This is a genomic window from Kitasatospora sp. NPDC023118, from assembly GCF_055560875.1.
In genome coordinates this window covers 110,832-219,186 of sequence record NZ_JBVHHW010000013.1, presented here as the reverse complement: position 1 = coordinate 219,186, position 108,355 = coordinate 110,832, and the positions used below count along the sequence as shown (strand labels likewise).

The window sequence follows — 108,355 nt, the reverse complement described above, 5'->3', positions numbered from 1 at the left end:
CGGCCGGAGTCAGCACCTCGTGCCGGATGCCGTCCACCTCCCAGGCGTCGGCGTCGATCGTCGAGGAGAGGTCAATGAGGCGCATGCGCGGCTCCCTCCGGCAGCAGGGCGCAGGCCCGTAGGACGTCGAGGTAGCGGTCCGGCCCGTGGTCCCGCGCCGCGAGGTGGCCGTCCGGCCGGATCAGCAGGAACTCCCCCGGCGCCAGAGCGAGTTCGCGGCGCAGCGTGCCGTCGGGGTCGGGCAGCTCGCCCGGTCCGCCGGGGTCGGCCACCGTACGGACCGCTACGGCCGCACCGAACAGCCGCTCCAACCGGGCGAGTTGCTCCCGGTGTCCGGTGTGCCCGGCGGCCGCCGGGGTGGCGAGCAGGGTCCAGCGGGCGTCGGCGAGTTCGGCGCAGAGCGCGGACCAGCCGGGGTGCCGGGCGGCCGTCCGGGCGTCGCAGCCGACCCGGTCGCCGGGGGCGGGCCGCCCGGCCGGGGCGGCGGCCGGGCGGGTGAGCGGGCTGTCGGGGTAGGCCAGGGCGAGCCCGCAGAAGCCGCGGATCATCCGGCCCTCGACCTTGCGCCGCAGCGGCGTGATCCGGCGCAGCACCGCTGTGCCCACGGTGAGCAGGGCCGGGGCCAGCGCGGTGCGCAGCGAGACCAGGGCGGTGGCCGTACGGGTGGAGCGCAGCAGCACGGCTCCGGTGGGGACGCGCTCGGCGTCGTAGCTGTCGAGGAGAGCGGGGCCGGCGTGGCCGCGGATCACGTCGGCGAGCTTCCAGGCGAGGTTGTGGGCGTCCTGGATGCCGCTGTTCATGCCCTGGCCGGAGGCCGGGCTGTGGACGTGGGCGGCGTCCCCGGCGAGGAAGCAGCGCCCCTCGCGCATCCGGGTGATCTGGCGCTGCTGGACGGTGAAGACGGACAGCCAGGTGGGGGTGCCGACCTCGACGGGGCGGCCGAGCGCCCGGCCGATCTTCCCGGCCAGGCGGCGGCGGACGAGTTCCGGGTCCTCGGCCCCGTCGGTGTCCACCGTGTCCACCACCCGCCATTTGCCGGGCTCGGGGAACGGGACGAGCAGCAGGGTGCCGGGCTCGGTGTGCAGCAGGTGGTTGCTGTCCGCCGGGAGAACGGTGTCGAGGGTGGCATCGGCGTCGAGGGTGACGTCGGCGTTGAGCCAGACCTGGGTGGAGTCCCCGATCAGGCGCATGCCGAGCTGCTTGCGCACGGTGCTGCGGCCGCCGTCGGCCCCGATCAGCCAGGGGACCGCCGTCTCCTCGATCCGCCCGTCGGCGTGCCGGAGGGTGACGAGCGCGGAGTCGGACCCGGGGCGTACGGCGGTGAGTTCGACGCCCCACTCGACGGGAACGCCGAGTTCGGCGGTGCGCTCGCGCAGCACCCGCTCGGTGACCACCTGGTCGACCATCAGGCTGAACGGGTAACGGGTGGGCATGGAGCGGTAGTTGGTGTCGAAGCGGATGAGGGTGCGGCCGCGCCGGTGCATGGTGAAGTGGGTGACCCGCCGGCCCAGCGGCAGCAGCCGGTCCAGGGTGCCCATCTGGTCGAGCACCTCCATGGTCCGGGCGTGTACCGCCAGGGCCCGGCTGCTGGTGGCCGGGCCGGGGGCGGCGTCGACCAGCCGGACGGGGATGCCGCGCCGCGCGAGTTCGTGGGCCGCGGTGAGGCCGACCGGGCCGGCTCCCGCGATCAGGACGGCCGGGGCGAGGTCAGCCACGGCGCTCCTCGGCGAAGCGCTTGGCGAGGCCGAGGGTGGCGCGGCTGTTGCCGCCGGCGGCGTCGCGGATGAAGCGGCGGGCGGTGGCGGTGGTGGCGTCCGGGCCGAGGACGGTGGGGATGGCCTCGGGGTTGAGGACGACGGCGTGCCAGGAGGTGACCCGTACGCCGTGCGCGGTCGGCTCGACGGTCCAGCGGCCGGTGTGCGCGGCCATCATGGAGGGGGTGCGCAGCTGCTTGTAGGCGATGCCGGTGTCCGGGAAGCAGATCCGGACGGACTCGGTGGTGTGCTCGGAGCCGTCGGCGGTGCGGGTGTCCATGGCCATGTGCTGGACGCCGCCGGCCTCCTCGCGCAGGTCGAGCCGGGCGACGTGGGGCAGCCGGGCGGGCCAGGCGCGGGCGTCCTGGAGGAAGTCGTAGACGGTCTGCGGGGCCGCGTCGACCAGGACCGAGTCCTCGAACTCGAATTCCAGCTCGGTGAGGCGGTTCCAGCGTTCGGCGAGGTCCTTGATGTTGCCGAGTTCGCTGCGGCTGTTGCGATCGGTCGCCTCGGTGATCCAGCGCAGGCCCTGCGGGTCGTCGTCGAGGGCGCTGAACTCGTGGGTGAGGGTGAGGGTTGCGCCGCCCTCGCGGCCGCCCACCCGCCACTCCCCCGCCATCGAGGCGACCGGGGGCGAGGAGACCTCCTGGCGGAAGCGGATCCGGCGCAGCTCGGCGTCGAGCTCGCGGCGGGAGGTCCAGTGCTTGACCTCGCCGTTGGCCCGGGCCCAGATCCGCAGGCGTTCGGCGCCGGGCGCGAGTTCCTCGCGCTCGACGTGCAGGGTGGGGGCGAAGCGCCGCGGCCAGGCCGGGGCGTCGGCGATGACGGCGTAGACGACGTCGGCGGGGGCGTCGATGTCGATCGAGTGGGTGGTGTGCTGGGTGGAGGCCATGGGTCGGACCGGCCCTTTCCGTCGGCGGGGTGAGTTCGGCAGGGTGAGCTCCGCCGGTGAGTCGGGCGGAGTGCGTGGGGTGCGGCTGCGGCTCAGTAGATGCCGAGGCCGCCGCAGACGTTGATCGCCTGCGCGGTGATCGAGGCGGCGGCGGGCGTGGTCAGGTAGTCGACCATCCCGGCGACCTCGTCGGCGGTGGAGTAGCGGCCGAGCGGGATCTTCTGCTCGAAGCGCGCGCGCACGTCCTCCTCGGTGGTGTCCCAGGTCGCCGCGTACGCCTGGCGGACCCGGACGGCCATCGGGGTCTCGACGTAGCCGGGGCAGACCGCGTTGACCGTGGTGCCGGTGTGGGCGAGTTCCTTGGCGAGCGCCTTGGTGAAGCCGATGACGCCGGCCTTGGACGCCGAGTACGGGGCGCCGAGCGGGACGCCCTGCTTGCCGCCGGTGGAGGCGACGGTGATGATCCGTCCGTGGCCGGCCGCCTCCATGCCACCGGTGGTGAGGACCTCGCGGGTGACCCGGAAGACGCTGGTGAGGTTGGTGTCGAGCACGTCCTGCCACAGCTCGTCGGTGATGGTGGAGGTGACGCCGCCGCCGTTGCGTCCGGCGTTGTTGACCAGCACGCCGATCGGGCCGAAGCGCTCCACCGCCGTCCGGACCGCCCTCCGGACGTCCTCCGGGGAGCGGACGTCGGCCGCGACGCCGTCCACCTCCAGGCCCTCGCCGCGCAGTCGGGCGACCGTCTCGGCGACGCCCTGCGCGGTGCGGGCGCAGATGAAGACGCGCAGCCCGCGCCGGGCCAGCCGCTCGGCGCCGGCCAGTCCGATGCCGCTGGTCGCGCCGGTCACCAGGGCGACGTCGCCGGTTGTCACGGTGGTCATCGCATCGATCTCCTGTCTCGCTCACGAGTCGCGGGCCCGGGCGGGCCGCACGGGTACAGGGCCGACCCTGCCGGTCCGGCTTCGACTGCGGTTCGAGCGCGCCGGACGAGAAGAGCGCTCCAACGGGAGTCGAAGCGGGGGTGGGAGCGTCGGCGCTGCCCGACCCACCAACAACCCGAGGAGGCCCGGGACATGACCGGATCGCTCTACGAGGAGGTCCAGCACTTCTACGGCCGGCAGATGCGCCATCTGGACGAGGGCGAGGTCACCGAGTGGGCCGCGACCTTCACCGAGGACGGCGTGTTCGCCGCCAACGCCCGCCCGCACCCGCAGGAGGGCCGCGCCGCGATCGAGCAGGGCGCCCGCGAGGCCGCGCAGCGCCTGGCCGCCGCCGGCGTCCGGCACCGGCACTGGCTGGGGATGCTGGAGGTCGCCGAGCAGCCGGACGGCCGGGTGCTGGCCAAGACCTACGCGCTGATCGTCGCGACGCCCGAGGGCGGCTCGGCCGCCGTGCACCTGAGCTGCCGCTGCGAGGACCGACTCGTGCGGGTGGACGGCGAGTTGAAGGTCCAGCACCGTCAGGTCCACCGGGACGACCTGCCCGCCTGAGAGGAGGCCACCGTGGACCTCCCACGGGACAGTACGACCGTCGGTGCGCCGCTCGGCGTGGTGGCGGAGCTGATCGGCGGCCCCCGGATCGACGACCTGCTCCGCCGCGCGGCCCGGCGGACGCCGCGTCACCCGGCCCTGGTGGCCGACGGCCAGGTGCTCGACCACACCGCGCTGGACGCCCGGGTGAGCGACTGCGCCGAGGCCCTGCGCGCCGCCTTCGGCGGTCCTGGCACGGTGGTCGCGATCGCCGCCGAGCTGACCGTCGAGTTCGCGGTCACCTTCCTGGGCATCTCCCGCTCCGGGAACACCAGCGCGATGTTCAACCCGCTCGTCCCGGACGACACCCTGGTGCACGTCCTCAACTCCTGCGGTGCCCGGGCGGCCGTGCTGTCGCCCCGGATGCACCGACGGATCCTGGCGCTGCGTCCCCGGTTGCCGCTGCTGCGGCGGCTGGTGGTGACCTCCGACGCCGGTGACGGCACGCCCGTCCTGGACGCGCTGGGGCGCGTCGCCGTCCCGGCCGACGAGGTGGTGGAGACCGCCTGTCTGCAGTTCACCAGCGGCACCACCGGCTCGCCGAAGACCGTCCGGCTGAGCCACCGCAACCTGCTGGTGAACGCGGCGCAGTCGGCGCACGCCCACCGGCTGGCGGCGGACTCCGTCTCGCTCAACAACCTGCCCTCCTTCCACCTGATGCACCTGAACACCGCGCTGGCGGTCGGCGCGACCCACGTGCTCTGCCCGGAGGAGGACCGCGCGGCGCTGGTGGAGCTGGCCCGCTCCTGGCGGGCCTCGCACCTGTACAGCCTGCCGGTGCGGCTGTCCCGCCTCGCCGGGGACGAGCGGCTGCCCGGCTTCCGGATCCCGTCCCTGCGGGCGGTGCTCTCCGGGGGCTCGGCGCTGCCGCCCCGCACGACGACCGCGCTGCAGGAGCACTTCGGGGTCCCGGTGGTCCAGGGCTACGGCCTCGCCGAGACCTCGCCGTCGACCCACTTCGACCTGCCGGAGGGGCCCACCGTCGGCTCCAGCGGCCCGCCGGTGGCCGGGACGGCCTGCCGGATCGTGGACGTGCGCACCGGCGCGGTGCTGCCGGTGGGCGAGCGCGGCGAGATCCAGGTCCGGGGCCCGCAGCTGATGCTGGGCTACCTGGGCGACGGACCCGCCGACGCCGTCGACCCGGACGGCTGGTTCCGCACCGGGGACGTCGGCCGGATCGACGACTCGGGCCGGCTGTTCGTCGTCGACCGGATCAAGGACGTCTTCAAGTGCGACAACTGGCTGGTGTCGCCGACCGAGATCGAGCGGGTGCTGATGCGGCACCCGGCCGTCGCCGACTGCGTGGTCTTCGACCAGCCCGACGAGCTGAGCGGGGCCGTCGCCGTCGGACTGGTCGTGCCGCACGGCGAGGACGTCGACCCGACCGCGCTCGCCGAGTTCGCGAACGCCAGGCTCCCCTACTACGAGCACCTGAAACAGCTGCGGCTGGTGGAGAGCATCCCGCGCTCCGCCACCGGCAAGGTTCAGCGGCGCGAGCTGCGCGACCGGCTGTTCGGCTCCCGGTAGAACCGGCTCCCTGTCAACCCGCACCATCACTGGAGGAACACCGTGTTCACCTTCATCAACCGCTTCACCGTCACCGGGGACGTCGCCGAGTTCGAGGCGCTCGTCGGGGAGATCAGCGACTTCATGAGTGGCCAGGCCGGCTTCCGCTCGCACCGGCTGTACCGGTCGGCCGCGGACGCCTCGGTGTACGTGGAGACCGCCGAGTGGGACGACGCGGCCTCGCACAGGGCGGCGACCGCCTCGCCGGAGTTCCGTACCCGGGTCGGCACGGTGATGGGCCTCGCCAAGGCCGAGCCCGCCCCGTTCGACCTGATCGCCCAGCACGGCGCCTGAGAGGAGCGAACCGTGACGAAGAGTGGTGAGAAGATCCCGCAGTCGGTGGTCCAGCTGCGCGAGCTGGGCCTGAGCGCGGCCGGCGCGGCCGCCGTCCGGGCGGCGGCCCGGCTGGGCCTGGCCGACGCGCTGGGCGAGCAGCCCGCCGACGCCGCCGGGCTGGCCCGGGCCGTGAACGCCGACCCGGACACCCTGCGGCGGCTGCTGCGCGCGCTGACCTGCTACGGCGTGTTCGCCGAGCGGCCCGACGGCCGGTACGTGCACACCGACGCCTCCCGGCTGCTGCGCGAGGACACCCCGCGCAGCCTCAAGGACATGGTGCTCTGGGGCACCGAGCCGTGGACCTGGGAGCTGTGGGGCCACCTCGACGAGGCGGTGCGCACCGGCAAGGCCGTCTTCCCCGAACTGCACGGGATGGACTTCTTCGACCACCTGCACGCCCACGCGCCGGAGTCGGCGGCCGTCTTCGACCGGGCGATGACCCAGTCCAGCCGGCTCTCCGCGCTCGCGCTGGCCGACCGGCTGGAACTGAGCGGGGTCGGCACGGTGGTGGACGTCGCCGGTGGCCAGGGGCACGTCCTCGCCACGCTGCTGGAGCGCCACCCCGGGCTGCGCGGCACGCTGCTGGACCTTCCCGAGGTGGTGGCCGGGGCCGACCCGCGGCTGCGGCCGGGCGGCGCGCTGGCCGGGCGCGCGACGCTGCTGGGCGGCGACTGCCGGCACGAGATCCCGGTGACGGCGGACGTCTACCTGCTGAAGAACATCCTGGAGTGGGACGACGAGAGCACCGTCCTGACCCTGCGCAACGTGGTCCGGGCGGCCGCGCCGGGCAGCCGGGTGATCGTGGTGGAGAACCTGGTGGACGGCAGTCCGGAGCTGCGGTTCACCACGGCGATGGACCTGCTGCTGCTGCTCAACGTCGGTGGCCGCAAGCACACCGAGGCCGGCCTGGTCTCGCTGATCGAGCAGGCGGGCCTGACCGACGCCAAGGTGCGCCCGGTCAACTCCTACCTGCACCTGGTGGAGAGCGTGGTGCCCGAGCGGACGGGCTGAGCGGCCCGCCGCCCGCCCACGGCCGCTGCCCCCGGACCCGTCCGGGGGCAGCGGCCGTCCGGCTGCCGGTCCCGGACAGCGCGCTTCCCCGAGGATCCCGGAAAGCCCGACACCCCGTCCGTCCCGGACAGCGCGGTGCCCGTCCGGCCCCGGACAGCACGGCGCCCCGCCGGCGCACGCCGGCGGGGCATGGGGACGGGGGTCTCAGCAGCCCTCGGCGAGCCGCTTCACCGCCTGCTCGACCCGCTCGTCGGTCTCGGTGACGGCCACCCGGACGTGCCGGGCGGCCGCGGCGCCGTAGAACTCCCCGGGCGCCACCAGGATGCCGAGGTCGGCCAGCGCGCCGACGGTCGTCCAGCAGCGCTCGCCCCTGGTCGCCCAGAGGAACAGCGCACCGTTCGAGTGCTCGATCCGGAACCCCGCGTCCACCAGCGCCGCCCGCAGCAGCCCGCGCCGCCGGGCGTAGCGCTCCCGCTGCTGCGCCAGGTGGGAGTCGTCGCCGAGCGCGGCCACCATGGCGGCCTGGATCGGGGCGGGCACCATGTGGCCGGCGTGCTTGCGCACCTCCAGCAGCGTCGCGACGACGTCCGGGTCACCGGCGACGAAGCCCGCACGGTAGCCGGCCAGGTTGGCGCGCTTGGACAGCGAGTGCACCGCCAGCACGCCCCGGTGGCTGCCGCCGCTGACCTCGGGGTGCAGCACCGAACGGGTCTCGCCCGCCCAGACGTGGTCCAGGTAGCACTCGTCGTTGACCACCAGGGTGCCGCGCTCGCGCGCCCAGTCGACGATCGCGCGCAGCTCGGCGGTGCCGAGGACCCGGCCCTCGGGATTGGACGGGGAGTTCAGCCACAGCAGCCGCGGCGCGGGGCCACGGTAGCTCTGCGGCGAATCCGTCCGGACGAACCTGGCGCCCGCCAGCCGGGCGCTCACCTCGTAGGTGGGGAAGGAGAGTTCGGGCGCGAGGACGACGTCGCCGGGGCCCAGGCCCAGCATGGTGGGCAGCCAGGCGATCAGCTCCTTGGTGCCGACCGCCGGGATCACCGCCGCCGGCTCGACGGTCACGCCCTCGCGGCGCAGCAGCCAGGCCGCGGCAGCGGCCCGTAGCGCGGGCGTGCCCTCGGTCGAGGGGTAGCCGGGCGCGTCGGCGGCGGCGGCCAGGGCCGCGCGCACGGCCGCCGGGGTCGGGTCGACCGGGTCGCCGAGGGCCAGGTTGACCAGCCCGTCGGGGTGGGCGGCCGCGCGCCTGCGGTAGGGGAACAGGACGTCCCAGGGGAACTTCGGCAGCCGCCCGATCATGCCCGCACCCCGCTGCCCACGTTGCGTGCCAGCGGCGGCGCCTGGCAGTCCGAGTCGATGCCCCAGGAGACGATCCGCTCCGGGGTGATCCGGATCAGCTCGTCGTCGACGTGCGGCAGGACCGCCTTGCCGCCGCTCGGCAGCGCCACCGCGGTGCCCCGGATCTCGATCCCGCGGACGATCCAGCGCTCCGCGTCCAGGACGTCGTCCACCACCAGCGACACCTGCGGATGCGCCTGCACGTGGCGGTACTTGAGGCTGCGGGCCATGCCGCGCCCGGTCACGTCGACGGTGCCCAGTTCGGCGTTGTGGTGGAAACCCAGCGGAACGACGTGCGGCTGGCCCCGCCCGTCCACGGTGGCCAGACGGGCGAGCGGCTGCGAGGCCAGGTAGGCGGCCTCGTTCGCGGTGAATGGCATGGCTGTCCTCAGGGTCCGTGGGGTCGGTGGGGTCGGGGCCTCTCTCCGGGGCCACCGCCGACGCTAGGCGGCCCGCTTCGAGCCGCCTTGGGGCCGATCGGCCTGCTCGGGGGCCTCCGCTGGATCCCGGCTCGAAGTCCGGCTGCCACCGTGAGCCCGTCGTACCGGACCGAGATCGGAGGTCGCGTTGGACTGCGATGTGGTGGTGGCGGGAGCGGGGCCGACCGGCCTGATGCTCGCCTGCGAACTGGCGCTGGGCGGAGCCCGGGCGGTGGTGGTGGAGCGGCGCCGGGAGCCGGAGAAGCACTCCAAGGCCATGGGCATGCAGGGCCGCACCGTGGAACTGCTCGAACTGCGCGGGCTGCTCGACCGTTTCAAGGAGGGCGCGGGCGTGCTCCAGGGCGGCAACTTCGCCAGCCTGGGCGTGCCGATGCGGTTCGAGGAGTTCGACACCCGCCACCCGTACGTGCTGCTGGTGCCCCAGCTGCGCACCGAGGAACTGCTCGCCGAGCGGGCCCGCGAACTGGGCGTACGGATCGTGCGCGGCTCGGCCGTCACCGGCTTCGCCCAGGACGAGGACGGGGTCACCGTCGAGACCGGGACCGGCCCGCTGCGGGCCCGCTACCTGGTCGGCTGTGACGGCGGCGGCAGCACCGTCCGCAAGGCCGCCGGGATCGGCTTCACCGGCCAGGACCCGCACATGTACGCGCTCATCGGCGACATGCGCTTCAGCGGCGAGCTGCCGCGCGGCGAGGGCCTGGGGCCGATGCGCCCGGTGGGCCTGCTCAACCCCGGACGACGGTCCTGGTTCGGTGCCTTCCAGCACCAGCCGGGCGTCTACCGGGCGACGGTCGCCTGGTTCGACGAGCCCTTCCCGGACCGGAACGCCCCGGTCACCGAGGAGGAGATGCGTGCCGCGCTGATCGAGCACACCGGCGGCGACCACGGAATGCACGACGTCACCTGGCTCTCCCGGCTCACCGACGTCTCCCGGCTCGCCGACTCCTACCGGCGGGGCCGGGTGCTGCTGGCCGGCGACGCGGCGCACGTCCACCTGCCGGCCGGCGGCCAGGGGCTCAACCTCGGCTTCCAGGACGCCGTCAACCTCGGCTGGAAGCTCGCCGCCGTGGTGCGCGGCCACGGCACCGAGGACCTGCTGGACAGCTACGGGAGCGAGCGCCGCCCGATCGCCGACGGCGTGGTGCGCAACACCCGCACCCAGGCCGTACTGATCGACCCGGACCCCCGGTACGAGGCGCTGCGCCGGACCTTCCGCGAGCTGATGGCCCTGCCCGACACCAACCGGTACATCGCCGGCCTGCTCTCCGGCTTCGACGTCGCCTACGGCACCGGCGGCCACCCGCTGGTCGGGAGGCGGATGCCGGACGCCGAGCTGCTCACCGCCGACGGCCCGCGGCGGATCAGCGGCTGCTTCGCCGAGGCCCGCGGCCTGTTGCTGCTCCCCGAACCGGCCCCGGCGGCCTCGCCGCTGGCCGCCTGGGCGGACCGGGTGGACACCCTGACCGCCAAGTCGGGCGGGCCGGAGCCGGCCACCGCGTACCTGGTCCGCCCGGACGGCTACGTGGCCTGGGCCGGCGACCCGGCCCGCCACCAGGAGCTCCACGACGCCGCGACCACCTGGTTCGGCGCGGCGGCCTGACCACCCCGACCCACCGAGAAAGGACGCACCGTGACCTCGTCCACCGAAAGCCCCGCCGCCCGCGCGCGCCGGATCGTCGCCCTCAACACCGCCTACTTCCAGGCGAAGGCGCTGCAGAGCGCGGTCGAGCTCGGCCTCTTCGAGCTGCTGGCCGAGCGCTCCGCCGACGTCGAGCGGATCCGCGCCGAACTGGGCGTCCGGCACCGGCTGTTCAAGGACTACCTGGACGCCCTGGTCGGCCTCGACCTGCTGGAGGAGCGGGACGGCCGCTACCGGTCCTCCTCGCTCGCCCGGGAGTTCCTGCTGCCCGGCCCCGCCTACCTGGGCGGCACCTCCCGCCAGCACGCCCGGCTGCACTACCACGCCTGGGCGCAGCTGACCGAGGCGCTGCGCGACGGCAAGGCCAAGTCGGCCGTGGCCGCGCAGGGCCAGCTGGCCTACCCCAAGCAGTACGAGGACCTCGACCGCGCCCGGCAGATCCACCTGCACATGGACGCCCACAACGGCTTCACCGGCGACGAGTTGGCGCGCGGAATCGACTGGGTCCGGTACTCCTCCTTCGTGGACGTCGGCGGCGGGCGCGGCAACGTCGCGTCCCGGATCGCCACCGCCCACCCGCACCTGCGCGGCGCGGTCTTCGACCTGCCGGCGCTGCGCCCGCTCTTCGACGAGCTGGTGGCCTCGGCCGGCACCGCCGACCGGGTGGCCTTCCACGGCGGCGACTTCTTCGCCACCGACCTGCCGGAGGCGGACGTGGTGATCTTCGGCCACGTCCTGCCGGACTGGCCGGTCGAGGAGCGCGGGGAGCTGCTGCGCCGGGCCCACAAGGCGGTGCGCCCGGGCGGTCTGGTGGTGCTGTACGACGCGATGATCGACCCGGAGGAGCGGGACCCGCAGGTGCTGCTGCAGCGGATCAACCACACCATGATCCGGGACGAGGCCGGGGCCTACTCGCTCCAGGAGGCGCGCGCCTACCTGGAGGAGGCCGGCTTCACCGTCGACCGGATCACCCCGTCCGACACGATCACCCGCGACCACATCGCGATCGGCGTCAAGTCCGCCTGAACCGGAGGGAGTTCGACATGACGGAGCACCAGTCCCCGCAGCCGTACGACGTCGTCGTGATCGGCAGCGGCCTGTCCGGCACCATGCTCGGCGCGATCCTCGCCAAGCACGGCTTCCGGATCATGCTGCTCGACGGCGCCCACCACCCCCGCTTCGCCGTCGGCGAGTCGACCATCGGGCAGACCCTGGTCGTCCTGCGGCTGATCTCGGACCGGTACGGGGTGCCGGAGATCGCCAACCTGGCGAGCTTCCAGGACGTCCTGGCGAACGTCAGCAGCGCGCACGGGCAGAAGAGCAACTTCGGCTTCATGTTCCACCGGGACGGCGAGGAGCCGGACCCGCACGAGACCAGCCAGTTCCGCATCCCCGCGATCGTCGGCAACGCGGCCCACTTCTTCCGCCAGGACACCGACGCCTACATGTTCCACGCCGCGGTGCGCTACGGCTGCGACGCCCGGCAGTACTACCGAGTGGAGAACATCGAGTTCGACGACGCCGGGGTCACCGTGTCCGGCGCGGACGGCAGCACCGTCCGGGCCCGCTACCTGGTCGACGCGAGCGGCTTCCGCTCGCCGCTGGCACGGCAGTTGGGGCTGCGCGAGGAGCCCAGCCGGCTCAAGCACCACGCCCGCTCGATCTTCACCCACATGGTCGGGGTGGACGCGATCGACGACCACGTGGACACGCCGGCCGAGCTGCGCCCGCCGGTGCCGTGGAACGACGGGACGATGCACCACGTCTTCGAGCGCGGCTGGATGTGGGTCATCCCGTTCAACAACCACCCCGGGGCCACCAACCCGCTGTGCAGCGTGGGCATCCAGCTCGACGAGCGGACCTACCCGGCCCGGCCGGACCTGACGGCCGAGCAGGAGTTCTGGTCCCACGTGGAGCGCTTCCCTGCGGTGCAGCGGCAGTTGAAGGGCGCCCGCAGCGTGCGCGAGTGGGTCCGGACGGACCGGATGCAGTACTCCTCGACCAGGACGGTCGGCGAGCGCTGGTGCCTGATGTCGCACGCGGCCGGCTTCATCGACCCGCTGTTCTCCCGGGGCCTGTCCAACACCTGCGAGATCATCAACGCGCTGTCCTGGCGGCTGATGGCCGCGCTGCGCCAGGACGACTTCGCCGTGGAGCGCTTCGCCTACGTGGAGCGGCTGGAGCAGGGCCTGCTGGACTGGAACGACAAGCTGGTCAACAACTCCTTCGTGTCCTTCTCGCACTACCCGCTGTGGAACTCGGTGTTCCGGATCTGGGCCTCGGCCAGCGTGATCGGCGGCAAGCGCGTCCTCAACGCGCTGACGAAGACCAAGGAGACCGGCGACGACCGGTACTGCCAGGCGCTGGACGACAACCCGTACCCGGGCCTGTGGTGTCCGCTGGACTTCTACAAGGAGGCCTTCGACGAGCTCACCGAGCTGTGCGAGGCGGTGGACGCGGGGCGCACGACGGCCGAGGAGGCCGCGGCGGTGGCGGAGCGGCGGGTGCGCGAGTCGGACTGGATGCTGCCCGCGCTGGGTTTCAACGACCCCGACACCCACCACATCAACCCGACCGCGGAGAAGATGATCCGGATCGCGGAGTGGGCCACCGACCACCCCCGCCCGGAGATCCGGGACCTGCTGGCCGCCAGTGCCGAGGAGGTCAGGGCGGCGATGCGGGTCAGGCCGTAACGACGGCAGTGGCGAGGGCCGCGTCCGGGGAGCGCTTCCCCCGGACGCGGCCCTCGCCGTTTCGAGGCCCTATCCCTCGGCCGCCAGGGTCAGCGCCGCCGTCCGCGGGTCCTCCTCGACCGGCCAACGGGCGTAGGAGCGGCGCCAGTACATCAGCGGGCTGGACGCCTCGGGCCGGGGGCCGCCGGCCAGTACGGCTCCGAGCACGATGGTGTGGTCGCCCGCCTCGACGGCCGCGGCGACCCGGCACTCGGCGTGCGCGACCACGTCGGCCGGCATCACCGGCAGGCCGCCGGCACTGCCGGGCTCCCACCGGACGTCCCGGAAACGGTCGTCCACCGGTGCGGCGAACCGCGCGGAGGTGGACTCGCCGCCGCCGCGCAGCACGTTGACGGCGAACTCACCGCGCTCCAGCAGGGCGTCGAGCACCCGGCTGCCCCGGTTGATGCAGACCAGCAGCAGGGGCGGGGTCTTGGAGACGCTGCACGCGGCGGAGCAGGTCAGCCCGTACGGCTCCCCGTCCGGGCCCAGGGTGGTCACCACGGTCACCCCGGTGGGCAGCGCGCCCATGATGGACAGGAAGGTCGGGCCGTCCACCAGGTCGGGTCCCAGGTCCAGCGGCAGGGGCAGGGGTACGGGGGGCATCGGTCCTCCACTCTCGGCGGGTCGGTGCCCCCATGCTCGCGGGACGCTTTCGAGCCGGCGCCGGGCCGCCGTCGGGTGGCGCGGGAGCGGAAAGCGCGCACCCCCGGCACGGGGGTGACCGGGGGTACGCGGTTCAGGGGGTGCGGGTGCGCGCTTTCACTCCTCGTCGCGCAGCTCCCGCAGCGGGAAGGTGAGCACGAAGCCCACCGCCAGGATCAGTCCGCCGACCAGGAACATGGTGCCGAAGCCCGAGGCGAAGGCGTCGACCGCCGAGGCCGTCAGCCCGCCGGTGGAGTCCGGGTCGGACAGCGCCTGGCGCACCGCCTCGTCCGGGTTCGCGCCGCCCAGCCGGCCGGCGGCGACGCCGAACAGCACCGACATGAAGACCGCGGCGCCGGTGGTGCCGCCGAGCTGCCGGAACAGACCGGAGGCGGCGTTGGCCACGCCCAGCTCGGACTTGGGCGCCGAGCTCTGGATGGCCAGGGTGATGACGGTCTGCGAGAGCCCGATGCCGAAGCCCAGCCAGGCCGCGATCAGCACGATCACCCACAGCGGGGTGTCCGCCCCGGTGGCGGAGAGCGACAGCAGCGCGCCGGCCATCGAGCCGAGGCCCGCGATCGCCGGCTTCTTGTACCGGTTCCGCTTCTTGATGATCTTGGCGCAGATCGTCTGGGAGACGATCGCCCCGGTCATCACCGGGATGATCACCAGCCCGGCGACGGTGGCACTGCGGCCCTGCACCAGCTGCAGGAACAGCGGCAGCGTCGAGACCGTACCGAAGATGCCGACCCCGATGGTGAAGTTGACGGCGGTGGCCGCGGTGATCCCGCCGCGCCGGAACAGCCGCAGCGGCACCATCGCCTCCAGTCCGCGGGCCCGCTCGGCGAGCACGAAGAGCACCAGGCCGACCACCGAGACCGCCAGCAGCGCCAGCGAACGCGCCGATCCCCAGCCCCAGTTGAGGCCCTCCTCGGCGACGATCAGCAGCGGCACCAGGCACAGCGCCAGGGTGAGCGCGCCGCGGTAGTCGATCGGGTGGTCCACCCGCTGGTGCGGCAGGTCGAGCGCCTTGAGCACACTGAGCAGCGCGACCAGGCCGAGCGGCAGGTTGATCAGGAACGCCCAGCGCCAGCCCGTGATCCCGAGGATCTCGCCGGCGCCCGCGAACAGGCCGCCGACCAGCGGGCCGAGCACGCTGGCCGCCACCCAGGCCATCATCAGGTACGAGAAGTAGCGCCCGCGCTCGCGCACCGGGGCGAGGTCGGCGATGACGGCCGTGGGCAGCGACATCAGCCCGGCGCCGCCGAAGCCCTGGACCACGCGGGCGACGGCCAGCGTCTCCATCGAGTTCGCCATGGCGCAGGCCGCCGAGCCGATGATGAAGACCACGATCGCCGCGAGGTAGAGCGGCTTGCGCCCGTAGATGTCGGACAGCTTGCCGTAGAACGGCATCGCGATCGTGGAGCTGACCAGGTAACCGGTGATCACCCAGGCCTGGACGGTCTGCCCGTGCAGCTGGTCGCCGATCGCGCGCAGCGCGGTGGAGACGATGGTCTGGTCGAGCGCGGCGAGCAGCACGGCCAGCAGCAGTCCGGACAGCGCGGTGATGATCTGCCGGTGCGTGAAGCCGGCCGGGCCGCCGGACTGGTCCGCGGCGGCCTCGTCGGTCTGCGAGGCGGCGTTTGCCATTCCTGTTTCTCCCACGAATCGACAAGGTCTTGTCGAGTTGAGAGTAGTGGGGGACCCTGCGGAATGACAAGTTCTTGCCGAAATCCCTCCTGGGCGGCGACTAGGCTGCCCTCCATGACCGACCTCTCCCCCACGGCCGAGACCTTGAGTGACATCACCACCGAACTGTTCGCCGTCAACGGAGCCCTGCTGCGCGCGGGCGACGCGCTGTCCGCCCGCTTCGGGCTCACCTCCGCGCGCTGGCAGGTCCTCGGCCTGCTGGCCGAGGGGCCGCAGAGCGCCGCGCACCTGGCGCGCGAGCGCGGGCTGCGCCGACAGGCCGTCCAGCAGACCGTGGTCAAGCTGGTCGAGGAGGGCCTGGTCAGCACCTCCCCCAACCCGGCCGACCGGCGGGCCCCGCTGGTCTCGCTGACCGCGAAGGGGGCCGACGCGCTCGCCCGGATCGAGCCCGCCGAACGGCTGTGGATGGAACACCTCGCCGACGGCCTGGACCCGGACGACCTGAAGGCCACGCTGCGGCTGCTGCGTGGCCTTCGGGCGGTGCTGGCCGAGGGGCTCCCCCCGGCGGCGGGCGGCGGCGCGGACGCCGCCGCCGTCACAGCTCCAGCGTGACCTCGTACTCGGCGAGCCAGGAGTTGAGCCACAGCACCAGCTCCAGGCTGCCCCGGTCGTAGGGCCGGCTCACCGGGCCGGTCGCGCGACCGGCCGCGGCCCGCGCCCGGTCGAGGTCCAGCAGCGGCAGCACCGGGGCGTCCGGATCGCCCAGCACCCGGGCCAACTCGGCCCGCAGCGCGCCCTCGTAGCCCGGGTCCTGGGTGGCCGGGTACGGGGTCTTGACCCGTTCGACCACCGAGCGCGGCAGCAGGTCCGCCGCCGCCGCGCGCAGCAGGCTCTTCTCCCGGCCGTCGAAACTCTTCAGCTCCCACGGCACGTTGAAGACGTACTCGACCAGGCGGTGGTCGCAGAACGGCACCCGCACCTCCAGGCCCACCGCCATGCTCATCCGGTCCTTCCGGTCGAGCAGGGTCTGCACGAAGCGGGTCAGGTTCAGGTAGCCGATCTCGCGCATCCGCCGTTCGGGCGCCGACTCGCCCGGCAGCACCGGGACTTCGGCGAGCGCCTCGGCGTACCGGGCGGCGCGGTGGCCCTCCGGGTCGAGCTTGTCCAGCAGGCCCGGCTGGAACAGCGAGCTGCCGCCGAAGTAGCGCGCCGAACCGGAGGTGAGCCACGGGAAGGTGGCCGCGCGCAGGGCCAGCGGATTGCGGAACCACCGGTAGCCGCCGAAGAGTTCGTCCGCGGCCTCGCCGGACAGGGCCACCGTCACGTCCTCCCGCACCGCGCGGAAGAACAGGTACAGCGAGGGCCACATGTCACCCCAGTACGCGGGCGGCAGGTCGGTGGCCCGCAGCACCGCGGCGCGCACCGCCGGGTCGGACAGCCCGGGGCTGTCCAGCAGCACCTCCCGGTGGTCCGCGCCCACGTGGGCGGCCAGCTCGCGCACGTACGGCGCGTCCGCCTCCCGCCGGACGGCGTCCGAGGCGAAGGCGTCGGCCGCGCCCCGGAAGTCCACCGAGAACGAGCGCACCGGCCCGCTCCGGGCGGCCAGCGCGGTCACCGCGGAGGAGTCCAGGCCGCCGGAGAGCAGCGTGCCCAGCGGCACGTCCGAGACCAGCTGGCGGGTGACGGTGTCGGCGAGCAGGTCGCGGACGGTGCCGATGGTCGTCGGCAGGTCGTCGGTGTGCTCGCGGGCCTCCAGCCGCCAGTACGTCCGGCGGCGCAGCCCGCCGCGCCCCACCGTGACCAGCTGGCCGGGGCGGACCTCGTGGAGCCCGGAGAAGACGGCCGCCTCGGGCGTCTTCACCATGTCCAGCACCTCGCACAGCCCCTCCGCGCCGACCCGGCGGGGCAGGGTGCGGTCGGCCAGGACGGCCTTCGGCTCGGAGCCGAACCGCACGCCGGCGGCGGTCGGCCAGTAGTAGAGCGGCTTGACACCCATGCGGTCCCGGACCAGCAGCAGTTCCTCGCGCTGCTCGTCCCAGACCGCGAAGGAGAACATCCCGTTCAGCCGCTCCACCAGCGCGGCGCCCCACTGGAGGTAGCCGCGCAGTACGACCTCGGTGTCGCAGGCGGTCCGGAACCGGTGGCCGTGCGCGGTGAGTTCGGCGCGCAGCTCGCGGAAGTTGTAGATCTCCCCGGCGAAGGTGACCGCCGCGCCGCGGCCCTCGTGCCGGGCGGTCATCGGCTGCCGCCCGTGCTCCGGGTCGATCACCGCCAGCCGCCGGTGGCCGAGGCCGACCGATGGGCCGAACCACAGCCCCTCGGCGTCCGGCCCGCGGCAGGCCATGGTGTCGGTCATCGCCTGGAGCAGCTCCCGGCGGTGTTCGGGCGGGGTGTCGTAGTCGACCACCCCCACGATTCCGCACATGCTCAACCGGCCTTGGCGAGACCGAGGTTGACCGCTTCCAGGAGCAGCCGCGGGGTGGTGGCCTCGACCACGGTCTCGTCCGGGAGGGCGATGCCCCGGTCCCGCTCGATGGTGTTGACGGTGTTGAACAGGGCGAGCGAGTCGTAGCCGAGATCGGCGAAGGGCACGTCCAGGATGTCGTCGAGGGCGATGGCCTCGTCGGCCCCGGCGGCCTCCTTCAGCGCGGTGACCAGGTCGTCAAGGGTGAACTCTGCCATGGGGGTTCCTCACAACGGTCGATGGGGTCGGATCGGTGGGTCGGGTCAGGCGGTCAGCACGAGCGCGCTGTTGAAGCCGCCGTGGCCGCGGGCGAGGACCAGCGCGCTGGCCGGCCGGGCCGGCCGCGGCCGGTCCCGTACCAGGTCGAGGTCCGGATGGGCCGGCCGGCCGATGTGGACCGACGGCGGGATCACCCCGTCCCGCAGGGCGAGCAGCGCGGCCGCGACGTCCAGCGGGGCACCGCCGGCCAGCAGCCGGCCGGTCATCGTCTTGGGCGCCGTCACCGGCACCCCGCACGGGCCGAACACGGCGCTCAGCACCTCGGCCTCGGCCCGGTCCTGCTCTGCGACCCCGCTGGCGTCGGCGAAGACCACGTCGATGTCGGACGGTCCGAGCCCGGCGTCGGCGAGCGCCGCGTCGATCGCCCGCCGCAGACCGGGCGGGCGGCCGGAGCCCGGGCGGGGGTCGAAGGTGGCCGCGTAGCCGGCGATCCGCCCGTAGTGGCGGTGCTGCCCGCGCTCGGCGGCCCGCTCCGGGGTCTCCAGGACGAGCAGCGCGCCGCCCTCCCCGGGCACCCCGCCGGAGGCGTCGGCGTCGAACGGCAGGAAGGCCCGGCGCGGATCCCGCCGCGGGCTGACCGTGCCGCTGCGGGTCAGGCACAGCCACGACCACGGGCAGAGCGAGCCGTCCACCGCGCCGGCCAGCATCAACGCGGTGCCCTCACGGACGTGCCGCCGCGCCTTGGCCAGCGCGTCCAGCCCGCCCGCCTGCTCCGCCACCAAGGCCGAGCCGGGGCCGCGCATGCCGTGCCGGATCGAGATCTGCCCGGTGTTGACCGGGTAGAACCAGGCGAAGGACTGGTAGGCGCTGACGTAGGCCGGGCCCTTGCTCCACAGCGCCTGCAGTTCCTTCTGGCCGAACTCGAAGCCGCCGGCCGAGGCCGCGGTCACCACGCCGGCGGAGAACTCCGGCATGGCCGCCGGGTCCGCACCGGCGTCGGCGAGCGCCTCCTGCGCCGCGACCAGGGCCAGCCGGGTCATGTGGTCGGTCTGCGGCAGCAGCCGGCCCGGCAGGTGGTCCTCGGGCGTGAAGTTCACCTCCCCCGCCACATGCGCCCGGTATCCGCTGGAGTCGAAGCGGGTGAGCGGCCCGAGGCCGGAGCGGCCCGCCAGCGTGGCGTCCCAGTACTCCGCCACGCCCCAGCCGTTCGGAGCCACCACGCCGATCCCGGTCACCACCACGTCGGTCATGCCCTGCTCCACTCCGGCTCGGCCAGCACGATCGCGCTCTGGAAGCCGCCGAAGCCGCTCGCCACGCTGAGCACGGTGGACACCCGCTGCTCCCGCGCCACCAGCGGCACGTAGTCCAGGTCGCACTCGGGGTCGGGCACGTGCAGGTTGGCCGTGGGCGGCACCACCGAGTGCTCGATCGCCAGCGCGCTGGCGGCGAACTCCAGGGCGCAGACCGCGCCCAGCGAGTGCCCGATCATCGACTTGATCGAGCTGACCGGCACCCGGCGGGCGTGCTCCCCCAGGCTCCGCTTGAACGCGGCGGTCTCGTGCCGGTCGTTCTGCCTGGTCGCCGAGCCGTGCGCGTTGACGTAGGCGATGTCCTCGGGGTTCATCCGGCTGCGGTCGAGCGCGACCCGGATCGCCTCGGCCATCTCGTTCCCGTCCACCCGCAGCCCGGTCATGCTGTACGCGTTGCAGCGCCCGGCGTAGCCGGTGACCTCGGCGTAGACGTGCGCGCCGCGCCGGATCGCGTGCTCCCTCTCCTCCAGCACGAACATCGCCGCGCCCTCGCCGAGGGCGAAGCCGTTGCGGGTCAGGTCGAACGGGCGCGAGGCGCTCTCCGGCTCGTCGTTGCGCGGGGTGGTCGCCTTGATCGCGTCGAAGCAGGCCACCGTGATCGGGGAGATCGCCGCGTCCGAGGCGCCGGCCAGCATCACGTCGGCCGCGTCGTCGCGGATCAGGTCGCAGGCGTGCGCGATCACGTCGATCCCCGAGGTGCACCCGGTCGACACCACGCCCACCGGGCCCTCCGCCTCCACCAGCCAGGCCAGTTCGGTGGCCATCGAGGAGGGCACGAAGTAGTCGTAGAGGTACGGCACGCCGTGCGCGTCGTCGACCAGCCGCTTGCGACCCTCGTCGCTCACCACGGCGAACTCGCGGTCCAGGCTGATCGTCATCCCGCAGGCCGTACCGGCCATCACCCCGGTGCGGATCGGGTCGTTGACGCCCGACACCCCCGAGTCGGCCAGCGCCTCGCGTGCGGCGACCATCGCGAACTGCGCGGTCCGGTCCCACTGCCGGATCTGACGCTGAGTCAATCCGCACGCCTGCGGGTCGAAGTCGCACTCGGCGGCGACCCGGGACCGGAACGGCGACGGGTCGAAGGTCGAGATCGTGCGGGTCGCGGTCCGGCCCGAGGTCAGCAGCTCCCAGAACGCCTTGGTGCCCACCTCGCCCGGTGCCACCACGCCCATCCCGGTCACCACCACGCGCCGGCGCCCGTCGTCAACTCCCACCACTGCTCCCCCTGTCACTCTCCCAGTACGTCTGCGGCCTCATGCCCTGACCTCCTGTCCGGTCCATCCGCCCCGCCCGCGGGCTCGGGGCGGGAGGGGACTTGAGCCGGATCAGATCGTCCTGTCACGCCTTCGCGGCGCCTTCGAGCCACCGTCCACCAGGGCACCTGCGCCCGTCCGGGCCGCCGCGGGGAAGCCGAGACCGGAAGCCGAGACCGGATGCCGACAGCCGACGCCGGCAGCCGACGCCGACAGCCGACACCGGAAGCCGACGCCGGATGCCGACGCGAACCGGCGTCGAAGGGCGCCGCCTAGCGTCTGACCGCATGGACATCGACACCGACATCTGCGTGGTCGGCGGCGGCCCGGCCGGGCTGACCCTCGCCCTGCTGCTGGTCCGCTCCGGCGTCCGGGTCACCGTGCTGGAGCGCAGCCGCTCGCTGGAGCGGACGTACCGCGGGGAGATCCTCCAACCCGGTGGCCAGGCCCTGCTGGACGAGCTGGGCGTGCTCGCCCCGGCCCGGGAGCGCGGCGCCGTCGAGCACGACCGCTTCCTGCTGGAGGAACACGGGCGGATCCTCATCAACGGCGACTACCGGCGGCTGCCCGGACCGTACAACTGCCTGCTCAGCCTGCCGCAGCGGCACCTGTTGACCGAACTGCTGGCCGCCTGCGAACGCCACGACGGGTTCCGCCAGGTGGCGGGCGCCAAGGCGACCGCGCTGCTGGAGGAGGGCGGCGTCGTGCGCGGGGTGGTCGCGGGCGGTACGGCCGGCGCCCCCGACCAGGTGGTGCGGGCGCGCTGCGTGGTCGCCGCGGACGGCCGCTTCTCCAAGGTCCGCACCCTCGCCGGGATCGGCTACCGGCGCCAGGAACTGTTCAGCCAGGACGTCCTCTGGTTCCGGCTGAGCGCACCACCCCGCCCGGGCACCCGGCGCCCGTGCGACGTACGGGTCTTCCGGGCCGGCGGCAACCCGGTGCTCAGCTACCGCTCGGTGCCCGACGCCCTCCAGCTGGGCTGGACCCTCCCGCACGGCGGCTTCCGCAAGCTCGCCGACCACGGCATCGACCACATCCTCGGTCAACTGCGCCTCGCCGCACCGGAGTACGCCGACAGCATCCGGGCCGAGATCACCGGGTTCGCCGACCTGTCCCTGCTCGACGTGTTCTCCGGCAGCGCCGACCACTGGGTGCGCGACGGCCTGCTGCTGATCGGCGACAGCGCCCACACCCACAGCCCGATCGGCGCCCAGGGGATCAACCTGGCCATCCGGGACGCCGTCGCGGCCCACCCGGTGCTGGTCGAGGCGGTCCGCACCGGCGACGCGGGCGCGGAGCGGCTGCGCCGCTACGAACGGCTGCGCCGCCCCGAGGTGGAGCGGATCACCCGGATCCAACGGATCCAGAGCCGGATGATGCTCTCCACCGGCCGGTTCTCCTCGGCCCTGCGCCCCCGGGCGGCGGCGCTGATGTCCCGGACCCCGGTGTACGGGGCCGTGCTGCGCCGGATCGCCTTCGGCACCACGCCCGTCCGGCTGCGCACCGACCTGCTCGCCGCCGTCGGACGAACCGGTGCCGGGCGGACCGACGCCGGACGAGCCGGAGGCGGACGATGAGCGGCCACCCGGCGCTCGCCGCCTCCGGCGAGTCGGCGACGGCCGGCGGGGTGCTCCTCGCCCTCGCCGTCGTCCTCGCCGCCGCCTTCGTCTGCGGCCGGATCGCCGTACGGCTGCGCCAGCCCACCGTGATGGGCGAGATCGTCGGTGGGGTGGCCCTCGGGCCCAGCCTGCTCGGGCTGCTACCGGGCCACCTGGACGCCGCCCTGTTCCCCGCCGAGGTCCAGTCCGACCTGCGGGTGCTGTCCCAACTCGGTCTGGTCCTCTTCATGTTCACCATCGGCCTGCGGTTCGACGTCGGCCACCTGCGCGCGGCGGGGCGCCGGGTGACGGCGGTGTCGCTCAGCTCGGTGGCCCTGCCGTTCGCGCTCGGCGTCGGATTGGCCATGCTGTTCTACCCCTGGTTCGACCGGGCCCAGTTGAGCACCGGCGGGCGGCTCGGACCGGCGCTGTTCCTCGGCACGGCGATGTCCATCACCGCCTTCCCGGTCCTCGCCCGGATCATCGCCGAGCGGCGGATGCAGCAGGACCCGCTCGGCAGCCTCGCCCTGGCCAGCGCCGCCTTCCAGGACTTCCTCGCCTGGTGCGCCCTGGCCGTGGTGGTGGCGGTGGTGCAGGCCCAGGGCCTGTGGCCGCTCGGACGGCTGGCGCTCGACACGGCAGTGGTGGTGCTGGTCCTGGTCGGCGTCGTCCGCCCCTGCCTCGCCCGGCTGCTCGCCCCGGGTCGGCGCCGCCCGCTCGGCCGGCCGTGGATCCACGCCGTGCTCGTCACCGGCACCCTGGCCACCGCCTGGGTCACCGGGCGGATCGGGCTGGACGCCGTCTTCGGGGCGTTCATGTTCGGCGCGGCGGTGCCCCGGGAGCGGATCGAGGCGCTCGCGCCCGAGGTCCCGGAGCAGATCGAGCGGGCGGGCCTGTTGCTGCTGCCGGCCTTCTTCGCGGTGACCGGTCTCGCCGTTGACCTCACCGGGCTCGGACTGCGCGGTCCGGTCGTCGTGGCGGCGGTGCTGGTGGCGGCCTGCGCCGGGAAATTCGTCGGTGCCGTCGCCGCCGCCCGGGCCACCGGTTCGACCGGGCGCGAGGCGGCCGTGCTCGGCATCCTGCTCAACGCCCGGGGCCTCACCGAGTTGGTGATCCTCAACGTGGGCCACCGGCTGGGGGTGATCGACACCCGGATGTTCACCGCCATGGTGGTCATGGCCCTGGTCACGACGCTGATGACCGGGCCGCTGCTGGCGCGCACCGCCGCCCGCACCGAGGCGTCCGCCGCCCTCCCGACCCCGTCGGCCGAGCCCGCGCGGGCGTCCCGGACGCCCTCCTGACGGCTGGTTCCTCAGTGCTGTCCCGTCCACCAGGCGGCCCGGCTCAGCTGCCGGCTCAGCCGCCGCTCGACCGGACTGAGCGGCAGATCGGGGCGCAGCCGCTCCGGATGCCCCGGGGCCGGGCCGTCCCCGGGCGGCCGGTCCGGCCCGGTCTCCGCCGTCGGCATCGCGGTAGGTGCCGCAAAGCCCGCCAGCTGCCCCAGCGCCGCCAGCCCGCTCAGGAGCCGCGCCGACAGGCCGAGGAGCCATTCACTCGCCTCATCCATCCGCCGAGCATGGCGGTCGGTCCTGGAGCGCCGGTGGAGCCGTCCGGGAGTGCCCGGGAACACGGAAAGGGGCCGCCCGTCGGGTTCGACGGACGGCCCCGGTGCTGCTGTCACCCGTTGATGCAGATGTTGCCCGCCGTCGGGTTGAGGAACCCGGGCAGGTTGATCGAGTTGCCGCAGACGTTGATCTCGGTGTTGATCGGAATCTGGATCAGGTTGCCGGAGAGAAAGCCGGGCGAGTTGGTGGCGATGCCGTTGGCGCTCGCGTCGCCGGCCGCGGCGGTGCCGGCGCCCGCGAGGACCGCCACCGCGGCGAGCGCGGTGGCGGCGAGGGTGGTGCGAATACGCATTGCGTCACTCCTTGTGAGGGTGGCGAAACATCCGTGTGACGATCACACTCGCACCGATCGAACTCCACCGCAGGCCGTCAGCGTCCGAATTGGTCACTCAGAGGGCGTGTCGCCCTCCCGCGCCCCCGGTGCGGGCCCGGCGGCCCCGGCCACGCTCAGTGATTGCAGCAGCTCCCGAGCCGCTTCCAACCCGGGTTCGGCCGCCACGGCGTGGTGCAGCAGACCGAGCGCGAGCGCGCCGTCCCCGGCCGCCAGGGCGTCCAGTGCCCGGTTGTAATCGATCCGACCGGCGTAACGCAGTCGGAACAGCACGCTCAGGTCTTCCCGGCAGGACGGGCAGCCGAGCGTCCGCGGGTCCGCCGGCACCCGGCACAGCGGGCACTGCACCTCAGGGAGGCTCACGGTGGTCATCGCGGTCCGGCCTCCTCCGGGCGCACCGGGCCCAGCGACTCGGCGGCCGGCTCGCTGCCGAGCTCCCGCTGCGCCTGCGCGTACAGCGCCAGCAGGTTCGACATGTGGGTGTTGACCGCCTCCATGTTGGGCGCCTCCACCGCCTCGTCCAGCCCGCGCAGCTCCGCCATGATCCGCTGGGCCAGGGCCGGCGAGACCATGTTCTGGTTGACGTAGACGTTGCACATGGTGAGCATCCGGAAGGTGTGCCCGAGCGAGTCGCACAGCTCGTCCGCCTTCTGGGCCGCGCGCATCGCGCCCTCCCAGTCGGCGGCCTCGCGGCGCAGCCGCAGCTCGGCGGCCACCGAGCGCAGCCGGTCCAGGTCGCTCGGGTCCAGGTGCTTCTCGCAGTAGTGGATGAACAGGCTCAGGTACGCCTCCGAGCCGCGCACCCAGCGCTGCGCCTTCAGCTGGCGCTGGGCCCGCTCCAGGGCCTCGTCCACCGACTGGCCGCGGGTCTGCCCGGCCGCCAGGTCGTCCAGGGCGTCCATCAGCCGCTGCGCCTCGCGCATCTCGGCCTCGGTCAGCTCGCCGCCCCATCGGTCGGTGAAGGTCTCGATCTGCCGCTGCTGCTCCTCGACCTGCACCTTCAGCTCGGGGTCGAGGGTGACGCGCTCCAGCTTGACGGTCTTCTCGCCGCCGCCCTGGATCCGCACCGACAGGGTGATGGTGCGGTCCCGGTCCAGCCCGAAGGAGACCTCCACCGGGGTACGGCCGCCGAGGCCCTCGGGCAGCCGCAGGGTGAGGTGGCCGATCAGCTCGTTCTGCTGGGCGACCTCGTGCTCGCCCTCGTAGACGGCGATCTCCAGGCGCTGACGGCCGCTGCCGGAGACCACGAACTCCCGGCTGACCGGCGAACTGGTCGGGTAGCTCGTGTTCTTGGGGATGATGACGGCGAGGCGGCCGTCGTTGAGCTCGATGCCGAGGTTCTTCGGGGTGATGTCGAAGGGGTTGGTGACCTGCATCAACTCGCCGCATTCCGAGCACACTTCAGTGCCGGGCGGGTTGACCTTGGAGCAGGAGGCGCAGCGCAGGCCGACGTCCTCGGCGGCGGTGGAGGCCACCTTGGTCCGGCCGGGGGCGGCCGAGTTGAGCGGTTCGCCGCACAGTTCGCAGGCGGTCACGCCGGGGGCGGCCGGGGTGCCGCAGCGCGGGCAGTTCTCGCTGCGCAGCACGGTGGTGGCCTGCGACTGCCTCGGGACGGTCGCGCCGGAGGTGGCCGAACCGGCCATGTCCTGGCCGCACTTGGGGCAGTCGGCGGTGTCGGCGCCGACCGGGATGTGGCAGGTCGGGCAGGAGACGCGGTCGCCGCCGAGCAGGGAGGTCGCGCAGTTGGCGCAGTTGGAGGCCGACAGGTCCCCGGGGGCCCGGCACTCGGGGCACTCCACCTCGCCGACCAGCGCGGACTGCACGGCCGCGCCGAGCGCCACGCACTGCATCGGGTTGACGCCGCGCTTGATCCGGTGGTTGCCGAACACCTCGCCGAGCCGCCGGGCGACCAGTGGGATCGAGGTCGAGCCGCCGACCAGCACCACCTCGTCGATGTCCCCGACGGTCAGGTTGGCCTGCATGATGGCCTTGTGGGTCAGTTCGATGGTCCGCTCGATCTGGGCCTCGATCAGCTCCTCGAAGCGGGCGCGCTCGAACTCCGTCTCCAGCACCAGCTGTCCGGCGCCCAGGCCCGGCAGGATGACCTCGGAGGACTGCTGGTTGGACAGCTCGATCTTGACGGTCTCGGCGGTGGAGGCGATCTTCGGGCGGTCGCGCAGGTCGGGCTGGTAGTCGGAGCCGTACTCCTCGCGGATGTCCTCCAGCAGCGCGGTGGTGATCGCGCGGTCGAAGTCGTCGCCGCCGAGCAGGTTGTCGCCCTCGATGCCGAGCACCGAGACCGAGCCGGGCACCAGCAGCAGGATGGAGATGTCGAAGGTGCCACCGCCCAGGTCGTAGACCAGGACGGTCCGGCCCTCCTCGCCGGCCTCGCCGGCGAGCCCGTACGCGAGCGCGGCGGCGGTCGGCTCGTTGATGATCCGCAGCACGTGCAGGCCGGCCATCCGGCCCGCCTCCTGGGTGGCCGCGACCTGCCGCTCGCCGAAGTAGGCGGGGACGGTGATCACGGCCCGGTGGAAGGGCTCGCCGAGGCGCTGCTCGGCGTCCTCCTTGAGCCGGTGCAGGATGATCGCGGAGATCTCGATCGGGGTGTACGAGCGGCCGTTGAACCATACGTTGACGTCGCCGTCGGTGCCCGCGGTGACCTTGTAGTCGACCTCCTTGAGGGCCGCCTGCACCTGCGGGTCCTTGAACTTGCGCCCCATGAAGCGCTTGACCGAGCGGATCACGTTGGCGCCGTCGATGGCCGTCCGGCTGCGTGCGGTGGAGCCCACCAGCAGCTCGCCCTTGCGGCCGCTGCCGACCACGGAGGGCGTGGCCTCCTGGTTCTGCCGGTTGAAGATGATCTCCGGCTCGCCCCGGCGCAGGTGGGCCACCACGGAGTTGGTGGTGCCCAGGTCGATGCCGAGTGTGCGGTACATGTCGTTCCCCTCTTGCCCCTCGTGGTCCTGGCTACTTCTTGCGCTTGCCGCGCTTGCCCGGCTTGCCCGCGGCCCTGACCTGCCGACGGACCCGGGGCGGGACCGGCCTGGCCTGGGCTTCGACGGGCTCGACGGTCTCCGGTTCGACGAGCTCCGGCTCGACGGGCTCCGGCTCGACGGGCTCCGATCCGACGGGCTCCGATCCGAGGGCCGACGGCTCAACGGCGTCCGCCGCTACGGCCGACGGCTGGACGATCTCCGGCCCCTCGGGCTCGGGCCCCTCGGGCCCGAGCTCCGCGATCCGGGGATCCTCGGTCGACGGCAGCGCCGACTCCGGTGCGGCGACCACCACTTGGGCCCGCCGCAAAACCTCCTGGTCCCAGAAGAACCCGGTCACCACCGTCTGCACCACCGTCTCCGGCGCCACCCCCGGCCGTACCTCGATGCCGACGATCTCGGTCAGCGCCGGGTCCGCTGCCAGTCCCTCCAGCCGCATCGGCCGCACCCCGGCCTTGGCGAGCCGGCCGAGCAGCCGTCGGCGGGTGGCCTCGATGCCCGCGCCGCGCCCGAGCGCCACCAGCTCGCGGTCCAGGCCGAGGGCGGCGAGCGCGTCGTCCACCTCGACCAGGACGCCCAGCAGTTCGCGCTGCTCGGCCCGGGCGGCCTGCTTCTGCTCAGTCAGCTTGCTGCCCAACAGCGAGGTACGGAACAGCAGTTGGCTGAACTTGGCGTCCAGGTCGACGGACTCGACGCCCGGCGGGACCTCCAGTCGCCGGTGGCCGTCGAGCGGGGATGCGGTCGATGTGTCGGTCATTGGGGTACCTCGATCTGCGGCAGCACGGACAGGTCGGCCGCGTAGCGGGCCGGGACGGGTGGTTCGGGGTCGGCCCCGGCGGGTGCGGGCTCGGCGAAGTCGGCGGCCAACTCGGCGCGGTGCAGGGCGAGAAGGGCCTGGGCGGGCGGCAGCGGCGGGCGCTCGATCACCAGCAGCGGCTCGGCGAGCGCGGGCGCGAGGAGGTCGGCGGCCTGGTCGACCGGTTCCGGCGGGAGCGGCTGCTGGAGGTCCGCCTCCAGTCGTCGGTCCGGGTTGCGCAGCAGAGCGGCGGCGTCCTGGATCTGCTGGCGGGTGAACCGGCCCGCCTTCAGCGCCTTCCCGACCGAGAGGTTGATCTCGCGCACCCCGGCCGTGAGCGGGATGCCCAGGACCTCGTACGGCGAAGGTTCGTGCAGTGGCATGGCGGGCGGTCCCTCTCATCACGGCTCGGACGGGTCGAACGGGTCGCACGGGTCAAGTGGGTCGGAACTCACGACTCCCGGCTGGGAACTGACGGCTGCTCCGCAGGACGCGCACGGTCTACGACGACGGCGGCACCCGTACGGTTGCCGGTCACCGGAGCCGGTTGATCCGCGTCTGCAGGGCACGCAGCTCCCTGTCCCCCGGGTTGCACTCGATGGCCGTGGCGATCAGCTGGCGGGCCTCCCAGTAGCGGTGGGCGTTGGCCTCGGCGACGGCGAAGGAGCTGAGGACGATGCCGAGTTCGCTGTTCAGCTTCGCGGTGTCCTCCGGCGAGCCGGACAGGTCGAGTGCCTCCTTCAGCAGGTGGATCGCCTCCCCGTAGCGGCGGGCCTCGTAGTGGCCGATCGCCTCACCGCGCCAGACGCTGACCATCAGGCGCCGGATGTCGGCCGAGTCGTCGTATGACTTGGCCCTCTGCAGCATGGCGGCCTGGGTGGCGAACGGGCTGTCCTGCATGGTGTCGATGACGTGGTTGGCCAGCAGCACCGCGACCCGGCGCGGGGCCTCGCGCGCGACGTCGCCGTCCCACTCCGGGTCGGCTCGCAGTGCCTCGGCCATCAGTTCGACGGCGGCGGCGCGGTCGTCGGCGAAAGCGGCCGAGCGGGAGAGCTGGCGCATGACGAAGGCGAGGCCGAGCCGGTGCTCCGGGTCGGGGCTGAGGTCGATCAGCCGGTCCCACATCTCAGCGGCCTCCATCAGCTCCTCGTCGGAGGCGTCGGGGCGGCTGAGCTGGCCGGCCCGGTTGCCGAGGGCGGCCCGCAGGAAGTGCTTGGCGGTCGGGTCCCCGGGGACGAGGTCGAGGCTCTTCTGCAGCAGGGCGAGGGCGCGCGGGTAGTCCTTGTCCTCATTGTTGATCTTGCGGGCCCACTGGGCGTAGGTGGCGCCGAGGTCGCCGCGCACCTCGCGGTCGTCCGGGGCCAGCGCGAAGGCCTTCTCCAGCAGCGCGGCGGCTCCGGCCTGGTCGTCGTCGCTGCCCTTGAGCAGGGCGCGGGCGGCCCGGACGCCGGACTCGGCGGCGATCCTGGCCGCGTCGGCGGGCAGCACGGCATTGGGGACGGTCCGGGCGCGGGTGAGGCAGTCCAGGGCCTCGCGCCAGTCCTGGTTGCGGTGGTGCTCGCGGGCCTGGCTGACCAGGGACTCGCCAAGCAGCGCCTGCCAGCCCTCGCCGCGCTCGTCCTCGGCGACCGCGTCCAGGGCGGCGACGGCGGCGGCCTGGCGGCCCTGGAGGCTCAGGTAGCGCTGCGGGCCGAGCTCCCCGAACAGGCCGAGGGCCCGGGTGAGCGCGGGCGCGTCGGGGCCTGCCGGGCGCCGCCAGGCCCCTACGGCCTGCTCGAAGGCGGCGGCCCAGGCGGCGAGTTCGGGCTCGGCGCGCAGCAGCCGGTCGAGGGTGGGGCCGACGGCGAGGCGGCGGGCGGGGCGGCCGGGCAGCGTGATCCGGACGTCCTGCTGGGCGAAGGCGTCGGCGGCGTGGGCCTCCATGCCCAGGCGCAGGGTCCAGGCGGTGACCTCGTCGCCGCTGCGTCCGGCGGCCCGGTCGAGGGCGCGCAGGTCCTCGTGGAGGCGGTCGGTGAGCGCGGTACGGGCGGTGGCCATCCGCTGCGGTTCGGGGGTGCGGCCGGTGATCCGGGCGGCCTCGTGCCACAGGCCTGGCTGGTGCAGGGCGGCGACCAGGCAGCCGAGCGTCCAGGCCCAGACGTCCTGGTCGTCGGCGGTCACGGCCAGCCGGTAGCCGGACAGGCCGAGGGCGTGCAGCACCCGGGGGTGGGCCGGGTCCTTGAGCAGCAGCGCGCGGTAGGCCTGGTAGGCCTCGCGGTGGCGGCCCTCGACGGCGTGCTGGTGGGCCTCGTGCTCGGCGAGCAGGACCAGCGCGCCAGCCGCCTGCGGGTGGTCGGGGGCGAGGGTGAGGGCCTGGCGCAGGTCGCCTGCGGCCCGTCCGGGCTGTTCGGCGGCGAGGGCGGCACCGGCCCGGCGGACCAGCACGGCGGCCCGGGCGGCGGTGGCGTCCTCCGGGAGGTCGGCCAGGGCCTCGTCCAGGTGGCCGAGTTCGGCGCGCAGCAGGGCGAAGTCGAGCCGCAGCGGCGCGGCGGCGGCGCTGTCGCCGAGCGCCTCGGCCCAGGCGGCGAGGACGGGTTCGGCCTGTTCCGGGGTGCCGGCCCGGCGGGCGCAGTCCAGGACGGCGCGCAGGGCGGGGCCGGTGCAGCGGACGCAGCGTGGCGAGGCGGCCCCGGCGGGCGCGTGCAGGTGTGCGGCGCAGGTCTCGCGGCCGCAGCCGCCGCAGGTGCCGGTGGCGGGGCGGGCGCAGACGGCGCAGTCGCCGGTGGGAGCCGGCTGAGGCATGGCGGGGGCGGTCAGGAAGTGGCGGTACCAGTCCAGCGCGGTGGCCCAGTTGCCGGCCCGTTCGGCGAGCAGGGCGCGCAGCCGGGCGAGCGCCGGGTCCCCGGCCGGGTCGGGGTCGAGCGGGCCGAGCAGGGCGATGGTCTGGACCGGACGGCCCGCCAGCAGGGCCACGGCGGCCAGGTGGTAGCGGTCGCGCGGCCCGGCGGTGGCGTCGAGCAGGGCGGTGACCTGCTCGGGGGCGCCCTCGGCCAGGGCGAGGGCGGCGCGCAGCCGGGACTGCCGGTGGGTGAGGGCGCCGGGCAGGGCGTCGGCCAGGGCGAGCGCCGCGGCGGCGCGCTGGCGGGCTTCGGGGCGGTCACGGCCGGTGACCAGCAGGTGGGCGGCCTCGCGCAGGGCGGCCTCGCGCAGCGCGGCCCGGTAGCCGGGGGCGGCGGGGTGCTCGGCGGCGGCCTGCTGCCACAGTTCGCGGGCGGCGACCGGGTCGGCGGCCAGCCGGGTGCGGGCGAGCCGGTCGCGGGCCAGGGCCTGACGCTCGTTCAGCTCGGGGTCGTCCAGCCGCTCCCAGCGGGCGAGGGCGCCGGCCTGGTCGTCGGTGCGGGCGAGGGCGAGGCCGTGGTGGAAGACGGCGATCCGGCTCCAGCGGGAGTCCGGTTCGGCGTCGGCCTCGGCCCGCAGGATCGGCTCGGCCTCGGCGGCCCGGCCGGCGGCTATCAGGGCGGCGCCGAGCCGGACCCGGGCGGCGCGCCAGTCGGGGGCCTGGCCGAGGCCGGCCCGGTAGTCGGCGGCGGCCTCGGCCGGGCGCCCGGCCCGCTCGTGGACCAGGGCGAGGCCGAACCTGGCGGGGGCGAAGGAGGGTTGGACGGTCAGGGCGGCGGTGAACTGCTCCCGGGCCTGGTCGTCGGCGCCGAGCAGCAGGGCGAGCCGGCCGAGGGCGTAGCGCGGGCGCGGGTCGCTCGGGCTCTCCCCGGCGGCGGCCGCGAGGTCGGCCCAGGCGGCGTCCGTGGCGCCGAGCCGCTGGCGGGCCAGGCCGCGGAAGAGCAGGCTGTCGGTGCGCAGCGCCGGGCCGCGCCCCCACGGGGAGGGTTCGCCGGGGCCGCGGCGCAGCGCCTCGTCGAAGGCGGTGACGGCGGGTTCGTCGCGGTGCAGGGTGAACAGCTGGGCGCCCCAGCGGAACCAGAGTTCGCCGCTGCCGCCGGGGGCGGCCGCGGCGAGCAGGGGTTCGGTCTCGGCGGCCCGGCCGGTGGCGCGCAGCAGGGCTGCCCGGGCGAGCACCGGCCAGTCCCGGCCGGGCAGGGCGGCGAGGGCGCGGGCGGTGGCGTGGTCGCGCTGGTCGGTGGTGCCCTCGTGGCACAGCCGCTGCAGCCAGTGCTGGGTGCGGGCGGCGGCCTCGGCCTCCTCGCCGGGGTCGGTGTCGCCGGCGGTGGCCTGGAGGAAGGCGAGCAGCGGCCCGAGGTCGCCGTCGGGGGCCTGCATGCGTTCCTCGGCGAGGCGGCGCAGGCTCCACCGGGGCAGTTGCCGGGCCGGGTCGATGAGCAGCGGGAACGCCTCGCGGTGCAGAGCGAGGGTGGCCTGCTGGTCACCGGTGGGGATGGTGGCCTCGGCCTGGCCGAGCAGGGCGAGGCCGCGCTGCGGACGCAGTTCCTCGGGCCCGTTGGCGAGTTGGCGGGCCAGCCGGGCGTAGCGGCGGCGGGCCTGGGCGGCCTTGCCGGCGGCGAGTTGCTCGGCGGCGGCGGCGAGGGCCTTGGCAACGCCCGTGGCGTCCAAGGTCGTTCGCCGGCGCGCCAGTACGACGGCGGCCACACCGGCCAGTGCCACCACGACCAGCAGCACCGCGATCAGCAGCATGCACCGTCCCCCTGTTGTTCAGCAGTCGTCCATGTCATGATCAACAGTCCCGGCACGATCATGAGTTGACGTGATTTCGTGATGTTGCTCGGGCGCCATCAGAATAGGCCCTCCTCGGGGCGGCCGAACAGGAACCCGGACTATCCTGGGCAGCACATCAGCAGCGGTGAGAAGCGTCGGGGGTCGTGTGTCCGAGTCTCGTTGGGTGCCCGGGCTCCGCTTCGGGCCCGAGTTCGACCCCGAGCAGTACGAACTGCTGGAGTTCCACCACCGCGGCGGCGAGGCCGAGGTGTGGCGGGCCGTTCGTACCGGCCACAACGGGATCAAGGAACTGGTCGCCGCCAAGATCATGCTGGAACGCGACCCGTCCGAGGTGCGCCGCTGGCTGGGGCGCTGGGACGACGTCTCGCACAACGCCCACCGGCTCGGCGTCAACGACCTGGTGGTGCCCAGCTTCCTGCTCGGGCCCTCCCCGCACCGGCCGGGCACCGTGCCCTCGGGCGGGCTGCTGGGCTACCAGATCTCGCCCTGGGTCGAGGGCGTGCCGCTGCACACCTGGGCGCGCAGCCAGCGCGGCGGCCAGACGGCGGTGGCCGAGGTGCTGGCGCGGCTGTGCCGGATCGTCGACGAGCTGCACCGCAAGCGCTGGGTGCACCGCGACATCTCCCCCGCCAACGTGCTGGTGGACGGCCAGGGCCAGGTCAAGCTGATCGACCTGACCTTCCTCGCCCCGCTCGACCACACCCTGACCGTCGCGGTGTTCACCCCCGGGCACGTCCCGCCGGAGGCCGAACAGGTCGGCGGCTTCCCGACCACCGCCAAGGACCTCTTCGCGGTCGGCACCCTGGCCCGCACCCTGCTGCTGCCCGACCACGGCCGGCTCGACCACCGGCTCGCCGCCGAACAGGCCCGCGCCGAACTGCTCGCGGCCGGCTACGGTGAGGAGTTGGCCCGCTGGGCCTGCGAACCGCTGGCCCGGGACCCGGACCGCCGTCCCTCCCCGCTCGGCCCGTGGGCCGCCCGCGGCCGCGAACTCCTGCGCGCCCACCGCCCGGTGGCCCGCACCGCGGGCCTGGCCGTCCTGCCCGACCGCGCCGGCCGGCCGCTGGTGGTCACCGGCGGCGCCGACGGCACCGCGCTGGCCGGCCCCGGCCGCACCGGACAGCGGCTGCCGGCCGGCCAGGGCCCGGGAGCGGTACGGGAGTTGGCGGCCGGCTGGGCCGGTCGCCAGGGCGAGCTGGTGGTCTGCGCCGAGGACCGGGCCGGCACCCTCTGGGTCGGCACCGCGACCGGCTGGTGGGAGGCGGCGCGCGGGATCAGCGGACTGGCCGGGGCGGTCAACTCGGCCGGGGAGCTGACGGTGTGGACCGCGGCCGGCGGCGCCCTGCGCTCCTACCGCTGGGCGCCCGGCCTCACCCTGACCGGCCAGGAGCACCCCGGCTGCCCCGCCGACCGGGTGCTCGCCGCCGAGGAGGAACGCCCCGGCGCCTGGCTGGTGCTGGTCGAGCACCGCGAGCGCGTGCTCAGCTGGCGGCCGGGCGTCACCCAGCCGCCCGTGCCGCTCGGCCCGCCGGGCGCCCTGCGCGCCGGGGCGCTGGCCCGTACCTCCGCCGGACCGCAGGCCGCCACCCTGCGGGCGGACGGCTCGGTCCAGCTGCACACTCTGGGTGCTCCCGGGACCGGCGCGGAGATCGGCGACGGCGAGCCCGTCCTCGGCATCGCCATGGCCGGCCACCGCGGCGGGCCGACCATCGCCCTGGCGGGCGCGGGCGGGGTACGGCTGCGGCTGCCGGCCGGCGGCGCCTCGCGGCGCCCACGCTGGTGGCGGCCCACGCTGCGCCCGGCCACCCGGGTCGCGCTGGCCGTGGGGGACGACTGGCGGCTGTGCCTGGCGGCGGTGGTGGAGGGAGAGTTGCAGGTGTGGCAGGAGGACGCGGCGTACCGCTGGCAGGCGGTGGAGCTGCCGGAGGAGGGCTGAGCCCCGCCGGGCACGGTGCGCCCGGCTCGACGGCCCCGCTACGCCTCCGGGCAGCCGTGAAGGAGCTCGGCGAAGGCCTCACCGGCGGAACCGGCCGGGAGGATCCGCAGTGCCGTGCCGCAGTCCGGCGTGCTGATCACGTAGCGCTCGGCCAGGTGGGAGAAGTCGTCCCAGGGCTCCCAGACGTGGGCGCGCAGCAGGACCCGCCCGCAGCGGGTGCAGCCGATCCACGGCACCAGCACCAGGTCGGCGAGCTCCGGCTCGCTCCAGCCCGTCACCACGTCAGCCTCGTCGCGCTCGCCGTCGAGCAGCCGCACCGCGGCGGGCGCGCCGTCGCCCAGGCAGCGCACGATGCCGGGTGTGAGCCGCTCGCGCTCGCCCCACTCCTCGGCGAGCACGGAGATCTGCGCGCGGTCCGCACCGCCGATCGGGACCTGGCGGGCGAGCAGGCCCTCGACCAGCAGGCCGAGCCCGCCCTCCTGCTCCCCGATGTCCCAGCAGTCCTTGACCTCCTTCGAGGCGGGGTCCGGGAGGAGATCGGCGAGCCGGTGCCAGAGTGCGGTGTCTTCGTCCATGGGTCGGACCCTAACCGCCGACCGACACCCCTCGGCCGACCAGGGTCTCCGGCAGCACGTGCACCGGCCCGGCGGCACTGACGTACGCCTCGCCGCCCGTCGGCCACGAGCGGTCCGAGGCCGCGATCAGGGTGTCCGGCAACCCGGCCGCCTCGGGGCGGAGTTCGACGCGGTGGTCGTGGCCCCGGAAGTCGCTGCCGATCACCTTCGCCGGGACGGCTCCCGCCACCGGCTCGGCCGTGAGCCGGAGTTGGCCCGGGCGGAGCAGTGCGAGGCCACGGCCGGGGGCGGCGGAGGGAGCGGCCAGCGGCAGGGCGCCGAATGGCGTACGGGCCTCAACTCCCTTGGTCTCGACGGGGATCAGGTTCGCCTCGCCCAGCACCCGGGCGACGGCGGTGTCCGCCGGGCGGTGGTACAGCTCGCCCGGGCTGCCGGACTGGGCGATCCGGCCGTCGCGCAGCACGGCGATGGTGTCGGCGAAGGACAGCGCCTCGTCCTGGTCGTGGGTGACCAGGACCGCCGTGGTCCCGGACTGCCGCAGGGTGGCGGCGACTTCGCGGCGCAGCTCGGCGCGCAGCGCGGCGTCCAGGGCGGCGAAGGGTTCGTCCAGCAGCAGCAGGCGCGGCCGGGGCGCCAACGCCCGGGCGAGGGCGACGCGTTGCTGCTGGCCACCGGAGAGCTGGTGCGGGCGGCGCTCCCCCAGTCCGGGCAGACCGACCAGGTCCAGCAGTTCGCCGACCCGGGCGCGGCGCTGCGAACGCGGCAGGCCGAAGCCGATGTTGGCGGCGACGCTCAGGTGCGGGAAGAGCGCGCCGTCCTGCGGGACGAGGCCGATGCCCCGGTGTTCGGCGGCGAGCCGGCTGCGGCCGTCGTCCAGGACGCGGCCGTGCAGCACGACCTGCCCGGCGGCGGCCGGGTGGAAGCCGGCCAGCACCCGCAGCAGGGTGGACTTGCCGCAGCCGGAGGGGCCGAGGACGCAGGCGAGGGCGCCGTCCGGCACGGTCAGGTCGATGCCGTGCAGGACCGGGCTGCGCCCGTGCGCGGCGTGCAGGTCGACGACGGAGAGTCCGGTCATGGGGTGCTCCCGGGACGGCCGAGGGTGCGGCGGGTCAGCAGCAGGACGGAGGGGACGGACAGCGCGACCATCAGGGCCGCGTACGGCGCCGCGGCACCGTACGCGAGGCCGCTGGTGTAGACCCAGAACTGGGTGGCCAGGGTCTGGGTGCCGGTCGGGCGCAGCAGCAGAGTGGCGGTCAGCTCGGTGGAGGCGGTGAGGCCGACCATGGCGACGGCGGCGCCGAGTCCGGGCAGGACCAGTGGCAGGGTGACCCGGCCGAGGACGGCGAGCGGCCGGGTGCCGAGCGAGCGGGCGGCCTCCTCGACGCCGGGCGGGACCTGGGCGAGGGCGGCGCGCACGGCCGTCAACGCCAGTGGGAAGAACAGCACGACGTACCCGGCGATCAGCATCGGCGGCTGCTGGTACAGGGGCCGGGCCCAGCGAACCGCGAAGTACACCACCGAGAGGGCCACCGCGATACCGGGCAGCGCCCGGGTGAGGTAGGCGACCCGCTCGACCGCGCGGGCCGGCCGGGTGCCGCGCCGCCAGCCGTACAGGGCGACCGGGACGGCGGCGGCGGTGGCGACCACGGCCGCGCCGAGCGCGTACCCGAGGGTGGCCAGGGTGGCGCCGAGGACCGAGGCGGAGGGCAGGGTGGTGGAGCTGCCCTTGATCAGCCAGTACGCCAGCGCGTACAGCGGCACCCCGAGCGAGACGCCGACCAGCGCGGCCAGGGCGGCGAGCGCCGGGACGGTCCAGCCGCCGAGGCGGACGGGCGGGGCGGGGCGGGCGAGGGCGCCGTGCCGGGTGACCCTGGCGCGGCGGCCGGCCCAGGCCTCCAGGCCGACCAGCAGCAGGGCGAGCGCGACCAGCACCAGGGTGAGCAGGGAGGCCGAGGCCGCGTCGAAGCCCAGCTTGTACTGGGTGAACACGGCGGTGGCGAAGGTGGTGTACCGCAGCATCGCGAAGGCACCGTACTCGCCGAGCAGGTAGAGCGAGACCAGCAGCACGCCGCCGGCCAGCGCGGGCCGGGTGAGCGGGAGGGTGACCCGCCACAGGGTGGCGAGGCGGCCGCGGCCGAGCGAGCGGGAGACCTCCTCGGCGGCGGCGTCGCCGTGCCGCAGGGCGGCCGCGACCGGCAGGAAGACCAGCGGGTAGAGCGAGCAGGTCATCACCAGCACCGCGCCCCAGTAGCCGTGGACGGAGCGGAACAGCGACACCCAGGAGTAGCCGCGGACGAACTCCGGTACGGCGAGTGGCAGGGCGAGCGCGACGGTCCAGGCCCGGCGCCCGGGCAGGGCGGTGCGCTCGACCAGGTAGGCCGCGCCGAAGCCGAGGACGGCGGTGGCCAGGGTGACGGCGGCGGTCAGGCCGAGGGTGTGCCCGAGCAGGGTGGCGATCAGCGGCCGGCCGAGCAGCCGCCGGGTCTGGTCCCAACCGGCCTGCGCGGCCTGGGCGATGACGAAGCCGAGCGGCGAGGCGACCACCGCGACGACGGCGACGGCGACGGGGGCGAGCAGGCCGGTGGCCCGCCACCGCCCCCGCGGCCCGGCAACGGGGGTCGTCACTGGAGCAGACCGGCGTCCTGCAGCAGGGCCAGGGCCTGCTTGCCGTCGCCGAGCTGGGCCGGGTCGGCGACGGTGCCGATGCCGTCCAGGGCGGGCAGTTCGGGCTTGCCCTTCACTCCGTCGACCAGCGGGTACTCGTAGCTCGCGGAGTTCGCGATGACGCTCTGGGCCGGGGCGGAGGCGAGGTAGCCGAGGAAGGCCTGGGCGGCGGCCTGGTGCTTGCCGTGCTTGAGGACGGCGGCGCCGGAGACGTCGACCAGCGAGCCCGGGTCACCCTTGGGGAAGTAGTGCAGGGTCGCGTGGGTCTCGGCGGCGCCCTTCTCGTCGCGCATCCGGTAGAAGTAGTAGTGGTCGATGACGCCGCCCTCGACCTCGCCGCTGTTGATCGCGGCGGAGAGGGTCTCGTTGCTGTCGTAGACCTTGGCGTTGTCCTTGAGGCCCTTGAGCCACTGCTTGGCGGCGTCCTCGCCCTTGGCCTTGAGGACCTGGGTGACGACCGGGGCGAAGTCGGTCTCGCTGGGGGCGATGCCCAGGCGCCCCTTCCACTCGGGCTTGGCCAGGTCGAGCACGGAGGCGGGCGGCGCGGTGTCGGCGCCCTTGCCGGTGGCCGCGAGGAAGGCGGAGGTGCGGGCGGAGACGCCGACCCAGTCGCCCTTGCCGGAGCTGTCGTCGGCCGGGACGGACTTGAGGGTGTCGGGGGCGACCTTGGCGAGCAGGCCCTTGTCGCCGAGGACGGTGAGCGCGGGCGGGTTCTCGGCGTAGAAGACGTCGGCCGGGGAGGCGTCGCCCTCCTGGAGGATCTGGTTGGCCAGCTCGGCCTCGTCGCCGGAGCGCAGCTCGACCTTGATGCCGGTGCGCTTGGTGAAGTCGTCGGTCAGCGCCTTGACGGTCTGCTCGTGCTGGCCGCTGTAGAGGGTGATGGTCTGGCCGGCCAGGGCGGTGCCGGAGGCCTCGGGGGAAGCGCTGCCCCCACCCGAGCTGCCGCAGGCGGTGAGCGCGAGCGCGCAGGCGGCGAGGAGGGACAGGGCAGCGAGGGGCCTGGCGGTTCCGGGCATGGTGAGGTCCTCCGAGGAAGCGGGTTCGGCCGTGCACGCCTGCGGCAGCCGCAGGGCATCGACCTGGCGACACGAGAACCTAGGGCAGGAAAGGCTTGCCTAACAAGTGTCGGAGCGTCACATCTCGGTCCGGTCGCGATGAGGTAGGACTTCGGTGAGTGCTGTCTCAAGCCCACGCAAAATGCCCTTCAAGCGCAGGTCAGAGCGGACGTGCCCGAACGAGGCGGATTCCGGCGGTCGATCCGGGTTGACGATCCGCTTGACGATCTTGACTACGGTGCGTGACAGCGGTCGGCGCAAGGAGGGCCCGGGCGCGCCAGGGCCCCGGAACCGGGCAGCGGTTCCGGGGCCTCGGGGCCATCAGGGAGGGGGCTCAGCGGAAGCGGCGCAGCCGGAGGCTGTTGCCGACCACGAAGACCGAGGAGAAGGCCATCGCGGCCCCCGCGATCATCGGGTTGAGCATCCCGGCCGCCGCCAGCGGCAGGGCGGCGACGTTGTAGCCGAAGGCCCAGAACAGGTTGCTCTTGATGGTGCCGAGGGTCTTGCGGGAGAGCCGGATGGCGTCCGCCGCGGCCAGCAGGTCGCCGCGGACCAGGGTCAGGTCGCCGGCCTCGATCGCGGCGTCGGTGCCGGTGCCCATCGCCAGCCCCAGGTCGGCCTGGGCGAGCGCGGCCGCGTCGTTGACGCCGTCGCCGACCATCGCCACGACCTTGCCCTCGGCCTGCAGCCGCTTGACGGTGTCGACCTTGTCCTGCGGCATGACCTCGGCGATCACGTGCTCCGGCTTGATGCCCACCTCGGCGGCGACCGCCTCGGCGACCAGCTTGTTGTCACCGGTCAGCAGCACCGGGGTCAGGCCCAGGGAGCGCAGCTTGGCGATGGCCTCGGCGCTGGTCGGCTTGACCGCGTCCGCCACCTCCAGCACCGCCCGCGCCTCGCCGTCCCAGCCGACCGCGATCGCGGTGCGGCCGGCCGACTCGGCCTCGCGCTTGGCCTCGGCGAGGGCCTCCGGCAGGTACTGCGACCACTCGTTGAGCAGCGCCTCCCGGCCGGCCACCACGGCGTGGCCGTCCACCACGCCCTGGACGCCCAGGCCCGGCACGTTCTCGAAGCCCTCGACGGCGGGCAGTTCACCGGCCTTGGCGGCGGCGGTGGCGATCGCCCGGGCGATCGGGTGCTCGGAGGCGTGCTCCAGGGCGCCGGCCAGGCGCAGCACCTCGGCCTCGGTGACGCCCTCGACGGTGCGGACGGCGAGCAGGGTCATCTGGCCGGTGGTGACGGTGCCGGTCTTGTCCAGGACGATGGTGTCGACCTTGCGGGTGGACTCCAGGACCTCCGGGCCCTTGATCAGCACGCCCAGCTGGGCGCCGCGGCCGGTGCCGACCAGCAGCGCGGTCGGCGTGGCCAGGCCCAGGGCGCACGGGCAGGCGATGATCAGCACGGCGACGGCGGCGGTGAAGGCGGCGGTCCAGCCCTCGCCGGTGCCCAGCCAGTAGCCGAGGGTGGCCACGGCGAGGGTGATCACGATCGGCACGAAGACCGCGGAGATCCGGTCGGCGAGGCGCTGCGCGGCGGCCTTGCCGTTCTGCGCGTCCTCGACCAGCTTGGCCATCCGGGCGAGCTGGGTGTCCGCGCCGACCCGGGTCGCCTCGACGACCAGCCGGCCGCCCGCGTTGACGGTGGCGCCGGTGACGCCGTCGCCGACCCCGACCTCGACCGGCACCGACTCACCGGTCAGCATCGAGGCGTCCACCGCCGAGGCGCCCTCGACCACCGTGCCGTCGGTGGCGATCTTCTCGCCGGGCCGCACCACGAACCGGTCGCCCACCGCCAGCTCGGCGATCGGGATCCGCACCTCGGCTCCGCCGCGCAGCACCGTCACGTCCTTGGCGCCCAGCTCCAGCAGCGCCTTGAGAGCGGCCCCGGCGGTGCGCTTGGAGCGCGCCTCGAAGTAGCGCCCGGCCAGGATGAAGGCGGTGACGCCGGCCGCCGCCTCCAGGTAGATGTTCGAGGCGCCGTCGCTGCGGGCGATGGTGAACTCGAAGCCGTGCCGCATGCCCGGCATCCCGGCGTCGCCGAAGAACAGCGCCCACAGCGACCACAGGAACGCGGCGCCGGTACCGAGCGAGACCAGGGTGTCCATCGTCGCGGCGCCGTGCCGGGCGTTGGTGAACGCGGCCTTGTGGAACGGCCAGGCGGCGTACGTGACGACCGGGGCGGCGAGGGTCAGCGACAGCCACTGCCAGTTGTCGAACTGCAGCGCCGGGACCATGGCCATCGCGATCACCGGGACGGCCAGGGCCAGCGCGGTGAACAGCCGCTGGCGCAGCGGGGCCAGCTCGTCGGCGGACTCGGCCTGCTCGGCATCCTCGCCACCGGCGGTGGCCGGGGGCCTGGGCAGGGCGGCGGTGTAGCCGGTGGCCTCGACGGTGGCGATCAGGTCGGCCACCTCGACCTCGCCCTCGAAGGTGACCTTCGCCTTCTCGGTGGCGTAGTTGACGCTGGCCGAGACGCCGTCCATCCGGTTGAGCTTCTTCTCGATGCGGGCCGCGCACGAGGCGCACGTCATTCCGCCGATCGAGAGTTCCACCTCCGTGGAGGCGGGTGCCTGCGTGGTCATCGTTGCTCCTCGTGACAGTCGGTACTTCGAGGTACGTGCGCGGCCGGGCCGTCATACCCTGGAGGGGTATCAGGCGGTGCCGAGTTCATTTATACCCACGGGGGGTATCGAAGGCAAGCCCCCGGGATACCCCCGGCAGGTATTTTTTCAGGGCGGGGATCCGCTTGACTTGATACCCCCATGGGGTATTCACTCATGGGCATCGGACCACTCCCCCGCACCGCCCGCACTCCCCGCACTCCCGCCGGAAACCTTGAGGAGGGCCGCATGGCCGGCTACAGCACCGAGAAGGACCAGCTCCTGCGCCGACTGCGCCGCGTCGAGGGCCAGATCCGCGGCCTCCAGCGGATGGTCGACACCGACACCTACTGCATCGACACGCTGACCCAGGTCTCGGCCGCCACCAAGGCCCTCCAGTCCGTCGCCCTGAACCTGCTCGACACCCACCTCGCCCACTGCGTCCAGGACGCCATCGCGGGCGGCGGTGCCGAGGCCGACGCCAAGGTCGCCGAGGCCTCCCAGGCCATCGCCCGGCTCATGCGGGCCTGAGGCACCCTTCCCACCACCGAGGAGAACCCCGCCATGAACACCGCCCTGCGCATCACGGCCTTCACCGCCGGCCTCGCCGCCGCCTTCGGCCTCGCCCTCGGCGTCGGCCACGCCACCGGTAACGGTCCCGCCCCCAAGCCCGCCGCCGAACACGCGGGGCACGACGCCGGACACGCCGGGCACGATTCAGGGGGCGGTGGCGCCGCCGCCGAGCACCTGCCCGGCGGACTCCAGATCTCCGAGCGCGGCTACACCCTGAGCGTCGACAACCCCTTCGTCACCGCCGGCTCCCCCACCGACCTGCGGTTCCGCATCCTCGGCGCGGACGGCAAGCCCGTCACCGCCTACCAGCAGCAGCACGAGAAGGAACTCCACCTGATCGTCGCCCCGCGCGACCTCTCCACCTTCCAGCACCTGCACCCCACCCTCGCCGCCGACGGCACCTGGAGCGCCCCCACCGCCGTACCCGCCGCCGGCGAGTACCGGGTGTTCGCCGACTTCACCCCGGCCGGCGCCGAGGGCCTCACCCTCGGCGCCGACCTCCACGCCGCCGGCGACCTGCGCCCCGCCCCGCTGCCCGAGACCGGACGCACCGTCACCGTCGACGGCTACACCGTCACCCTCGGCGGCGACCTCACCCCCGGCCGCAGCAACCACCTCACCCTGAACGTCAGCAAGGACGGCGCCCCCGTCACCGACCTCCAGCCCTACCTCGGCGCCTACGGCCACCTGGTCGCCCTGCGCGCCGGCGACCTCGCCTACCTCCACGTCCACCCGGACACCACGACCCCGGGCCCCGAGATCGGCTTCACCACCACCGCGCCGAGCGGCGGCAGCTACCGGCTCTTCCTGGACTTCCAGCACCAGAACACCGTCCACACCGCCGCCTTCACCGTCACCGCGGACAGCACCGCCGCCCCCGCCACCGAGGAGCCGGCCGCCGACCACCAGCACTGAGCAGCCCCCGCACGAGAAGTGCCGGGCGATCCCTCCCACGGGATCGCCCGGCACTTTCGCGCTCTCCGGAGGCGAAGCGCGCGAACGGCGTCCAGCCGTCGGGCAGCGTGGTCCGAACGCGCGCGGCGCGCCCCGCCACCAGCCAGGCCCCGAGGCCTCACCCGGTCGCGTCCCCACCGGCACCGGGCGGCCGGCTCGGGCCCGGGGAAGGGCGTATTCCGTCACAGAGGTCTCACACCCAGATGGAGAACGCGTCTCACACCGCAGGTCAGCGCCGTGGGACGCGTCTCCATGGCTGATGGGACGTCAGACCTCCACCCGGACGGCTGGTGGATTGCGGCACAGTTCTGCCGCGGCTCGGTGAGCACGAGCCGACACCCGAGACCGCTCCCTGGAAGGAACACTCCGTGAGCCTCAAGTCGCGTATCGCCAAGGCGGCCACCGCGACCGCCGTCGCCGGCGCCGCCCTCCTCACCCTGGCCGGCCCCGCCAGCGCCAACCCGAACGCGCCGTACCTCGGCTACGGCTACGCCAACAACACCCACGCCGTGTGGTGCGTGCAGCACCAGTTCAACTACTTCGTCAAGAACGCGTACATCAACTACCCGGCCATCGGCGAGGACGGCCTGTGGGGCCCGGAGACCTACAACGCGATGGTCTGGCTGCAGAAGTCCTTCATGGACCCGCCGGCCGACGGCATCGTCGGCCCGAAGACCGGCCAGTACCTGTACCAGATGGGCGACCCGTACTACACGGGCTACGGCAGCGCCAACCCGTCCAACGCGTACTGCTGGCAGTACCTCCCGACCATCTGAGCCAGATCCCCTTCAGGAGACCCGAATGAGCCTCAAGTCCCGCATCGCCAAGGCCGCCACCGCGACCGCCGTCGCCGGCGCCGCCCTCCTCACCCTGGCCGGCCCCGCCAGCGCCAGCCCCAGCGCCCCGACCCTCGGTGACGGCTACGCCAACAACGGCCACGCCGTGTGGTGCGTCCAGCACAACCTCAACCACTTCCTGAGCATCACCACCGTCTCCGACCACCCCGCTCTGTTGGCGGAGGACGGCATCTGGGGCCCGCAGACCAAGGCGGCCGTCGAGTGGCTGCAGTCCAGCTCCTACGTCGACGGCCAGAAGCTCCAGGTCGACGGCTTCGTCGGCCCGCTCACCGGAGACATGATCATCGGGGACGGTGACCCGTACTACGTCGGCAGCTACAACGCCTACTGCTGGCAGTACATCCCCACCACCTACGGACCCTGATCATCCGTCGCGCGAGGAGCGGTACATGACCACGAAGACCTTCGGCCGAGGCATGGTGGCGGTGGCCATGGCCGGCGCCGCGCTGCTGGGCCTGTCCGGGACCGCCAGCGCCTCCGACACCGCCGACTACATCGGCGACAACCAGCCCGACAACACCCACGGCGTCTGGTGCGTCCAGCACCTGATCAACGATGTGGCCCGGCAGAACAACCGGGCGACCGTCGACGAGGACGGTGTCTGGGGCCCGCGGACCAAGGACCAGGTCCTGTGGTTCCAGAACTTCGTCCACGTGCCGGCGGACGGCATCGTCGGCCCCTTCACCGGCGACAACATTCTCTATCGCGGCGACCAGTACTACGGCGGGAAGTCCGGCTACTGCTTCACCTACGTGCCCAGCGACTCGGGCCTGTTCGAGTAGCACCTGCCCGTCGAGCACATCGAGCGCCAGGGAGGGTGAAGCACCCCACCCTCCCTGGCGAACCATCACGGATCTGGAGACCCTCCTGTGAGTACCCTCCTCCCCACCCGGCGCCGGTTGTCGCTGGGCCTGGCCCTGGCGGCCGTGCTGACGGGCGTCGGCGCGTACACCGCCTCGGCCGCATCCGCCGCGGCCGCGCCGAGCCCGACTCCCCTGACCTCCTCGGCCTGCCCGGCCGACCTGCAGCAGGGTGAGGCCGACGGCTGCGTCACCCAGCTCCAGCTGGAGCTGAACCTGACCGGTGCCCAGATCACCGTGGACGGGCAGTTCGGGCCGGCCACCGGCGCGGCCGTGCGCACCTTCCAGGCCTCGCACGCCCTGGGCGTCGACGGCATCGTCGGTCCGGCCACCAAGTCGGCGCTCGACGCGGCCGCGGCCTCCTCCTCCGGCACCGTGGACCTGCGCACCCAGTGCGGCGACCTGCGGACCGGCGCCAGTGGCCCGTGCGTCTCGACCCTGCAGACGATGCTGAACACCTTCAACGCGGGCCGCCTGGCCGTGGACGGGCAGTTCGGGCCGGCCACCGACACGGCCGTGCGCAACTTCGAGGCCTCGCACGCCCTGGCCATCGACGGGGTTGTCGGCATCGCCGTCAAGAACGCCCTCTACACCAGCACCCCCACCCCGCTGCCCAGCGGCGCCGTCGACCCCGCCAAGGTCCTGAACGCGGCGAAGTCGTACCTGGGCGTCCCCTACGTGTGGGGCGGCGGCCACTCCCTGCGCGGCGAGGGCCCCGGCCCGTCGCTCGGCACCTGCGACGGCTACACCGGCTCGATCCAGCCCTGCCCTGCCAACACCACCGCCGGCCTGGACTGTTCGGGCCTGGTCCGCGCGGCCTTCTGGTTCGGCGCCGGCATCGACCTCGCCAACGGCGGCGACACCAACCAGCAGACCCTGGACAGCCACCTCACCCCGATCACGGAGTCCCAGCGCCGGCCCGGCGACGTCGAGTACTTCGGAACGGACGCGCACACCACCGTGCACGTCGTGCTCTACGCCGGCACCGACCCCGCCACGGGCGCGGACATGATGTACGAGGCGAAGGAAACCGGCACCAACGTCCACTACGTCAGCCTTCGCACCGGCGGCTACTGGTACCACGTCTCGGCCTGACCACCCGGGCGAGGCCCGACACCACCCGCCCGGGGCCCTGTGCACTCAGGCATGTCATCGGCGGCGCACCGTCCGCCCCGGGCCATCCGCCTGTCCCATATGAAGGAGAACGTCCATGCGTACCAAGCTCGCTGCCATCGCCGCGGGAGCCGTCGTGTTCACCGGCCTCGGAGTCGGCACCGCCACCACCGCGTCCGCCACCACCCCTCCCGCGTGCAGCTGGTACGGCTTCCACAGCGACAACGAGCCGGAGGTGAGCTACGGCGACAGCGGCGCGGAGATCAAGACGCTGCAGTGCGAGCTCAACTACAGCGTGCGCGGCGCCGGTCTGCAGGTGGACGGGATCTTCGGCGGCAACACCCTCTCCGTCGTGAAGAAGTTCCAGGGGTGCGCCGGTCTCCAGGTCGACGGCATCGTCGGCCCGAACACCTGGGCCGCGCTGGACAGCCAGAGCGACATCGACACCGAGGCGAACTACATCTGCTGATCCGGCCCGACCGAGTACTCCCCATCACCTGTACCGAAGGAAGAACCATGCGCCACAAGCTTGCGGCCGTCGTCATCACCACCGTGCTGGCCGCCGGATTCGGCGTGACCACCGCCGGCAGCGCCTCGGCTGAAACCGCGGACTGCGGCGTGTACAGCAAGAGCGAGCCGGAGCTGAGCTACGGCGACAGCGGTAACGAGGTCAAGGCGTTGCAGTGCGAACTGAACGCGTCCTCCACCTTCTTCTCCACCCCCTTCAACCTGAGCGTCGATGGACAGTTCGGCGACCAGACCCTCGCCGCGGTGAAGAAGTTCCAGGGGTGCGCCAAGCTCCAGGCCGACGGCATCGTCGGCCCGAAGACCTGGTCCGCGCTGGACTTCTGGGCCACCCCGTGGAACGAGCTCACCGGCTGCTGACGAATCGTCGATCGTTGGGGCGTGCCGAAGCCGCCGGGGCCCGGACCGCCTGGCCGGGGAGTTCCAAGGCGCAGTCGATCTCCGGGAATCGGCGGATTCCCGGGGACATCGCAACACAGTGATCGACTGGCGTCGGCCAGGAGCCTGGCGAGATGCTCGGCTGGGGTCCCCCAGCCGAGCGTTTTGCGTGGGCTCCCGTTCAGTTCGGCGGTGACCACGGGCGGGCCCTCGCGCGTGCGGCGGGACAGGTTCACCCCCGCTTCGGGCTCACTCGGCCTCCCCCGGAAGCGGGACAGGACCGAGGTCGCCCTCGGGCTCGCGAGTGAGGATGGCGAGCAGATCGGGATCCGCACAGATCTCGGCGCTGTGCTTCCATTGGGTCAACAGGAGCGCGATCGGGGCCAGGTTGTCCAGTGCCACCGCTCCCCGTGCAGTGTCGACCAGCTCGGCGAGCAGAGCGTCGATGTCTTCGTCGGGCAGGAAAGTGACCCACGGCAGGGCTTCGGGCAGTGCCTGTCGCAGGGCGTCGATGTTCTCGGTCCGCACCAGCCCCGCGAGCAGGCGCGAGGTGAAGTCCACGACGGTCGCATCGCGTTCCATCTGGTCGATGCGCATCAACGCGAGGTCCCCGGCGTCGCGCCTCCGGAGTCGGAGCGCGCGGACGGCATCGAGTCGGCGCGTCGTCGCGGCCGGGTGGTGGAGCAGTTCGCTGAACGGCACGTCCTCGTAGGCCACGGCCATAACATCCACAGTAGCTCGGATGTCGGCCCAGAGGCCTTGCGAATCGGGTGAATCTCAGCGGCGGCCGCGGTGGTCACGGCCCAGGTGCGGGAGGTGCCGACCGGTCTCAGCGGAACGCGGCGACGTTGCGGGCGGCCCAGTCGGCGAAGGGGCGCGGGGCGCGGCCGAGGACCCGCTGGATGTCCGGACTGACGCGCAGCTCGGCCGGGCTCGGGGAGCCGAGGATGTCCAAGGTGTCGTCGGCGAGTTCCGCCGGCATGCTCCGGGCCATGGCGGCCTTGGCCTCGTCGCGGGTGAGCTCGTGGAACCTCACCGGCGTGCCGAGCGTGGCCGCGATGGCCTCCGTCTGCCCGCGCGGCGTGATCACCTCCGGGCCGGTCAGCTCGTACACGCCGCCGACGTGCCGGTCGTCCAGCAGACAGGCCGCCGCGACTGCGGCGATGTCCGTCGGGTCGACGATCGGTACGCCGACGTCCCCGAAGGGCGCGGCGACGACCTGGTGCGCGCGAACGGACTCGGCCCACCACAGGGCGTTGGAGGCGAAGCCGCCCGGCCGCAGGACGGCCCACTCCAGGCCGGACTCCCGCAGCGCGTCCTCCAGCGCGCGCATCGCGATCCGCGTCGGGCCGAACGGCCTGGTCGCCACGCCCTGACTGGAGAGCAGGACGACCCGGCGCACCCCGCCCGCCGCGGCTTCGCCGATGATGTCGGTAGGACTGGATCCAGCCGCGTGCAGGTCTCCGGACAGCAGCAGGAACAACGCCTTCGCCCCCTCCAGCGCCGGCTCGAGGCCGGCCGGCCTTCCCAGATCTGCCACCACGTGGCGGACGCCGTCCGGCACCGCCGCCGCGTGCCGCGACACCGCCGTCACCTGCTCCCCCGCCTCGGCCAGCGCCTGCGTCAACGGCCGGCCGACGTTCCCGGTAGCCCCGGTCACCACGATCATGATCAGCTCCTTGTCGGATGTCCTCTGTGTTCCCGACGCTAGGACCGGCGGCTAACTTTTCGTAAGGACATACCTGGAGGTAAGTTCATGACATGACGGAAGGTTTGCAGCACAGCCAGGCCGAGGCCAGAGCCCGGTATGACGTGTTTCACACCGACTGTCCCGCCCGCGACATGGTCGACCACGTGACCAGCAGGTGGGGCATCTGGGTGCTGATCTCCTTGCGGAGCAACGATCTCCGGTTCTACGAGCTGCGCGAAAGCATCCAAGGCATCAGCGAGAAGATGCTCTCCCAGACCCTGCGCGCGCTGGTCGACGACGGCCTGGTCTGGCGGAAGGTCGAGCCGACGACGCCACCCCAAGTCACCTACGGACTGACCGACTTCGGCCGGGAGGTCAGCGAGCCGCTGACGGAGCTGTTCGACCGGATCACCAGCCGACTGTCGCTGCTCGGCCTGCGCCGGCCCGGCAATGACTGACCGACTGCCGGTGAACACCCGGCGGCCCTAGGATCCCGGCCATGCCCTTGCCTCAGCCCGATGATCTGACTTCGCTGGTCCTGCGTACCGACTTCGGTGACGACGAAGCCTGGGATGCCTTTCGTGCCGCACTCGACGCTGCCGGCGAGTATCCCCATGCCACGTATGTCAGCGACCTTCGCTTCGCTGACGTGGATGTCCGGGCGCTGCTGGACGAAGAGGCCGCGACAGAGGAAGACGACCAGGTCATCGACGTATTCCTGGCGGACGCGACCACGATGAAGAGCCCTGGCCACCCATTGCTGGCCGTGGACCTCTCGCACGAACCCGGGCGGACGTTCAGGGTCCCGGCTCGATGGTTTCCGGATGTGTCCGCCAATCTCAGCATCGCCAACATGGACTTTGCGGAGTTCGCCGATGCTGCTGATGGATCGGGGACCTTCCGCGGCTTTGACGGAGACTGACGCCTCACTACTGAGACGTGCGGGGCGAACCTTCGGGTGAGGATGGCGTTCAGCACCGGATCAGCGCAGATCTCGGCGCTGTGCCGCCACTGGTTCAGCAGGAGCGCGATCGGGCCGAGGTCGTCGGGCGGAAGGCTGCTCCACGGCAGGGCTTCCGAAAGTGCTCGGTGCAGGGCGGCGAGATTCTCGGCTTGCGCCAGGTCCGCGAGCAAACGGCAGGTGTCGTTCACAGGTTCCAGAATCCTCGGATCGGAAGAGACGTCAGTGGTGGTCGTGACCCGAACGGGAGGTGCCGGGCGATCCGCGCAGGATCGCCCGGCAGCTCCGTTTACCCGGACGGGTGTCGGGCGGCTTGCCGGAGCACTGCGAGGAGAAGGGCTTCCGCGTTTCCCGGGGTGGCCGCCCAGAACTGCATCTCGGTGTGGGCGGCCTGACGGCGGGGGCTGACGGCACGGACCGGGCGGGAGAACTGGGCGCTGAGGCACCACCACATCTCGATGCGGGCCCAGGTGAGTCCCCCGATCACTCGGGGTCCGTCGCGCGCAGGTGGATCGGATGGGCGGACTCGATGCCGATGAAGGCGATCGCGCGCACCGCGCCGAACTCGACCAGCTGGTGGGCGATTCGGGCGGCGGAGGCGTCGCTGAAGAGGTCGGCGAGGTAGCCGGCCTGGTCGTCGTCCAGCGGGAGTCGGGCGAGGCTGGTGCGGATGGCGTCGAGGGCGTCGGAGAGCCTGGCAAAGGAGGCGACCTTCGTGATGCCCTTGATCTCGACCGTTACGGGGAAGGGGAGTTCGGCACTCACTGCGCGCCTCCTTCGATCCGCGCCCACATCACCTTGCCGATGCCACCCAGACGCGGGCAGCAGCCCCAGCCGGACGCCAGCTGGGAGACGAGCCAGAGCCCGCGCCCGGTCTCGTCGTACTCGGTGACGGGGCGCGGGATCGACGGCCGGTTGGCGTCGGCGTCGTGCACCTCGATGCGGAGCGAGCCGGGGTGGAGTTCGAACCGGATGAAGATCAGCCGACCCGGCGGGGTCTTGGCGTGGAGGATGGAGTTCGCGACGAGCTCGCCGAGCACCAACTCCCCGGAGTCGAGGAACCGTTCGCCGTCGGGCTGTTTGGCGAGGAAGGTTCGGAGCAGACGCCGGGCGAAGCCGGCGGACTTGTGGTGCCTGGGCAGCCACCACGAGCACTCACTCGCAGGGGCAGGCGGCTTCTCCAACGTTCCGGGCATGGCAGGGCCTCCTCCGGGGGTGATGGGAAATCTCGCGATCCGGAGGGCGGCGAGAGGCATGGGAATGCCCGAGCGATGAGCCGCCAGGATCACGCTACGTAGTGCGGGGCACTACGCCAGGTAGCATGCCTCCTGCGGATGCCGTCTCGCAACACTGAACATCAATTCGCATATGCTCTTTTGAATCTGACGTGACGACACCCCACCCGTCACGCGAGACTGTGAAGCAACGACAGAGTGCGATGAGGGGAGGTCGCAGCGTGACCGCAATGCCCACGGTGCGCCGCCGGATGCTGGGTGCAGAGCTCCGGAAGATTCGGGAGGGCCTACGCCTCACGGTTGACGAGGTGTCGGCCCGGCTCGGTTGGCACCAGTCCAAGGTCAGCCGACTGGAGAACGGCCGCTACGGTGTGCGCGCGAACGAGGTCGGGGTACTGCTCGACGTCTACCAGGTCACAGATCCGGAGACCCGCGAGGCACTCGCGACGCTGGCGCGCGAGGGCAAGCGAAGGGTGTGGTGGCAGCCGTACTCGGATGTGATCTCGCAGCGCTACGCCTCGTTCATCAGCTTCGAGGCGGAAGCGGTGTCGATTCGGAACTTCGAGTCATCGCTCGTGCCGGGACTGCTCCAGACTGCCGACTACGCACGTGCGCTGATCCGGCAGTTGGAGCCCGAGGCCACACCCGACGAGATCAATGCACTGGTCGACGTACGTCTGGCTCGTCAGAACGCGACACTTCGGCGAGAGGAGCCATTGAAGCTCTGGGCGATCGTGGATGAGGCCGCGCTCCGCCGCTTCATCGGCAGCCGGACCATCATGTCAAAGCAGTTGCAGCAGCTCATCGCCGCCTCCCGCGAGCCGAACGTCACCTTGCAAGTTGTGCCGTTCTCGGCTGGCGCTCACGCAGGCGTGCATGGGTCGTTCGCGGTTCTGGAGTTTCCCGTCCGAGGAGATCTCGACGTGGTGTACACCGAGGCCCTGACGAGTAGCCTCTATCTCGAACGGGATAGCGACGTCGCCGCCTACGACCAGGCGTTTGATCGGCTCCGGGCAGCCGCACTCGACGTTGCGCCGTCACGACGGCTTGTCGCGCAGATCGCAAAGGAATTTGAGCAATGATCAGCCACCAGAACTTGGACCTGAGTCACGCCAGCTGGCGAAAGAGCAGGTTCAGCGCCAATCAGGGCAACTGCATCGAGGTCGCCGACGGCCTCGTCGGCATCGTTCCCGTCCGCGACTCCAAGGACCCCAGCGGGCCGGCCCTCACCTTCCCCGCCGACGCGTGGACGGCCTTCGTCACCGCCATCAAGACCGGCGAACTCCCCAACGCCTGACTGGAAGACCGCGCTCAGTGAGCGGGCGTCGAAGCTGCTGATCTCCGAAGTGGCAGGAAGCTATGGACACGGTTGACATGACCGGAGCGGTGTGGGTCAAGTCCACCCGCAGCAACGGACAATCCGCCTGCGTTGAGGTCGGGTTCCTCGACAACGACATCGTCCCAGTCCGCGACTCCAAAGACCCCGGCGGCCCGGCGCTCACCTTCCCCGCCGACGCGTGGACGGCCTTCGTCACCGCCATCAAGACCGGCGAACTCCCCACCAGCTGAACAGGTTTGCGCGAGAAGTCGGCCTGGCCGACTTCTCGCGCAAACCTCATCAGTGGTGGCCGTGGTGGTCGTGGCCCGCGTGCGGGTCACCGTGTGCTGCGTGCCCGCCCGCGTCCGGGGGGCCGCCCATCATCCGCAGCATCGCGGCGCCGCCGGTGCGGAAGAAGCGGATGAGGAGGACCACCGCGAGCAGCAGGAAGGCGATGTTGAGCCAGGTGGTGTAGTTCCACTCGACGCCGGACATCGGGATCTCGGCGTTCCGCTGGTTGGGCACCAGGCCGAGGCCGCCGAAGAGGAACTCGACCACGTACCCGGCCAGCACCATCGCCGCGTAGAACGTCCCGAGGAGGAAGAAGGCCATCCGGGGGCCGTAGTACTTCCGGTAGATGTTGAGGATAGGCAGGATCAGCAGGTCGGCGAAGATGAACGCGACCACCCCACCGAAGCTGATGCCGCCCTTCCACAGCACCACCGCCAGCGGCACGTTGCCGATCGAGCAGACGAAGGACGCCATCGCCACCAGCGGGCCGATCAGCGGCCCCCACAGCCTGCCCGCCAGCGGGTGGTCGGCGAAGAAGAAGGCCTGCCAGAAGGAGTCGGGGACCCAGGCGGCGATGGCGCCGGCGATGAGCAGGCCGATCACCAGGTCCGTGAGGATGGCGGCCCACTCCATCACGAAGACGTGCGAGACCGAGGTGAGGCCCTGCCGGGAGAGCAGGCGGCGGGCGAAGGAGCCCTCCCCGGCCACCGACATGTCCATCGCCGCGTGGCCTTCCATCGAGCCCGCCCGTCCGTACGACGCCTGCTCGCGGGCCTCGCGGAGCGGGCGGTCGCGCAGCAGCAGGCGGAACAGCAGCGCGAGCAGCAGGATCATCACCGGTCCGCCGACGAACTCCGCCGCGGTGAACTGCCACCCCAGCAACAGGGCCAGGATGACGCCGAGTTCGACCACCAGGTTCGTCGAGGCGATCTCGAAGGCCATCGCCGCGGTGAAGTTCGCGCCCTTGCGGAACAGCGAACGGGCCAGGGCGACGGCCGCGTAGGAGCAGGAGGAGGAGGCCGCGCCGAGGGCGGAGGCGACGGCGAGGGTGCGCGGGCGGTCGTCGCCGAGCAACCGCACCACGGTGGACTTGTGGACCACCGCCTGCACGACGGCGGAGAGCAGGAAGCCGAGGATCAGGGCCCAGGTGATCTCCCAGGTCATCGATCCGGCGATGGACAGCGCGTGCAGGATCGCGTGCATGGTGGTCCGCCTTCCTCAGAGCCGTGTCCCCGGTGGGCGCCGGTCACCATATACCCGTACGGGGTATTCAGGAACCGTGGCGCGCCGACACCCGCCGCTGGGCCGCCCGTACGGCCAGCGCACCCGCCGCGCCGAGGACGCACAGCACGGTGGCGGCCAGCACGGCGTGGTTGGCGCCGTCGGCGGCGGCCCGGGCGGTGGCGGGGCGGCCGAGGCCCATCAGGGTGACGGTGACCGCGACGCCGAGCGAGGAGCCGAGGTAGCGGGCGGTGTTGTTGGCCCCCGAGCCCATCGCGGCGCGGTGCGCGGGGACGCTGGTGACGGCGAGGCGGCCGAGCGCCGCGTTGAGCACACCGCTGCCGACACCAGCCACCGCCAGGCCCGGGGCCAGCCGCAGCCAGGAGTCGCCGGGGTGCAGCCCGAGCAGGGCGAGTTCGCCGAGCCCGCAGACCAGCAGAGCGACGGCCAGCTGGGCGGTGGCGCCGATCCGGTCGGCGAGGCGCCGGGCCTGGAGTGCGGCGACCACCGACAGGCCGGACCAGATCGCGAGCACTCCCCCAGCCGCCAGCGCAGACACCCCGAGCACCCGCTGGAGGGCATTGGGCAGGCAGCTCATCAGCCCGACCACCGCGAGCCCGGTGAACAGCGCCCCGCCGGTGGCGGCGACGAAACCGGGGTCGCGGAACAGCCGCAGGTCCAGCATCGGGTGGTCGCTGCGGGCCTCGACCAGGGCGAACGCGGCGAGCAGCAGCACGCCCGCGGCCAGGAGGCCGAGCACGGTCGGGCTGGTCCAGCCGTAGCGGCCCTCCGCGAGGCCGGCGATCAGGGCGGCGGTGCCGGTGCCGAGGGTGATCACGCCCGGAGTGTCGATCCGCCGCCGATCGCGGCTGCCGGACTCCTCCAGGGCTGTGACGGCGAGCCCGAACAGGGCGACGGCGAGCAGGGCGAGGCCCCAGTAGACGGCGCGCCAGCCGAGCCAGCGCTCCGCGAGCGCCGCGTACACCGGGCCGACGGCAATGCCGAGGCCGACGGCCGCGCCCCAGACGCCGAGGGCCCGGACCCGGGCGGCGCCGCTCGGGTAGGCCTCGCCGATCAGGCCGAGGCTGGGGGCGAGGACGGCGGCGGAGGCGGCGCCCTGGACCACCCGGGCGGCGAGGAAGACGCCCGTTCCGGGGGCGGCCGCCGCGGCGGCGCTGGAGAGTGCGAGCAGGGCGGCGCCGGCGGTGAACACCCGCTTGCGGCCGAGGTCGTCGGCGATGCTGCCGGCGGTGAGCAGCAGGGCGGACAGGCCGACCAGGGCGCCGGTGAGCACCCAGGTCTGGGCGGTGGGGCCGGCGTGCAGGCCCGCCGCGGTGGGGGCGAGAGTGGTCATCGGCACGGTGTAGGCGACGAGGACCAGCAGAGTGCCGTAGGCGGCGGTCGCGAGGACGGCCTGCGCACGGGGGATGGTCACGACCGGGCTCCCGGGTTCGGTTTCGGTCAGCGGTTCGGTGTCGTCGGCGGTTCGGTCTCGTCGGCGGTTCGGTCGTCAGCGTCCGGGGCAGCTGTGGGCGGCGCCGTCCCGGGCCGGTTCGGCGGCCGCGGCGGCGACGGCGGTGGCCAGGCAGGCGATCAGGCAGCGGGTCACCGGGTGGCGGACGGCTCGCAGGAGGGCGGCGAGCGGGGCGGAAGGTGCTTCAGGGTGCATGGTCGGGCGCTCCTTCGAGTTCGAGAAGGACGTACGGGGCCGCGCCGGTCGCGCGGCCCCGTACGGAGGGGAGGAGCGGGGCAGACCGGGGTCGGGGTCCGCCCCGCGAGGGGGTGGGGGACGGCCTCACGCGGCCGTCGCGGAGTGCGCCTCGGGCGCCGGGGCGGCGGCCGCCTCGGCGCGCGGGGTGCGCAGGGTGGCGACCGCGAGCACACCGCCGACCAGGGCGATCGCCGCGGCGCCGACGAAGGCGGCGGAGAAGCCGGAGGTCAGGCCCTCGACGGTGGTGCCGGTGGTCTGCGCGCCGGCCAGGGCGGTCATCGCGGCCAGGCCGAGCGCCGAGCCGACCTGGTAGCCGGTGTTGACGATGCCGGAGGCGAGGCCGCCCTCCTCCGGGGGCGCGCTGGAGATCGCGGTGCCCAGCGAGGGGATGAAGGCGAGCGCCATGCCGATCGCGGCGACCAGCGAGGCGGGCAGCACGTCGGTCCAGAAGTTGCCGTCCGAGCGGGCCAGCGAGAGCCCGCCGAGGCCGACGGCCAGGGCGATCATGCCGGTGACGACGAGCGGCTTGGGGCCGAAGCGGGCGATCAGCCGGGGCGCCAGGGTGATCATGATGGCCATGATCGCGACGGTCATCGGCAGCAGGGCCGCGCCGCTGGCGAAGGCGCCCAGGTGGAGCACCTGCTGGAGGTACAGGTTGAGGAAGAACCACATCGGCACCCAGGCCGCGGCCAGCAGGAACTGGGCGAGGTTGGCGGCGCCGAGGTTCGGCACCCGGAAGATGCTCAGCCGCATCAGCGGCTCGCGGCGCTTGGACTGGATGACCAGGAAGGCGATCAGCAGCACGGCGGCGCCGGCCAGGGTCAGCAGGGTCGGGGCGGAGGCCCAACCCGCCTCCGGGGCGCGGACGATGGCGTACACCGCGGCGGCCAGGCCGCCGGTGACGGTGAGCGCGCCGAGGATGTCGATGCCACCGCTGCGCCGGGGGGCGTGCGGCATCAGCGACGGGGTGGCGAGCAGCGCGATCAGAACCACCGGGACGTTGATGTAGAACACCCACGGCCAGCTGATGTACTGGGTGATCAGGCCGCCGAGGAAGACGCCCGCGGTGCCGCCGGCCGGGGCCGCCGCGCCGTACAGGGCGAAGGCCTTGGTGAGCTCCTTCGGGTTGCCGCCGAAGAGCATCATCAGCAGGGTGAGCGCGGAGGGGGCGATCATCGCGGCGCCGAGGCCCTGGACGGCACGGCCGGCCAGCTCGGTCGGGACGTTCTGGGCGAGCCCGGCGACCAGCGAGCCGACGCCGAGGACGGCCCAGCCGGTGCTGAACAGGCGGCGGGCGCCGAGCAGGTCGGACAGTCGGCCGCCGAGCAGGAGCAGGCCGCCGAAGGCGACCACGTAGGCGTTGAAGACCCAGGACAGGTTCTCCTGGCTGAAGCCGAGGTCGTCCTTCATCTTGGGCAGCGCCACCCCGATGATCGAGGTGTCCATGATCACCACGAACTGGGCGGCGGCGATCAGCGCCAGCGCGCGCCACCTCCGGGGGTTCGGCCCGGTGTTGTCGGTTGCCATCTCTTACTCCCTACCCGTTAGGGGTATCAGCCGGGGCGGGGAGGCCCACGGCATACGTCGGTGGTCGTCAACTGCCGTTCCAGGCATGCCGGAAAGGCCGGATGGGTGACCCCGTTGAAGACGCTGCCGAGCATACCCTAGGGGGGTAGGGTTTAACCCGCCGGAAGCCGGAAGGAGCGCGGAGGCACGGCGGAGCGGGGGGGCATCCGCCCCGGGGTGCGGCCGGGCGCCGGACGGCCGCCCAGCAGGCCGGAAGCACCGCGCCGCCAGGCCCCCGGCTATCCGTTTCCTAAGTAAATTCGCAGAACTCCCTTGACTGGAGCCTGACTTGATTTCGCCATAGGGCTCCGCTCTACTGGCCTCCCGAACCCCCCGCACGCCGAAAAGAGGACCGAACGATGGACTCCACGGTGGAGCTGCGTCCCGCCCGCCAGACCGAGGCCGTCGCCATCTCCCGGCTCCTCGCGGACTGCTGGCGCCAGGACTACGCGGAGTACCTCGGCGGCCAGCGCACCGAGCACCTGATCGCCACCTACTGCCCGGTCGGCCGGATCACCGTCGAGATCTCCGGCGGCGGCGCCGGGGACGGCTGGCTCGGCTGGCTCGTCGCCGACCACGGCGAGCAGGTGGTCGGCGCGGCCGCCGGCGGCATCGCCACCATCGGATCCGGCGAGGTCTACACGCTGTGCGTGGCCGGCGACCACCGCCGCCAGGGCATCGGCAGCGGCCTGCTCGCCGCCCTCACCGAGCAGCAGCAGGGCCGCGGCGCGGCCGAACAGTGGGTCGGCGCGCACGGCCCCGACGACCCCTCGCTCCCCTTCCTCTCCCGGCAGGGCTTCACCGCCGACCCCGGGCAGTCCTCCCCCACGGGTATCCGGCTGCGGCGCACCCTCTGACGCCCGGTACGGGGTAGGGGTATCCGGCGCTTCTGCCGAAGGTCCCCTGCCAGCGGTCCCCTGCCAGCGGTCTCCTGACAAAGACCTCCCGCCAAAGGTCGCCGGGCTTCAGCACCCATGGCGTCCACCGGCCGCGGCGCGAACACGCCGTCGCCGCACCTCCTCCGGGCCGAACTCCGGGCGCAGAATGAAGTCACCGCCCCCTTCGCCCAGTTCGGGCAACTTCCCACCTCCCGGAGGAGCCATGCTGCTGCGCACCGGACGCCCGGTCGGCACCCTGCGCACCGTTCCGCGCCCCACCGCCGACCCCCTCCCGCACGGCGCCGACATCCTCGACTACCTGCGCGCCGCCCGCGCCACCGGCGGACCCGTCCTCGACCTCGGCGCCGGCTCCGGCCGCTTCGCCGTCCCCCTCGCCCGCCAGGGCTTCGACGTCGACGCCGTCGACCGCGACCCGGCCCGGCTCGCCCGGCTGCGCACCTGGGCCGGCACCCTGCCCGAGACCCACCCCGGCCGGGTCACCACCATCCGCGCCGAACTCGCCGAACTCACCCTGCACCGCCGCTACGGCCTGGTCATGATGGCCGGCGGCCTGATCCTCGAACTCCCCGACCGGGTCCGGCCGCTGCTGCTGCTGGAGATCGCCGCACACCTGACCAGGGACGGCGTGCTCGCCCTCGACTGGATCGCCCCCGACCGCCCGGGCTCCGCACCCGGCACCGCTTCCGGCGGCACCCCGCCCGCCGACCTGCGCGCCTGCGGACTGCGCGTCCTGCGGCGCGACCGCCGCCCGCTGGCCGGTGGCCGCTCCAGCACCTTCCTGCTCTGCGGCCGGCGCGGCTGAGCGATCCGCGACCGGGGATCACGCCCCCGCCCCCTCCGAACGCCCGCTCGCAGCACCCCCGTTGTGTTGCGGGAGCGTAACTCGACGTCAGGTAGCATGCTCTGCACGTTCGACGTGGAGGGGGCGACATGGCGACATCGAGCGGAGGCAAATCCTCCGAGCAGGCACTGTCCGTCTATCGCGAACTCCGAGCCCGCGGCTCCCGGCCGTTCTCCCAGCTCACCGGCGTGCTCGGCCTCACCGAGACCCAGGCCGCCGAATGCTGGGCCGAACTGGAGTCGCTCGGCCTGATCACCGGCACAGGCACCGGCACAGGCACCGGCCCGCAGGCCGAGGCGCACGCCACCGCCGTCGACCCCGAGGTCGCCCTGCTGCGCATCCTCGCCCGCGAGGCCCAGGAGGTGCGCGAGCGCCAGGAGCGCACCGAACTCACCTTCGCCGCCGTCGAGGAGCTCACCAGACGCTACCTGCGCGGCGGCGGCGCCGTGCCCTCCGAGGTCGAGGTCGAGGTGCTGACCGGCCGCAGCCGCATCCAGCAGACCCTGGAGGACATCTCCGACACGGTCCACACCGAGATCGCCTCGATGCACCCCGGCGCCCTGCCCACCGGCGACTTCCTCACCGCCGGCCTCGACCGCGACCGCCGCCTGATCGAGGGCGGCGCCCGGGTCCGCGCCATCTACCAGCAACGCTTCCTCTCCGTCCCGGCGCTCGCCGAGTACTTCCACCGGCAGATCGAACTCGGCGTGGAGGTGCGGCTCGCGGCGGTCGTCCCGCTCAACATGATCCTCAGCGACCGCCGCCTCGCCCTGCTGCCGATCGACCCGGACGACGTCGACGCCGGCGCCATCCTGGCCCGCGGCTCCGCGCTGGTCCGCTCGTACACCGCGCTCTACGACTACTGCTGGCACACCTCCGCCGTCCTCGGCCGCACCGAGGACTACCAGCACGGCGCCGACCGGCTCACCGACCAGCAGCAGGCGGCGATCCGGATGCTCGCCGCAGGCATGAAGGACGAGAAGATCGCCCGCTCCCTCGGCATCTCCCTCCGCACCCTCAGCCGCCTGCTCTCCGAGGTGATGCAGGAACTCGGCGCCTCCAGCCGCTTCGAGGCGGGGGTGCGGGCGGCCAAGCTCGGCTGGCTGGACTGACTCGTCGACCGTGCTCGTTCGATCGCGGCGAGCGATGGAGCTTCACGGGGGGAGTAGTCGATGGGGGACAAGCCGGACGGGTACACCGTCCATCTCGACGGACCGGACGGTCTTGCCGGGACGCTCGGCCGGGTGGCGACCGATCTGTCGTCGGCCAACCACGTCTACACCTCGCAGACGTGGTTACCAGTCCGTCGACTTCGGCGAGGGCGGCGTGGACCAGGCGGGAGCGGGCTTCGACACCACCTGGGAGCAGGAACTGCACGTCACCCAGCGCGTCGTGGAGGAGCCGGTGCAGAAGGTGTCGGCCACCAGCGCCGACTGTCGCACCGCCGAGAACAAGGCCGCCGGCCCGCTGACCCCGGAGCAGTCCCGATGAGCAAGGCCGCGGATCTCCGGAAGGCCCAGCAGGCCGTCACCCACCCCGGCTCCTCGATCTACGTCGGCGCCGACCTGTTCAGCGCGATCAACAAGGCCCTGGCCATGGCCGGGCACTGAGACACCCCGCGGCTGCGCGGGCGGTCAGTCACCCGGGCGATCGCCCTCACCCTGATCGCCGTCCTGGTGCTGATCCGACGAAGGCGCTGGGCTGTCGAGCGCGATCCGGGACGGATCATGTCGCCGCCCACCGCCACTCACAACCGCGCGTCGTCTTCCGACGGACCACGACCCGCTAGGCCTCAGATCTCTCATCGGTATGCGATACGTGCCGCAATTCCACCTGGCTGGACTCATGGCGTCACACCTTTGACATATCCGGAATGACAGCCATAAGAGCTCTCATTACGTTCGTCGCAGGTCGGTCGCCTGGCCGGCGTCCGCGCGACAGAGAGAAGTGACATGCTCACGCGTTCATTAACTGTGGCCGCTGCCGGAATAGGCGCGACGGTCCTTGCAGCCACTGGCATCACCTACGCCTCGCCCTCCGGATCCACCTCGGTGCTCCCGTCCGTCCAGCCGACAGCCCAGCCTGGCCAGCCGGCGGCCCCGCCCGGCCAGCCTGCCGCCCCGCCTGCCCAACAAGCCGCCCCGGCCGCGGTCGCCTCCGGCGGCGGCAGCGCAGGCGGAGAGAAGAACGAGGGCCGCGGACGCGAGAGCGGCGGGCACGACGACCGCGGGCACGAAGGCGGCGGTCACGAGGGCGGCGGACGCGACGACCGCGGTCACGAGGGCGGCGGACGCGAAGGCGGCGGACGCGAAGGCGGCGGACGCGAAGGCGGCGGACGCGAAGGCGGCGGACGCGAGGGCCGCGGGCACGAGGGCGGCGGGCACGAGGGCGGCGGGCACGAGGGCGGCGGACGCGAACACGGCGGACGCGGCCACCACAAGGAGGGAAGGATCTTCTTCAACGAACGTACGTACTCCGCCGGCACCGAGGGCTGCATCACCGCGGCCAGCGGCCTGGGCGCCAGAAGTTTCAATATTCGCAACGAGAGCTGGAGGACTGTCGAGGTCTTCCGCGGCTTCAACTGCGACAACGGTGGTCCGGTCGCCACCGTGGGCCCCCACAGCTCCACCAACGGCGTGGTGACCCGCCACTTCGACGAGGACGAGTTCGGCGGCGACTGGGATTGCGAGGGCGTCGTAGGCAGCTTCCGGGTGGTCGGCCACCACCGCGAGTGGTGACAGCCTGCCGGAAGCGGGCTCGACGCGGCTTCGAGGCCGCCGCCTACGTGCATCAGTGCCTCCCCCGCCCGCTCTCCCGTTGGGACGGCTACCCGGGGACACCGGAGTCGATCGCGGCCGACTACGCCGCTGCCCGACGAGTGCCGAACGGGATCGAGGGCGATGGGATGGTCCACATGTCGGCGCCTCAGCCACGCAAGACCCGCGTGGGCAAGCACCGTACGACCTGATCCACCTGGAAGCACGAGACGCCCCTCTCCTCCGCGGAGAGGGGCGTCTTTGCGGCGCCCGGCGCCGTGTCCGACCTGGACGACCGTCAGAACGACGCTTACCTCGGCGGACGGCGGCGGTCTTCCGGGGCGGCCGGTCGCGGGGTGCAAGCTACGATGGGGCCAAATCTTTGGTCGACCCGGGTAGGGGCTGATGGCGCGCGAGACTCTGGCTGCGGACCGCGAGACCGCCGTTCAGCAGCTGCGGGACGTGGGGTTGCGGGTGACCGGGCCGCGGCTGGAGGTGCTGCAGTTGCTCGCGGCCGAGCCGCACCAGGACGTCGAGTCGATCACCGAGGCGGCGCGGGAGCGGCTGGGGACACTGACCAGCCAGGCGGTGTACGAGATGCTGCGCAACTTCTTGGAGACCGGGCTGGTGCGCAAGTTCGAACGGCCAGGCCGGACGGCGGTGTTCGAGTTGTCCGGGCCGCCGCACCACCACGCGCTGTGCAGCCGGTGCGGGCGGGTGGCGAACGTCGAGGTGGAGGCGCCGGCGCCGCCCCGGAAGGGGCTGCGCGGCTGGCGGGTGGACGACACCGAGCTGGTGTTCCACGGGGAGTGCCCGGACTGCCGGGGGCGCCGGCCGGAGTGACCGGCCGACGCCCCTGAGGCCGGTCAGCGGGCGGGGTCAGCCGGCGGCCGGGATCGGGGTCGGCCAGACGATGCCGGCCTGCACCACGTGCGCCGGGGCGGGGGCGGAGGGGGTCGGGGCCGGCCAGACGATGGCCGCCCGCGCCACGCCGGGCCGGGCCGGGGCGGCCGGGGCGGTGGAGGGCCAGACGATGTCGGCCTTCACCACGCCCGCCGGGGCGGCCGGGGCGGTGGGCGTCGGGGCAGGCCAGACGATACCGCTGTCCGCCGGGCGCGCGGTGGTCGTCGCGGACCCCTCGACGGCCAGGACCACGCCGGTCGCGGCGGCGGCGAGGGCCACCGGGGCGAACAGGCGGACGGCGGTACGACGGGTGCGCAGGCGAGCGAACATGCTGCTTCCTCCAGGAAACGGTGGGTGGGGGCGCTCCTCGGAGTCCGTGCCGTCGGCCTCCGGGGCGCTGAATCCATGGTGTCCCGGAGTACCCGGCCGACTCCAGTGATTCCTGAGTCGCGCTCAGGCCATGGCGCACTTCTGCCACAGAAGGGGATCCGCCGGTTCCGTCGTCGGCCGCAGGTGCCGTTGCCGCTCGGCAGTTGACGTCAGGCGTTTACCTGTTCGAATGTCCCCAAATATTTGGTCGAGCCAAATATCGTGCTATCCTCCTGCCGAGGGTGGGGTGACCCGTCCCTCGCGCGGGCGCGGCCCCGTCTCCTCCAGGACGGGCCGACCCGCCCAGGGCAGGGGCGTGCCGTCGCCCCTGCCCACCCCCATCCGCCGGGACCAGCAGGCCGCCGGGCTCAGGAGGCCGCCGGGACCAGTGCGGCGAGCGCCCGGCGCTCCGCGACCGCCGCCGCGTACACCTCGGCGGTGGCGCTCGCACAGGCGTCCCAGCCGAACCGTCCGGCGTGCCGGACCGCCGCCCGGCCCAGCCGTTCCCGCTCCCTGGGCCCGTCGGCCAGGCCTTCCAACGCGGCCGCGTAGTCCGCCGGCTGGTGGCCGTCGACCAGGTGGCCGGTCAGCCCGCCCCGGACGGCCACCGGGAGCCCGCCCACCGCCGCCGCCAGCACCGGCGTGCCGCAGGCCTGGGCCTCCAGGGCGACCAGCCCGAAGGACTCGCTGTGCGAGGGCATCACCAGGACGTCCGCCGCCCGGTACCAGTCCGCCAGCGCCGCCCGGTGGACCGCCGGCCGGAACCGCACCCGCTCCCCCAACCCGAGCCGGGCCGCCAACTCCCGGTAGCCGTCCGGGCACAGCGTCCCGGTGCCGCTCGCCCCGCCGATCAGCGGGACGACCGTACGGGCGGCCAAGTCCGGGCGGCGGGCCAGCAGTTCGGCGACGGCGCGGAGCAGTACGTCGGGGCCCTTGAGCGGCTGGATCCGTCCGACGAACAGCGGCAGGAAGGTGTCCTGCGGCAGGCCCAGCCGGCGTCTGGCGGCCGACCGGCCGTCGCCGGGGTGGAAGACGGCGAGGTCCACCCCGGGGTGCACCACCGCGATCCGGGCCGCATCGGCGTCGTAGTACCGGGCCAACTCCCTTGCTTCGGCGGCGGTGTTGGCCACCAGCCGGTCGGCCCGCGCGGCGAGCGCGCACTCGCCGAGGATGCGCTCGCGCGGCTCGGGGCGGTCCCCGGCGGCCAGGGCCGCGTTCTTGGTCCGGGCCATGGTGTGCATCGAGTGCACCAACGGGACGCCCCAGCGGCGGCCGAGCGCCAGGCCGACCTGCCCGGACAGCCAGTAGTGCGCGTGCAGCACGTCGTAGCGGCGGCGCTCGGCGGCCGCCGTCCGGGCCAGCTCGGCGGTGAACTCGGCCAGGACGCCGGGCAGTTCCTCCTTGGCCAGCGGACCGGGCCCGCCCGCGCGCAGGTGTCGCACCCGCACCCCGGGGCCGGCGGGCACGGTGCCCGGGGCGTCGGCGCCGGTGGCGCGGGTGTAGACGTCCACCTCGATGCCGTCCAGGGCGAGGCGGCGGGCGAGTTCGCGGACGTAGACGTTCATGCCCCCGGCGTCGCCGGTGCCGGGCCGGTGCAGCGGGGAGGTGTGCACGCTGAGCATGGCGACCCGCCGTACGGGCGGCGCCCCGGCGGTCGGGCGGCGCAGCGGGACGGAGCGGCGCAGCGGGACGGGGTGGAACGGGAGCCGAGTGGGGCCGGGCATCGCGGGTCTCCTTCGGGGGCGTGACTGCGTGGGGGCGGGCGGGCAGCGGAAAGGCCCGCTCGACGGTGAGCGGGCCTTTCCGCCGGTTGGCCGGGAGTGGCTGTCTGCGGGCTTCGGAAGCGGGCCTCGGAATCAGAAGCCGAAGAGCGGGCCGGTCGGCGGGGACGGGCGGGTCCCCGCGCGGGGCGCCGCCAGCGCCTCGACAGTGATCGGGCCGCCGGGTTCGTCGCCGAGGGCCCGCGCCAGCCGGGTCGCGCCCTCGGGCATCACCGGCCAGGCCCAGGCGGCCAGCGCCCGGGCCACCGCCAACTGCCCGGCCAGCGCGGCCCGGTGGCAGGAGCGCTCCTCGTCGCGGTCCCGCTCGTACGCGTTGACCAGCTGGAACTCGCCGGCCAGCCGGACGACTTCGTCCAGCAGCGCGACCGCGCGGCGCGGGTCGAAGCTCTCCGGCGCGTAGGCGGTGTGCAGTTCGGCCGCGGTGCCGGCCAGCCGGTCGCGCAGGTAGGTCCAGCCGTGGCCGCCGGGGGCGGCGTCGGGGACGGCGCCGTGGCAGTCCTCGCGCACCGCGGCGAACAGCCGGACCAGCCACGGGTTCCAGTCGTCCTCCAGCACCTGGCGGGAGCGGTCCAGGCCGTCCAGCGAGAAGTCGGTGGACCGGCCGACCGGCCGCTGCGCCAGCACGTGCCGGCGCAGCGCGTCCGAGCCGGCCTCGGTGAGGGCGTCCAGCGCCCACACCGCGTGCCGCTCGCCGGTGGACATCCGCCGGCCGAAGTAGCGGTAGGCCTCGTTGGCCTGGTGGCCGGCCGGCGCCGGCCGGCCCAGGTGCAGCAGCAGCGCGGGCAACAGCGCGACCTGGAGGTGCGCGTGGTCGAAGCCGAAGAACTGCAGCGGACCGGTCCCGGCCCCCTCCTCGGCCAGCAGGTGCGCGGCCACCGCCTCGAAGCGGGAGTCCACCCGCTGCTCCTCGAAGCCGGGTACGGTCACCTCCACGCCCCAGTCCGCCGGGTGGCTCACCGCCACGTCCGCCAGGCCGTCCCTGGCGAGTTGCTCGCACAGCACGGTCAGCCGCGGCGGCATCGGGGTGGCCGCCCAGTGCTCCAGCAGGGCGGTGCGGTGGGCCTCCAGGGGGAGGTAGAGGCGGCGGTACTGCCGCAGCACGGCCGGGGTGCCGCACAGCACGCAGGCCGGGCGCAGCAGGTCCCCGCAGTCGTTGGGCCGGGCGCAGTTGCGGCACACGTTGCCGCCCGAGGTGGCGCCGCAGTACGGGCAGCCGCCGGTGACCAGCACGTCGTGCAGCCAGCGCTCGCAGGGCTGGCAGTAGGGCAGCAGCCGGCTGCGCGCCACCACGACCCCGTCGGCGTGCAGGCGGGCGAGCAGGTCCTGCACGTGGGCGGGGTAGCCGGGCTCGCGGGCGGGGTGCAGCAGCGCGTCGAACTCGACTCCGGCCCGCCGCCAGTCCGCCGTGATGCTCTCCGCGTAGCCGTCCGCCACCTCCTCGGCCTTGCGGCCCTGCAGCAGCGCGCAGAGCCGAACCGCGGTGTGGTGCTGGTCGATCCCCGTGCTCAGCCGCACCGGCCTGCCGTCCGCCCGCAGGAAGCGCCGCAGCACGTCCGCCGCGACGTACGGCCCGGCCAGGTGCCCCACGTGCAGCTCGCCGTTGGGCACGGGTGCGGTGGCGGTGATCCGGATGGGTGTTGTCGTCATGACGGGCCTCCTTGCCGTCGGGTTGCCCCCGTGGTTCTGGCTCGCTGTTCCGGCTCGCTGGTCCGGCACGCTCCGGGGCCTGGTCAACGCCTGGTCAACGGGGCTCGAAGTGGAAGGACCGGATGAAGCAGTCCCTGGGTTGGTCGACCGCGAAGGTCAGGCAGTCGAACAGGGCCTGCGCGGTGAGCCGTTCGCGCGGTCCCTGGTGGGCGCCGTCCCATTCGGCGGCGGCGGGGTCGGAGGTGGAGAAGTCCGGCGGGTAGAGCGCCATCACCCGCACCCCGGACGGCCGCAGCCGGCGCGCCAGTACGTCGGCGAAGCCGGCCTGGGCGGACTTCGCGGCGTGGAAGGCGTCGTGGGCGGGCGAGCCGTCGGCGGCGTCCAGGCCGGATACGGACACCATGTTGACGATGTCCGGGCGCTGGGAGAGCCGCAGCAGCGGGAGGAAGTGCTTCACCATCAGGACGGTGCCGGCGGCGGTCGCGCCGATCGTCTCCACGATCTGCTCGTCCGAGGCGTCGTCCAGGGCGACCCCGCCGAGCCAGCGGGCTCCGTTGTTGACCAGCAGGTCCACCCGGTCGGTCAACTCCCCTACCTGGCGGGCGAACCGGGCGATCTCGGCGGGCCGGCTCAGGTCGCACCCGAAGGTGTGGATCCGCTCCCGCGCCACCCCCTCGATCTGCCCGCCGACCACCTCCGCGGCCGCCTTCGTCCGCGCCGACACGAACACCTCGGCCCCCAGGTGGGCGAACCCCACCGCCAGCGACCGGCCGAACGGGCGGGACGCGCCGGTGACGACGACCCGCAGATTCTGGAATCTCATGGAAACGTCCCTCTGTGGTGCGGCCTGACGAAGGCACAGCGGCAGCCCTGCGGCGCGGATACGGGAAGGGCGGATGCGGGAAGGGCGGGGCACGGGCACTGTGCCGGCCGGCCCCGCTCGCGGCACGGACACCGCGTACGACCCATCGTTCCAGCCCGGTCAGCGCTGAAAGGCCGCTCACCACGGCGTGCCCCCGCCGTGGCGTGTGGCCGCCACGACGGGGCTGCCGAACTGGGCCGGTGCGGTTCGCTGGTCAGGCGGCGGGGCGGATTCCGTGCTCCGGGGTGAGGGGGAACGCACCGATCAGCCGGGCCCGCTTGTGCGGGACGGTGAGGCGGCCGAGGTGGCGGCCGCTCGACTCGACCGTGACGGCGGTGGGGCCGGCCGGGGTGAGGAACGGGGTGCCCGGAGCGGCGAGGTGGTGCGGGAGGGTGCCGGGGAGGGTGAGGGCAGCGGCGAGGCAGACGGCGCCGGTGAGGGCGAGGGTCGGGTGCCAGCCGGTGGGGGTGAGGGCGCGGACCGGCAGACCGGCGGGTTCCTGGCGGGTGAGCAGGGCGAGTTTGGGCAGGGCGCCGGCGGTGGGGAGGCCGAGGAGGGCGGCGGCGGCCGCGCGGATCGGGGCGAGGCGGGCGGCGACGGCGGGGCCGGCGGCGAACAGGGCGCGGCTGTCCGGGAGATGGAGCTCGGCGGCGTCGAGGAAGACGTACGGGTTGCCGAGCGCGACGAGGGAGGCGGTGAAGGTGCCGGCGGCGGTGCGCAGCACCTCGCGCGGGCGGCCGGTCGGCAGGAGGTCACCCGCGGCGGGCTCGTAGTGGAGGGTGAACTCCCCCGGCCCGCACGGCTCGGCCAGCAGCGCCCCGCCGCGGGCCCGCAGCCGGACCGGCGCCCCCGCCCGCACCCAGCCCCACCGCGCCGCGACCAGCGCCGCCGCGAGCCCCGAGTGCCCGCAGGCGGCGCCGAAGTCGAACCGCTCGGCCCGGCCGGGCAGGGCCTGGACGAAGCGGTAGTCGAGGTCGTACCCGGGCTGCCCGGACGGCCGGAGCAGGGCGAACTTCAGCACCCGCCCCGGCAGTCGCCGCCGGATCGCGGCGAGCGCGGCCCGCAGCCGCCACTCGTCGGCGGACAGCCGGGTGGCGTCCAGGACCAGCGTGGGGCAGGGCGCGCCCACGGCCTGGGCGAGGTGCGCGATCACGGTCGGGCCGATTCGCCGTCCGCCCAGAGCTGGTGGACCAGCAGCGCCCAGACCGCCCGTGCGGTGCTGTCGTCGGGGGTGGCGGCCTGCCGGTCGAGCAGGGCGGTGACGCGGTCGGGGCGCAGCCGCCCGTCGCGGCGGACCCGCTCGGGGGCGAGGACGTCCCGGGCGAAGGCGGTGAGCGGCTGTCCGGGCGCGAGCATGGCGGTGACGGGCAGGGTGAAGGGCTGCTTGGGCCTGCGGAGCACGGAGTCGGGGACGAGGCCGCGGGCGGCGGCGTAGAGCGGCTTCTTGACCCGGCCGCCGGAGACCTTGAGGTGCCCGGGCAGGCGGTGGGCGAGGCCACGGACGGCGGGCTGACAGTAGGGCAGCCGGACCTCGACGGCGGAGGCCATGCTGAGGTGGTCGACCCGGCGCAGGTGGTAGGCGGGCATCCGCAGGCCGGTCTCGAAGCGCCAGATCGCGGCCATCCGGTCCTCCGACTCCGGTAGCAGCGGCGACTCGTCCTCGTCCGCGACCAGTTCGGCCTGGTACTCGTCGGTGTACAACCGCCGCCGCAGTGCCCCCGGCACCGCCGCGACCTGGTCCAGGTAGGCGCCGGTCCACGGCTGCCCGGCCGGGGTGGCGACGGCGTCGCGGATCCGGTCGTAGCCGCCGAACAGCTCGTCCGCGCCGTCGCCGGTGAGCGCGACGGTGAAGCCCGCCGCGCGGACGGCGGCGAACAGGGCGTGGCTGGAGACGGTGATCGGGTCGGCGTTGGGCTGGCCGAGGTGGGCGACGGTGCGGGGCAGCAGCTCGGGCAGGGTGGCCGGGTCGAGTTCGACCTCGTGGTGGACGGCGCCGCAGTGCCGGGCGACCTCGGCGGCGTAGCGGCGTTCGTCGGCGGGCCAGCGGCCGGGGTGGACCAGGGTGAAGGTGTGCAGGTCCGGCAGGTGCTGTCCGGCGAGGGCGGCGACCAGTGCGGAGTCCAGGCCGCCGCTGGCGACCACGGCCACCGGCACGTCGGCCCGGGCGAGCCGCCCGACCTCCCGGTGGAGGACGGCCAGGGTGTCGCGCCCGGCGGCGGCCTCGTCCACCGGGAGTACATCACCGGCGGGCTCCGGGCGCCGGACGACGCGCAGCCCCGCCGTCCGGCTGAACCGCGCCACGGCGGCCGGCGGCAGGGTGCGCACGTGCCGGTACACGGTGCGCTCGCCGAGCGGCGTGCGGTGGCGCAGGTACTGGTCGAGGCCGGGCTCCCAGCGCTCGCTCCGCACGGAGGGGAAGGCGAGCAGCGCGGGCAGTTCGGAGGCGAACTGCAGGCCCTCGCCGTCCCGGTGGTAGTAGAGCGGCTTCATGCCGGACGGGTCGGTGGCGAGCAGCAGTTCGGGTTCGGCGGCCCGCAGGTCGAGCACGGCGATCGCGTACATCCCGTCGAGCTGCTCGACGAAGGCGGGCCCGTACTCGGCGTAGAGCGCGGGCAGGACGGAGCCGTCGCAGCGGTCGGGCACCCGGTGGCCGCGGGCGAGCAGGCGGCGGCGCAGTTCGGCGTGGTTGTAGATCTCGCCGTTGAACGCCACCAGGATGCCGTCCTCCAGGACGTGCCCGAGCCGGTACGGCTGATCGCCGCCGTGCGGGTCGGTGACGGCCAGCCGGTTGCAGCCGAGGGCCCAGCCGTCGCCGGTCAGGACGCACTGGCGGTCGGGTCCGCCGTGGTGCTGACGGGCCGAGACGCGGGCCAGGTCGGCCCGGCCGGCCGGGCCGCCGCCGAGCCGGCCGAAGATCCTGCACATCGCGTGCTCCCTTCCCAGGTTTCCCAGCCCAGTCATTGGGCCATGCCAAATCTTTGGCTGTCCTCATCGCGCCATGGCCGGTGTGCGCCAGCCGATTCCGTTGTGCACCGGCCCGCCGGACGGCGAAGCTGACGTGGTCCCGCCGAGAGGAGGCCTGATGACCGCGAGCCCCGCGCCCCGACGCGCCCTGGTCGTGACCGCGCACCCCGACGACACCGAGTTCTGTGTCGCCGGCACGGTGATGCGGTGGACCGCCGCTGGCACCGAGGTGACCTACTGCGTGCTCACCGACGGCGACAACGGCGGCTACGACACCGCCCTGCCCCGGCAGAGCATCGGCCCGCTGCGCCGCGCCGAACAGCGGGCCGCCGCCGGGTACACCGGGGTGCGGGAGGTGCGCTTCCTCGGCCATCCCGACGGCCGGCTGGAGCCCACCATGGAGCTGCGCCGGGACATCGTCCGGGTGATCCGCCAGGTCCGGCCGGAGGTCGTGGTGCTGCCCAGCCCGGAGATCAACTGGGCCCGGATCGCCGACACCCACCCGGACCACCGGGCGGCCGGCGAGGCGGCGCTGCGCGCCGTCTACCCGGACGCCCGCAACCCCTTCGCCCACCCGGAGCTGGCGGCGCTGGGGCTGGAGGCCTGGGAGGTGCCGGAGATCTGGCTGATCATGGGCCCGACTCCCAACCGCTTCGTGGACGTCACCGACCTGTTCGAACGCAAACTCGCCGCGCTGCGGCTGCACACCTCGCAGACCGCCCACCTGGACGACCTGAAGGTGCTGCTGCACCGCTGGCAGACCGAGCACGCCGTGGCCGGCGGCCTGCCCGAGGGCCGGCTCGCCGAGGCGTTCCAGGTGGTCCGGCTGGACTGAGACACCCGCCGTCCGCGTGGACTGAGACACCTGCCGTCCGCCTGGACTTGAGACACCTACCGGTAGATGACCAGTTCCTCACGGACGGCCCCGGCCAGCCGGTAGCGCTCCGGCCGGACCGGGCGTCCGGTGTACATCCTGATCAAGGTGCCCTCGTCGCAGCTGAGTTCGGCCGCCGCCCGGCCGTCGACGACATTGCCCATCACCCAGTCCCCGCACGGGGTGACCGCGCAGACCCGCGGGGTGAGGCGCTCGCGGCTGACGGTGGCGAGCAGGGCGAGCGCGTCCTCCATCCCGCGGCTCTCGTACGCCCCGGGGACGCCGAGCGCCTCCCGGACGTCCCCGGCGTGCACCCACTCGCCGAGCGCGATCACGTCCAGCTCACCGCCCGCCGCCTCGATGGCCGGGCCCGCCTCGGCCATGCCGGACTCCAGCTCGTCCAGGATCCGCCACACCGGCCAGTCGGCACGCTCGGCGACGTCGGCGGCGTTGTGCTCGGGGGTGAATCCGGGCAGTCGGCCCTCGACGATGCGCATCAGCGCGGCGCCGCAGTGGGCGAGCAGCTCGCGCACCGTCCAGTCCGGACAGGCGGTGGGCAGCTCGAACCGCTCCAGCGGGGTGTCGCGCAGCAGGGGCAGCAGGGTCTCGCGCTCGGTGCGCAGGAGTCTGCCCGGGCGTGCCGGGTCGCGGGTGGTGATCATGGGGCTCTCCCGTCAGATGGGACTGCTGATCAGTGGTCGGGCCTCGCGCTCCTGCGGGAGGCGGTCCTGCCCTCGGACAAGCCCGAGGTTGCGGTGGATCTCCAGGGCGGCGGTGGAGCGGTTCAGGGTGATGAAGTGCAGGCCGGGCGCCCCCTCCCGGAGCAGCCGCTCGGCCAGCCGGGTCGCGTGCTCGACGCCGATCCGGTGCGCCGCCGCGCGGTCGCCGCGGGCCGCCTCCAGCTGCCCGGCCAGACCCTGCGGGAAGGAGGCACCGCTCAGCTCGGCGAAGCGGGCGATCTGGCGGACGTCGGTGGCGGGCATGATCTCCGGGATGACCGGGGTGTCGCAGCCCGCCGCGGCGAGCCGGTCGCGCAGCCGCAGGTAGTGCTCGATCTCGAAGAACATCTGGGTGACGGCGTAGTCGGCGCCCGCCCGGCACTTGGCGGTGAAGTGCCGGATGTCGTCCTCCCAGTCCGCGGAGCGTGGGTGGCGCTCCGGGAAGGCCGCCACGCCGACCGAGAAGGCGCCGAACTCCTTGACCAGGTGGACCAGTTCGACCGCGTGGCGCAGGCCCTGCGGGTGCGGCTCCCAGGCGCCGTTCGGGTTGCCCGGCGGGTCGCCGCGCAGCGCGAGCACGTCGCGGATGCCGACGTCCGCGTAGCGCCGCAGGATGGCCTGGAGTTCGGCGGCGGAGTGGCCGACGGCGGTCAGGTGGGCCACCGGTCGCAGGGTGGTCTGCGCGGCGATCCGCTCGGTGGTCCCGATGGTGCGGTCGCGCGAGGAGCCGCCGGCGCCGTAGGTGACCGAGACGAAGGTCGGCGCGACCGCCTCCACCCGCCGGATCGCGGCCCACAGGGCGCGCTCGCCGGCCTCGTCCTTGGCCGGGAAGAACTCGAAGGAGTACGTCCGCTCGCCCGCCGCGAGGATCTCGCGCAAGCCGCGCGGGCCGCTCCGGGTGGTCTGGTCCATGGCTGTCACCTCGTGTGGTGGGGTCGGTCGGCTGTCCAGGACTGCGGCCGGCCCGGTACGCGGGCGGCCGCGCCAATCCTGCCGGTCGACCGCAACAGCACTGGCACAATGCGGACTTGAGGCCCGGTCGAGAGCCGTTGGAGGACGCGGCCGCCGCTCGGGACGAGGGCGGCGGCCGCGTCCGGCACGGGCGCGTTCGCCGAGCGTCAGTGGACGGCCGCGGTGAGGAAGCGCTCCTCGATGATCCGCAGCGTGCGCAGGTGGTCGACCTCCAGCGCGGTCATGTCGATCTTCCGGCCGCTGACCTGCTCCAGCAGGAAGACGAACTCGACGAAGGAGAGCGAGTCGATCAGCCGGTTCTCGATCAGGTCGAGGTCGGGGGCGATGTCGGTCCGCTCGGGGTGGCGCTTGAGGATCCAGGCCTTGATCGGCTGCAGGGTGTCGGACACGGTCGTACTCCTTTGTCGTGGTGCGAGTGGGGGTGGGGGCAGTGGATTCGAGGGCCTCAGGCGGCCGGGATCGGCGCGCCGACGGCGACGGCGTAGTCCACGTCGTGGCTGATGCTCACGGTGATCCCGCTGATGCCGGCCTCGGCGGCCAACCGGGCGGCGCGGCCGTGCAGTTCGATCAGCGGCCAGCCTCCGGCGGCCTTGCGGACCTCGATGTCGAGCCAGGGCAGGATGCTGTCGGCGACCCGCAGGGTCTTGAAGGCGGCCTCCTTGGCCGCGATCCGGCCGCACACGGCCAGCACGTTGATCCCGTCCTGGGTACGGCAGTCGGCCAGTTCGCCTTCGGTGAGCAGCTTGGCGAGGATCAGCTCGCCGTGCTCGCCGAGCAGTTCGCGCACCCGCCCGGCCGAGACGATGTCCATGCCGAGGTTGGCCCAGCCGGCGGGGGGCCCGGGCTCCGCGGCGGCGGTCATCTCAGACCGCCGTACCGGCCTGCCGGGCGGCCTGCTCGACGGCGGCGGTGGCCGCCTCCCAGCTGCCGTGCCGGCGGGTCAGGGCGGAGAGCCAGCGCTCCAGGCCGAAGGCCGCGCAGCTGGTGAAGGCCGCCTCGCCGGTACCGGAGACGGTGATGCCGCAGCGCTCGCCGAAGAAGTTGCGGTGCACGTTGACCGAGGCGATCGCCAGGCCGTCGTACAGGAACTCCCATTTGACCGGCGAGAGTTGCTGGAGCAGCAGACGGGCGCCGCCGCGGTCGTAGAACGGGTCGGTGGCCACCTCCTTGCGCAGCGGCAGGTCGAGCGCCTCGGCGAAGGAGGTGATCCGCTCGGTGAAGGCGCTCAGGTGCGCCTCGGTGTGCTCGCGCGAGCCGATGGCGATCACCTCGCGCATGTGGAAGCCGAGGATCCGGCGCAGGTCGTGGTACTCGGTCTCCTTGCGGAAGCACCGGCCGACCACGGTGACCAGGGTGCCGTCGGCGAGTTCGCGGCCGGCGTGGTGCAGGTAGACGGCGTAGCAGGCGGCCGAGGGCAGGGCCAGCGCGGCCGGTTCCAGCGCCTGGTGCGGGAAGGTGCCGGCGGCGGTGTCGAAGGGGTGCCCGGCGCGCGCGTCGAGGTCGAGCGGGGCGGCCAGGATCGCCTGGTGCGGGAAGTTGTCGTAGTAGTCGAGCCGGGCCAGGTCGGCGGCGGGCAGCAGGGCCGGCATGGTGAGCGGGGCGGCCCCGGCCCGGATGCCCCAGCCGGCGAAGGTGTCGTCGAGCAGGCGCAGCAGGGCGGTGGCCTCCGGCCCGAGGGCGAACAGGCCGCCGGGCTCGGCTCCTTGAGCCGGCCGGACCGGCTGGACCGGCTGGACCGGCTGGACCGGTGGTGCTTCGATGGGACTCATCGGTACCTCGTGGGGTCTCGGTGGTCGTGGGTTCTCAACAGGGGGCTCACAGGGGGGCTCAGCCGACCGGCAGGGTGTCGTCGGCGAACAGGCCGATCTTGCGGAAGAAGGCCATCGGCTTGCGGATCACCCGCCGCTCGGCCTCGCGCCGGCCCTGGTCGGCGATGATCGCGGCGCGCAGGGCGAGCGGGTCGGCGATCCCGGCGTCCCGGTAGATCTCCGGGTTGTAGAAGGAGTTGAGGCTGTAGACGATGTACCGCTTGACGTACGCCTCGACCTCGCGCAGTCGGCTCCCGTCCACCTTCTCGCACATCAATCCATAGAGGTGGGCGACCAGTTCGCGACCGAAGGCGATGTGCCGGGACTCGTCCTCGTGGTGGATCGCGTTGACCTGGCGGATGGTGCGGCAGAGCCGTTCGTCCTGCCCCATCGCCATGTTGTAGTGGTCGACCATCTCCTCGAAGAACAGGATCCGGGCGAAGACCAGGAAGTTCTCCACCTCCGGCTCGTGGCGCGGGGCGGCGAGCTTGAACGCCGGCGGCTGGTAGATCTTGCCGCCGTAGCGCAGACAGAACTCGGAGAAGAACCACATGTGTTCGTTCTCCTCGCCGATGAAGTGGTGGAAGAAGTCCGAGGGGACCTCGAAGCCCGGCGTGTGGATCCGGTTGACCACCTCGATGAGGAGTTCACGGATGCCGTGCACGTTCAGGCTGTAGAAGTTGATGCTCTCCCACTTGGAGAGGCGCTTGCGGGTGGCCTCGTCCAGCTTCGCCAGCTCGGCGGTGCCGGCCGGGGAGATGAGCTCGGGGCTCATCCACCACTGGTCCTCTTCGAGGCGCTCGGGCCACTCGAAGCGCTGGTACGGGTTGTAGTAGTCGTCGATGGCCTTCTGGGAGAGGCGGTCGAGGAGCTCGCGGAAGCGGTCGGTGACGCGGAGCTCGGGCGCGGTGGTCATGGTGGTCACTCCTGGTCGAGAGGTCCGAGAGGTCCGAGAGGTCCGAGAGGTCTCAGCGGCGGGCCTGGTAGACCGCGCTGACGGCGGTCTCGGCGGCGCGGCGCCAGCGGGTGAAGCCGGCCTCCTCGGCGATGGCGCGCAGGGCCTGCTCGCCGGCGTGGTTGCCGAGGGCGTGCGGGCCCTGCTGGGCGGCGGCCACCGGCAGGCACATCACGGCGGAGAGGCTCATGAACATCCGGCCGGCCGGGTTGCGGTTGTCGGCGAGGGCGGCGCGGGCGTTGGGTTCGACGATCATCCACACGCCGTCCTCGGCCAGCGCCTGGTGCGCCCACCGGGCGGCCGGGACGGGGTGGCCGAGGTCGTGCAGCACGTTGAAGTAGCTGACCAGGTCGTAGTCCCGGCCGGGGAAGGCGTCGGCGGGGGCGACCTCGAAGCGCACCCGCTCGGCGAGGCCGGCCTGCCGGGCCAGTTCGCGGGCGTGCTCGATCGCGGCGGCGGAGTAGTCGAAGCCGGTGAACTCGGCCTCCGGGAAGGCCCGGGCCATGATCAGGGTCGAGTGGCCGACCCCGCAGCCGACGTCGGCGACCTTGCCGCCGGCCCGCAGCCGGTCGGTCACGCCGTCCAGGGCGGGCAGCCAGTGCTGGACGAGGTTCGCCCGGTAGCCGGGCAGGAAGAAGGCGCCCATGCCGGTGTCCAGCGCGTCGTCGTGGTCGGACCACTCGACGCCGCCGCCCTCGCGGTAGGCGCGCACCAGCTGGTCCTCGGTGGCGTAGAGGGCCTTGAGGGCGGTGAAGAAGGCGGCGACGAAGGCCGGGTCGTCGGTGTCCGCCAGGACGGCGGCGTGCTCCTCGGGCAGCAGGTAGCTGCCCTCGGCGGGATCGTGCACCAGGTAGTCGGCGCTGGTCTGGGCGTGCAGCCACTCGGCGGCGTAGCGCTGGTCCAGCCCGGCCTTGGCGGCGAACTCCTCGGCGGTGAGCGGGCCGGCGCCGGCCAGCGCCCGGTAGAGGCCGAGGCGTTCGCCGAGCGCGACGGTCAGGCCGCGCACGGCCGCGGCGGCGTCGTCGATCACCTGGTCGCGGAAGGGGGTGGTCATGGGGAACCTCCGGGGCTCAGGATTCTTGATCAGGCCGGGTCGGCGGTGAACAGGAAGGACCGCGGCACGCCCGGCACGTCGCGGGCCACCACCGGGTACGGCCAGCGTCCGAACTCGGCGCCCTCATCGCCGGGTTGGCGCACCTCGCGGGCCCGCCAGCCGCACTCGGCGAGGAACTCCTCGGGCTGGTCGGTGCCGAACCGCCAGGGCGCGCCGTCCTCGGCGAGCGCGGACAGGAACGGCCGGGCCATCGGGTTGATCAGCGACACCCGGCTGGCGAAGTCGCCGAGCAGCACGCTGCCGTCGGCGGAGAGTTTGCGGACGGTGCCCAGCAGGCGGCGCACGTCCTCCTCGGCGAGGAAGAACATCAGGCCCTCGATCACCCACAGGGTGGGCTGGTTCGGGCGGAAGCCGGCCAGCAGCAACAGTTCGGTCCACTCCCCCGCGAGGTCCACGGCCACCGGGTGCCGGGTCAGGCCGGCCGGCGGCTCGGCCGTGCCGAGCAGCTCGTCCTTGGCCAACAGCAGGGCGGGGCGGTCGAGTTCGTAGACCTTGGTGCCCTCGGCCCAACAGTCCAGCCGGAACGGGCGGGTGTCCATCCCGGTGGCCACGAAGACCACCTGGCGGATGCCCCGCTCGGCGACCGCCTCGGCCACCGCCCGGTCGAGGTAGCCGGTGCGGATGGCCAGGTACTCGACGGTGCCGGCGCCCGCGTAGCGCTCCAGCAGGGTGAAGCCGGTGTCGGCGGCGACGGTGCGGGCGTACGGGTCGACGAAGACGGCGTCGGGCCGCTCGGACTCCAGCGCGCGGGCGGCGGCCGTCCACTGGGCGGTTTTCGAGACTGCTTCCATGGCCATGGGGTGGGCTCCCTGGGTCGAGACTGGTGGGGGCTGGTTCGCGCCGGGGCGTACGTCGGGATGTACGCCGCGGTTCACGCCGGGGTCTACGCCGCCGGGACGGGCCGCGCGGGGCCCGGGTGGACCGGGTCCACAGAGAGCGGCGTGCCGCCGCCGTTCCGGGCGAGGCGGCGCTCGAAGATGCTGTGCAGGATCATGCTGAAGACCAACCGGCCCTCGCTGTCGGTGAGTTCGCAGCGCGGCTGGACGATCCCGGTGGACGGCCGGCCGAACGAGGGGGCGGCGCCGACGACCCGCATCCGGGCGGTCAGCACATCCCCGGGCCGGACCGGGCGGTGGTAGCGGATCTCGTCCACGCCGGGCGAGCCGACGCAGGCGCTGTCGGCGAGCAGCCCGTCGACGTAACGGCGCATGAACAGGCCGGCGGTCTGCCAGCCGCTCGCGATCAGCCCGCCGTACGGCGAGGCGGCCGCGAGCTCCGGGTCCACATGGAAGGGCTGCGGGTCGTACCTCTCGCCGAAGGTGACGATCTCGTCCGCGGTCACGGTCACGGTGCCGAGTTCGAACACGTCGCCGGGCTTGAAGTCCTCGAAGAAGTACACGGATTCCCCCTGCCGTCGGCACCGGGCGGCGCTGGACGCACGGGCCCCGGTGCGGGCTGTTGAGACTCCCTCACCGTACGCAGCGGCCAATGATTTGGTCAACCCAAAAGAACGAGAGAGTCAGGAAAAGCGCCCAGGGCCCCGACCGGCGGGGGAGGCGTCAGACCAGGTCGGACAGGGCCTGCCCGAGGTCGCGCCAGAGGTCCTCGGCGTCCTCGATGCCGACCGACAGCCGGACCGTCCCCGGGCCGATCCCGGCCGCCCCGAGCTGCTCGTCGCCCAGTTCGCGGTGCGAGGTGGAGGCCGGATGGGTCACCAGGGTCTCCACCCCGCCGATGGACAGCGCGAGGCGGGCCAGCCGGACGGCCCCGATGAAGCGGCGGCCCGCCTCCCGGCCGCCGGCCAGGTCGAAGGAGAGCATCCCGCCGTAGCCGTCCAGCAGCCGGTCCGCCACCGCGCGGTCCGGATGCTGCGGCAGGCCCGGCCAGTGCACCGCCGCCACCGCCGGGTGCGCGGCCAGCCGCCCGGCCAGCAGTGCCGCGTTCTCACCGTGCGCGCGCATCCGCACCGCCAGCGTCTGCAGCCCGCGGATGGTCAGCCAGGCGGCGAACGGATCGGGGGTGGCGCCGAGTTCGACCGCGCGGGTCCACACGGCCCGGTGCAGCTCGCGGTCGGCGAAGACCGCCACCCCGCCCAGCACGTCGCTGTGCCCGGCCAGGTACTTGGTGCTGGAGTGCACCACCACGTCCGCGCCGTGCTCGATCGGACGGCAGAGCAGCGGCGAGGCCAGCGAGTTGTCCACCACCCCGAGCAGCCCGTGCGCCCGGCCGGCCGCCAGCAGCGCGGGCAGGTCGCAGACCCGGGTGGTCGGGTTGGCGATGGTCTCCAGCAGGAGCAGCCGGCTGTTGGGCCGCCGGGCGGCGGCGATCTCCCCGGGGTGCCCGGCGTCCAGGTAGCTGGTCTCGATGCCGTAGCGGCGACCGAGGTCGGAGAGCACCGAGTAGGTGCCGCCGTACAGGCACTTCTGGGCCAGCACGTGGTCGCCCGGCTGGAGCAGGGACAGCAGCACGGCGCTCATCGCACCCATGCCGGAGGCCGAGGCGATCGCCGCCGCGCCGCCCTCCAGCGCGGCCACCGCCCGCTCCAGGGCGCGCACCGTCGGGTTGCCGCGCCGGGTGTAGACGAAGTCGCCCTCCGGGCCGGCCATCGCGGCGGCGATCGCGTCCGCGTCGTCGAAGGCGAAACCGGTGGTCTGGTGGATCGGCACGCTCAGCGGGCCGGTCCGGCCCTCGGCGGCGGCGTGCACCACCAGGGTGCGGGGGTCGATGGACGGGAGTGAGGTCAAGGCGGCCGCCGGCGCGGCCGGTTCGAGAGTCGTCATGGCGCCAGAATGAGCCCGATCCCCCGGGTACTGGCAAGGGGTATCCCGAAATGCCCGGATGATTCCTCAGGATGACAGGGCTTTTGCTGTGACGTCCTGCACATACCCCACCCCCCTTTGGTAGTTCCCCCTCCCTCTCGGCCGACCCACCGCCTACCATGACGGACGCGACGACCACCACGGCGAGGGGAGCACCGGAGATGCGGCGCTTGGGCGAACTCGAAGCGGAGATCATGGACCGGCTCTGGTCCTGGGGCGACCCGAGCACGGTGCGCAGACTCGTGGACGACCTCAACACCCACCGTCGGATCGCCTACACCACCGTGATGACCGTGGCCGAGATCCTCTACCACAAGGGCCACCTGCGCCGCCGCAAGGAGGGCCGGGTCTGGCTGTACGAGACGGTGCGCAGCCGCGAGGAGTACACCGCCGCCCTGATGGCCGACGCCCTCACCTCCAGCCCCGACCGCTCCACCGCCCTGGCGGCCTTCGCCGAGCAGATCACCCCCGAGGAGCAGCAGGCACTGCGCGCCGCGCTGGAGACGCTGCTGGCCGAGCGCGCCGAATGACCGCCCTGGCGGCGCTCCTCCTCGCGCTGTACGCCGGGCTGGTCGGCACGGCCCTGCCGGGCGCGCTCACCCGGGCCGCCTGGCCGCAGCGGGCCCCGGCCCTCGCGCTGGCGGCCTGGTTCGGGCTGGCGGCGACCTTCACCGTGGCCGTCGCGCTGGCCGGGTACCACCTCGCGCTGTCCGGCTCCCGGGCGCACGCCCACGGCCTGTTGGCGCTGTTCGAGCCCGGGGCGCCGGTCTCCGGCGCCGAGGGCCCGGCCGTCCTGGTCCCGATCGTGCTCGGCACGGCCTGGCCGCTCGCCCGGATCGCCGGCGCCACCCGCCGGGCCCGCCGCGACCGGGCCGCCCACCTGGACCGGCTCACCCTCGCCGGGCGGCCCGACCCGCGGCTCGGGGCGGTGCTGCTGGACCACCCGGTGCCGGTGGCGTACTGCCTGCACCGGGGGCCGGTGGTGATCAGCAGCGGGACGGTCGCCCAGCTGACGGACGGCCAACTGCGGGCCGTCGTCCAGCACGAGCATGCCCACCTGGCCGGGCGGCACCACGTCCTGCTGGTGGCCGGGGCCGGCCTCGCCGACGCATTCCGGGCGCTGCCGCTCGGCCGGGGCCTGCGGGCGCACGTGGCACCGCTGCTGGAGATGCTCGCCGACGACCGGGCGGCCCGCACCTGCCGGCCCGAGGACCTGGCGGCGGCGATGTGCGAGGTCGGCGCGCTGCGCCCCTCCCCCGCCACCCTTCCGGCGGGCGGCGCCCGCACCCTGCTGCGGATGCGGCGGCTGCTGCGCCCGGCGCCCCGGCCGCGGTTCGTGGTTCGGCTGGTGACGGTGGCGCTGATCGCGCTGGGGCCGCTGGCGCCGTACCTGCTCACCTGCGGGCCGACACCGGGCTGAGGCCGGGCCCCGTAGCGGAATCGAGGCCGAGCCGAACCCTTCCATTTACCCTAGGGGGGTATGGTATGTTCGCAAGTGAAGCAGCCGCCCGGACCACTCCGGAAGGCGCCGCACGCACTGACGACAGGAGCACACCATGAGCGAGACCACCGTCACCGTCGAGCCCTCCGCCACCGAGGCCTCCTGCTGCGGCTCGTGCGGCACCGGCGCCGCCGAGGCCCCCGCCACCGCCGCCGCCGAGCGCGCGGTCTTCCAGGTGAAGGGCATGACCTGCGGCCACTGCGTCACCTCGGTGACCGCCGAGCTGAAGAAGGTCGACGGCGTCACCGAGGTCGCGGTCGACCTCGCCGCCGGCCAGGTCACCGTCGACAGCACCGAGCCGCTCGCCGACAGCGACGTCGCCGCCGCCATCGACGAGGCCGGCTACGACCTGGTCGGCCGCCTCGACGGCTGAGGCCGACCGGCCGTCGGCCCGGACGGCACCCCCGTACGTCCGGGCCGACTCCCCTCCCACCGCGCCCCGGTAGAGTGGGAACACTCCTCACCGCACAGGAACCGGAGACGGCCATGGCCAGCTACAGCCCCCACAAGGACGACTTCCTCAAGCGGCTCCGCCGCATCGAGGGCCAGATCCGCGGCCTGCAGCGCATGGTCGAGCAGGACACCTACTGCATCGACGTCCTCACCCAGGTCTCCGCGGCCAGCCGCGCCCTGCAGTCCTTCGCCCTCCAACTCCTGGACGAGCACATCGAATGCTGCGTCCGGGACGCCATCGCCGAGGGCGGCCAGGAGGCCAACGGCAAGATCCGCGAGGCCAACCAGGCCATCGCCCGCCTGGTCCGGTCCTGATGCCGACCCCGTACTGCGGAAGGCCCTCCGGCGGCACGTGCCGCCGGAGGGCCTTCCGCAGTACGGGGTCGGGGTATCGATATCAGACCATCTCAAGCGGCCGGTGCGGCCCCTCCGGCAGCTCCACGACGATCGCGTCACCGGGCCGGACCGGCCCGCCCGCCCGGACGACGCCCATGATCCCGGCGCGGCGCACGATCGCCCCGTCCTCCGCCCGCCCGACGACCTGCTTCAGCAACCCCGTCCGGTAGTTGTCGATCTGCGCGCACGGGTTGCGCAGGCCGGTGATCTCCACCTCCGCCTCCGGACCGATCCGCAGCACCGCGCCGACCGGCAGGCCGAGCAGGTCCAGGCCCTCGGTGGTGATGTTCTCGCCGAGCGCGCCCGGCACCACGTCGAAGCCGGACTCGCCGAGCTCCGCGAGCAGTTCGCGGTGGATCAGGTGGACCTGGCGCAGGTTGGGCGCGGTCGGGTCCTTCGCGACGCGCGAGCGGTGCTTGACCGTCACCCCGGCGTGCACGTCGCCCTCCACGCCGAGTCCGGCGAGCAGCGTGATGCCCTCCCGGTTCAGCTTGCTGAACGAGTACTCGGCGTTGCTGCTGACTGCCACCACGGTGCCGCTCATGTGCTTCGGGCCCTCCTCGCGGACGCACGTTCGATCGGCCTCGGAGTCTAGTTCCGCGCGGGTGCCCCCGCGCGTACGGGCTGCGCGGGGACGCCGTGGTGCTGGTCCGGCCGGACGGCCACGTCTCGCTCACCGGGGCGACGGCGGACGCGGGTACGGTCCTCGACCACCTGCGGACCTTCGCCCTCTGACCGTCCGGCCGCTCAGGCCCGGACCGCCCGCTCGTCGGCGTCGGCGAGCCAGAAGTACACCGGTGAGAGCCCGAGTTCGATCGCCATCAGCACCACCTGGAACCCGTGCGGCCACCCGTCCACGACGATCGCCAGCACCCGCCCGAGGCCGCCCAGCAGGAACACCGCAGTCAACCACCGGACCACCCGGGCGGGCACCGGCGCCTGCCGGGCGGCCCAGATCCAGGCCGCGCCGTACCCGGCGAAGATCGCGCCCATGAAGCGGGCGAAGCTGTCGATCGTCGGGCCGGGGTCCGCGATCCCGGGGATCGCGGCGTTTCCGCCCAGTACGTGGAAGAACCCGATCGCCACACACGCGACCCCCGTGATCCACGCGAACACCCGCAGCGTCCTGGCCATGAGCCCATCACCCCACTACCGGTCCGCCTGACCTGCCGTCAGGGCTTAGTTGACACGCGTCTACCAAGCTAGCGCCAACTGGTAGACACGTGTCAAGTAACCTGTGCGGCATGCCAGTCCAGGAACGCCGAAAGCGCCTCTCCCCCACCGAACGCCGCGCCCAGCTGCTCGCCGTCGGCGCCCGGGCCTTCGCCGCCCGGCCCTACGAGGAGGTGCTGATGGAGGAGGTCGCCGAGCAGGCCGGGGTGTCCCGCGCCCTGCTCTACAAGCACTTCGCCGGCAAGCACGAGCTGTTCGCGGAGGTCTACCGGCAGGCGGCCGGGGACCTGCTGGTGAAGAGCCGCTTCGACCCGGCGGACACCCTGGTCGAGCAGCTGGTCGAGGGCATGGACGCCCACCTCGACTACTTCATCGCCAACCGGCACGCCGTGCTGGCCGCCAACCGCGTCCTCGCCGGGGACCCGGTGATCCAGACCATCATCACCGAGGAACTGGACACCCTGCGCGGCCGTCTGCTCGCGGTGCTGCCGATCGCGGACGAGAGCGCGCGCCGGGCCGTCTCCCAAGTCCTGCGCGGCTGGCTGGTGTTCGTGCGGGTGCTGGTCGTGGACTGGCTGACGGAGCAGAGCTGCACCCGCACCGAGCTGCGCGACGCCTGCATCGGCGCGGTGCTGGGTGCGCTGCGGCCGCTGCTGTCGGCCGATCCGGCGCCCGAATGGGGGCGGTGAGACCCCGAACGGGGTTCGGGCGCGTACCATCGGCCATAACGGGAAGACCGCCCGAAGGGCTCAATTCCCCCTGAAAATATGACAGTTGGATGCTCACGCCCCGCAGGCCAGCCCGCCCCGAAGGAATCCATGTCCACCGCCGCGCCCGACACCGACAGCCCACTCCCGCCACTCCACCGGCTGCCCTTCACCCCCGCCCGGCCGCCGCACCCGACCACCCTCCCGGACGGGACCCCCGCATGGCTCGTCACCCGCTACCACGACGTCCGGCAGGCCCTCGGCGACCCCCGTGTCACCCGGGCCGATCTGCACGAGGTCGGGCCCGCGGGCAACACCGCGGACGTGGCCGCCAACCCGGCCTCCCTGTTCAACCAGGACGGCCCCGCCCACCGCCGGCTGCGCGCCACCGTGCAGAAGGCCTTCACCCCGCGCGCCATCGCCGGCTGGCAGCCCTGGGTCGCGGCGGCCGTCCAGCAGGCGGTGGACGCGCTGGTGGCCGACGGTCCCCCCGCCGACCTGGTCGCGGCCTTCACCCGGCCGGTGCCCCACGCGGTCACCACCCGCCTGATGGGACTCGACGGCGACGGTCCTGACCACCTCGACGAGGACCGGCTTCGGCGCTGGACCCTCGCCCTGCTGGCCCAGGGCAACGACCCGAGCGAGGACCACGGCGAGACTCTCGCCGAATTCCATGCCTTCACCAGCGAGTTGATCGAGCGTCGACGGCGCGAACCCGGCGAGGACCTGGTCAGCCGACTCGTCCAGGCCGCCGACCAGGACGGCGGCGTCCCCGAGGACGCGCTCGCCTTCCTCGTCCTCGGCCTCACCGCCAGTGGCAACGAGAGCGTCACCGGCGCCCTCGGCAACGCCCTGGTCTACCTCCTCGGCGAACGCGCCGACCACTGGCCCCGGCTGGCCGACCCGGGCATCACCGAGCACACCGTCGAACGCCTCCTCCACTTCATCCCCCTCGGCGACGACGAGACCACCGTCCGCCGCACCGCCGCGCCGATCGAACTCGGCGGCGTCACCATCCCGGCCGGGGCCGTCCTCGCCGTCAGCATCGGCAGCGCCAACCGCGACCCCGCCGTCTACCCCGACGGCCTCGACGCCGATCTCGACCTCCCGCTCGCCGCCCCCACCCTCGCCTTCAGCGCCGGCCCGCACTACTGCATCGGCGCCTGGCGGGTCCGCCTGGAGATGCGCGAATCGCTCCGCCGCCTGGCCACCGCCCTCCCGGGCCTGCGCCTCACCACCCCGCTCGACCGGCTCCCCTGGCAACTCGGCACCACCACGCGCGGCCCGGCCGCCGTCCCCGTCGCCTGGTGATCCCCCGGCGCGGCCTCAGCCGTCCAACAGGGCGTGCTCCCAGTGCACTTGCCGCTGCTCGATCCAGTCGGCGTCACCGCGCCAGATCTCACCGTGGCCTTCCGCCCACAGTCGCGACCAGGGCTGGACACCCCGTCCGGCCTGCGCGCGCAGGAAGTCGTGCATGGAGCGGATTCCCGCCGCTCAGCGGCTGCTCCTCCTCATGGTCCATCGCGCCAGTCTGCCAGGCGGGCCTGCCACCGATCACCGGGACCGCCCGGCCGCCGGGCGCGTCCCGCTAGGCCCACAGGCCCTCGCCCAGCACCCCGCCCTCCGGCGCCCCCGGCAGCACATAGGCCACCGCCGAGGCCGTGTGCACCAGGAAGGGGTTGAGCGCGTCCTTCGCCGCCAGCCGCTCCTGCACCTTGCTGAACTGGGCCGGGTCGCGGACGAAGGCGCAGAACAGCAGGCCCCGGTCGTCCGGGGCGTCGTCGTAGCTGTAGCCGCGCCGGAGCATCCGGGCTCCGGCGTCGAGCCGGGGGCTGCTGAGGCGGACGTGGGCGGTGTTGGGGATGACGTAGGAGCCGTCGGGGTTCTTGGCGTAGATGTCGGGGTCGTCGTGTTCGGCCGTGCCGGTGAGCGGGGTGCCGTCGGTGAGGCGGCGGCCCATCGCGAGGTTGCGGCGGTCCTCGGGGAGGGCGGCGAAGGCGGCGGTGTCCATCCGGATGCGGCGGTAGACCAGCACCGTGCCGTGCTCGTACGGCCCGGGCGGGCCCCAGACCCACTGGCGGGCGGCCGTCTCGTCCGGGTTGGCGGTGCCGTCCTTGAAGCCGAAGAGGTTGCGCGGCGTGGTGCCCGGGGCGGTTCGGGCCAGGAAGCCGGACTGGGTCCAGCGGACGCCCGCCCCCGCCGACTTGCCCGCCGCGCCGACGAGTTCGGCGAGGACCGTGAGCGGCCAGCGGTCGGCGGCGCACAGCTGCACCACCAGGTCCCCGCCGCCGCGCGCCGGGTCGAGCCGGTCACCGGGGAAGGCCGGGACGTCCGCGAGCGCGGGCGGCACGTTCAGGGCCAGCCGCGCGGCCAGCCCCGGGCCGACCCCCACCAGGCTGGTGAGCTGCGCCGGCTCCGCGCCCCGCAGGCGCGGGTCCGTCGAGGTGCCGTCGGCCGCCTCGGCGAGCACCCGGGTCAACTCGCCCAGCAGGGAGCGCAGTACGGCGCGCCCGTCCGAGGTGGCGGCGGGCGCCAGGTCGAGGGCCAGCAGCACCGTGGCCGGCTGCTGGGGGGCTGTCACCCCGGCCTGCCGCTCGCCGTGGAAGGGGACGGCGACGGGTCCGGAGGGCGGCGGGGGCGAGGCGGCGGGCCGCCCGCGCCCCAGCGCGACGACCCCGGCACCGATCCCGGCGGCCAGCACCGCACCGCCGCCCGCGATCAGCGCCCTTCGGTCGACACCGCCTCCGACGGCTCCCGGCTCTTTCCGCGCCTTTCCGGTATCGGCATGCATGACCGACATTGGAGACGATAGAACACCCTTTATGCAACTTTTGACTTTTCGTCAACTCGACTCCGATTCCCGACCGGTACGTGGACGGAGCGCACGCAGGGTCCTGCCGGCACTGTTCACCGCCGCCGCCCTCGCCCTCTCCGGCTGTTCCTCCGCCACCGACTCCTCCGCCGACGCCCACCACCCGGCCGGCACCGTCGTGCGGGTCCCGCAGGACTTCCCGACCATCCAGAAGGCCGTGGACGTCGCCCGCGAGGGCGACACCGTGCTGGTCTCCCCGGGCACGTACCAGGAGAGCGTCCGGATCGCCAAGCCCCGCGTCGTGCTGCGCGGCACCGACCGCAACACCGTGGTCCTGGACGGCGGCGTACGGCTGGTCAACGGCGTCACCGTGACCGGCCCCGGCTCGGTGGTCGAGAACCTCACCGTGCACGGCTTCCTCGCCAACGGCGTGCTGTTCACCGGTGTCACCGACGACAAGCTGCAGCAGCGCGGCGCCGGCGGCTCCGCCTACAACCCCCTGGACACCACCCGCTTCCCCGCCGTCCAGGGCTTCCGCGCCACCCGCGTGACCGCCTACAACAACGGCCTGTACGGCATCTACGCCTTCGATGCCCGGGCGGGGGTCATCGAGGACTCCTACGCCTCCGGCGGGGCCGACTCCGGCATCTACGTCGGCCAGTGCAAACCCTGCGACACCCTGGTGCGCGGCAACACCGTCGAGCGCAACGCGGTGGGCATCGAGCTCACCAACTCCTCGGACGGGCTGTACATCCTCGGCAACCGCGTGGTCGGCAACCGGGTCGGCGTCACCGTCAACTCCAACGACCTGGAGGCCCTCGCCCCCCAGCACGGCGCCGTGATCGCCGGGAACGCCGTCACCGACAACAACGCCCACGACACCCCCGAACAGGCCGACGGCGGCTTCGGCATCGGCATCGGGATCGGCGGCGGCACGGCGAACCGGGTCGAGCGCAACCTGGTCGTGGGCAACCTGGCGGCCGGCGTCATCATCACCGACCCGCCCGGCCACCCGGCCAGCGGCAACCAGATCCAGCGCAACCGCACCGAGGGCAACGGCGTCGACCTCGTCCTCGCCTCGGCCGACCCCGGCAACTGCTTCACCGGCAACCAGCCCGCCGTCCAGAGCCCGCTGGACCTCGAAACCCAGGCCGCCTGCGACGCCCGGGGGCGCGGCCCGCTGGCCGCCGGCCGTGCCGCCACGGTCCAGGCGCCGCCCGGCCTCGCCTTCAACCAGGTCCCGCCCCCGTCCGTGCAGCCGTCCCTGCCCGACCCGAACGCCCCCGCCCGCCCGGCCGTCGGCCTGCCGGGAGCCATCGACCCGGACTCCTACCCCCTCCCGACGAGTTCCGACGCGCTGCCGAAGCCGTGACCCGGGGGCCCGCGCTCCCCGGGCCGGCGGGCGGGCCCACGGAGCGCCGAGCGCCGCGCGCCCGCCGCCACCGCCCAGGGCGTCCCGCCCGGCAACTCGGCCGTGGGGCATGATCGGTGCGGACCGACCGCCGACCGCCGACCGAGGACCGAGGACCGAGGAGCCCGGATGAACCGCCCCGCGCGTACCGCCGCCGCCCTGGCGGCGCCGGCCCTGCTCGCCACCGCCGGCTGCTCGGCCACCCCCGCCCGCGCCCACCCGACCACCGCCGCGTCCGTGGCCCCCGCCGCGTACTTCGCGGAGTTCTCGCCCGCCACCGGCGTCCGGCACTGATGGGCGGCTGGGCGGGGGAACTGGTGCTGGGCCTGGTCGTCCTGGTGGGCGCCTCGGTCCAGCGGCTGGCGGGCATCGGTTTCGCCCTGGTCGCGGCGCCCGTCCTGGTGCTGATGCTCGGCCCGAACAGCGGAGTGACGCTTGCCAACTTCGCGGCCGGGACGATCAGCGCCGTCGGGCTGGCCGGGAGTTGGCGGCAGGTCCGGCCGGCGGCGATGCTGCCGCTGCTGATCGCCGCCGCCTGCACCGTCCCGGCCGGGGCCTGGGTGGCGGCGAAGGTGCCGACGCCGGAGCTGCTGATCGGCATCGGACTGCTGGTCAGCGCGGCCTCGCTGCCGGTGATCCGGGGTGTGCGGGCCGCCGCGCTGCGTGGGGTCGGCGGGGCCCTGGTCGCGGGTGCCACCAGCGGGTTCATGAACTCGGCCGCCGGGGTGGGCGGCCCGGCGATGTCCCTCTACGCGGTCAACTCGGGTTGGACGGCACGGGAGTTCGTGCCCAACGCCCAGCTGTACGGTGTGGTGGTGAACGCCTTCTCGCTGGCGACCAAGGGCCTGCCCGCACTGAGCGCACCGGCCTGGGGGCTGGTGGCCGTCGCGCTCGCGGGCGGTGCGGTGATCGGCCGGCTGCTGGCCGCGCGGGTGCCCGAACACCGGGCCCGGGTCGTGGTGCTGGGGCTGGCCCTGGCCGGTGGACTGACCACCCTTGTCAAGGGCGTTTCCGGACTCTGACGGCCCGGCTGGGAATGGTCTGCGAAGGGGCGGCCAAATCTGTAGCGGTCATGCCATACTGCGTCGGTGACCTCAGCCAGCCTAGCGGCACCTCCTCAGCGCAGCAGGCCCCAACTGGGCCGGAAATTCGCCATGCTGTGGTCGGCCTCCTCGATCTCAGCGGTGGGCGACGGCATGCGGGACTCCTCGCTGCCGCTGCTCGCCCTGACGGTCTCGGACTCCCCGAAGGCCGTCTCCCTGGTCGCGGTGTCCGGTTCGCTGCCCTGGCTGCTGATGGCCCTGTTCGGCGGGGTCATCGCCGACCGCTTCGACCGCCGTCGGCTGATGTGGACGATCGACATCGGACGCGCCGTCATCGTGCTCGGCTTCGCGACCTGGGTCTTCGCCGCCACCCCGCCGCTGGCCGCGCTCGCCGTGCTGGCCTTCGTCCTCGGCTGCGGGGAGACGGTCTTCGTCAACGCCGCCACCTCGGCCATCCCGGACGTGGTCCGGCCCGACCAGCTCGACGCCGCCAACGGCCGACTTCAGGGCGGTCTGCTGGTCGGCCGGCTGGCCGGGCCGCTGGTGGGCACCACCCTCTTCGCCCTCGCCGCCGGGTACCCCTTCACGGTGGACGGCCTGTCCTTCGCGGTCGCCGCCGGCCTGGTCTTCCTCACCGGCCGCTCCACCGCCCCCCGGACGCAGACCGGCCGCCCGATGGCCGCCGACATCCGCGAGGGCGTCCGCTGGCTCTCCCGGCACAAGCAGCTGCGCCTGGTCGCCACCCTCTCCGCGCTGGCCGGCGGCGCCTCCGCGCTCGGCATCACCATGCTGGCGCTTCTGGTCACCCGCACCCTGGACGCCCCGACCTGGGCCTACGGCGCCGTCCTCGCCTCCGGCGTGATCGGCGGCACGGCCGCCAGCACCCTGGCCGGCCGGCTCGGCCAGCGGATGGGCCGCCGGGCCCGAATCGCCCTCTCCTTCGTACTGATGGGCTCCGCGCTGCTGCTGATGGGCCTGAGCCCCTCGGTGATCCTGGTCGCGGCGCTGTTCGCGGTCGGCAGCTTCGGCGTGGTGACGTGGAACGTCCAGGCGATCTCGCTGCGCCAGCAGATCGTGCCGAAGGAACTGCTCGGCCGGGTCAACAGCTGCTACCTGATGCTCACCCGGATCGGCATGCTGATCGGCGCGGGCCTCAGCGGCTGGATCGGCTCCGCCGTCAACGTCCGCACCCCGCTGGTGATCAGCGGCGCCCTGATCCTCGCCGCGCTGTTCGCCCTCCCCCGGATGGGCAACCTGGAGCCCGCCCCGACCCCCGCCGCCGAGGAGCGGCCCTTCGAGGACGCCCAGTCGGCCGAACGGACGGCGGACTGACGGACGGGCCGCCTCCCCCATCGAGGGGAGGCCGCTCCTTCTCCCAGACGAGGCACACCGACCGGCCCGGCTGCGACGGTGGAGGCACAACCCCCGCCGAACCGGAGAACCGAGCGTGACCTCCGTCGCCCAACTGCCGCCCACCACCGGCCGCCTGCGAGCCGCCTGGGCCGCCGCCCACACGCCCGTCCCCGGCGTCCCCCGCTGGGCCCGGCTCGCCGCCCAGGCGGTGCCCTTCACCGTCCTGCCGTCCAGCGCCTGGCGGATCGCCACCTGCACCTTCCACGCCCCGCTCGACGGCGACGCCGTCCAGGACTCCGGCAACCTGCCCTGGTGGCTGCCGCTGGAGCTGTACGTCGTCCTGCTGTCGGCCGTCTCGGAACTGCTGGCCTTCGCCGCCCTGGGCCTGATCGCCCGCTGGGGCGAGGTCTTCCCCCGCTGGCTGCCCGTCCTGCGCGGCCGCCGCGTCCCGGTCGCGGCGGCGGTCGTCCCGGCCGCCCTGGGCGCCACCGCCCTCGTCCTCATCACGAACCTGGTCACCGTGATGGTCTCCACCGGCCGCACGATCCAGGGCCGTCCGCTGCGCGACGGCATCCCGGTGTTCACCGGCGACTGGCACACCGTCGTCCTGGTCGTCTGCTACGCCCCGCTGCTGCTCTGGGGTCCGCTGCTGGCGGCCGTCACCGTGGCCTACTGGCGCCGCAGGCGTCGGACGCCAGGTACGCACGCGTGCACGCGGCCAGGGCCTACGATGGCCGGATGAGCACCGGCGCAGATCTGGCAGATGCACACCGCTCGCAGCAGCGGGCCGGGGCGCGGCTGGACGTCGCCGCGTCCGTCCTCGCGCTGCTGGCCGACCGGACCAGGCTCGCACTGCTGGAGCGGCTCGGGCGGGGCGAGGCGGACGTGACCACGCTGACCGAGGCGACCGGGGCCGCGCGGCCGTCGGTGAGCCAGCACCTGGCGAAGCTGCGGCTGGCCGGGCTGGTCGCCACCCGCAAGGACGGGCGGCGGGTCGTCTACTCGCTGCGCCACGGGCACCTGCGGCGGCTGGTGGACGAGGCGCTGAACGTCGCCGACCACCAGATCGGTCACCTGCCGCCGCACGACTGAGCCCGTTCGGCTCTCCGGCCGTGGAGCCCTGCAACCAACAGGTGCACAAGTATGCACGCATTAACTATGATGGCCCCGTCACCCCCCACCGCCGCGGCCCCCGGGACGGGACCCATGCTGAGCGTGCTGCGCAACCGCACCTACCGCCACCTGTTCACCGCCCAGATCGTCGCCCTGGTCGGCACCGGTCTGGCCACCGTGGCGCTGTCGCTGCTGGCGTACTCGATCGCCGGGAGCGACGCCTCAGCGGTGCTCGGCACCGCGCTGGGGATCAAGATGGTCGCGTACGTGACCGTCGCGCCGATCGCCGGAGCACTCGCCGGTCGGATACCCCGGCGGGCCCTGATGGTCGCGATGGACCTCACCCGGGCCGGGGTCGCGCTCACCCTGCCGTTCGTCGACCGGGTGTGGCAGGTCTACGTCCTGATCTTCCTGCTCCAGGCCGCCTCCGCCGCCTTCACCCCGACCTTCCAGGCCACCATCCCGGACGTGCTGCCCGCCGAACGCGACTACACCCGGGCGCTCTCGCTGTCCCGGCTCGCCTACGACCTGGAGTCGCTGTTCAGCCCGGCCCTCGCCGCGCTGCTGCTCTCGGTGGTCTCGTACAACTGGCTGTTCACCGGGACGACGGCCGGCTTCCTCGCCTCCGCCGCCCTGGTCGTCTCCGCCGTCCTGCCCAAACCCAGTCCGGTCGACCGCCCCGGCGGGATCTACCGCAAGGCCGCCTTCGGCTCCCGGCTGTTCTGGGCCACCCCCCGGCTGCGGGCCCTGCTGGCGCTGGACCTCGCGGTCGCGGCGGCGGGCGCGATCGTCTTCGTCAACACCGTCAACGTGGTCCGCGACCACTTCCACCGCCCGGCGGGGGCCGTCTCCTTCGCCCTCGGCGCGTACGGCGTCGGCTCGATGCTCGCGGCGTTGCTGCTGCCCCGGCTGCTGGCGCGGGTCAGCGACCGGTCCGTGATGCTGCCCGCCGCCTTCGCCCTGCCCTGCGTGCTCCTCGCCGTCACCGCCATCACCGCCACCCCGGCCGGGACCGGCAGTTGGCTCGCCCTGCTCGCCGCCTGGGCCCTGGTCGGCGCCGGAAGCTCCGCCGTCCTGACGCCCGGCGGCCGGGTCATCCGCCGCTCGGCCGCCGACCCCGACCTGCCCGCCGCCTTCGCCGCCCAGTTCTCGCTCTCCCACGGCTGCTGGCTGCTCACCTACCCGCTGGCCGGCTGGCTGGCGGCGGGCATCGGGCTGCCCGCCACCGCCGTGGCCCTGGGCGCGGTCGCCCTGGCCTCCGCCGTCGTCGCCACCACCCTGTGGCCCACCCGCGACCCGGACGCGCTCGACCACCTCCACACCGACCTCCCCGCGGGCCACCCCCACCTCGCCGGCGCCCACCCCGCCGGCGGCGGCGCCTGGCAGCACGGCCACCACTACGTCATCGACCAGCACCACCCCACCTGGCCCCGCCGGCACCACCCCGCCCTCGGCTGACCGACTTCCCACTCCGCGCCGTCACAGTGCGGTGAGGACGTCCTGATGCACCCCGTCAAGGACGAAGCCGTTGTCCAACCGGACTCGGACCGTCACCCGGTCTCCCCGCTCCCGATGCGCGGCCCACTCCGGTTCCAGCGCGGCGATCTCCGCCTCCAGCCGCTCCCGGCTCGCCACCGGCATGGTGTGCCCGTAGTCCTCGAACAGCGCTTTGAGCCGCTGGTACTCGCGGACCTCCTCGCTCTCCGGGAGTTCCCCGTCCACCCGCTCGACAGTGCCCTCGGTCCCCGCTCCCAGCGAGAGGAACCCGACGACAGCCCCGGGCTCCCCGGCGACGGCCTCACCGATCCCGAGGTCCTCCGTCAGCCTGACGCGTCGTCCTTCCTCCAGGGTCATCCGTCCTCTGCCTCTCCTTCGATCGGTGCCGCGGGCGCAGCCGGCCGGCGGCCCGGCCATTATCCCGGTGCGACGCCGGCGCTCCCCGGTCCTGGCAGGCTCCGGGTCAGACCGAGTCCCCGCCGACCGGCACCCCGTGCGTGGCCAGCGCTGCCACCAGCCGCTCCGGGTCGTCCGGGGTGATCACCGGCTTGACCCGCCGCCCGAGGTCGAGGACGAAGCCGACGCTCTTGTGCGTCCGCCCCGGGTCGAGGTTGAAGTAGTGCACGAAATCCCCGGAGCCCCAGATCCGCCACTGCCCGCTGAGCCCCGACAGCGGCACCCGCCGCAGCCCGCGGATCCGCCCGTACGGGATGCGCTTGGCGGAGGCGAGCGGGAAGTAGTAGCGCCGGATGACGAGTTCCCGCTCGGTGCACGCCACCAGACCGTCGTCGTACATGTCGTCCAGGCTAGCCCTGGGCCTTCACCCACGCCGCCTCGCGCAGCAGCCGCAGGCCGTTGAGGCCGACGATGACGGTCGAGCCCTCGTGGCCGAGCACGCCCAGCGGCAGCGGGAGGGTGGCGACGAGGTCCCAGACCACCAGGGCGGTGATGAACACCGAGGCGATCACCAGGTTCTGCACGACGAAGGAGCGGGCCCGGCGGGAGAGCGCGACGACGGCGGGGACGGTGGCGAGTTCGTCGCGCACGATGACGGCGTCGGCGGTCTCCAGCGCCAGGTCGGAGCCGGCCCGGCCCATCGCGATGCCGGTGTGGGCGGCGGCCAGCGCGGGCGCGTCGTTGACGCCGTCACCGACGACCAGGACCTTGCGCCCGGCCTGCTCCTGCTCCTTGACGGCGGCGACCTTGCCCTGCGGCAGCAGCCCGGCCCGGACCTCCCCGATGCCGACCTCGGCGGCCACCGCCGCGGCGGCGCGCGGGTTGTCGCCGGTGAGCAGCACGGGCGTACGGCCGGTGAGGCCGGTCAGCGCGGCCACCGTCGCGGCGGCGTCGGGGCGCAGCCGGTCGGAGATCCCGAGCACGCCGACCGGAACGCCGTCCGCCTCTACCAGAACGGCGGTGCGGCCGCGCTCCTCCAGTTCGGCGACGATCCCGGAGGCGGCGCTCTCACGCCCGCCGAGAACCCGCTCTGGCGCGCCGACCGCGACGATCCGGCCGTCCACGGTGGCGGTCACCCCGACGCCGGGAACGGAGTTGAAGTCCTCCGCCACGGCCAGGGCGAGCCCGCGCCCCCGGGCGGCCTCGACGACGGCGCGGGCGAGCGGGTGCTCGCTGGGGTGCTCGGCGGCCGCGGCCAGCGCCAGCAGTTCGTCTTCGGTGAAGCCGGCGCCGGCCAGGGGCCGGATGTCGGTGACACGCGGGGTGCCCTCGGTCAGGGTGCCGGTCTTGTCCAGCGCGACGGCGTCGACCTGGCCGAGCCGCTCCATGACGACGGCGGACTTCACCAGCACACCGTGCCGTCCGGCGTTGGCGATGGCGGACAGCAGCGGCGGCATGGTCGCGAGCACCACGGCGCACGGCGAGGCGACGATCATGAAGGTCATCGCCCGCAGCAGCGAGCCGGTGAACGCGGCCCCGAAGGCCAGCGGCACGGCGAAGACCGCCAGGGTCGCGATGACCATGCCGATCGAGTAGCGCTGCTCGACCTTCTCGATGAACAGCTGGGTCGGCGCCTTGGTCTCGGAGGCCTCCTCGACCATGGCGACGATCCGGGCGATCACCGAGTCCGAGGCGTCCCGCTCGACCTTCACCCGCAGTGCGCCGGGGCCGTTCAGGGTCCCGGCGAAGACCTCGTCGCCGGTCTCCTTGGCGACGGGCAGCGGCTCACCGGTGATGGTGGCCTGGTCGACCTCGCTCACGCCGTCCAGTACCCGCCCGTCGGCGCCGATCCGCTCGCCGGGCCGGATAAGGATCGTGTCACCGACGGCCAACTCCTCGGTCGGGACGCTCTCCTCGGTGCCGTCGTCCAGCAGCCGGGTCGCGGTGGCGGGCGCGAGGTCGAGCAGTCCGCGCACCGAGTCGGCGGTACGGGCCGTGGCCAGGGCCTCCAGCGCACCGGAGGTGGCGAAGATGACGATCAGCAGCGCGCCGTCCATGACCTGGCCGACGGCGGCCGCGCCGAGCGCGGCGACGATCATCAGCAGGTCGACGTCGAGGGTCTTCTCCCGCAACGCCTGCAGCCCGGCCCAGGCCGGCTCCCAGCCGCCGGTCACGTACGCGAGGGCGTACAGCGGGCTCCACGCCCAGACGGGAGCGCCGGTCAGCTGCTGCGGCAGCGCGATCAGGAACAGCACCGTCGCCACGGCGGCCCAGCGGGCCTCGGGCAGCGACAGCACCCGGGTGCGCCGCCTGGGGGCGGCGTCGGGGCGCGGCGGTGCGGCCGGGGGCGCGGGGCGCTCGGTCAGCGTGGAGGAGGACATGGCAAGCGGGACCCTTCAGGGCAGGGTGGGGCCAACGACCCATCCACCATACATGAACATATGAACGTGCCTTCATGTATGAGTTGTACTATTGCCTTCATGGGTCATGGAGCCGCCCCCGCCACCGCCGTCCCGCGCACGCGCCTGGACGCCAGCAGCGCCGCCCGGGTGGCCACCACCCTGCAAGCCCTGGCCACCCCCTCCCGGCTGCTGATCCTCGCCCGGCTGCGCGAGGGGCCCTGCGCCGCCACCGAACTGGCCGCCGAGGTCGGCATGGAGCAGTCCGCCTGTTCGCATCAACTGCGGCTGCTGCGCAACCTCGGCCTGGTCGTCGGCCAGCGGCAGGGGCGCTCGGTCGTCTACGCGCTCTACGACAACCACGTGGCCGCCCTGCTCGACCAGGCGGTCTACCACATCGAGCACCTGCGCCTCGGCCTCACCGACGAGCCGGACACCCTGGAGTAACGCGCGACGAGGCGGCCACTGCCGCACAGTGCCCGTCGGCGCCCTGGCCGACCATGTTGCGGTAACTCCTGGCAATTACTGGGTTGTTGGACGCATCTGCGCCACCTCCAGGTTGACACGTCGAATGATCGGCAACTGCACAGTTTTGCTACGGTCACCCTCCGTAGTCAGCAAGGGGCATGCGATGCCCCGGCCTCCACGAGAAGTCGGCGGGTCCGACTTCCTGTGCATGCTTCGGCCGCCCGGTGGGTCCGGCCGGGCGGCTTGGGTGGGTTGATGCGTCAGGCCACCGGCTGGTGGTCGCGGTCGGGGGCGGCCTCGTCGCAGCGGTGGGGCATCCGCAGGACGGCGAGCGCGCCGAGGGCGACGACGGCGATGGCGAGGAGCAGGAGAACCAGGAGGGTGAGGCCGATCAGGAGTCGCACGAGCCGTCCTCGGCCTTCTGCTCGCGATCACGGAGGAGGGCGAGGAGGTTGAGCACGGTGCTGGCCGGGGCGTTGCCGAAGCGGACCAGGACGCGGCCGTCCACGACGCTGTCGGTGGTGGCGGAGGGCCAGAGGAGGCCGAACTCGCGGCCGCGCTCGTGGAGTTCGGCAAGCAGGTAGGAGACCTCCAGCTCGGTGTAGGTGCGCATCAGCGGGTCGGCCGGCTCGATCGGGCGGCGGCTGCGGGCGGCGGCGGCGGTCACGCGGCGGCGTCCAGCTCGAACCAGACGGATTTGCCGGTCTTGCGGGAGTCCGTGCCGAAACGGTGGGTGAGCGAGCGGACGAGGTGCAGGCCCCGGCCGGAGACGGCGTAGGGCTCGGAGGCGCCCCGCTGGACGGGGAAGAGGGGGTTGCCGTCGCTGACGGAGACCCGGAGCACGCCGTCGAGCAGCGCGATCACGACGATCGGCGCCGGACTGCCGCCGTGCCGCCAGGCGTTGACGAAGAGTTCGAGGAGCGCGACCTCGGCGTCGGCGACCAGGTCGGGCTTCCACCCGGCGCGCGAGGTCGCCTCGCGCAACTCCTCGCGCGCAGCCGACCAGTCAGGGGGGAGTTCGAGGGAGAACACGAAGAGACCTCCGTGGGAGTCGATAGACATCTCCGAGCGACTGATGATCAATCAGGAGAGCTGGATCGGAACGGGATCGTGACGTGAGCGCACAGCGATACACCTGGCGATTGCCGTCTGTGTGCGGCTCGTCACACTCAGCATGGGGCCAGTTACCCATACTTGGCAACTCGTCTCGCTATTTTGGATATATCCAAATCGAACACCAAAGAGGGCGCCTAGAGTGACAGTTGGCGGTGGCGAATGTGACCGCCGGGAAGGCAGACTGGTCCGAGCGGCTCAGAAGGGGCGGGGATGGCCGGAGCAACAGGTCCGACGGTTCGACGGAGGCAACTCGGAGCCGAGCTGCGCCGCAGGAGAGAGGAAGCCGGCCTCTCACACGAGGAAGTCGCCGACACTCTGAGCGGCATGAGCCAGCCGAAGCTGTCCCGCATCGAGAACGGCCGTGGCGCCACCAAGGTGGATGACGTCAAACGGCTCCTCGCGCTCTACAAGTGCGAGGACAACGAGTTGATCTCCGCTCTCGTGGAACTGGCCAAACGAGGCTCTCAGCGCGGGACGTGGTGGCAGAGCTACAGCGCTGACATCGGCGAGCCGCTCGGCAACCTCATCTCGCTGGAGGCAAGCGCCGCATCCATGCGGTCCTACGAAGGCTTCTTCATCCCCGGTCTTCTCCAGACACCCGCCTACGCGCGCGAGATCATCAAGAAGCTCACTCTCCGCCCAGGAGTCAACGTCGAGGCGCTCGTCGACGTCCGCATGGCACGCCAGAGTGCACTGACCAGGGCTGAACCTCTCACGCTATGGGCAGTGATCCACGAAGCAGCGATCCGGTCCGGAGCCGGCGGACCGAAGGTCATGGCAGAGCAACTTGCGAGGATCGCCGACCGCGCCGGTCAGCCCAACGTCAACATCCAGGTGATGCCCATCGGCGCGCCTGCGCACCATGGCATGGGCGGCGCCTTCTCCATCCTCGGATTTCCGCAACGGCAGGATCTCGATGTCGTCCTCGTAGAAGGAGCGTTGAACGACCTCTGGGTCGAGGATGCTGCCGCTGTGGCGCTTTACACGGCGAAGTTCGACGCCATTCGAGCAGACGCTCTGGGCCTCGACGACTCCCTCGCCCTGATCATCGAACAGAGAGACAAGCTCACATGACGTCCACCTCGAACGCAGCCGCCGTCACCGCGGCCTGGCAAAAGTCATCCCATAGCAACGAGTCGACGAACTGCGTCGAGATCGCCCGCCCGGACGGGTCGGTAGCGTTCATCCGCGACTCAAAGGACCCTTCCGGTCCTGCTCTGGCCTTCGACCGCACGGCGCACGCGGCCTTCATCCGTGCCGTCGCCACCGGGGAGTTCGACTTCGGACTCCTCTGATTGCCACTTCGCGGCGCCTCGCCCCCTTCCGGGCGAGGCCCCGCCATCCATCCGCCGTGTTCCTCAAGGGCACGGCCAACTTCTCCATCCTCAGAGAGGCAAAGTCAAGTGACCTACTACTACCCCGACGCTTCGGCCACCGGGTTCGCCTTCCGGAAGTCGAGCTACAGCTAGGTGACGACAACTGAGTTGAGTACTCATTCCTCCCCAAGGCGGTCGCGATCCGAGACAGCAAGGACCCTTCCGGTCCTGCTCTGGCCTTCGACCGCGCGGCGCACAACGCCTTCATCTGTGCCATCTCCGCCGGGGAGTTCGACTTCAGACTCCTCTAATAGCGCCCGCCAGTAGGTCTTGCGTGTCCCGGGATACCTCCGTGCGGGAGCCCGGGGTTCAAGGCTTGTGCTGCTACTCGGTGCGCCGAGGGTCTCCTCGACCAGCACCCTCGCCTCGGCCACCGTTGCCGCCCGCAACTCGGCAGTCTCGCCGGGCGCTCCCAGCAGGCCGTGTTCTCGTAGGCGCGCACGGCGGTGCACACGGCGCGGGCATGCGCGCCGGCGGCGCCCCGGAAGTCGTCCTGCTGGATGGTCCGCCCGTCCCGGCTGCGGGTCATGGTGGCAACGATGACCGTCTCGTGAGCGTGACGTCTCCTTGCCGTGGCAGGCCGCGGCTGCCAGGTTCACCGGGTGAACGCGACCGTGCCTGCCGGCTGCACCGCCAAGCCCGTCCTCACCGGCTCGAAGGTACGACTGCGCCCCTCCGAACCGGGCGATGTGGCCGCCCTGGCACCCGTCTTCGAGGACCGGGAGCTCCTGCGGCCCATCGATGCCGCGAACCGCTCCGACGCTCCGCTAAGACCCCAGATCCCCGAACGTGCCAAGCAGTTCCGCCTGTGGCGCAGCGCCCAGGCCGACCGCCTCGACCTGGCCATCGTCGACCTGGCCACCGGGGCGTGCGTCGGCGAGATCGCCTTCAGCGAGCTGAACGCGGCCAATCGCAGCTGCAACCTCCGTATCCTGCTGATCGCCGCAGGCCAGGACCGGGGACTGGGAACGGAGGCCACCCACCTCATGCTCGCCCACGGCTTCGAGCAAGCGGGCCTGCACCGGGTCGCCCTGGAGGTCTACACGTTCAACCCCCGGGCCCGCCATGTCTACGAGAAGCTCGGCTTCACCACCGAGGGCACCCTGCGCGACGCCCTCCACTACGACGGCCAGTGGATTGACGCCACCCTTATGTCCATGCTCGCCCCCGACTGGGCCCGCCACCGCGGCAAGGGACGCTGACAGCTCTCCCATCTTCGTTGTTCCGATTGCCGGTACGCGCCCTGACTGGGTAGCCGGCCCGGCGCGCCTGCCCGGCTGCGCCCGGAGGCGAACCGGGGAAGCTCGGCTCGGCTGAGATGCGTAGGTGCCGTTCACCCTGAAGAGTGACAGCGCATCAGTTCCGGCCACATGAGGCGCCTGAGCGTTTCGGAGACAACGGGGGCGCGGAAGGTTTCCCAGGCCGTGGCCCACGATCGGGCGCGGTTCACCATTTCTTGTCGAGAGAAGGTATGCCATGTCCTGGCAGGCGTATGTGGATGAGCAGCTCGTGGGTACGGGTCATCTCCAAGGCGGGGCCATCATCGGTGCCTCGGACGGGGATGTCTGGGCCATCAGCAACGGGTTCGGCCTCAAGGACGGCGAGGGCGCGGCCATTGTCGCGCTGTTCAAGAGCCCGGCCGGCGTCTTCGCGAGGGGCGTCACCGTCAGCGGCGTGAAGTACATGGGCATCAAGGGCGAAGACCGCTCGATCCGCGGCAAGAAGGGCGCCACCGGCGTCGCACTGGCCAAGACTGCCCAGGCCATTCTCATCGGCTACTACAACGAGAATGGGCAGCCGGGCAACGCGGCAACTGCCGTGGAGAAGCTCGCCGACTACCTCATCGAGAACGGCTACTAGGGGCATCTGCCAGTAGGTGCCGAGCTGGGCGGTGGTAGCACGGCAGGCATGGTTCGCCCGATCATGGAGTCTCTGCGCTTCGTGATCACCGGGGGATCCGTGCCTGCCGCCCCATCATGCATTCTCGACCCGATCCGCGACTAGTTCCTCGCGCTGCTGCCCGCGCGTGAGGACCGCCATCCGCTGGGCTGCCACAATCCGCGCATCAGCGACGAGGTCGTCTTCGACCGCCTGGTGCAGGTCCTGGTCTTCGGCTGCGGATACGAGCGGGTGGCGGACCGCATGTGCTCTGCCACCACGCTGCGTCGCCGCCGCGACGAGTGGATCGCCGCCGGTGTGATGAGACCCTGCGCGTGCTCGCACTCGCCTGCTACGACCAGATGATCGGCCTCGAACTCGACCGGCTGTCTGCGGACGGCTGCATCGCCAAGGCTCCGTCCGGGGGAGAGTGCGCTGGCAAGAGCCCCGTTGATCGGGCCGAACTCGGCATGAAACGCTCGCAGTTGACGGACGGCTACGGCATACCGCTGGTCACCGACCCGGCACCGGCGAACACGCGCGATCACACCTTGCTGCCCGCGACCCTCGACCGCTTCGCCGCCCTGGAAGCAGCTCTGGGGCCGCTGCCCGAGCACCCGCGCCTGAGCCTGGACGCCGGCTACGACTACAGCATGGTCCACCAGGATCTCGACGCCCGGCGAATCACCGGCAAGATCGCCGAGCGCGGCGCGAAGACCCCGATCCAGGCCGGCGGGCGTTGGGTGGTCGAACGCACGAACTCCTGGATGAACAACTTCGGCAAGCTCCGCCGCTGCACCGAGCGACGAAGAACCATCGTCGAGTTCTTCATCGCCCTGGCCAGCGCCATTATCACTGTCCGCTGCCTAATCAGACGGGCTTGGACCCTCTACCGCTGGGACACCCGGCCTCGAAGCCCCCGCATCCGATGACCTACTGGCGGACACCCTAAGCGCCACCTGCCCGGCTGACGTCGAGTTGTACCGGGCGAGGCTCCAGGAGATCACCGCCGAGGCCCTTCCGGTCGACTCCTCGCTCGCCTTCATCACCGCACAGAGAGAACAGATCAAGTGATCCATCTGACCTTCAAGAAATCGAGCTACAGCGGTGGCAACCAGAACTGCGTCGAGATCGCCATCCCGGGCGGTCCGGTCTCCTACATCCGCGACTCGAAGGACCCCTCCGGTCCTGCGCTGGCGTTCGACCGCCAGGCGCACGAGGCCTTCATTCATGCGGTGGCCGCCGGGGAGTTCGACTTCGGGCTTCACTAGGCATCAGACCAGGGGCGGACGCCGGTTCCCCTGTGCCCGGCGTTCGCCCCCGATACCGATGGCCCGCGGCAACGCGTCATACTCTGGATTCGATCACCACAAAGCACAAGTGAATGTCTATGGACCGCACGTCGTAGCATCACTTAGATGTTGAACCTCGAACGCCTGCGCGTGCTGCACGCCGTGGCGATGACCGGATCCGTCGTCGGCGCCGCGCGGCTCCTGCACGTCACCACCTCGGCGGTCTCACAACAGATGGCACGGCTGGAGCAGGAGACCGGGGCCTGTCTGACCGAACGCCAAGGTCGGGGCATCCGTCTGACCGAGGCCGGCGCTTTGCTCGCCGATCAGGCCGCAGAGCTGCTCGGGCACGCAGAGCGCGTCATGGCGGTAATGGCGCAGCAGCGCGGAGTGGTGAGCGGCGACCTCACGATCGCGGCCTTCCCGACCGCCGCCCGTGGGCTGCTCCCGCCGACGCTGCGGGCCCTGGGGTCGCGGTACCCGGATCTGACGGTGTCGGCGCGGGAACAGGAACCGTACGAAGCCATCCCGGCGGTGCGGCGCGGGCTGCTCGACCTGGCGGTCGTCGAAGACTGGATCGACGATCCGCTCGCCCTGCCCCAGGGGCTGGACCACCGCGCCCTCCTCTACGACACCTACGACATCGCCCTACCCTCGGACCACCGGCTCGCCGACCGTCCGACGCTGAGCCTGGACGATCTCGGCGACGAGGACTGGATCACCTCGAGCGACGGGCAACTGTGCCACGAACGGCTGGTGCGCAGCATCAAGGAGCCCCGCATCGCCCACACCGCCTCGGAACACCCCACACAGATCGCACTGGTCGCGGCAGGGCTGGGCATCGCCATCATCCCGCACCTGGGACGTGAAGCGACGTCGGCTCCGGTGCGGTTCGTGCCCCTGGCGGACGCCCCGCGTCGCCGCGTCTTCGCCATCTGGCGATGCACCTCGGCCGCACGCCCCGCGATCGGCGTCGTGGTGGATGCCCTGCTCTCAGCCTGTCCGTCCGTCTGACAGGGGCTCGGGCCCTCAGGCGGCGGGCTTGGCCAGGCGGCGGACCAGGGTGACGACGGCCTCCCGGTTCGTTGCGGGGTCCGTCGTGCCGGAGAGGAGCAGGCGGACCATCTGCGGCAGCGTGAACCACGCGTTCACCAGGCCGATCACCGCGAACATCAGCCGCGCCGGATCCACGTCGTCGGCCAGCTCGCCGGCCTGTTGCGCGGCCGCGAGGGCGGCGACCTTCTCGCCGTAGTGCACGGTGCGTTCGGGCCCGGCCGCCAACTCCTCGGACGCCGTGCCGCGCTGCAGGCCCTCCCAGGCCATCAGACGGGAGAAGTGCGGGTTGGCCGAGTGGTAGTCGAAGACGCGTCCGGCGTAGTCGCCGAGGTCCCGTCCCCGCTCCAGGACGAGCGGTACCGCTTCCGCCAGCTTGCCGAGTTCGGACGTCAGCACCGCGGAGAACAACTGCTCCTTGTTGCCGAAGTACTGGTAGATCCGCTCCTTGTTGATGCCCGCCCGGGTGGCCACCCGGGCGATCCGGGCACCGTCCAGGCCGAACTCGGCGAACTCCTCGACCGCGGCGTCGAGGAGGAGCTGCTGCGTGCGTGCGGTGTCCCAGGCCATGGCTCAACCATAGCGCGAATCTCCAACCAGAGGGTTGGACATCCGCGCAGGCGTCTGCCAGAATCTCCAACCGAAGGGTTGGGGATTTGAGCTCCAGCCGATCGCCAACGGGAGGAACGCGCCATGACCACCGACACCATCACCGCACCGGCACCCGCAGCCCCGTCCGTGCACCGCCGGGCGCTGCTCACCTGGCTCGCCGTCTACCCGACCATCACCGCCGCCTTCGTCCTGCTCGGCCCCTACCTCGGACACCTGCCGCTGCCGCTGCGGACCCTGGTGATGACCGCCCTCGTCGTCCCGGTCGTCAGCTACGCGCTGATGCCCCTGCTGCTCAAGGCGGAGACCAAGCTCGCCCGCCGCCACGGCCGTCGGAAGTAGCACGCATCGGGCGCCCCCGGGCGCCGGTTCCCCTACCATCGGAGGTCCGTCCGGGTGGCACGCCCGGCCGTGGCTCTGGGGGGACTACCGGGTGATACGGATTCTGCTGGCCGAGGACATGCACATGGTCCGAGGCGCGCTCGTGGCGCTGCTGGACCTGGAGGACGACCTCGAAGTGGTCGCGGAGACCGAGCGCGGTGACCTGGTGGTCCCGAAGGCGCTGGAGACCGGTCCGGACGTGGCGATCATCGACATCGACCTGCCGGGCATGGACGGTCTGACCGCCGCGAGCCTGCTGAAGACCAAGCTGCCGCAGTGCCGGACGCTGATCCTGACCAGCCTGGGACGGCCCGGCACGCTGCGCCGGGCGCTGGAGGCGCAGGTGTCCGGCTTCCTGCTGAAGGACGCGCCGCCGAAGCAGCTCGCCGAGGCGGTGCGCGGGGTGGCCGCAGGTCAGCGGGTGATCGACCCCCAGCTGTTGCTGGACGCCTTCGACAGCGGCCAGAACCCGCTGACCCTGCGGGAGACCGAGGTGCTGCGGGCCGCCGCCGGCGGGGCCGAGGCGGCGGAGATCGCGGCGACCCTGCACCTGTCGGTCGGGACGGTCCGGAACTACCTGACGACGATCGTGACGAAGCTCAACGCCCGCAACCGGATCGACGCGATCAGGCTGGCCGAGGAATCCGGCTGGCTGCTTTAGGGCCCGTCCGGTTTAGGGCCCGTCCGGCGGATCTTCGCCGGACAGGCCCTGGCAACACGGCTCACGCCGGGACCTCCGCCACCAGGTGGAACCACCCCCGCCCGTCGGGCCCGGCGCTGAGCCGGCCGCCGACCTTGGCGAGCCGCACCTCCAGGTTGTCCAGCCCGCCACCGTGCCGGTCCGCGTCCCCGAGCACTGCCCGCTCGGGGACGCCGTTGTTGGAGAGCGTGAGCCGCAGCCGCCCGCCCTCCACCCGGCCCTTGACGATGCAGCACTCCGCCTTGCTGTGCCGCAGCAGGTTGGTGACGCCCTCGCGCAGCACGGTGGCGAGCACGGTGTCGGCCTCCCCGGTGGGCTGGATGCCGCCGAGGTCGAACTGGGCCTCGATGTCGGCCGCCGCGAGCACCGACCGCGCCGAGACGGCCTCGCTCTCCAGCGACATGTCCCGGTAGCCGCGGGCCACCGCGCGCACGTCGGCCAGGGCCTGCCGGGAGATCTCCAGGACCCCGCCGAGCTCGTCCAGCGCACGGTCCGGGTTGACCGTGACCAGTCGGCAGGTCAGCTCGCTCTTCAACGTGATCGCCGAGAGGCTGTAGCCGAGCAGGTCGTGCAGGTCGCGGGCGAACCGCAGCCGTTCCCGGGTGACGGCCAGTCGGGCCAGCTCCTGCTGGGCCTGCTGCACCTCGATGACGAGTTGGGCGAGCCTGGTCAGGCCGAAGACGATCAGCCCGGTCAGCGCCGTCGCCACGGTGAGGTAGACGGCCTCGGCCACGCTGATGCCCAGCAGCGCGCCGCTGACCCCGGACAGCACCACCACCGCCCCGAAGGCCGCCCCGGCCCGCTTGCCGCGCAGCAGGAGCAGCGCCGAGGAGCCGAGGAAGCCCGCCATCCCGCCCCAGGCGAAGCCGAAGAACACCAGCGGCACGTACGTCAGCACCGCCTGCGCCAGCAGCGTCCAGCGTCCGTAGCGTTCCCGGACGCGCTGCATCCGGGGTGCGCAATGGACGAACTGGAGCGCCGAGGCGGCGGTGAATGTCAGGCTCGCGGCAACGAATTGACTTTCCGTCGGATGACTCGTCGTCATGTTCAGAAAGCCGATCAGCACGAAGCCGAGCTGCACGATCACCACAATGGCCAAGGCCAGCCTGGGCGGGGGAGCATTGAAACCGGTCGGTCTGTTTTCCCGCGTCGGCCGCCCCCCCGCGTCACCGGATCCGCCCGGCTCGCTCCGCACACGCACGGTTCCACTCAAGCTGTACTCCCCCCCAAGCGACTTGGGGGGAGTATAGGGCGCGACTATCCCCGCGCCGACACCTCGTTCGCACACTCGTCCCAGCCCGTGAAATCGGCCGGATCCGCCCGCCCCTCCCGGGCCGGGCGGCTGCCCTCCGGGAGCGTGCCCAGGACGAAGCCGCCGACCGTAGCCTCGGCCCGCCAGTCGACCCGCAGCGCCCGTTCGGCCAGCTCGATGTCGCCGCTGCGCAGCGCGCAGGTGGCCAGGCCCATGGCCGTCCCGACCAGGTACATGCTCTGGGTCACCACGCCGACGTGTTTGAGCGTCAGCGCGTACGCGAGGCCGCTGAACTTCCAGGACAGCCGGCGGTGCCGGGAGGTGATGGCGACGACCACGGCCGGCGGGGTGGCCAGCCGGGCACTGAGCGCGGCCTCGGCGAACAGTTCGTCCAGCTCCTCCGGGCCCTCATTGACCGAGATCAGACAATGCTCGGACGGTGCGTAGTAGTAGATCCCGTCCGGCAGCCCCGCGCAGTCCCGCACGGCCGGGTAGAACTCCAGCTCGTACGCCCCGTCCCCGCTGGGGTACGGGCGGTCGCTGACCGGTTCGCCGCTCGGGTCGTCGGCGGGCCCCGGCCGCAGCCCGCGCACCCGTACGGTCCGGTGCAGGAACTCGCCGAGCTGCTCGGCGGTGAACGGGGCGGCGCCGAACTCACGGACCGAGCGGCGGCCCTCGATCACCGTGGTGAGCACCGGGTCGGCGGCCAGCACCTGCTTGAGGTCGGGGCGGGCCAGCGGGTGGCGCCGGCCGGCCGGGAGCGGGCGCAGCGCGGGCTCGGGGTCGGTGCGCCCGCGCAGCGGGTGGGTCGCACCGTACGGGCCGTCGTGGCGCCCGGTGGTGCTGCGGGTGTGGAAGAACAGGTCGACGCCCGACCAGGCGGCGAGCACCGGGTCGAGGTCCTCGCCGAAGGTGGGGGCGGACAGCCGGATCAGCTCCACCGAGGCCGTCGGCTCCGGCCCGCCGTCCTCGGCGACCGAGAGCAGCCCGGCGCCCGCCAGTTGAGCCAGCAGCGCCAGCACCACCGGTTCGGACAGGCCCGACTCCGGCACGATCTCGGCCGGCCGCACCGGGCGGCCGAGCATGCCGACCACCCGGGCGCTCTCCGGCCGGTGCAGCTCGACCCGGTGCAGGGCGGTGGGCGCCTCCAGCACGAAGCCGGCGCCCTCGGTGCGCAGGAAGGCGAAGCGGGACAGCCGCACCGGCCGGCCCGGGTCGACCGGCCCGGGCTGGAACCGGGCCTCCCTGGCCAACGGCACCACGGACAGCAGCGGTTGGGCGGCGTCCTCCAGACCGAGCGAGCGCACCACCAGGTGCTGGAGCCGGTGCAGCACCCGCAGCACCTCGGCCTGCCCGGCCTGGTCCCGGACCGGCTCGCCGTCGCCGGAGGCGGGCACCGCCCCGGCGAAGACGTTCTCCAGCATGATCGGCCCCAGGCTCATCCGCCGCAGCGTCTCCCTCACCAGCGGGTGCGGACGGTCCAGCCGGAAGTCGCCCCAGCGGGCTCTCAGCAGCAGCGAACCATCCGGCTCCGCCGGCTCGACCAGGACGTCCTCGCGCAGGGACCACAGGGCGCGGGGGCGGGCTCCGCCGGCGGCACGGGCCGCGGCGAGGATTCCGTCGCTGGTCGGCATGGGGGCTCCTCATTGCTGAAGGCGGGCGGGGGCTCCGCCGGACGGTCCGACCGGTCGGTCAGACGAACAGGGGGATCGGATTGAGCTCCTCGTAGCGGCTGGGCCGGGCCAGCCGTCCGAGGGCGACGGGGACGTCGAACAGGCGGCCCGGGGCGAACCGGGCCCAGAACTGGCGCAGGCCGGGGACGACGACCTTGACCACCGGCAGGCCGATGTCGGGTCGGGTCTGGTCGAGCACCAGCAGGTCGAGGCCGTGGGCGCGGACGGTCTCCACGCAGGCGGCCACCTCCTCGCCGAGGTCGCGGCGCGGGCCGGCCGGGAAGTCGGCCGGGCCGCGCGCCGTCCGCCCCGGATCGGGCAGCAGGTAGGGCTGGTTGCGCACGGTCGCCGCGCGCCACCAGGAGAGCAGCTCGGGATCGTCCAGGTCGTAGCCGGTGCCGTCGGGGGCCGCGCCGAGGGCGGCCGGCAGCAGCTGGCCCATCTCGGTCAGGGCCCGGCGCAGGGCGATCCGGGCGTCGAAGTGCGCGCCGAAGCCGAACATGACGTCCTCGGCGGGCTTGTCGGTGCGGCGGGAGAGCACGGCGAAGACCGGGATGCCGAGGTCGGAGGTGAGGTCCAGGGCCCACACCTCGCGGTTGAGGCCGGCGTAGAGCTCCATCGCGTCCCGGCCCCAGACGTCGCCGAACTCCTCCATCCGGACGGCCGGCTGGCGGGTGCGGTTGTACCACCAGAGCGCGACCGCGTCCCGTTCGACGAGTTCGAGGAAGCCGTGCACGATCGCGTCCTCCAGGCTGCTGCCCGCCGCGTTGCCGTTGGAGTCGGCGCGCAGCGCCCGGCTGCCGGCGGGCGGGGCCACCGGGCCGACCGCGCAGCTGTAGTAGAGCATTCCGGTGGGCAGCAGACGCCGGCGGCCGTCGGCCAGCGACCAGACCGGGGTCCAGTCCACCGGCTCGGTCTCATCGAAGGGCGCGGGCACGTACTGGAAGACGGAGTGCCGCTCGTTCCAGCGCTCCCGGTCCGCGTACTGGCGCGGGTCGAACAGCTGGCAGTCGTCCGGGTGGACCGCCTCCGCCGCCAACTCCCGGTAGCTGCCGCGGATCCGGGTTTCGTCGCCGTGCAGCGCGCCGCAGTGCCGCTCCAGCGCCTCGCACAGCGCGCTGACCTTCGCCTCCAGCGGGGTCGCGC

At 73.2% G+C, this 108,355-nt stretch carries 116 protein-coding genes and 3 pseudogenes (2 of these 119 only partly in view); 56 read left to right on the top strand and 63 right to left on the bottom strand.

The genetic code is table 11. The features are described 5' to 3' along the window. From ACZ3UD_RS19405 to ACZ3UD_RS19390, 4 genes are all read right to left on the bottom strand, one after another. A protein-coding gene (locus ACZ3UD_RS19405) for a cyclase family protein (protein WP_465588685.1) crosses the window boundary here: on the bottom strand, positions 1–85 show its 5' portion. 686 nt of this gene lie to the left of the window's left edge; 85 of the gene's 771 nt are visible here — the first part of the coding sequence; the start codon lies at positions 83–85; its stop codon lies off the left edge, out of view. Next, positions 72–1,715, bottom strand: a complete 1,644-nt coding sequence (locus ACZ3UD_RS19400; RefSeq protein ID WP_465588682.1) for an FAD-dependent oxidoreductase — start codon at positions 1,713–1,715, stop codon at positions 72–74. Before ACZ3UD_RS19400 ends, ACZ3UD_RS19405 begins: the two co-directional genes overlap by 14 nt. Beyond that, entirely contained in the window at positions 1,708–2,646 is a 939-nt protein-coding gene (locus ACZ3UD_RS19395; RefSeq protein WP_465588680.1) for an aromatase/cyclase, read from the bottom strand. Before ACZ3UD_RS19395 ends, ACZ3UD_RS19400 begins: the two co-directional genes overlap by 8 nt. A gap of 92 nt (positions 2,647–2,738) precedes the next feature. After that, positions 2,739–3,527 carry an SDR family NAD(P)-dependent oxidoreductase gene (locus ACZ3UD_RS19390; RefSeq protein ID WP_465588677.1) on the bottom strand — a complete coding sequence of 263 codons (789 nt, stop codon included), beginning with the start codon at positions 3,525–3,527 and terminating at the stop codon, positions 2,739–2,741. A gap of 192 nt (positions 3,528–3,719) precedes the next feature. Here ACZ3UD_RS19390 and ACZ3UD_RS19385 point away from each other — a divergent pair, with 192 nt between their 5' ends. Genes ACZ3UD_RS19385 through ACZ3UD_RS19370 form a run of 4 tightly spaced genes read left to right on the top strand, consistent with a single transcriptional unit; the run spans position 3,720 to position 7,088 of the window. Beyond that, complete coding sequence (locus tag ACZ3UD_RS19385; RefSeq protein ID WP_465588675.1) at positions 3,720–4,136, top strand: nuclear transport factor 2 family protein; 417 nt, start codon at positions 3,720–3,722, stop codon at positions 4,134–4,136. A 12-nt stretch (positions 4,137–4,148) separates the two neighbouring features. Continuing rightward, on the top strand, positions 4,149–5,702 hold the full coding sequence (locus tag ACZ3UD_RS19380) for a class I adenylate-forming enzyme family protein (RefSeq protein WP_465588672.1): 1,554 nt from the start codon (positions 4,149–4,151) through the stop codon (positions 5,700–5,702). 42 nt (positions 5,703–5,744) lie between these two features. Further along, entirely contained in the window at positions 5,745–6,035 is a 291-nt protein-coding gene (locus tag ACZ3UD_RS19375) for an antibiotic biosynthesis monooxygenase family protein (RefSeq protein WP_465588669.1), read from the top strand. 12 nt (positions 6,036–6,047) lie between these two features. Beyond that, positions 6,048–7,088: a methyltransferase gene (locus ACZ3UD_RS19370; protein WP_465588666.1), complete on the top strand. Its 1,041-nt coding sequence runs from the start codon at positions 6,048–6,050 to the stop codon at positions 7,086–7,088. 204 nt (positions 7,089–7,292) lie between these two features. On the opposite strand, the gene dapC is transcribed toward ACZ3UD_RS19370, so the two are convergent. Both dapC and ACZ3UD_RS19360 read right to left on the bottom strand, forming a co-directional pair. Next, the gene (gene dapC / locus ACZ3UD_RS19365; protein WP_465588663.1) at positions 7,293–8,384 is read right to left on the bottom strand and encodes a succinyldiaminopimelate transaminase; all 1,092 of its coding nucleotides are present in this window, start codon (positions 8,382–8,384) and stop codon (positions 7,293–7,295) included. Continuing rightward, entirely contained in the window at positions 8,381–8,803 is a 423-nt protein-coding gene (locus tag ACZ3UD_RS19360) for a PPOX class F420-dependent oxidoreductase (protein WP_465588661.1), read from the bottom strand. The genes dapC and ACZ3UD_RS19360 overlap by 4 nt, the downstream gene beginning before the upstream one ends. A gap of 187 nt (positions 8,804–8,990) precedes the next feature. Between ACZ3UD_RS19360 and ACZ3UD_RS19355 the strand changes: the two genes are divergently transcribed. Genes ACZ3UD_RS19355 through ACZ3UD_RS19345 form a run of 3 tightly spaced genes read left to right on the top strand, consistent with a single transcriptional unit; the run spans position 8,991 to position 13,195 of the window. Beyond that, the gene (locus ACZ3UD_RS19355) at positions 8,991–10,463 is read left to right on the top strand and encodes an FAD-dependent monooxygenase (RefSeq protein WP_465588658.1); all 1,473 of its coding nucleotides are present in this window, start codon (positions 8,991–8,993) and stop codon (positions 10,461–10,463) included. A 30-nt stretch (positions 10,464–10,493) separates the two neighbouring features. Further along, positions 10,494–11,528 (top strand): methyltransferase, encoded by a 1,035-nt coding sequence (locus ACZ3UD_RS19350; protein WP_465588655.1) that lies wholly within the window; start codon positions 10,494–10,496, stop codon positions 11,526–11,528. A gap of 17 nt (positions 11,529–11,545) precedes the next feature. Beyond that, the gene (locus ACZ3UD_RS19345; RefSeq protein WP_465588654.1) at positions 11,546–13,195 is read left to right on the top strand and encodes an NAD(P)/FAD-dependent oxidoreductase; all 1,650 of its coding nucleotides are present in this window, start codon (positions 11,546–11,548) and stop codon (positions 13,193–13,195) included. Between the two features lie 69 nt (positions 13,196–13,264). Here ACZ3UD_RS19345 and ctcQ read toward each other — a convergent pair whose 3' ends face one another. Further along, on the bottom strand, positions 13,265–13,840 hold the full coding sequence (gene ctcQ, locus ACZ3UD_RS19340) for a flavin reductase CtcQ (RefSeq protein ID WP_465588651.1): 576 nt from the start codon (positions 13,838–13,840) through the stop codon (positions 13,265–13,267). Positions 13,841–13,996: 156 nt separating this feature from the next. Further along, complete coding sequence (tcr3, locus tag ACZ3UD_RS19335; RefSeq protein ID WP_465588648.1) at positions 13,997–15,529, bottom strand: tetracycline efflux MFS transporter Tcr3; 1,533 nt, start codon at positions 15,527–15,529, stop codon at positions 13,997–13,999. 114 nt (positions 15,530–15,643) lie between these two features. On the opposite strand from tcr3, the gene ACZ3UD_RS19330 reads away from it, so the two are divergent. After that, entirely contained in the window at positions 15,644–16,141 is a 498-nt protein-coding gene (locus ACZ3UD_RS19330) for a MarR family winged helix-turn-helix transcriptional regulator (RefSeq protein ID WP_465588645.1), read from the top strand. Here ACZ3UD_RS19330 and asnB (ACZ3UD_RS19325) read toward each other — a convergent pair. The 4 genes from asnB (ACZ3UD_RS19325) to ACZ3UD_RS19310 are packed head-to-tail and all read right to left on the bottom strand — an operon-like array spanning position 16,125 to position 20,739. After that, the gene (gene asnB, locus ACZ3UD_RS19325; RefSeq protein ID WP_465588643.1) at positions 16,125–17,954 is read right to left on the bottom strand and encodes an asparagine synthase (glutamine-hydrolyzing); all 1,830 of its coding nucleotides are present in this window, start codon (positions 17,952–17,954) and stop codon (positions 16,125–16,127) included. The two genes, ACZ3UD_RS19330 and asnB (ACZ3UD_RS19325), sit on opposite strands and share 17 nt — an antisense overlap. A 2-nt stretch (positions 17,955–17,956) precedes the next feature. Then, the gene (locus ACZ3UD_RS19320) at positions 17,957–18,211 is read right to left on the bottom strand and encodes an acyl carrier protein (RefSeq protein ID WP_465588640.1); all 255 of its coding nucleotides are present in this window, start codon (positions 18,209–18,211) and stop codon (positions 17,957–17,959) included. 45 nt (positions 18,212–18,256) lie between these two features. Continuing rightward, positions 18,257–19,462, bottom strand: coding sequence for a ketosynthase chain-length factor (locus ACZ3UD_RS19315; protein WP_465588638.1), 1,206 nt, complete (start codon positions 19,460–19,462; stop codon positions 18,257–18,259). Next, entirely contained in the window at positions 19,459–20,739 is a 1,281-nt protein-coding gene (locus ACZ3UD_RS19310; protein WP_465588636.1) for a beta-ketoacyl-[acyl-carrier-protein] synthase family protein, read from the bottom strand. The genes ACZ3UD_RS19315 and ACZ3UD_RS19310 overlap by 4 nt, the downstream gene beginning before the upstream one ends. A gap of 326 nt (positions 20,740–21,065) precedes the next feature. Here ACZ3UD_RS19310 and ACZ3UD_RS19305 point away from each other — a divergent pair, with 326 nt between their 5' ends. Further along, complete coding sequence (locus ACZ3UD_RS19305) at positions 21,066–22,355, top strand: FAD-dependent monooxygenase (RefSeq protein WP_465588633.1); 1,290 nt, start codon at positions 21,066–21,068, stop codon at positions 22,353–22,355. After that, positions 22,352–23,677, top strand: a complete 1,326-nt coding sequence (locus ACZ3UD_RS19300; protein ID WP_465588630.1) for a cation:proton antiporter — start codon at positions 22,352–22,354, stop codon at positions 23,675–23,677. The genes ACZ3UD_RS19305 and ACZ3UD_RS19300 overlap by 4 nt, the downstream gene beginning before the upstream one ends. Before the next feature lie 11 nt (positions 23,678–23,688). On the opposite strand, the gene ACZ3UD_RS19295 is transcribed toward ACZ3UD_RS19300, so the two are convergent. The 7 genes from ACZ3UD_RS19295 to ACZ3UD_RS19265 all read right to left on the bottom strand — a co-directional run bounded on the left by ACZ3UD_RS19295 (position 23,689) and on the right by ACZ3UD_RS19265 (position 32,750). Continuing rightward, the gene (locus tag ACZ3UD_RS19295; protein ID WP_465588627.1) at positions 23,689–23,943 is read right to left on the bottom strand and encodes a DUF6059 family protein; all 255 of its coding nucleotides are present in this window, start codon (positions 23,941–23,943) and stop codon (positions 23,689–23,691) included. Between the two features lie 110 nt (positions 23,944–24,053). After that, positions 24,054–24,293 carry a chaplin gene (locus tag ACZ3UD_RS19290; protein WP_465588625.1) on the bottom strand — a complete coding sequence of 80 codons (240 nt, stop codon included), beginning with the start codon at positions 24,291–24,293 and terminating at the stop codon, positions 24,054–24,056. A 93-nt stretch (positions 24,294–24,386) separates the two neighbouring features. Then, positions 24,387–24,704: a hypothetical protein gene (locus ACZ3UD_RS19285; protein WP_465588622.1), complete on the bottom strand. Its 318-nt coding sequence runs from the start codon at positions 24,702–24,704 to the stop codon at positions 24,387–24,389. Then, on the bottom strand, positions 24,701–27,271 hold the full coding sequence (locus ACZ3UD_RS19280; protein WP_465588620.1) for an Hsp70 family protein: 2,571 nt from the start codon (positions 27,269–27,271) through the stop codon (positions 24,701–24,703). The genes ACZ3UD_RS19285 and ACZ3UD_RS19280 overlap by 4 nt, the downstream gene beginning before the upstream one ends. Before the next feature lie 31 nt (positions 27,272–27,302). Further along, positions 27,303–28,085, bottom strand: coding sequence for a nucleotide exchange factor GrpE (locus ACZ3UD_RS19275; RefSeq protein ID WP_465588618.1), 783 nt, complete (start codon positions 28,083–28,085; stop codon positions 27,303–27,305). After that, positions 28,082–28,507, bottom strand: a complete 426-nt coding sequence (locus ACZ3UD_RS19270; protein ID WP_465588615.1) for a hypothetical protein — start codon at positions 28,505–28,507, stop codon at positions 28,082–28,084. Before ACZ3UD_RS19270 ends, ACZ3UD_RS19275 begins: the two co-directional genes overlap by 4 nt. 151 nt (positions 28,508–28,658) lie before the next feature. Further along, positions 28,659–32,750 carry a tetratricopeptide repeat protein gene (locus ACZ3UD_RS19265; RefSeq protein WP_465588613.1) on the bottom strand — a complete coding sequence of 1,364 codons (4,092 nt, stop codon included), beginning with the start codon at positions 32,748–32,750 and terminating at the stop codon, positions 28,659–28,661. 205 nt (positions 32,751–32,955) lie between these two features. Here ACZ3UD_RS19265 and ACZ3UD_RS19260 point away from each other — a divergent pair, with 205 nt between their 5' ends. Continuing rightward, complete coding sequence (locus tag ACZ3UD_RS19260) at positions 32,956–34,728, top strand: serine/threonine protein kinase (protein WP_465588610.1); 1,773 nt, start codon at positions 32,956–32,958, stop codon at positions 34,726–34,728. A gap of 38 nt (positions 34,729–34,766) precedes the next feature. Here the strand turns inward: ACZ3UD_RS19260 and ACZ3UD_RS19255 are convergent, their stop codons facing one another. From ACZ3UD_RS19255 to ACZ3UD_RS19235, 5 genes are all read right to left on the bottom strand, one after another. Continuing rightward, positions 34,767–35,303 (bottom strand): hypothetical protein, encoded by a 537-nt coding sequence (locus tag ACZ3UD_RS19255; RefSeq protein WP_465588607.1) that lies wholly within the window; start codon positions 35,301–35,303, stop codon positions 34,767–34,769. Positions 35,304–35,313: 10 nt separating this feature from the next. Further along, entirely contained in the window at positions 35,314–36,378 is a 1,065-nt protein-coding gene (locus ACZ3UD_RS19250) for an ABC transporter ATP-binding protein (protein WP_465588604.1), read from the bottom strand. After that, a complete protein-coding gene (locus ACZ3UD_RS19245; RefSeq protein ID WP_465588601.1) occupies positions 36,375–37,928 on the bottom strand; it encodes an ABC transporter permease in 1,554 nt (517 codons plus the stop codon). Before ACZ3UD_RS19245 ends, ACZ3UD_RS19250 begins: the two co-directional genes overlap by 4 nt. Next, the gene (locus ACZ3UD_RS19240; RefSeq protein ID WP_465588598.1) at positions 37,925–38,983 is read right to left on the bottom strand and encodes an iron ABC transporter substrate-binding protein; all 1,059 of its coding nucleotides are present in this window, start codon (positions 38,981–38,983) and stop codon (positions 37,925–37,927) included. Before ACZ3UD_RS19240 ends, ACZ3UD_RS19245 begins: the two co-directional genes overlap by 4 nt. A 373-nt stretch (positions 38,984–39,356) precedes the next feature. After that, positions 39,357–41,603, bottom strand: coding sequence for a heavy metal translocating P-type ATPase (locus ACZ3UD_RS19235; protein WP_465588596.1), 2,247 nt, complete (start codon positions 41,601–41,603; stop codon positions 39,357–39,359). Positions 41,604–41,783: 180 nt separating this feature from the next. On the opposite strand from ACZ3UD_RS19235, the gene ACZ3UD_RS19230 reads away from it, so the two are divergent. The 8 genes from ACZ3UD_RS19230 (at position 41,784) to ACZ3UD_RS19195 (ending at position 46,863) form a co-directional block, all read left to right on the top strand. Beyond that, a complete protein-coding gene (locus ACZ3UD_RS19230; protein ID WP_465588593.1) occupies positions 41,784–42,152 on the top strand; it encodes a metal-sensitive transcriptional regulator in 369 nt (122 codons plus the stop codon). A 33-nt stretch (positions 42,153–42,185) separates the two neighbouring features. Further along, positions 42,186–43,109 carry a hypothetical protein gene (locus ACZ3UD_RS19225; RefSeq protein WP_465588591.1) on the top strand — a complete coding sequence of 308 codons (924 nt, stop codon included), beginning with the start codon at positions 42,186–42,188 and terminating at the stop codon, positions 43,107–43,109. Positions 43,110–43,516: 407 nt separating this feature from the next. Further along, entirely contained in the window at positions 43,517–43,924 is a 408-nt protein-coding gene (locus tag ACZ3UD_RS19220) for a peptidoglycan-binding domain-containing protein (RefSeq protein ID WP_465588588.1), read from the top strand. Positions 43,925–43,949: 25 nt separating this feature from the next. Beyond that, a complete protein-coding gene (locus ACZ3UD_RS19215) occupies positions 43,950–44,369 on the top strand; it encodes a peptidoglycan-binding domain-containing protein (RefSeq protein WP_465588586.1) in 420 nt (139 codons plus the stop codon). A 25-nt stretch (positions 44,370–44,394) separates the two neighbouring features. After that, positions 44,395–44,787, top strand: coding sequence for a peptidoglycan-binding domain-containing protein (locus ACZ3UD_RS19210; RefSeq protein WP_465588583.1), 393 nt, complete (start codon positions 44,395–44,397; stop codon positions 44,785–44,787). An 87-nt stretch (positions 44,788–44,874) separates the two neighbouring features. After that, complete coding sequence (locus ACZ3UD_RS19205; protein WP_465588580.1) at positions 44,875–45,960, top strand: C40 family peptidase; 1,086 nt, start codon at positions 44,875–44,877, stop codon at positions 45,958–45,960. 115 nt (positions 45,961–46,075) lie between these two features. Then, positions 46,076–46,447, top strand: coding sequence for a peptidoglycan-binding domain-containing protein (locus tag ACZ3UD_RS19200; protein ID WP_465588577.1), 372 nt, complete (start codon positions 46,076–46,078; stop codon positions 46,445–46,447). Positions 46,448–46,494: 47 nt separating this feature from the next. Continuing rightward, positions 46,495–46,863 carry a peptidoglycan-binding domain-containing protein gene (locus tag ACZ3UD_RS19195; RefSeq protein ID WP_465588574.1) on the top strand — a complete coding sequence of 123 codons (369 nt, stop codon included), beginning with the start codon at positions 46,495–46,497 and terminating at the stop codon, positions 46,861–46,863. A 134-nt stretch (positions 46,864–46,997) separates the two neighbouring features. On the opposite strand, the pseudogene ACZ3UD_RS19190 reads toward ACZ3UD_RS19195, so the two are convergent. From ACZ3UD_RS19190 to ACZ3UD_RS19180, 3 genes and pseudogenes are all read right to left on the bottom strand, one after another. Then, a pseudogene (locus tag ACZ3UD_RS19190) lies at positions 46,998–47,120 on the bottom strand (IS30 family transposase); the annotation flags it as partial. A 10-nt stretch (positions 47,121–47,130) separates the two neighbouring features. Beyond that, positions 47,131–47,604, bottom strand: a complete 474-nt coding sequence (locus ACZ3UD_RS19185) for a hypothetical protein (protein ID WP_465588571.1) — start codon at positions 47,602–47,604, stop codon at positions 47,131–47,133. A 106-nt stretch (positions 47,605–47,710) separates the two neighbouring features. Beyond that, on the bottom strand, positions 47,711–48,550 hold the full coding sequence (locus tag ACZ3UD_RS19180) for an SDR family oxidoreductase (RefSeq protein WP_465588568.1): 840 nt from the start codon (positions 48,548–48,550) through the stop codon (positions 47,711–47,713). 92 nt (positions 48,551–48,642) lie between these two features. Between ACZ3UD_RS19180 and ACZ3UD_RS19175 the strand changes: the two genes are divergently transcribed. Together ACZ3UD_RS19175 and ACZ3UD_RS19170 are read left to right on the top strand one after the other, a co-directional pair. Next, positions 48,643–49,029 (top strand): winged helix-turn-helix transcriptional regulator, encoded by a 387-nt coding sequence (locus ACZ3UD_RS19175; protein WP_465588565.1) that lies wholly within the window; start codon positions 48,643–48,645, stop codon positions 49,027–49,029. 41 nt (positions 49,030–49,070) lie between these two features. After that, positions 49,071–49,493 carry a DUF6924 domain-containing protein gene (locus ACZ3UD_RS19170; protein ID WP_465588562.1) on the top strand — a complete coding sequence of 141 codons (423 nt, stop codon included), beginning with the start codon at positions 49,071–49,073 and terminating at the stop codon, positions 49,491–49,493. A 522-nt stretch (positions 49,494–50,015) separates the two neighbouring features. Here ACZ3UD_RS19170 and ACZ3UD_RS19165 read toward each other — a convergent pair. Together ACZ3UD_RS19165 and ACZ3UD_RS19160 are read right to left on the bottom strand one after the other, a co-directional pair. Then, positions 50,016–50,297: a hypothetical protein gene (locus ACZ3UD_RS19165; RefSeq protein WP_465588559.1), complete on the bottom strand. Its 282-nt coding sequence runs from the start codon at positions 50,295–50,297 to the stop codon at positions 50,016–50,018. Then, a complete protein-coding gene (locus ACZ3UD_RS19160; protein ID WP_465588556.1) occupies positions 50,294–50,728 on the bottom strand; it encodes an ATP-binding protein in 435 nt (144 codons plus the stop codon). Before ACZ3UD_RS19160 ends, ACZ3UD_RS19165 begins: the two co-directional genes overlap by 4 nt. Before the next feature lie 269 nt (positions 50,729–50,997). On the opposite strand from ACZ3UD_RS19160, the gene ACZ3UD_RS19155 reads away from it, so the two are divergent. The 3 genes from ACZ3UD_RS19155 (at position 50,998) to ACZ3UD_RS19145 (ending at position 52,336) form a co-directional block, all read left to right on the top strand. Next, positions 50,998–51,849, top strand: a complete 852-nt coding sequence (locus ACZ3UD_RS19155; protein ID WP_465588731.1) for a helix-turn-helix domain-containing protein — start codon at positions 50,998–51,000, stop codon at positions 51,847–51,849. After that, positions 51,846–52,064 (top strand): DUF397 domain-containing protein, encoded by a 219-nt coding sequence (locus ACZ3UD_RS19150; RefSeq protein WP_465588553.1) that lies wholly within the window; start codon positions 51,846–51,848, stop codon positions 52,062–52,064. The genes ACZ3UD_RS19155 and ACZ3UD_RS19150 overlap by 4 nt, the downstream gene beginning before the upstream one ends. 62 nt (positions 52,065–52,126) lie before the next feature. Next, positions 52,127–52,336 carry a DUF397 domain-containing protein gene (locus tag ACZ3UD_RS19145; protein ID WP_465588550.1) on the top strand — a complete coding sequence of 70 codons (210 nt, stop codon included), beginning with the start codon at positions 52,127–52,129 and terminating at the stop codon, positions 52,334–52,336. Between the two features lie 49 nt (positions 52,337–52,385). On the opposite strand, the gene ACZ3UD_RS19140 is transcribed toward ACZ3UD_RS19145, so the two are convergent. From ACZ3UD_RS19140 to ACZ3UD_RS19125, 4 genes are all read right to left on the bottom strand, one after another. Next, entirely contained in the window at positions 52,386–53,579 is a 1,194-nt protein-coding gene (locus tag ACZ3UD_RS19140) for a permease (protein ID WP_465588547.1), read from the bottom strand. Between the two features lie 67 nt (positions 53,580–53,646). Then, a complete protein-coding gene (locus ACZ3UD_RS19135; RefSeq protein WP_465588544.1) occupies positions 53,647–55,032 on the bottom strand; it encodes an MFS transporter in 1,386 nt (461 codons plus the stop codon). A gap of 75 nt (positions 55,033–55,107) precedes the next feature. After that, on the bottom strand, positions 55,108–55,266 hold the full coding sequence (locus tag ACZ3UD_RS19130; protein ID WP_465588542.1) for a hypothetical protein: 159 nt from the start codon (positions 55,264–55,266) through the stop codon (positions 55,108–55,110). A gap of 126 nt (positions 55,267–55,392) precedes the next feature. Beyond that, on the bottom strand, positions 55,393–56,835 hold the full coding sequence (locus ACZ3UD_RS19125; RefSeq protein WP_465588539.1) for an MFS transporter: 1,443 nt from the start codon (positions 56,833–56,835) through the stop codon (positions 55,393–55,395). A 398-nt stretch (positions 56,836–57,233) separates the two neighbouring features. Between ACZ3UD_RS19125 and ACZ3UD_RS19120 the strand changes: the two genes are divergently transcribed. The 7 genes from ACZ3UD_RS19120 (at position 57,234) to ACZ3UD_RS19090 (ending at position 62,213) form a co-directional block, all read left to right on the top strand. Then, positions 57,234–57,731 (top strand): GNAT family N-acetyltransferase, encoded by a 498-nt coding sequence (locus ACZ3UD_RS19120; RefSeq protein WP_465588536.1) that lies wholly within the window; start codon positions 57,234–57,236, stop codon positions 57,729–57,731. Between the two features lie 244 nt (positions 57,732–57,975). Next, positions 57,976–58,575 (top strand): class I SAM-dependent methyltransferase, encoded by a 600-nt coding sequence (locus ACZ3UD_RS19115; RefSeq protein WP_465588533.1) that lies wholly within the window; start codon positions 57,976–57,978, stop codon positions 58,573–58,575. Positions 58,576–58,703: 128 nt separating this feature from the next. Further along, positions 58,704–59,726, top strand: coding sequence for a helix-turn-helix transcriptional regulator (locus ACZ3UD_RS19110; protein ID WP_465588531.1), 1,023 nt, complete (start codon positions 58,704–58,706; stop codon positions 59,724–59,726). A gap of 214 nt (positions 59,727–59,940) precedes the next feature. Then, positions 59,941–60,105: a hypothetical protein gene (locus ACZ3UD_RS19105; RefSeq protein ID WP_465588528.1), complete on the top strand. Its 165-nt coding sequence runs from the start codon at positions 59,941–59,943 to the stop codon at positions 60,103–60,105. After that, positions 60,102–60,224, top strand: a complete 123-nt coding sequence (locus ACZ3UD_RS19100; RefSeq protein WP_465588525.1) for a hypothetical protein — start codon at positions 60,102–60,104, stop codon at positions 60,222–60,224. Before ACZ3UD_RS19105 ends, ACZ3UD_RS19100 begins: the two co-directional genes overlap by 4 nt. Before the next feature lie 342 nt (positions 60,225–60,566). Continuing rightward, positions 60,567–61,352 (top strand): hypothetical protein, encoded by a 786-nt coding sequence (locus ACZ3UD_RS19095; RefSeq protein ID WP_465588522.1) that lies wholly within the window; start codon positions 60,567–60,569, stop codon positions 61,350–61,352. 423 nt (positions 61,353–61,775) lie between these two features. After that, on the top strand, positions 61,776–62,213 hold the full coding sequence (locus ACZ3UD_RS19090; protein ID WP_387629546.1) for a Fur family transcriptional regulator: 438 nt from the start codon (positions 61,776–61,778) through the stop codon (positions 62,211–62,213). Positions 62,214–62,249: 36 nt separating this feature from the next. On the opposite strand, the gene ACZ3UD_RS19085 is transcribed toward ACZ3UD_RS19090, so the two are convergent. The 6 genes from ACZ3UD_RS19085 to asnB (ACZ3UD_RS19060) all read right to left on the bottom strand — a co-directional run bounded on the left by ACZ3UD_RS19085 (position 62,250) and on the right by asnB (ACZ3UD_RS19060) (position 69,857). Beyond that, positions 62,250–62,603 carry a hypothetical protein gene (locus tag ACZ3UD_RS19085; RefSeq protein ID WP_465588518.1) on the bottom strand — a complete coding sequence of 118 codons (354 nt, stop codon included), beginning with the start codon at positions 62,601–62,603 and terminating at the stop codon, positions 62,250–62,252. A gap of 407 nt (positions 62,604–63,010) precedes the next feature. Beyond that, positions 63,011–64,366: a D-inositol-3-phosphate glycosyltransferase gene (gene mshA, locus ACZ3UD_RS19080; protein ID WP_465588515.1), complete on the bottom strand. Its 1,356-nt coding sequence runs from the start codon at positions 64,364–64,366 to the stop codon at positions 63,011–63,013. Between the two features lie 132 nt (positions 64,367–64,498). Then, entirely contained in the window at positions 64,499–66,070 is a 1,572-nt protein-coding gene (locus ACZ3UD_RS19075) for a class I tRNA ligase family protein (protein WP_465588512.1), read from the bottom strand. Between the two features lie 94 nt (positions 66,071–66,164). Further along, a complete protein-coding gene (locus ACZ3UD_RS19070; protein WP_465588509.1) occupies positions 66,165–66,893 on the bottom strand; it encodes an SDR family oxidoreductase in 729 nt (242 codons plus the stop codon). Between the two features lie 253 nt (positions 66,894–67,146). Beyond that, on the bottom strand, positions 67,147–68,085 hold the full coding sequence (locus tag ACZ3UD_RS19065; RefSeq protein ID WP_465588507.1) for a PrpF domain-containing protein: 939 nt from the start codon (positions 68,083–68,085) through the stop codon (positions 67,147–67,149). Further along, on the bottom strand, positions 68,082–69,857 hold the full coding sequence (gene asnB, locus ACZ3UD_RS19060; protein ID WP_465588504.1) for an asparagine synthase (glutamine-hydrolyzing): 1,776 nt from the start codon (positions 69,855–69,857) through the stop codon (positions 68,082–68,084). Before asnB (ACZ3UD_RS19060) ends, ACZ3UD_RS19065 begins: the two co-directional genes overlap by 4 nt. 157 nt (positions 69,858–70,014) lie before the next feature. On the opposite strand from asnB (ACZ3UD_RS19060), the gene ACZ3UD_RS19055 reads away from it, so the two are divergent. After that, the gene (locus tag ACZ3UD_RS19055) at positions 70,015–70,731 is read left to right on the top strand and encodes a PIG-L deacetylase family protein (protein ID WP_465588502.1); all 717 of its coding nucleotides are present in this window, start codon (positions 70,015–70,017) and stop codon (positions 70,729–70,731) included. A 56-nt stretch (positions 70,732–70,787) separates the two neighbouring features. Here ACZ3UD_RS19055 and ACZ3UD_RS19050 read toward each other — a convergent pair whose 3' ends face one another. From ACZ3UD_RS19050 to ACZ3UD_RS19005, 10 genes are all read right to left on the bottom strand, one after another. Next, positions 70,788–71,432, bottom strand: a complete 645-nt coding sequence (locus ACZ3UD_RS19050) for a maleylpyruvate isomerase family mycothiol-dependent enzyme (RefSeq protein ID WP_465588499.1) — start codon at positions 71,430–71,432, stop codon at positions 70,788–70,790. A 12-nt stretch (positions 71,433–71,444) separates the two neighbouring features. Further along, positions 71,445–72,401 (bottom strand): methylenetetrahydrofolate reductase [NAD(P)H], encoded by a 957-nt coding sequence (gene metF / locus ACZ3UD_RS19045; protein WP_465588497.1) that lies wholly within the window; start codon positions 72,399–72,401, stop codon positions 71,445–71,447. 206 nt (positions 72,402–72,607) lie between these two features. After that, complete coding sequence (locus ACZ3UD_RS19040; protein ID WP_393026934.1) at positions 72,608–72,850, bottom strand: acyl carrier protein; 243 nt, start codon at positions 72,848–72,850, stop codon at positions 72,608–72,610. A gap of 56 nt (positions 72,851–72,906) precedes the next feature. Beyond that, on the bottom strand, positions 72,907–73,323 hold the full coding sequence (locus tag ACZ3UD_RS19035) for a holo-ACP synthase (protein WP_465588494.1): 417 nt from the start codon (positions 73,321–73,323) through the stop codon (positions 72,907–72,909). A gap of 1 nt (position 73,324) precedes the next feature. Then, entirely contained in the window at positions 73,325–74,230 is a 906-nt protein-coding gene (locus ACZ3UD_RS19030) for a class-II aminoacyl-tRNA synthetase family protein (RefSeq protein ID WP_465588492.1), read from the bottom strand. A 58-nt stretch (positions 74,231–74,288) separates the two neighbouring features. Next, complete coding sequence (locus ACZ3UD_RS19025; protein ID WP_465588489.1) at positions 74,289–75,185, bottom strand: diiron oxygenase; 897 nt, start codon at positions 75,183–75,185, stop codon at positions 74,289–74,291. A 52-nt stretch (positions 75,186–75,237) separates the two neighbouring features. Then, positions 75,238–76,278, bottom strand: a complete 1,041-nt coding sequence (locus ACZ3UD_RS19020) for a class I SAM-dependent methyltransferase (RefSeq protein ID WP_465588486.1) — start codon at positions 76,276–76,278, stop codon at positions 75,238–75,240. A gap of 29 nt (positions 76,279–76,307) precedes the next feature. Further along, positions 76,308–77,135, bottom strand: coding sequence for a class I SAM-dependent methyltransferase (locus ACZ3UD_RS19015; protein WP_465588483.1), 828 nt, complete (start codon positions 77,133–77,135; stop codon positions 76,308–76,310). Positions 77,136–77,221: 86 nt separating this feature from the next. Further along, a complete protein-coding gene (locus ACZ3UD_RS19010) occupies positions 77,222–77,737 on the bottom strand; it encodes a MaoC family dehydratase (RefSeq protein ID WP_465588480.1) in 516 nt (171 codons plus the stop codon). A 160-nt stretch (positions 77,738–77,897) separates the two neighbouring features. Then, on the bottom strand, positions 77,898–79,118 hold the full coding sequence (locus ACZ3UD_RS19005; RefSeq protein WP_465588477.1) for a trans-sulfuration enzyme family protein: 1,221 nt from the start codon (positions 79,116–79,118) through the stop codon (positions 77,898–77,900). Between the two features lie 200 nt (positions 79,119–79,318). Here ACZ3UD_RS19005 and ACZ3UD_RS19000 point away from each other — a divergent pair, with 200 nt between their 5' ends. From ACZ3UD_RS19000 to ACZ3UD_RS18985, 4 genes are all read left to right on the top strand, one after another. Then, positions 79,319–79,687 carry a BlaI/MecI/CopY family transcriptional regulator gene (locus ACZ3UD_RS19000; RefSeq protein ID WP_465588474.1) on the top strand — a complete coding sequence of 123 codons (369 nt, stop codon included), beginning with the start codon at positions 79,319–79,321 and terminating at the stop codon, positions 79,685–79,687. Next, complete coding sequence (locus ACZ3UD_RS18995) at positions 79,684–80,577, top strand: M56 family metallopeptidase (RefSeq protein WP_465588471.1); 894 nt, start codon at positions 79,684–79,686, stop codon at positions 80,575–80,577. The genes ACZ3UD_RS19000 and ACZ3UD_RS18995 overlap by 4 nt, the downstream gene beginning before the upstream one ends. 136 nt (positions 80,578–80,713) lie before the next feature. Then, entirely contained in the window at positions 80,714–81,031 is a 318-nt protein-coding gene (locus tag ACZ3UD_RS18990) for a heavy-metal-associated domain-containing protein (protein WP_465588469.1), read from the top strand. Between the two features lie 113 nt (positions 81,032–81,144). Further along, the gene (locus ACZ3UD_RS18985) at positions 81,145–81,426 is read left to right on the top strand and encodes a metal-sensitive transcriptional regulator (RefSeq protein WP_465588466.1); all 282 of its coding nucleotides are present in this window, start codon (positions 81,145–81,147) and stop codon (positions 81,424–81,426) included. Positions 81,427–81,508: 82 nt separating this feature from the next. Here the strand turns inward: ACZ3UD_RS18985 and ACZ3UD_RS18980 are convergent, their stop codons facing one another. Both ACZ3UD_RS18980 and ACZ3UD_RS18975 read right to left on the bottom strand, forming a co-directional pair. After that, positions 81,509–82,051 carry an MOSC domain-containing protein gene (locus ACZ3UD_RS18980; RefSeq protein WP_465588463.1) on the bottom strand — a complete coding sequence of 181 codons (543 nt, stop codon included), beginning with the start codon at positions 82,049–82,051 and terminating at the stop codon, positions 81,509–81,511. Between the two features lie 203 nt (positions 82,052–82,254). Beyond that, positions 82,255–82,641, bottom strand: a complete 387-nt coding sequence (locus ACZ3UD_RS18975; RefSeq protein WP_465588460.1) for a DUF4345 domain-containing protein — start codon at positions 82,639–82,641, stop codon at positions 82,255–82,257. 110 nt (positions 82,642–82,751) lie between these two features. On the opposite strand from ACZ3UD_RS18975, the gene ACZ3UD_RS18970 reads away from it, so the two are divergent. Continuing rightward, positions 82,752–83,369 (top strand): TetR/AcrR family transcriptional regulator, encoded by a 618-nt coding sequence (locus ACZ3UD_RS18970; protein WP_465588457.1) that lies wholly within the window; start codon positions 82,752–82,754, stop codon positions 83,367–83,369. Positions 83,370–83,498: 129 nt separating this feature from the next. After that, the gene (locus ACZ3UD_RS18965) at positions 83,499–84,698 is read left to right on the top strand and encodes a cytochrome P450 (protein WP_465588454.1); all 1,200 of its coding nucleotides are present in this window, start codon (positions 83,499–83,501) and stop codon (positions 84,696–84,698) included. 15 nt (positions 84,699–84,713) lie between these two features. On the opposite strand, the gene ACZ3UD_RS18960 is transcribed toward ACZ3UD_RS18965, so the two are convergent. Then, positions 84,714–84,863: a hypothetical protein gene (locus ACZ3UD_RS18960; RefSeq protein WP_465588452.1), complete on the bottom strand. Its 150-nt coding sequence runs from the start codon at positions 84,861–84,863 to the stop codon at positions 84,714–84,716. A 112-nt stretch (positions 84,864–84,975) separates the two neighbouring features. Continuing rightward, on the bottom strand, positions 84,976–86,178 hold the full coding sequence (locus ACZ3UD_RS18955; RefSeq protein ID WP_465588449.1) for a Dyp-type peroxidase: 1,203 nt from the start codon (positions 86,176–86,178) through the stop codon (positions 84,976–84,978). 31 nt (positions 86,179–86,209) lie between these two features. Between ACZ3UD_RS18955 and ACZ3UD_RS18950 the strand changes: the two genes are divergently transcribed. From ACZ3UD_RS18950 to ACZ3UD_RS18920, 7 genes are all read left to right on the top strand, one after another. Next, on the top strand, positions 86,210–87,571 hold the full coding sequence (locus ACZ3UD_RS18950) for a right-handed parallel beta-helix repeat-containing protein (RefSeq protein WP_465588446.1): 1,362 nt from the start codon (positions 86,210–86,212) through the stop codon (positions 87,569–87,571). A 168-nt stretch (positions 87,572–87,739) separates the two neighbouring features. Then, the gene (locus tag ACZ3UD_RS18945; protein WP_465588443.1) at positions 87,740–87,904 is read left to right on the top strand and encodes a hypothetical protein; all 165 of its coding nucleotides are present in this window, start codon (positions 87,740–87,742) and stop codon (positions 87,902–87,904) included. Further along, a complete protein-coding gene (locus tag ACZ3UD_RS18940; RefSeq protein WP_465588441.1) occupies positions 87,904–88,632 on the top strand; it encodes a TSUP family transporter in 729 nt (242 codons plus the stop codon). Before ACZ3UD_RS18945 ends, ACZ3UD_RS18940 begins: the two co-directional genes overlap by 1 nt. A gap of 66 nt (positions 88,633–88,698) precedes the next feature. Continuing rightward, positions 88,699–89,985 (top strand): MFS transporter, encoded by a 1,287-nt coding sequence (locus tag ACZ3UD_RS18935; RefSeq protein ID WP_465588438.1) that lies wholly within the window; start codon positions 88,699–88,701, stop codon positions 89,983–89,985. A gap of 115 nt (positions 89,986–90,100) precedes the next feature. Next, entirely contained in the window at positions 90,101–90,748 is a 648-nt protein-coding gene (locus ACZ3UD_RS18930; protein WP_465588435.1) for a hypothetical protein, read from the top strand. After that, positions 90,745–91,098 carry an ArsR/SmtB family transcription factor gene (locus ACZ3UD_RS18925; RefSeq protein ID WP_465588432.1) on the top strand — a complete coding sequence of 118 codons (354 nt, stop codon included), beginning with the start codon at positions 90,745–90,747 and terminating at the stop codon, positions 91,096–91,098. Before ACZ3UD_RS18930 ends, ACZ3UD_RS18925 begins: the two co-directional genes overlap by 4 nt. 114 nt (positions 91,099–91,212) lie before the next feature. After that, entirely contained in the window at positions 91,213–92,577 is a 1,365-nt protein-coding gene (locus ACZ3UD_RS18920) for an MFS transporter (RefSeq protein ID WP_465588429.1), read from the top strand. Positions 92,578–92,598: 21 nt separating this feature from the next. On the opposite strand, the gene ACZ3UD_RS18915 is transcribed toward ACZ3UD_RS18920, so the two are convergent. The 3 genes from ACZ3UD_RS18915 to ACZ3UD_RS18905 all read right to left on the bottom strand — a co-directional run bounded on the left by ACZ3UD_RS18915 (position 92,599) and on the right by ACZ3UD_RS18905 (position 95,393). Beyond that, on the bottom strand, positions 92,599–92,973 hold the full coding sequence (locus tag ACZ3UD_RS18915; RefSeq protein ID WP_465588427.1) for a hypothetical protein: 375 nt from the start codon (positions 92,971–92,973) through the stop codon (positions 92,599–92,601). A 106-nt stretch (positions 92,974–93,079) separates the two neighbouring features. Continuing rightward, positions 93,080–93,412, bottom strand: coding sequence for a PH domain-containing protein (locus tag ACZ3UD_RS18910; protein ID WP_465588424.1), 333 nt, complete (start codon positions 93,410–93,412; stop codon positions 93,080–93,082). Between the two features lie 10 nt (positions 93,413–93,422). After that, a complete protein-coding gene (locus ACZ3UD_RS18905; RefSeq protein ID WP_465588421.1) occupies positions 93,423–95,393 on the bottom strand; it encodes a heavy metal translocating P-type ATPase in 1,971 nt (656 codons plus the stop codon). A gap of 99 nt (positions 95,394–95,492) precedes the next feature. Between ACZ3UD_RS18905 and ACZ3UD_RS18900 the strand changes: the two genes are divergently transcribed. Beyond that, complete coding sequence (locus ACZ3UD_RS18900) at positions 95,493–95,858, top strand: ArsR/SmtB family transcription factor (protein ID WP_465588419.1); 366 nt, start codon at positions 95,493–95,495, stop codon at positions 95,856–95,858. Between the two features lie 281 nt (positions 95,859–96,139). Here the strand turns inward: ACZ3UD_RS18900 and ACZ3UD_RS18895 are convergent, their stop codons facing one another. From ACZ3UD_RS18895 to ACZ3UD_RS18885, 3 genes are read right to left on the bottom strand one after another with little or no spacing between them, the layout of a single operon-like run. Next, a complete protein-coding gene (locus tag ACZ3UD_RS18895) occupies positions 96,140–96,283 on the bottom strand; it encodes a hypothetical protein (RefSeq protein WP_465588416.1) in 144 nt (47 codons plus the stop codon). After that, positions 96,271–96,546: a hypothetical protein gene (locus tag ACZ3UD_RS18890; protein WP_465588413.1), complete on the bottom strand. Its 276-nt coding sequence runs from the start codon at positions 96,544–96,546 to the stop codon at positions 96,271–96,273. The genes ACZ3UD_RS18895 and ACZ3UD_RS18890 overlap by 13 nt, the downstream gene beginning before the upstream one ends. Then, positions 96,543–96,941, bottom strand: a complete 399-nt coding sequence (locus tag ACZ3UD_RS18885) for an ATP-binding protein (protein ID WP_465588410.1) — start codon at positions 96,939–96,941, stop codon at positions 96,543–96,545. Before ACZ3UD_RS18885 ends, ACZ3UD_RS18890 begins: the two co-directional genes overlap by 4 nt. Positions 96,942–97,205: 264 nt before the next feature. Between ACZ3UD_RS18885 and ACZ3UD_RS18880 the strand changes: the two genes are divergently transcribed. From ACZ3UD_RS18880 to ACZ3UD_RS18845, 8 genes and pseudogenes are all read left to right on the top strand, one after another. Then, complete coding sequence (locus ACZ3UD_RS18880; RefSeq protein WP_465588407.1) at positions 97,206–98,069, top strand: helix-turn-helix domain-containing protein; 864 nt, start codon at positions 97,206–97,208, stop codon at positions 98,067–98,069. Further along, positions 98,066–98,290, top strand: a complete 225-nt coding sequence (locus ACZ3UD_RS18875) for a DUF397 domain-containing protein (RefSeq protein WP_465588404.1) — start codon at positions 98,066–98,068, stop codon at positions 98,288–98,290. The genes ACZ3UD_RS18880 and ACZ3UD_RS18875 overlap by 4 nt, the downstream gene beginning before the upstream one ends. A 200-nt stretch (positions 98,291–98,490) precedes the next feature. Next, positions 98,491–98,622, top strand: a pseudogene (locus ACZ3UD_RS18870) (DUF397 domain-containing protein); the annotation flags it as partial. Positions 98,623–98,973: 351 nt separating this feature from the next. After that, positions 98,974–99,573 carry a GNAT family N-acetyltransferase gene (locus ACZ3UD_RS18865; protein WP_465588401.1) on the top strand — a complete coding sequence of 200 codons (600 nt, stop codon included), beginning with the start codon at positions 98,974–98,976 and terminating at the stop codon, positions 99,571–99,573. Positions 99,574–99,847: 274 nt separating this feature from the next. Continuing rightward, positions 99,848–100,231, top strand: coding sequence for a profilin (locus tag ACZ3UD_RS18860; protein ID WP_465588397.1), 384 nt, complete (start codon positions 99,848–99,850; stop codon positions 100,229–100,231). Between the two features lie 153 nt (positions 100,232–100,384). Continuing rightward, positions 100,385–101,181, top strand: a pseudogene (locus ACZ3UD_RS18855) (IS5 family transposase). Positions 101,182–101,319: 138 nt separating this feature from the next. After that, positions 101,320–101,520 (top strand): DUF397 domain-containing protein, encoded by a 201-nt coding sequence (locus tag ACZ3UD_RS18850; RefSeq protein WP_465588394.1) that lies wholly within the window; start codon positions 101,320–101,322, stop codon positions 101,518–101,520. Positions 101,521–101,667: 147 nt separating this feature from the next. Further along, a complete protein-coding gene (locus tag ACZ3UD_RS18845) occupies positions 101,668–102,555 on the top strand; it encodes a LysR family transcriptional regulator (RefSeq protein ID WP_465588391.1) in 888 nt (295 codons plus the stop codon). 15 nt (positions 102,556–102,570) lie between these two features. Here ACZ3UD_RS18845 and ACZ3UD_RS18840 read toward each other — a convergent pair whose 3' ends face one another. Further along, positions 102,571–103,164: a TetR/AcrR family transcriptional regulator gene (locus tag ACZ3UD_RS18840; protein WP_465588388.1), complete on the bottom strand. Its 594-nt coding sequence runs from the start codon at positions 103,162–103,164 to the stop codon at positions 102,571–102,573. Positions 103,165–103,287: 123 nt separating this feature from the next. On the opposite strand from ACZ3UD_RS18840, the gene ACZ3UD_RS18835 reads away from it, so the two are divergent. Further along, positions 103,288–103,545 (top strand): putative antibiotic biosynthesis monooxygenase, encoded by a 258-nt coding sequence (locus ACZ3UD_RS18835; RefSeq protein ID WP_465588385.1) that lies wholly within the window; start codon positions 103,288–103,290, stop codon positions 103,543–103,545. Between the two features lie 91 nt (positions 103,546–103,636). After that, positions 103,637–104,245: a response regulator transcription factor gene (locus tag ACZ3UD_RS18830; protein WP_355676674.1), complete on the top strand. Its 609-nt coding sequence runs from the start codon at positions 103,637–103,639 to the stop codon at positions 104,243–104,245. A 61-nt stretch (positions 104,246–104,306) separates the two neighbouring features. Here ACZ3UD_RS18830 and ACZ3UD_RS18825 read toward each other — a convergent pair whose 3' ends face one another. The 3 genes from ACZ3UD_RS18825 to ACZ3UD_RS18815 form a co-directional block, all read right to left on the bottom strand. Then, positions 104,307–105,374 carry a sensor histidine kinase gene (locus ACZ3UD_RS18825; protein WP_465588381.1) on the bottom strand — a complete coding sequence of 356 codons (1,068 nt, stop codon included), beginning with the start codon at positions 105,372–105,374 and terminating at the stop codon, positions 104,307–104,309. 167 nt (positions 105,375–105,541) lie between these two features. Further along, a complete protein-coding gene (locus ACZ3UD_RS18820; protein ID WP_465588378.1) occupies positions 105,542–107,170 on the bottom strand; it encodes a SagB/ThcOx family dehydrogenase in 1,629 nt (542 codons plus the stop codon). A gap of 58 nt (positions 107,171–107,228) precedes the next feature. Beyond that, positions 107,229–108,355, bottom strand: partial view of a TOMM precursor leader peptide-binding protein gene (locus tag ACZ3UD_RS18815; protein WP_465588375.1) — the end only. It continues 1,186 nt past the right edge of the window; only the last 1,127 of its 2,313 coding nucleotides appear in the window; its start codon lies off the right edge, out of view — the gene reads right to left on this strand; it ends in the stop codon at positions 107,229–107,231.

Bases quoted from the DNA above. Each gene is read 5' to 3' on its own strand.
- ACZ3UD_RS18940 (WP_465588441.1), top strand. From the start codon at position 87,904: ATGGGCGGCTGGGCGGGGGAACTGGTGCTGGGCCTGGTCGTCCTGGTG.
- ACZ3UD_RS19130 (WP_465588542.1), bottom strand. From the start codon at position 55,266: ATGCACCCTGAAGCACCTTCCGCCCCGCTCGCCGCCCTCCTGCGAGCC.
- ACZ3UD_RS19100 (WP_465588525.1), top strand. From the start codon at position 60,102: ATGAGCAAGGCCGCGGATCTCCGGAAGGCCCAGCAGGCCGTCACCCAC.
- ACZ3UD_RS19345 (WP_465588654.1), top strand. From the start codon at position 11,546: ATGACGGAGCACCAGTCCCCGCAGCCGTACGACGTCGTCGTGATCGGC.
- metF (WP_465588497.1), bottom strand. From the start codon at position 72,401: ATGGACCAGACCACCCGGAGCGGCCCGCGCGGCTTGCGCGAGATCCTC.
- ACZ3UD_RS19295 (WP_465588627.1), bottom strand. From the start codon at position 23,943: ATGGATGAGGCGAGTGAATGGCTCCTCGGCCTGTCGGCGCGGCTCCTG.
- ACZ3UD_RS19020 (WP_465588486.1), bottom strand. From the start codon at position 76,278: ATGACCACCCCCTTCCGCGACCAGGTGATCGACGACGCCGCCGCGGCC.
- ACZ3UD_RS19015 (WP_465588483.1), bottom strand. From the start codon at position 77,135: ATGGCCATGGAAGCAGTCTCGAAAACCGCCCAGTGGACGGCCGCCGCC.
- ACZ3UD_RS19070 (WP_465588509.1), bottom strand. From the start codon at position 66,893: ATGAGATTCCAGAATCTGCGGGTCGTCGTCACCGGCGCGTCCCGCCCG.
- ACZ3UD_RS19195 (WP_465588574.1), top strand. From the start codon at position 46,495: ATGCGCCACAAGCTTGCGGCCGTCGTCATCACCACCGTGCTGGCCGCC.
- ACZ3UD_RS19250 (WP_465588604.1), bottom strand. From the start codon at position 36,378: ATGACCGGACTCTCCGTCGTCGACCTGCACGCCGCGCACGGGCGCAGC.
- ACZ3UD_RS18965 (WP_465588454.1), top strand. From the start codon at position 83,499: ATGTCCACCGCCGCGCCCGACACCGACAGCCCACTCCCGCCACTCCAC.
- ACZ3UD_RS19275 (WP_465588618.1), bottom strand. From the start codon at position 28,085: ATGACCGACACATCGACCGCATCCCCGCTCGACGGCCACCGGCGACTG.
- ACZ3UD_RS18915 (WP_465588427.1), bottom strand. From the start codon at position 92,973: ATGACCCTGGAGGAAGGACGACGCGTCAGGCTGACGGAGGACCTCGGG.
- ACZ3UD_RS18960 (WP_465588452.1), bottom strand. From the start codon at position 84,863: ATGCACGACTTCCTGCGCGCGCAGGCCGGACGGGGTGTCCAGCCCTGG.
- ACZ3UD_RS19315 (WP_465588638.1), bottom strand. From the start codon at position 19,462: ATGACCGACGTGGTGGTGACCGGGATCGGCGTGGTGGCTCCGAACGGC.
- ACZ3UD_RS19140 (WP_465588547.1), bottom strand. From the start codon at position 53,579: ATGCACGCGATCCTGCACGCGCTGTCCATCGCCGGATCGATGACCTGG.
- ACZ3UD_RS18920 (WP_465588429.1), top strand. From the start codon at position 91,213: ATGCTGAGCGTGCTGCGCAACCGCACCTACCGCCACCTGTTCACCGCC.
- ACZ3UD_RS19305 (WP_465588633.1), top strand. From the start codon at position 21,066: ATGGACATCGACACCGACATCTGCGTGGTCGGCGGCGGCCCGGCCGGG.
- dapC (WP_465588663.1), bottom strand. From the start codon at position 8,384: ATGATCGGGCGGCTGCCGAAGTTCCCCTGGGACGTCCTGTTCCCCTAC.
- ACZ3UD_RS18980 (WP_465588463.1), bottom strand. From the start codon at position 82,051: ATGAGCGGCACCGTGGTGGCAGTCAGCAGCAACGCCGAGTACTCGTTC.
- ACZ3UD_RS19290 (WP_465588625.1), bottom strand. From the start codon at position 24,293: ATGCGTATTCGCACCACCCTCGCCGCCACCGCGCTCGCCGCGGTGGCG.
- ACZ3UD_RS19185 (WP_465588571.1), bottom strand. From the start codon at position 47,604: ATGGCCGTGGCCTACGAGGACGTGCCGTTCAGCGAACTGCTCCACCAC.
- ACZ3UD_RS18950 (WP_465588446.1), top strand. From the start codon at position 86,210: ATGCAACTTTTGACTTTTCGTCAACTCGACTCCGATTCCCGACCGGTA.
- ACZ3UD_RS18925 (WP_465588432.1), top strand. From the start codon at position 90,745: ATGAGCACCGGCGCAGATCTGGCAGATGCACACCGCTCGCAGCAGCGG.
- ACZ3UD_RS18990 (WP_465588469.1), top strand. From the start codon at position 80,714: ATGAGCGAGACCACCGTCACCGTCGAGCCCTCCGCCACCGAGGCCTCC.
- ACZ3UD_RS19120 (WP_465588536.1), top strand. From the start codon at position 57,234: ATGGACTCCACGGTGGAGCTGCGTCCCGCCCGCCAGACCGAGGCCGTC.
- ACZ3UD_RS18820 (WP_465588378.1), bottom strand. From the start codon at position 107,170: ATGCCGACCAGCGACGGAATCCTCGCCGCGGCCCGTGCCGCCGGCGGA.
- ACZ3UD_RS19150 (WP_465588553.1), top strand. From the start codon at position 51,846: ATGATCAGCCACCAGAACTTGGACCTGAGTCACGCCAGCTGGCGAAAG.
- ACZ3UD_RS19385 (WP_465588675.1), top strand. From the start codon at position 3,720: ATGACCGGATCGCTCTACGAGGAGGTCCAGCACTTCTACGGCCGGCAG.
- ACZ3UD_RS18975 (WP_465588460.1), bottom strand. From the start codon at position 82,641: ATGGCCAGGACGCTGCGGGTGTTCGCGTGGATCACGGGGGTCGCGTGT.
- ACZ3UD_RS19170 (WP_465588562.1), top strand. From the start codon at position 49,071: ATGCCCTTGCCTCAGCCCGATGATCTGACTTCGCTGGTCCTGCGTACC.
- asnB (WP_465588504.1), bottom strand. From the start codon at position 69,857: ATGTGCAGGATCTTCGGCCGGCTCGGCGGCGGCCCGGCCGGCCGGGCC.
- ACZ3UD_RS19395 (WP_465588680.1), bottom strand. From the start codon at position 2,646: ATGGCCTCCACCCAGCACACCACCCACTCGATCGACATCGACGCCCCC.
- ACZ3UD_RS19095 (WP_465588522.1), top strand. From the start codon at position 60,567: ATGCTCACGCGTTCATTAACTGTGGCCGCTGCCGGAATAGGCGCGACG.
- ACZ3UD_RS19215 (WP_465588586.1), top strand. From the start codon at position 43,950: ATGAGCCTCAAGTCCCGCATCGCCAAGGCCGCCACCGCGACCGCCGTC.
- ACZ3UD_RS18840 (WP_465588388.1), bottom strand. From the start codon at position 103,164: ATGGCCTGGGACACCGCACGCACGCAGCAGCTCCTCCTCGACGCCGCG.
- ACZ3UD_RS19320 (WP_465588640.1), bottom strand. From the start codon at position 18,211: ATGGCAGAGTTCACCCTTGACGACCTGGTCACCGCGCTGAAGGAGGCC.
- ACZ3UD_RS19050 (WP_465588499.1), bottom strand. From the start codon at position 71,432: ATGATCACCACCCGCGACCCGGCACGCCCGGGCAGACTCCTGCGCACC.
- ACZ3UD_RS18945 (WP_465588443.1), top strand. From the start codon at position 87,740: ATGAACCGCCCCGCGCGTACCGCCGCCGCCCTGGCGGCGCCGGCCCTG.
- ACZ3UD_RS19035 (WP_465588494.1), bottom strand. From the start codon at position 73,323: ATGACCGCCGCCGCGGAGCCCGGGCCCCCCGCCGGCTGGGCCAACCTC.
- ACZ3UD_RS19085 (WP_465588518.1), bottom strand. From the start codon at position 62,603: ATGTTCGCTCGCCTGCGCACCCGTCGTACCGCCGTCCGCCTGTTCGCC.
- ACZ3UD_RS18885 (WP_465588410.1), bottom strand. From the start codon at position 96,941: ATGTCTATCGACTCCCACGGAGGTCTCTTCGTGTTCTCCCTCGAACTC.
- ACZ3UD_RS18900 (WP_465588419.1), top strand. From the start codon at position 95,493: ATGGGTCATGGAGCCGCCCCCGCCACCGCCGTCCCGCGCACGCGCCTG.
- ACZ3UD_RS19270 (WP_465588615.1), bottom strand. From the start codon at position 28,507: ATGCCACTGCACGAACCTTCGCCGTACGAGGTCCTGGGCATCCCGCTC.
- ACZ3UD_RS18970 (WP_465588457.1), top strand. From the start codon at position 82,752: ATGCCAGTCCAGGAACGCCGAAAGCGCCTCTCCCCCACCGAACGCCGC.
- ACZ3UD_RS19285 (WP_465588622.1), bottom strand. From the start codon at position 24,704: ATGACCACCGTGAGCCTCCCTGAGGTGCAGTGCCCGCTGTGCCGGGTG.
- ACZ3UD_RS19005 (WP_465588477.1), bottom strand. From the start codon at position 79,118: ATGACGACTCTCGAACCGGCCGCGCCGGCGGCCGCCTTGACCTCACTC.
- ACZ3UD_RS19360 (WP_465588661.1), bottom strand. From the start codon at position 8,803: ATGCCATTCACCGCGAACGAGGCCGCCTACCTGGCCTCGCAGCCGCTC.
- ACZ3UD_RS19390 (WP_465588677.1), bottom strand. From the start codon at position 3,527: ATGACCACCGTGACAACCGGCGACGTCGCCCTGGTGACCGGCGCGACC.
- ACZ3UD_RS19145 (WP_465588550.1), top strand. From the start codon at position 52,127: ATGGACACGGTTGACATGACCGGAGCGGTGTGGGTCAAGTCCACCCGC.
- ACZ3UD_RS18985 (WP_465588466.1), top strand. From the start codon at position 81,145: ATGGCCAGCTACAGCCCCCACAAGGACGACTTCCTCAAGCGGCTCCGC.
- ACZ3UD_RS19265 (WP_465588613.1), bottom strand. From the start codon at position 32,750: ATGCTGCTGATCGCGGTGCTGCTGGTCGTGGTGGCACTGGCCGGTGTG.
- ACZ3UD_RS18860 (WP_465588397.1), top strand. From the start codon at position 99,848: ATGTCCTGGCAGGCGTATGTGGATGAGCAGCTCGTGGGTACGGGTCAT.
- asnB (WP_465588643.1), bottom strand. From the start codon at position 17,954: ATGTGCGGAATCGTGGGGGTGGTCGACTACGACACCCCGCCCGAACAC.
- ACZ3UD_RS19075 (WP_465588512.1), bottom strand. From the start codon at position 66,070: ATGACGACAACACCCATCCGGATCACCGCCACCGCACCCGTGCCCAAC.
- ACZ3UD_RS19300 (WP_465588630.1), top strand. From the start codon at position 22,352: ATGAGCGGCCACCCGGCGCTCGCCGCCTCCGGCGAGTCGGCGACGGCC.
- ACZ3UD_RS19110 (WP_465588531.1), top strand. From the start codon at position 58,704: ATGGCGACATCGAGCGGAGGCAAATCCTCCGAGCAGGCACTGTCCGTC.
- ACZ3UD_RS19180 (WP_465588568.1), bottom strand. From the start codon at position 48,550: ATGATCGTGGTGACCGGGGCTACCGGGAACGTCGGCCGGCCGTTGACG.
- ACZ3UD_RS18835 (WP_465588385.1), top strand. From the start codon at position 103,288: ATGACCACCGACACCATCACCGCACCGGCACCCGCAGCCCCGTCCGTG.
- ACZ3UD_RS19055 (WP_465588502.1), top strand. From the start codon at position 70,015: ATGACCGCGAGCCCCGCGCCCCGACGCGCCCTGGTCGTGACCGCGCAC.
- ACZ3UD_RS19175 (WP_465588565.1), top strand. From the start codon at position 48,643: ATGACGGAAGGTTTGCAGCACAGCCAGGCCGAGGCCAGAGCCCGGTAT.
- tcr3 (WP_465588648.1), bottom strand. From the start codon at position 15,529: ATGGCAAACGCCGCCTCGCAGACCGACGAGGCCGCCGCGGACCAGTCC.
- ACZ3UD_RS19255 (WP_465588607.1), bottom strand. From the start codon at position 35,303: ATGGACGAAGACACCGCACTCTGGCACCGGCTCGCCGATCTCCTCCCG.
- ACZ3UD_RS19240 (WP_465588598.1), bottom strand. From the start codon at position 38,983: ATGCCCGGAACCGCCAGGCCCCTCGCTGCCCTGTCCCTCCTCGCCGCC.
- ACZ3UD_RS19115 (WP_465588533.1), top strand. From the start codon at position 57,976: ATGCTGCTGCGCACCGGACGCCCGGTCGGCACCCTGCGCACCGTTCCG.
- ACZ3UD_RS18995 (WP_465588471.1), top strand. From the start codon at position 79,684: ATGACCGCCCTGGCGGCGCTCCTCCTCGCGCTGTACGCCGGGCTGGTC.
- ACZ3UD_RS18905 (WP_465588421.1), bottom strand. From the start codon at position 95,393: ATGTCCTCCTCCACGCTGACCGAGCGCCCCGCGCCCCCGGCCGCACCG.
- ACZ3UD_RS19230 (WP_465588593.1), top strand. From the start codon at position 41,784: ATGGGGTATTCACTCATGGGCATCGGACCACTCCCCCGCACCGCCCGC.
- ACZ3UD_RS19235 (WP_465588596.1), bottom strand. From the start codon at position 41,603: ATGACCACGCAGGCACCCGCCTCCACGGAGGTGGAACTCTCGATCGGC.
- ACZ3UD_RS19330 (WP_465588645.1), top strand. From the start codon at position 15,644: ATGACCGACCTCTCCCCCACGGCCGAGACCTTGAGTGACATCACCACC.
- ACZ3UD_RS19000 (WP_465588474.1), top strand. From the start codon at position 79,319: ATGCGGCGCTTGGGCGAACTCGAAGCGGAGATCATGGACCGGCTCTGG.
- ACZ3UD_RS19090 (WP_387629546.1), top strand. From the start codon at position 61,776: ATGGCGCGCGAGACTCTGGCTGCGGACCGCGAGACCGCCGTTCAGCAG.
- ACZ3UD_RS19210 (WP_465588583.1), top strand. From the start codon at position 44,395: ATGACCACGAAGACCTTCGGCCGAGGCATGGTGGCGGTGGCCATGGCC.
- ACZ3UD_RS18845 (WP_465588391.1), top strand. From the start codon at position 101,668: ATGTTGAACCTCGAACGCCTGCGCGTGCTGCACGCCGTGGCGATGACC.
- ACZ3UD_RS19225 (WP_465588591.1), top strand. From the start codon at position 42,186: ATGAACACCGCCCTGCGCATCACGGCCTTCACCGCCGGCCTCGCCGCC.
- ctcQ (WP_465588651.1), bottom strand. From the start codon at position 13,840: ATGCCCCCCGTACCCCTGCCCCTGCCGCTGGACCTGGGACCCGACCTG.
- mshA (WP_465588515.1), bottom strand. From the start codon at position 64,366: ATGCCCGGCCCCACTCGGCTCCCGTTCCACCCCGTCCCGCTGCGCCGC.
- ACZ3UD_RS18875 (WP_465588404.1), top strand. From the start codon at position 98,066: ATGACGTCCACCTCGAACGCAGCCGCCGTCACCGCGGCCTGGCAAAAG.
- ACZ3UD_RS18955 (WP_465588449.1), bottom strand. From the start codon at position 86,178: ATGCATGCCGATACCGGAAAGGCGCGGAAAGAGCCGGGAGCCGTCGGA.
- ACZ3UD_RS19155 (WP_465588731.1), top strand. From the start codon at position 50,998: ATGCCCACGGTGCGCCGCCGGATGCTGGGTGCAGAGCTCCGGAAGATT.
- ACZ3UD_RS19200 (WP_465588577.1), top strand. From the start codon at position 46,076: ATGCGTACCAAGCTCGCTGCCATCGCCGCGGGAGCCGTCGTGTTCACC.
- ACZ3UD_RS18910 (WP_465588424.1), bottom strand. From the start codon at position 93,412: ATGTACGACGACGGTCTGGTGGCGTGCACCGAGCGGGAACTCGTCATC.
- ACZ3UD_RS19160 (WP_465588556.1), bottom strand. From the start codon at position 50,728: ATGCCCGGAACGTTGGAGAAGCCGCCTGCCCCTGCGAGTGAGTGCTCG.
- ACZ3UD_RS18880 (WP_465588407.1), top strand. From the start codon at position 97,206: ATGGCCGGAGCAACAGGTCCGACGGTTCGACGGAGGCAACTCGGAGCC.
- ACZ3UD_RS19025 (WP_465588489.1), bottom strand. From the start codon at position 75,185: ATGACCACCGCGCCCGAGCTCCGCGTCACCGACCGCTTCCGCGAGCTC.
- ACZ3UD_RS19030 (WP_465588492.1), bottom strand. From the start codon at position 74,230: ATGAGTCCCATCGAAGCACCACCGGTCCAGCCGGTCCAGCCGGTCCAG.
- ACZ3UD_RS19280 (WP_465588620.1), bottom strand. From the start codon at position 27,271: ATGTACCGCACACTCGGCATCGACCTGGGCACCACCAACTCCGTGGTG.
- ACZ3UD_RS19125 (WP_465588539.1), bottom strand. From the start codon at position 56,835: ATGGCAACCGACAACACCGGGCCGAACCCCCGGAGGTGGCGCGCGCTG.